This window comes from Sphingopyxis sp. SE2 (assembly GCF_032227185.1).
GTDB lineage: Bacteria > Pseudomonadota > Alphaproteobacteria > Sphingomonadales > Sphingomonadaceae > Sphingopyxis.
Window position 1 is genome coordinate 1 of record NZ_JAPMXW010000001.1, and the last position, 115,343, is coordinate 115,343.

Consider the following 115,343-nt stretch of genomic DNA (forward strand, 5'->3'; position numbering starts at 1 on the left):
CCCGGTCGAAACCGGTCGTTTATGTCGCCATCCAGTTCGCCTTGATCCCGTCCTCCGCCAGCATGCCGTCTACGATCGCACGCGGTTCGGAGCGCGTGTAGCAGATCCGCCAGCCGTCGGGGGTGCGGCGGTAGCGGTCGTGATAGAAATTGGCGAGCAGCCGGAAACTCCCCGCGCGCGGGTCATAGGTCGCATAGCCGAGGTTCCAGCGCGCGCGCGCCTCGTCGCCCGCCACCGCGATCTCGGCATTATGTCCCTGATGCACGTCGGTGATCGGCGTCGTCGCCGCCATTTGAGTGAAGACGTCGATCAGCCCGTCGAGGCCGAATTCGCCGATCGGCGGAAAATCGATCACCGCATCTTCGGTGAAGCAGGCGCGGATCGCGTCCACATCCTTGGCGTCGCAAGCATTGAGGTAACGCGCTTTCAGGCGGCGGATGTCGCTTTCGGCTTCGAGCCGCGCGATGCGGGATTCAAGGTCGGTCATCGATCGGGATTATCCTGGTTTCGGGGATGGGGTGGTCGGTGGCGCCGATCCAGCGCAGCAGCATCGTGCCCTGATGGTGCCCCGCGGTATCGATCCAGTTGCCGAAGCCCGGATCGCGCGGGGCGACGATCAGCGTCAGCGTGCCGTCGCCGTTCAGCCGCGCGCTGTGTCCGTTCACATGGATGCGGTGATAGCGGTAATCGAGCGATTCCATCCAGACATTGTCGAGCTGGAAGTTCCAGAAGCTGCATTGGGGAATGCGCGTGTCGATCCGTAGCGCCTCGCCGGGTTGAAGCTGCCACCAGCCGTGGAGGTAAAAGATCGTCGGATCGCCGCCGGCGCGGAAAAAGCGCGTCTGGTCGATCGTCGCGAGCCGGTTCATCTGGTTGGCGCGGAAATCCTCGGCCCACTGCACGAAGGTTTGCGCGGTGCCGGCGACGAAGGCGGTGGCGCGTTCAAGCGCCGCCGCGAGCGCGTCGGCGGAAAGCGGCGCGGGGTGGGCGGGGCCGTCGATCGCCTCGATCGCCACCGTCGCGGGCACTTCGGCCCTGCGGTCGAGAAAGGTCTGGCGCACGATCACCATCGAGCTGTCGTCGGCGAGCGGCAGCCAGTTGCCGCCCACCTGGTCGCGGCTGACGATGATCTCGAACGATCCGTCGGGGGCGACCGCCATATCGGCCGAATCGATCTCGCCGGTCGAGGCCATCGTCCCGTCGATCGTGTAGCGATTGGCCTTGGTGCCGAAACTCAGGATCGGTACGCTGCCGCGCTGCCCGCGGATGCGGTAACGCCGGGCGCCCGACACCGTCGCGTTCATATAGATATTGTCGGGATTGTCGGCGCCGATCTTCGCGGTTTCGTGCGAGGCGGCATAGAAACTCGGGAAATCGGGGTCGGCATGTTCGAGCTGCATGTCCAGCGCGATGCGCAGCAGCCGGGTGAGGTAGCGATAGCCCTCGGCGCGGTCGAGCGGGTTGGCGGCGGATTCCAGTCCGGTCACGATCTCGCCAGCGGCCTCCAGCCGCCGGCAGAAGTCGCGCCAGACATCAGGCGAAAGGATAGGGCTCTCCGTCATCGTCAGGGCGCCATATATTGGCCGCCGTTGACGTCGAGCGTCGCGCCGGTGACCATTTTCGCATAGTCGGAGAGGAAGAAGAGCACGCTCTTCGCGCAATCCTCTTCGGGCGGAATGACGCCGAGCGGGATGTGCGCGGTGATCTCGCCGATCACCATATCGCGGTCCTGGCCGCCCGCGACCGCGCGTTCGATATAGTCATGGACGGGCTTGCCGCCGATCCACCCCATCCGCGTCGCGTTGACCCGGATGCCGAAGCGGCCAAGATCCTTGGCCATATGCCGGGTCATTGTCGTGAGGCCGCCCTTGCCGGTGGCATAGCCGCCCTCGCCGGGGAAGGGATTGACCTGCGACATGGTGGCGACGTTGACCACCGCGCCGCCGCCCCGTGCTTTCATCGCGGGCAGCACCGCCTGCGTCATCCGGAGCGCGCCGAGGCAATTGACGTCGAACACCCGCGCCCAATCCTCGGGATCGGCCTCGTCCACCGTCACCCATTCGCCGTGGACATAGGCGGTGTTGACCAGCCCGTCGATCCGTCCGAACGCGTCGGCGGTCGCTTGCGCCAGCGCCGCGCACCGGTCCGCATCGCCGACATCGGTCGGCACCGCGACCGCCTCGCCGCCGCCCGCGCGGATTTCGCCCGCGACCCGCTCGATGAAATCCCCATTGCGCGCGCCGAGCCCGACTTTGGCGCCCTCAGCGGCGGCGATCCGCGCCATCGCCTGCCCCATGCCGGGGCCGACCCCGCTGATGACGATCACCTTGTTCTCAAGCAGGTTCGGCATATGTCTCTCCGGCAAATATATCCTTGAGCCCGGGGTCGAGCGCGTTGCCGACCTCGGGGCAGTGCGTCCCCGACGGGCCGTACATCACGGCGACGCAGCGGTTGCACGCGGTGCAGCCCGAAACATCGCTAGCCCCGCTCTGCCACTTCGCGATCAATGCGGGGTCGTGGATCAGCGCGCGCGCCAGCGCGATCGCATCGAACCCTTCGGCGACCGCCCGCTGCGCCCCCGCGAGCGACTGGACACCCCCCAGATAGGCGAGCTTCATCGGCGTCGAACCCAGCGCCGCCTTCAGCTTGAGCGCGGATTCCATCAGATAATTTTCGCGAAAAGGGGGTAGCTTCGGCACGCTGCGTTTCAGGATCGCAAATTGCAGCTTCGCGAGCCACCCGCCCTGCATCGCGGCCAGATCGCCATAGGGCAGTGCGCAACCGAACATCGCCCAGGTGCTTTCGATGTTGCGCCCCGCCGACAGGACCAGCATGTCCGCGCCTACCGCTTCGAGCGCGCGCGCCGTGACGATCGCGTCGTCGACCGTCGCGCCGCCCGGCACCGCATCGGTCAGATTGATCTTGGCAAGGATCGCGAGCCGCCCGCCGGTCGCCTGCTTGACCGCCGCGAGCACCTCGGCGGGAAAGCGCGCGCGGTTTGCCGCCGATCCGCCATAGCCATCCTTGCGAAAGTTCGAGAGCGGGGAGACGAACTGGTTGAGCAGATAGCCGTGCCCCATATGGATTTCGAGCGCGTCGAAACCCGCGTCTTCGGCCAGCTCGGCGGCGCGTACGAACTCGTCCGTCACCATCTCCATGTCGGCGCGCGTCATCGCACGCTGGAAAAAGCGACCCTTGAGCACCCCCATTTTGTCGATCCCGGCCGATGCCGACATCGCGCGCGGCGTCGACAGGTCGTCGATCTGGCAAAAGCTGCCGCCATGGGTGATCTGCGCCGACGCCTTGGCGCCCTCGGCATGGATCGCGTCGGTGACCGCGCGGTAATGCGGCACGCTCTCGTGGCTCAACATCCCCTGACCGGGCAGCGTGCGGCCGTCGGGCGATACCGCGAGATAGGCGAGCGTCGTCATCCCCACGCCGCCGCGTGCATAGGCGCGGTGGAGGTCGAGAAGCGCGCGGGTGGGGAAGGTCGCTTTGCTCATCATCTCGTTCGCGCCCGAACGGATGAAGCGATTGCGGAGCGTGACCGGACCGATCGTTACGGGGCTGAACGGATCGCCGCTCATGGGTTCAGGCGGCCGCGCGCATCACGGCTGCCCCGTCAGGCTCGCCGGCGCGCCGGGCAGGAAGGGCTGATAATAGCCGGCCGACCAGCCGCCATCGACCGCCAGCTCGGCGCCGCTGATATAGCTGGCGTCGTCGGAGGCGATGAACAGGCTGGCGCGCGCGATTTCCTCCGGCTCGCCGATCCGCTGGAGCGGGACGCGCTCGTAACCGACGTTGAGTGCGTCGCCCTCGAGGCCGGCGGGGTTGCCCATCTGGGTGTTCACGCCGCCGGGATGGACGGTGCAGACGCGGATGCCGCGCGGTCCGAGTTCATAGGCGAGCGATTTCGACAGTCCGCGCACCGCCCATTTGCTTGCGGTATAGGCCGACAGGCCGTTGCAGCCGCGGAGGCCATCGACCGACGAGATGTTGACGATCACGCCGCGTCCGGCCTCGGTCATTGCGCCCGCGGCATATTTGGCGCCGAGCATCGTTCCCATCACATTGATTGCGAGGACGCGCTCGATATCTTCGGCGGGCATCGCCTCGATCGGGCTGAAATGCACGATCGCGGCGTTGTTGATGAGGATATCGAGCTGGCCGAAGCGCTGGACCGTCGCGGCGACAACGCGGTCCCAGTCGGCCTCCGAGCGCACGTCGAGCTTTTCGAAAACGGCACTCTCACCGATTTCGGCGGCGGTTTCCCGTCCCTTGTCCTCGATGACGTCGCACAGCACCACCTTGGCGCCTTCGGCCGCGAACAGCCGCGCGGTCGCGGCGCCCATTCCCTGTGCCGCGCCCGTGATAATCGCAACCTTACCTGCGAGTCTTGCCACGCAATTTCTCCTGTTTTCTGTCTGGGATGCCGCCGGTCAGGCGACCTTTTGTTCGAACGGCGCCGACAAGGTGCCGCGGGTGACGTGGGTACCGTTGACGCGCTTCTGGAACTCTTCGGCGCGCGCGCGCGGGTTGTAGAATTGGCGATACCAGATGCGCAGCTTGCCGATCGGGCCGTCGCCCTGCACCGCCATCGGATTGACGCACGGTTTCTTGTTCGACCAGATTTCGAAATCCTGCGCGAAGGCGGCGCAGGCCGCGGCCTGATAGGCGCGCGCCATCGCGACATCGTCCGCCGTCGGCTCGGCGTTGGGCACCTTGACCAGCAGCGCGTGCCACACCTTTACCACCCCGTCGTCGACCGGCGTGTGCGCGATCATGATGATCGAGGGGAATTGCCCCGACATGCGCGATTGTAGAATGCCCGGCCCGGTATACCAGGTGTCGGTTTCGAGCGGCGCGTCGCCCTGGAGCGTGCGGTGCCCCGCGCGCAGCCGCTGGACGACGCGGTGGCCGTCGAAATCATTCTCGAAGACATCGACGGCGTCATTGCCGTGGACGGGTTCGAAATGGGCGCGGTCGGCCATATTGTCGAGGATTTCGACCGGATGGCTCGTAAGCTCGCCCAGCCGGTCGAGCTCCCACTTCACCCAATGCGGCTGATCATATTCCTCGAACGGCGGCAGATCATATTCGGGTTCGAGCCCTTCGGGATCGTGCCACATCCAGATGCAGCCCGCGCGCTCGATCACCGGCCAGTTTTCGAGCTTGGCCGCCGCCGGAATCCTCTGCGGCGAATAGGGGATCTGGTTGCATTTGCCGTCCGGGCCGAAGCGCCAGCCATGATAGGGGCAGCGGATCGAATCGCCCTGCACATGCTCATTGTCGCGGATCACGAAGCTCGTCTCGTTCTTCGCGAGATGCGCGCCCATGTGCGGGCAATAGGCATCGACCAGATAAACCTGCCCCGACTCGCCGCGATAGAGCACCCGGTCGCGTCCGAAAAAGCGGACGGCGAGGGGTTTCGTCCCTTCGAGTTCGGCGGCGGCGGCGATCATGAACCAGCCGCGCGGAAAGACCTGTTCGCCCAGCCCATAGTCTGCGGTTGTCGCCATTGAAAATCTCCCATCATGACCGGTTAGCGGCCAAGCATTGTCACTATGCGTTTTGAGAACTTGCGATGTCCTCGCATTTCGATAACATATCTCACTATTACCAACACTATGCAATATTCTCGGGATCAAGGAGGGTGAATATGGGTGAAGTTCGTCAATTTCCCGAGGGCGCGGCGCTGATTTTCGGCGCGACCGGCGGCATCGGCGCCGCGGTTGCCGGCGAATTTGCCGCGGCGGGAAGCGACGTCGCGATCGCGTGGCGCTCGAAACAGGCGGAAGCCGAAGCGCTGGCCGAACGCATCGAGGCGTCCGGGCGCAAGGCGAGCCTGCATCAATGCGACGTCACCGACGATGCCGGGCTGGCCGCCACGATCGCCGATGCCATCGCCGCGCATGGGCGCATCCACACTATGCTGTGGGGCGCCGGCCCGCTCGTCGCGCAGGTCCACCTCGCCGAGACGACCCCCGAACAATGGCGCCGCGCGATCGATGTCGAAGTCCACGGATTTTTCAACGCCGCGCACCATGTCATTCCGCACATGCGCGCGCACGGCGGCGGCTCGTTCGTGCACCTGGGGTCGGCGGGCGACCTGCGCTGGCCCGACAAGGACGGGCTGTCGGTCGCGCCCAAGGCCGCGAACGAGGCGCTGGTCAAAGGCATCGCGCGCGAAGAGGGGAAGCATGGCATCCGCGCCAACTCCATCCTCGTCGGCGTGATCGAGGCCGGCATGTTTCTCGAGCTTTCGAAACAGGGTGTGTTCGACGACGCGTGGACCGCCGAGGTGCACAAGAATCTGTCGCTCAAGCGTTGGGGGCGCCCCGAGGAAATCGGTCATGCCGCGGTCTTCCTTGCCTCATCCAAAGCGGCCTACATAACCGGGCAGCAGATTGCGGTTGCGGGCGGTTACGGGGTCTGAACCGGACGGTGCAGACCCCCGCCGCGCGATTACGCCGTGACGGCGTCCATCTTGAAAGCGGTCCGAAGGCCGCGGGCCGCGGTGCCCACCGCGATGTCGGCCTGCGGCAGCATGCCGAGCATGCTCGCAAAGCCGTGGATCACGCCGGGGACCTCGCTGTGGGTCACTGCGACGCCTTCCGCGGCGAGCCGCGCGGCAAAGGCGTTGCCTTCGTCGCGCAGCGGGTCATATTCGGCGGTGATCACGGTCGCCGACGGCAGGCCGGCGAGGCTCGCGGCGCGGATCGGGGCCGCCAGAGCTTCGGGCGTCCGTTCCGCGTCGCCCAGATATTGCGCCCAGAACCATTGCATCATCGCGCTGCTGAGGAGGTAGCCGGAGGAGTTTTCGCTGTGCGACGCGCGGCTGAAGTCATTGTCGATGACGGGGTAGAGGAGCAGTTGGTGCGCGATCGCGGGGCCGGCCTTGTCGCGCGCGTCGAGACAGAGCGCAGCGGACAGGTTGCCGCCGGCGCTGTCGCCGCCGATCGCGATGCGCAAGGGATCGATCCCGAGCGTGCCGGCCTGATCGATCGCCGCGGCGAGCGCCGCGCGCATCGTGTCGAGCGCCACGGGATAGCGATGCTCGGGCGACAGCGGATATTCGAGCGACAGGACAGCGACCTCGGCCGCCGACGCGAGCGCGCGGCACAGCGGGTCGTGCGTCTCGATCGTGCCGAACACCCAGCCGCCGCCGTGCATGAAGAAAAGCAGCGGCTGTGCGGTGCCGGGAGCGGGGTGGTAGAGGCGCGCGCGGACCGGACCGGCGACGGTGTCGAGCGTCAGGTCGCGCACTTCGGCGATGTCGGCCTTGAATGCCGGCATCGGCTGCTCGTCGCCCAGCCGGAAGGCGGCGGCGTCGAACGGCGGGTTCATGTACGGCAGGTTGTTGATCATATCGAGGAGCGGCACGAGAACGGGATCAACGGGCATGGCAAAGCTCTCCTGTTTGTGGGATGGAATGGATGGAAACGAGGGAATGGCGGTGAAAACGGACGGGATGAACGCGGCGTTTTCGGGCCTGCTGTCCGATTTGTTCGGCGGCCTGCTGGCCGAAACGCCGTGGGAGGATTTCCTCCGCAGCCTCGCGCTCTATCTCGACGCGAGCTATGCGACGCTGATTCTGACGATGCCGGGCGCGAGTCGGCCGGGGACGCTGGTGACGCCGGGGGGCGATCCGCAGACCGCCGAAGACTATATCGAAAGCTATTTCGTCGACGACCCGTTCAAAGGACTGCCCGAAGGCAAGGTGACCGCCTTCACCGACTTCGTGCAGGGCGACACGCGGATGAGCGATTTCTGGCGCGACTTCCTCGAGGCCGCGGGCGGCGACCAGATTTTGGGCGTCGACCTGCGCTTCGACAGCGGGTTCGAGGCGCGGCTGCGCGTGACGCGCGACAGCAGCCGCAGCGATTTCGCGGCCGCCGAGCGCGAGGCGCTGCAGGACATCGTGCCGCACCTGCGCAACGCGATTCGCCTGTTCGAACGGCTGCAGGCATCGGGCGCCGAACATGGCGTCTATCGCGGCGTCGTCGAGCAAATGGGGGTCGCGGCGATCATCCTCGACCATGACGGCAAGGTGGTCCGCGCCAATGCCGTCGCCGAGCGTTTGCTCGCCGAGGCCGACGGCGTGGTTGTCGCGGGCGGAAAGCTGCGGCTCGCGGCCGCCGATGCGCACCGCGCGCTCGAAAAGCTGCTCAAGATGCTGCGGTCGGAGGCCGATGCGGTCGCGGCGCCGCCGCAGCGCTTCCGCATCGAACGGCCGTCGGGCGGGCGCGACCTCGGCGTCGTCGCCAAGGCGGTGACGACGCCGGCTTTCATGCGCGGGGGCAAGGGCGCGGCGCTCGCGCTGTTCGTCAGCGATCCGGGGCAGGAAGCGGCCCCCGATCCCGAAGCGATCCGCGACCTGTTCCAATTGACGCGCATGGAGGCGATGCTGGCCGCGGCGCTGGCCGGCGGCGGCTCGCTGGTCGAGGCGGCCGACCGTCTCGGCATCGCGCACAATACGGCGCGCTCGCACCTGCGCTCGATCTTCGCGAAAACCGGCGCGCGCCGCCAGTCGCAGCTTGTCCATCTGCTCCATGCCGGAATGCCCGAACGCGGCGGCTCTTGACCGGAATATGATATTTTGCGTAGATGATATGAGATTCAGATACGAATATCGTATTTTAATAGACAAAGTGTCTACGTAATGCGGAAGGTTTGCGGGATGGGAGAGATGTTGGGCCAAGTGCCGGATCGCGCGACGCTGGTGGCGCGCGCATGCGAGCAGACGGGGCTTTCGGATTTCGGCGACACCTGGTTTTTCGCCAATATCGACGCGCTGATTCCGGCGCTGAACGGCGAGGCGCGATTGAGCGAAGCGGGCGTCGGCAGCGCAGCGGCGATGGTCGTGAGCGGCCTCGTCAATCGGCTGCGCCACGTCGATCTGATCAAGCGCCATCCCGAAATTCTGGACGAGACGGTCGAGGTCGCCGCGGTGGTCGTCGGACTGCCGCGCACGGGCAGCACGATGCTCCACCGCATGCTCGCCTCGGCGCCCGGGATGACCGGCACGCGCTGGTTCGAGACGCAGAATTACGCGCCCTTTCCGGGAGAGGAGCGCGGTAACCCCGAGCCGCGGCGCGCGGCGGCGCGCGGTTTCCTCGACTATATGCTCGCGACGATCCCCGACCTGATGTCGATCCACCCGATGAGCATCGACCAGCCCGACGAGGAGTTGATCATCCTCGGCCAGCTCTATTCGAGCACGATGATCGAGGGCACCTATCATGTGCCGGGCTATGCGCGCTGGCTGACCGAGAACGACCGCGTTCAATGCTACCGCGACCTCAAACAGATCCTCCAGTCGCTGCAATGGCAGGACCAGAGCCGCAAGGGCGCCAAATGGGTGCTCAAGACCCCCGGCCACCTGCTCGCGCTCGACGCGGTTATCGAGGTGTTCCCGGAGGCGAAGATCGTGATGACGCACCGCGATCCGGTCGCGACGGTGCCGAGCTATTGCAGCATGGAACACAGCCTCTACCGGATGGTCTCGGACGATGTGGATCGCGAAAGCGTCGCGCGCTTCTGGGTGCCGCGCCTTGCCGAACTGCTCGAGCGTTTCATGGCGGTGCGCGGAACGGTCGCGGGGCAGAATTTCGTCGACGTCCGCTATGCCGACCTCTTGAGCGACCCGATCGGCGAAGGCACGCGCGTGCTCGAAGCCGCGGGGATCGAGGTCACCGACGCGGTGCGCGCGGGAATGGCCGAGTGGATCGAGGCGAACAAGCGCGAGGAGCGCGCGCCGCATAAATATGCGCTTGAAGATTTCGGTCTGGTCCGCTCCGATGTCGAACAAAGTTTCGCGGCCTATCGAGCCGCCTTCCTGGAGGGGAAATAGATCATGACCGAAGCCGTCAACCTCGCCGCGATCGAGGAGATAAGACTGCTCAAGGCGCGCTATCTGCGCGCGCTCGATACCAAGGACTGGCCGCTGCTGCGCAGCCTGCTGACCGACGACATGGTCGGCGATTTCCGCGAAATGCCGGGCGGCGAGCCCGACGAGCAGTTGCTGACCACCGGCGCCGATAATTTTGTGGCGGGAGTCACCGCGGCGCTCGAAGGAGCCGCGACCGTCCACCATGTCCACAGTTTCGAAATCCGCTTCACCGGCGCGCGCGACGCCGAGGGCATCTGGGCGATGGACGATCATTTCTGGGCGGGCGAAGGAAGCGATCTTGCCGGCCGCTCGCGCCATGGCTTCGGACATTATCATGATTGCTACCGCAAGGCGCGCGGCCGCTGGCTGATCGCGAAGACGCGGCTCAGCCGCATCCGCGTCGAGCGCGAATGACGCCGTCCAACGCTCATTCGGGCATCGGAGGATAGCTGGACAGAAAGCCGGCATCGGCGATCAGCGACTGTCCGTTGATTCCGCCCGAACGCGGGCTGGCAAGGAACAGCGCGACCTCGGCAATATGCTGCGGCAGCAGCACGCCATCGGCACCGGGAAGCGCCAGCGCGTCGGCGGGCTGAATCGGCGCCGATTCGTTTACGCCGAGGATCGTGGTCGCGACCGGCCCGGGGCAGATCGCGTTGACGCGCAGCCCGCGCCGCGCGAAGCTCTGTGAGGCCGAGCGCACCGCGCCGATCACGCCGTGCTTGGCGGCGCTGTAGGCCGCGGCGACGTTGAGGCCGATGACGCCCGAGGTTGAGGCGGTAACCACGGCAGCGCCGCCCGGCTCGAGCGCGGGCAGCGCCGCCTGCAGGCCGAGAAACGCACCCTTCAGGTTGATCGCGATCATGCTGTCGAACGTCGCAGCGTCGGACTCGTCGAAGCCGGTCTGTGCATAGGCGCCGGCGTTGAGGAAGGCCGCGTCGAGGCGTCCGAAATCCTGCTTCGCCGCTGCGACCATCGCGTCATTGTCGGCCGCGCTGCTGACGTCGCAGCGGATCGCGCGCGCACGGCCGCCGGCGGCGCGAATCTTTTCGGCGATCGCTTCGGCGCCGGCCTCGTTGATGTCGGCGACGACAACCGCGGCGCCCTCTTCGGCGAAGCGAAGCGACGCCGCGACGCCTATCCCCGAAGCGCCGCCGGTCACCAGCGCGACCTTGCCGTCGAACATGCCCATCGCAATTCCTCTTCCTGCCCAATGTCGCACCTTGCCTAGCATCGGCGGCGCGGCGCGAATTGATCCAATTGGACGAGGAACGGGGCCCTTCCGCCGCCCTATGCACGCCGAAAAGCAGACGGCGGAGAGGAACGCGGGCCATGAAATTCTCGATCATTTACGAAGCGCAGATGGTGGACACCTCGCGCGAAAACGAGGCGCGCTGCTTCCACGAGATTATCGAGCAGGCGGTGCTCGCCGAGGAGATGGGCTTCGACACCGTGTGGGCGGTCGAGCACACTGCGCTCACCCAATATGCGCATATGTCGGCGCCCGAGACCTTTCTCGCCTTCCTCGCCGGCAAGACGACGCGGCTCGGCATCGGGCACGGTGTCGTCTGCCTGCCGCCCGCGATGAACCATCCGGTCAAGGTCGCCGAGCGGATCGCGACGCTCGACATATTGTCGAACGGCCGTGTCCATTTCGGCATGGGCAAGGGCGGCACCCAGCAGGAAGCGGGCACCTTCGGCTACGACCTCGCCGAACTCCAGCCTATGATCGACGAGAGCATGTATCTGATCCCGAAGATCATGGTGCAGGATGAGATCGAGCATGACGGCACCCACATCCGCATCCCGCGCCGCCCAATCCATCCCAAGCCGTATCAGGATCCGCACCCGCCGCTCTATATGGCGTGCACGCGTGCCGACGCGCTGACGACCGCGGGCGCGCGCGGCATCGGCGCGCTGGTGCTGGGCTTCGCCGGACCCGACGACATCGCGAGCAAGAATGCGATCTATCGCGCCGCTTGGGCGAACCGCAAAGCCGAGGACCAGGTCGGTTTCCGGCCGACCGAGCATCTCGCCGCGCTCTGCCCGGCGCTCGTGCTCGACGACCGCGAGAAAGCGCGCAAGATCGGCTTGCGCGGCCAGCGCTTCTTCGTCGAGTCGCTCGGTTACTGGTATCAAGGCGGGCCCAAGCCGGCCGTCGAGGACCTGTCGGGCGACGAGCAGGCGGCGATCTTGCAGCAGGAGAAGGCGGCGGTCGTCGCCTATCTGTCCGAGGAAAAGATCACGATCGGTTCCGAGCATACCGGCGCCTATGAGGAGGTGCAGGACGCTTATGGAACGGCCGAGGACTGCACCCGCTACGTCCAGCGGCTGTTCGATGCCGGCGCCGACGAAATCCTCTTCCTCTTCCAGATGGGTGCGGTACCGCACGAGGCGATCCTCGAAACGATCCGCAACATCGGAACGCATGTGATCCCGCATTTCCGCAAGCAGACCGCGCAGGCGGCCGAATAGGGAGGCGCGATGCGCGCGATGATCATCAACGGATTCGGCGGGGCGGACGTGCTGCAGCGGGGTGAGTTGCCCGTGCCCGCACCCGGGCCGGGCGAAGTCCTAGTCCGCGTCGTGTGCGCGGGCGTGAACCCCGCCGACTGGAAGACGCGTGAGGGCAAGCTGTCGGCCTATATCGACTATCATTTCCCCTTCGTGCTTGGCTTCGATCTTGCGGGCCTCGTCGAGACGGTGGGCGAAGGCGTCGACGCGTTCCTGCCCGGCGACCGCGTCTTCGGCATGTCGCGGCAAGGGCAGGGTCTCGACGGCTCCTATGCCGAATATTGCATCGCCGACGCCGCCTTCCTCGCGCCGTTGCCGCTGGCGTGGAGCTTCGCGCAGGCGGCGGCGTTGCCGGTCGCAGGGACGACCGCCTATGGCGGGATCGTCGACGCCGGCGAACTCCGTGCGGGCCAGTCGGTGCTGATCAACGGCGGCGCGGGCGGGGTCGGCAGCATCGGTATCCAAGTGGCGAAAGCGCTCGGTGCGCGTGTCGCGGTTACCTGCGGCGCGGCCAACCGCGATTATGTCGAAGGCCTCGGCGCCGAGATCGCGATCGACTATCGCGGCGGCGACGTCGCGAGCAAGCTTCGCACGTGGGCGCCGGGCGGGGTCGATCTGGTGCTCGATGCGGTCGGGCTTGATACGCTGCTCCCGGCGGCGCTCGATATCGTCGCGCCGGGCGGACGCTATGTCGAGATCGAGACGCTGATATCGCGCGCGGGCGACGAACTGGTCGCCGAGGCGGCAAAGCGCGACATCCGCATCCTGTCGAACATGGTCGCGGTCGCCCGGCTGCCTGAACATCTGACGGGGCTCGCCGCGCTTTGTGCGTCGGGGAACGTAAAGCCTCCGGCGATCGAGACGATGCCGCTCGACGAAGCCGCAGACGCGCACCGCCGCGTCGAGGCGCAGCACGTCCGCGGCAAGATCATCCTCGACGTGGCCGATCATGACAAGCGTTGAGCGGCGTTCGATTCAGGCGATCGACGAGATCGTCGCGAAGCCCGGCGAGGGCAAGGCGTTGCTGGAGGACTATCTCGCGCGTTATGCGCCCGGCGCGCGCGAGCGCGGCATGATGCTCGAACAAATCCTCGTCAGCCCGCCGATGTGGCTGGACGACCAGTCCAATACGCTGACCTTCCGCTGGTCGCTCGCCGGTGCGGGGGCGTGGTGGCAAATGCGCTTCGTCGGCGGCAATGATCCCGCGGTCGCTGCCTGGTGGGCCGAGGTCGATACGCGCGCGGTGAGCCGCCGCCGCTTCTTCGCAGCCGCGCCCGGCGACATCGAAAGCCTCTGCGATGTTTAAGCTGACCCGTCTCGTCACGCTCGCCGACCCCGCGCGGCTGGCGCTGCTCGCGGACGAACTGCGCGCGCTCGCAAGGACGCATGCGGCATATCGCACCCTCGTCGCACCAACGCTGCCGGGCAGCCATTTCGGCGGCGACCTGCTCGCGCATTTTGCGTTCGACAGCGCCGGGCAGCGTGACGCTCTCGGCGCGGCGCTGGGACCGCTGCTCGCCGGAGATGAGGTCGACGGCGCCGACTATCAGGGCTCGCCGGACGGCAAGCAAGCTCCCGGCCTCGCGAACGGCGTCTACCGCGTGCTGCTGCTCAGCGTCGACGAAGGCCGCGCGCCCGAGACCATTGCGCAGTTCGAAGCCGAAACGCGGATGATGCCGCATTACATCCCTGCGATCCGCAACTGGCAGCTCAGCCGCGCCGGTGCCGCCGTCGGAGAGCGCCGATGGACGCACGTTTGGGAGCAGGAATATGCCGACGCGGGCGGGCTGATGGGCCCCTATATGATGCACCCCTATCATTGGGCGCGGATCGACCGCTGGTTCGATCCCGAATGCCCCGACCGCATCGTCGATGCGCGGCTGTGCCACAGCTTTTGCGCGCTTGAGGCGTCGATCCTTTAGGGTGATAAGCGCCCGATGACGGCAGCCGAGCCCCTGCACATGCAAAGCGCCTATCTGGTCGAGGCGCTGAAGCGTGTGTTGAAGGAGCGCGGGCTGACCTATGCCGATGTCGCGAGCGCGCTCGGCATCAGCCATGCGAGCGTCCGCCGCACCTTTGCGCAGCAGAGCTTCACGCTCGCGCGGATCGACGAGATTTGCGAGATCGCGGGCATCGACTTCCTCGCACTCGCGCGCATGGCCGACGAGATGCGGCCCGCGATGCCGGCGATGCTGACCGACGCGCAGGAACAGGCGCTGGTCGACGAGCCGCTCGCGCTTTTCTGCTTTCACCTCGCGCTCGGCGGCTGGACGGTCGAACGGATCGAGGCCGATTATGGCATCGACCAGACGCAGCTGATCCCCGCGCTGCTCAAGCTCGAGCGGATCGGGCTGATTCAGCTCCTCCCCGGCAATATCATCCGGCTGATGACCGCGCGCAGCATCGGCTGGCGGCGCGGCGGCCCGATGCGGCGCTTCTTCGACCGGCGGGTGAAGGAGGAGTTTCTGCTATATGATTTCTCGACGCCGGGATCGATCTGGGAGTTCGAGATCGGCGAGTTGTCGGAGGCATCGCGCGCGCTGCTCGAACGCCGGCTCGCGAGCCTGTTCCGCGAGGTCCGCGACCTGATCGCGCGCGACGCGCCGCTGCCGCCCGCGGTCAAGACCAACGTCGGGCTGCTCATCGCCTCGACCCCGATCCCGCTGCCGATGGTCGCGCGCGATGTCGGGTCGGGGTCGCTCGGCACCGACAAGCGCGTCAAGCGATCCTCGAAGGATTGAAATTCGCTACTCAAGTGCGACGCGCTCGGCGATGCACCGTCCGCGCGCAATGATCCCTCCTGTTCGGCCGCGCAGACGGCGTCGAGAGGAGAATCAGCATGTCGGCAATCGCGATGAAGCCGCCCGCGATGGACGGAGGAATGCCGTTCCTCGGCCACCTCACCAGCTTCTTCAAGGACCCCGTGGGCCTGCTGCGCAGGGGCTATCAGGAGCACGGCCCGATCTATTCCTTCCGCATGGGCGGGCGGAACATGGTCGTGATGCTGGGCCCCGACAACAATCGCTTCATCTTTCAGGAAACCGACAAACTGCTGTCGATCCGCGAATCGATGCCCTTCTTCCACAAGATGTTCTCGCCAGATTTTTATTCCTTCGCCGAGATGGAGGAATATCTGAACCAGCGCGCGGTGATCATGCCGCGCTTCAAGGCGTCGGCGATGAAGCAATATGTGCCGGTGATGGCCGAAGAGGCGATGGCGCTTTGTCACCGGCTCGGCGACAGCGGCGAGTTCGATCTCATCCAGACGCTGGGGCCCGTGGTGATGGACATCGCGGCGCACAGCTTCATGGGGCGCGATTTCAAGCAGAAGCTGGGCCATGAATTCTTCGAACTGTTCCGCGACTTTTCGGGCGGGATGGAATTCGTGCTGCCGCTCTGGCTCCCGACCAAGAAAATGCGTCGCAGCCAGGCCGCCAAGAAAAAGCTCCACCGCATCCTCGGCGACTGGATCAAGCAGCGGCGCGCGCACCCGGTCGAGCCCGCCGACTTCTTTCAGGACATGGTGGCGTCGACCTATCCCGACGGCCGTCCGATTCCCGACGAACTGATCATCCACATGATCCTGCTGCTCGTCTGGGCGGGGCATGAAACGACCGCCGGACAGGTCAGCTGGGCGATGATCGATATCCTCCAAAACCGCGACTATCAGCAGGTGCTGCGCGAAGAGATCGCGGCGATATTGGGTGCGGCATCGGGCGCCGACCTCAGCTGGGAACAGGCGATCGCGATGCAGAAGATGGATCTCACGCTGCGCGAGACCGAGCGCCTGCACCCCGTCGCCTTCACGATGATCCGGAAGGCGGCGGCCGATTTCGAGCGCGATGGTTACCAGGTCCGCGCAGGCGACTGGATCTTGCTCGCGCCGTCGGTCAGCCACCGGATGAGCGAGATTTTCGACCGGCCCGACGATTATGATCCCGAACGGTTCAACACCGAACGCGCCGATGCCAAGGTCGAATCGAACAGCCTGATCGGCTTCGGCGGCGGCATGCACCGCTGCGCCGGCGTCAATTTCGCGCGAATGGAGATGAAGGCGCTGATCGCCATCCTGCTCCAGCGTTACGACATGGAATTGATCGACACGCCGCGCCCGATCGCCGGTGCAGGCACCTATTGGCCCGAACAGCCGTGCCGGGTGCGCTACAAGCGGCGGGTCGCCGCCGAGCGTGCGCCGGCCGACCTCGATGCACTGGCGGCGGCGGCGGGCTGTCCGGCGCACGCGAAGGGCCACAATTGATGGCTCGCGTCACCTATATCCAGCCCGACGGCAGCGAAAAGACATGCACCAATTTCGAGGGCATGGCGGTGATGCACCTCGCCATCGGCAATCTCGTCGACGGGATCGACGCGCTGTGTGGCGGCGTGCGCCAGTGCGGCACCTGCCACGTCTATGTCGACGAGGATTGGGCAGCGCGCGTCGGTCCGCCGGGCGGTGACGAGGCCGAGATGCTCGAGGCGCTTGCCGATTTTATCGAGGTCAAGCCGACCAGCCGATTGAGCTGCCAGATCCATATCACCGAGGAACTGGACGGGCTTCGGGTCCATATCCCGAAAGAACAGCCGGGAATTTGAACGACTTGCCATGAGGGTACTCCTTGGGTGACCTGGGGCGGCTCTGCCGCCCCTTTTTTCGTTCGCGCACCTACCACCAAAAGGGGGTAGGGAATTAACCTCTTGCGTAGTTATATGTTGATCATATTACGCATGTCGTGATATTCGACCCGTAAATTGCGCATCATACGCCGCAATGGACAGAAAGAGGGATGGGATTGATGAAGCATCGCACATATTGCCGCGCGCAAATCGCCGCCATCGCGCTCATCGCGCCCTGGATGACGAGCGCCGCGCACGCGCAAGAGGCCGCGCCCGCCGCGGAAGAGACCACGACCGAAGGTCTCGACGAGATCATCGTCACCGCCCAGAAGCGTTCCGAAAGCCTTCAGGACACGCCGCTCGCAATCAGTGCGATCAACTCCGAAATGATCGAGCAGCGCGGCATCACCAGCGTCGCCGCGCTCGGCAGCGCGGCCCCCAACCTGATCATCACCGAAACGCCGTCGGCGACGGCCAATCCCTCGATCTCGATCCGCGGTATCGTCGACAACGACCCGATCCTGACCGCCGACCCCGCGGTGGGCCTTTATGTCGACGGCGTCATCGTCGGCCGGTCGGCGGGCGCATTGTTCGACATGATGGATCTTGAGCGCGTCGAGGTCCTGCGCGGGCCGCAGGGCACACTTTATGGCCGCAACACCACCGGCGGCGCGGTCAATCTGATCTCGGCCAAGCCGTCGAAGGATTTCGGCGGGCGCCTGCAGGTCGGCTATGGCAGCTTCGACGAATATATGGTGAAGGCGCTGATCGACACCGGCGAACTCGGCGACACCGGCCTCGCGCTCAAGCTCGGTTATTATCACAGCCAGCGCAACGGGACGGTCGACAATCTGCTCGAGCCGTCGGACAAGCGCGATCCGGGTGCACGCAACACCGACGCGGTTCGCGCCGCGGTGCGTTTCGACAAGGGCAACGGCTTTACCGTCGACTATGTCTTCGATTCGAGCGACCGGAACGGCCGCGCCAACGCGTTCCAGTTGCGCGCGATCCGCCCCGATATTCTCGAATATCTGAACTTCTCGCCCGCGTTCGGCGGGACGGCGCCGCAGGTGTCGCAGGACCGGCTGTCGCAGATCCGCCTCGATCGCGACGGCAATGCCCATGACAAGGTGCAGGGCCATTCGTTGACGCTCAATCTGGAGATCGGCGACGCGACGCTGCGCTCGATCACCGGCTATCGCAAATGGGACAATCGGAGCGACAGTTCGGATCTCGACGGCAACGGCGGCCTCGTCGGCTTCCTCGTCAGCCCCGCGATCCTTGTGCCGCCCAACGCCTTCATTCCGCAGGGAGTGGGCCCGATCGATCTGTTCAGCACCCGCAACGAACGGCATCAGCGGCAGTTTTCACAGGAATTCAACCTGATCGGGTCGATCGGCGACGAGTTCGACTATGTGCTCGGCGCCTATTATTTCCGCGAGCGCGCGACCGAGATCAATCCGCAGAGCTTTACGCTCGTTCTCCCGTCGCCGGTGCCGATCCCGATCGCGCCGGGGGTCGATCTGAACAGCTTCGGCGTCAACCTCGAAACCCTGCTGTCCTATCGCCACGTCTCGCGCTCGATGGCGGCGTTCAGCCAGCTCACCTGGAAGCCGGCCGCGCTCGACAGCCGGCTCAGCATCACCGGCGGTATTCGTTACACCGAAGACAAAAAGCATCTGATCCAGTCGGCGCCGGTGCCGCCCGCGCCGCGCGACCTGACGCGTAAGTTCAACCGGCTCAACTGGCTCGCGAACATCTCCTACGACTGGAGCGATGACATCATGACCTATGTCCGTGCCAGCACGGGCTATAAGGCGGGCGGCTTCAACGCGCGCGCGGCCGACAACAATGGTTTCAATCCCGAGGATCTCGTCTCCTACGAGGTCGGAATCAAGAGCGAGTTGTTCGATCGGCGGCTGCGGCTCAACCTTGCCGCTTTCCACGCGATCTACGACGATCTGCAGGTACAGCAATTCCTTGCCGGAACCGGCGGGGCGGCGAGCACGACCGTCAATGCTGCGAAGGCCACCTATACGGGGATAGAGGGCGAGATTCTGGCGCAGATTGCCGACGGCTTCACCGTCGATGCGTCGTTCGGCTATACCGACCGCAAATATAAGAATTTCACCTTCGTCGACCCGATGACCGGGGTTGCCACCGATATTTCCGATGTTGCGAAGTTCCAATATTCGGCGGCGACGACCGCCAATCTTGGCGCGCAATATGAGACCGAACTCGGCAATTTCGGCGAGCTGGTTGCGCGCGCCGACTGGAACTATCGCAGCAAGATCTACTGGCACCCGGTCAACCCGTATAATGAGGAAATCTCCGATGGCGGCGTGGGATTGCTCAACGCCCGGCTCTCGATTTCCGGCATTGCGGTGGGCGGCGCGCGGGCTTCGATCGCGGTGTGGGGCAAGAATCTGACCAAGGAGGATTATCTGCTCTCGGGGATCGACTTCGGCTCGCTGGGCTTCGCCGGTGTGATGTACGGCGATCCGCGCAGCTTCGGCGTCGAGCTGGGGTTCAAATTCTGAACTGAGCTATCCTCTCTGGGACACTCAAGAACAACTGAGCCGGATACCGTCGAGAGCGGTATCCGGCTTTATTTTTTGATCGAGAGCGAGACGTGCGACGCGCGCGTGCGATGGCTCAGGAAGCGGCCTTGCGTTCGCGGTGCAGCGCTTCGGCGCGCGCCTTGAGCGCGGCAGCGGTGTCGTCGAAGGCGCGCTTCACCCACGGGCCGCAGAAGCGCATGACGTGAATGCCATTGGGGCCGAGGAACGCGTCGGTCGAGTGATAGGCGCATGATGCGTCGCCGAGCGCCTCGATGATCTGGTCGCGCCGCGCGGGATAGGGCCAGGCATCGTCGTGCGGCAGTTCCCACGACAGCAGCCGTTCGGGCTCGAACGCGCAAACATATTCGCAATTGGGAAAGACCGCACCGGACTCGGTATAGCTTTGGAGCGTCATATGCACCGGCGCGCCCATGTCGAGCGTCGATTCGGCGGCGATGCAAAAGGGATTCCATTCGCCGTAGCGCGGAAGGTCGACCAATATCTCCCAGACAATCGCGGCGGGAGCGGCGATCTCGACGCGGTCCGAGCGGACGATGGCGTCGGGATCGAGCCGGGTCAGCGATTCATCGACGTTACGCATGTATGTCCTTTCGGTTTTCGGGGTTTCAGCGCGCGAACGGCCGGATATCGAACTGGCTGGTCGGGATGCAGTCGATCCGGTCGAAATCGATGAAGCGCGCGCAGCTTTCCATCATCAGTCGCTGATTTTCGGCGAGGCGCGCGGGGTCGCCCGCTGCGTCGAAATAGACCGCTTCGTCAGTCAGCGCGGCGGCAGGGAAACATTCCTCGACCATCGCGGCATAAGCGGGGGCGCCATAGCTCAGCGGACGTATGATCAGATTCTGGACATATTCGAAGTTGCTTTGCGTATCGACCGCCACCGCCGAATGCTGACGCTGCCACGCGTCGCGCCAGCCATCGTGGCTCAGCCGCGGCGGCAGGCCCAGAAACACGATCTGGGAAAAGCCCTCGGTGCGCATGCCGGGCATAGGCGGGTGCTGGGTGTTGGCGATGATAGTCGATTCGCTGACGAGCCAGGCGGCATGGCGCGGCGCGGCGTCCGCGATGATCGCATCGGCGGCGGCGCGTTCGGGGTCGTTCGCGCTCGGCAGCCAGAGCTGGATCACGGCGTCCATCTGCGGGCGCGTCGAGGTCATGCGCGGCGAACTGCCGGCGCTGACGCTGTCGTCCTGCACATTGACGCGCACCGCATGGGCCAGTTCGCCGAGCCGCTCGGCGAGACCGCCGAGCAGGCGTTCATTGAAGCGCGCATCGTCCTCGGCCGGGTCCTTCCACAACGCGTAAATGATCTTTTCCATGGAAGCTCCCTCAGGCTGCGAAGTCGAAGATGGTGACGGGATTGCTGCCGTCCCAATCGCGCGCGGCGGCGATCCCGGCCACGAAGCCCTCGCGGATCATCGGCGTCGCCTCGATCAGCTCGAGCAGGATCGCGGGTTCTTCGGGCGCTTCGAAATAGGCGACACGCGTTGCGCCGCCGCCGCTCTCGGCGCTGAAGACGGGGGCGAGGCCGGCGGCCGCGGCATCGGTCGCGGCGGAGGCGACATCGTCGACCAGCCAGGCGACATGGTGCATGCCCACGCGCACGCGGCCGCCCGCGTCATGATAGGGTGAGGGGCCGTTGCCGTGCGGCGCGATCAGCTCGATCTGGGTCTCGCCCTGCCAGGCCAGCCCGACATCGATGCGGATCGTCGCGGGCGCACCACGATAGAGGCCGTCGAGCGTGACGTTGCGATAGACGGTCCAGGGGCCGATGCCTGCGAGGCGGCGCCATTGGTCGATCGCGCGATCGAGATCCTCGGTCAGCCATGCGATCTGGCTGATCGGCCCGTGGTCCGCGATTGTCTGTGCCCTCTCCATCCTCGGCGCGTTCCTTGTTCTGTACGTTGCGTTTACGGCGTCTCCGGTGCCGCCCACGGGTCGGGAAGCCCCGGATCGGTGCTGCGGATGACGTGCTTGAGCAGATGCTTGAGCAGTGCGGTTTCATTCTCGTCGAAAGCGCCGAGCGCATCTTCCTCGGCCGCCTTGGCGGCAGCGGCGAGTTCGACAAGCGTGCGGCGGCCGGTCTCGGTCAGCCAGAGCCGGTCGGCCGGATCGGTCCGGACGATATCGCGCGCCGCGAGCGACGTAATGCGATCGGAGCTGATGTGCGCGCCGGTATAGCCGATCACGCCGTCGATCTCGGCCGCGGTGCGTCCGTCGTTGATCCCGAGCACGCTCAGGATGAAATGATCGGTGGCGTCGAGATCATGTTCGGTCAGGCTGTCGCGCATCCGCCCGTAGAGCTGAAAATGCGCGCGGCCGAGCAGATAGCCGAGGAAATCCTCACCAAAGCTGCCGGTGCGCTGCGCGCCGGGGTCGCAGGCGGTGAGCGTCGCGGCCCTGCGTGCAGCCATCGCGTAGCGGCCGCCATGGAACAGCAGCGGCGCGCGGTCCTCATGATCGAAGGCGATCACTTCGCCGACGAAGATGATATGGTCGCCGCCCTCATATTGATAGGCAGTGCGGCACTGGAACCGCGCGGTGCAACCGGTCAGCAGCGGCAAGTCGCCTTCGCCGCGTTCGACCTCGACGCCCGCAAATTTGTCGGCGCCGCGCTTGGCGAAGCCGTTGGAGAGCGCCTCCTGATCGGCGGCGAGGATATGCACCGCGAAATGTGACGCACCCCGAAAAGCCTCCATGTTCTGCGACGTGCGCGCGAGGCTCCACAGCACCATCGGCGGATCGAGCGAGACCGAGTTGAAGCTGTTCGCGGTAAACCCGCAATCCGCACCCGTGCCGTCGCGCGTCGTAACGATCGTCACCCCGGTCGCGAACGCGCCGAGCGCGCCGCGAAAGGCAATGGCATCGGGGTTGGCGGCCATGGTCATCTTGCTCCTCATCCGGCCGCGTCTGGTGGGCGGGTATGACAGGAGATTATCGCCCGACCCCGGCCGCGCATCGCTCAATTGGACTAGATAATGAGGCTCCGGCGCGCGCGCCGCCACTCCCCTTTGGGGCGTGTTAGCCGAGAACGGCGACGCTGCGCAGGATCAGGCGGACAAGGTCGGCCTGCCGGCTGACCCCGGTCTTGCTGAGGATCGTCTTGCAATAGCTGCGCACCGTATTTTCGGTCAGCTCCAGCCTTGCGGCCGCTTCGGCGAGGCTGAGCCCGGTTGCGAGCAGCGCCGCCAGATGCGCTTCGGACGGCGTGAGGTCGAAGATCTGGCTGACCAGCCGTTCGACCGGCTGGTTGTTGTCGAGCCCCGAAACATAGACCACTGCGGCGGGGCCCGCCTCGTTGCTGTAGCGTGAGGGGGTTTCGATCGTGCGCACGAGGACCCCCAGATGCCGGTCGATATCGGCCTCGACGCGCAGCCCCTCGGCGAAGCTGCCGCCGTCGCGCCGCGCCGCGATCGCTTTGCCGATCAGCTGCTGAAGCTGGGCATTGCCCGCCTTGCTCGCGAGCACCAGCCGGTCGTCGGCGGCGCGCACCGCGCTGTTCGATTTGACCAGCGCGCGGCCGGCGCTGTTGGTGCGCAGGACGCGGCCCGCGCCGTCGAGGATGAAGGTGCAGAGCGTCAGCCGGTCGAGCGTGTCGATCATCACCTGAAGCTCGGTCTCGTCGCGGCGGATGCGCGAGAAGAGCGCGAGCGACTGTTCGAGATGCGGGCGTAGCGCGAGCAGCACCTGCTTGTCGTCGTCGGTGAAATCCGCTTCGTCGGGGCCGTTGGTCAAGCCGACGTTGCCCTCCCACCCGCCGGGTTCGGAGATATACATGCCGAGCTGATATTCGATGCCATAGGGCTGCAAAATCTCGCGATAGAAGCGATTGGCACGAAGATCGTCGGGCGAAATAACCTCGCTCAGCCGGTAGATGTCGCCGGCCTTGGTCAAGGCGTTGCGCAGCGGATCGAGATCGCCGAGTTCGGCATGGACCGCGTGAATCCGGCGCGCCTCGCGCTCGTCGATCACGGGCGCCGGTCCCCAGATGATCAGCGGCGGCGTGCCCTGGCGGCTGAGGCGCAGGGTGATTGCGGCGCTGGCGCAGCGCATCCGCCGGCTCAGCGCTTCGAGGAAGCCGAGCCATGGCGTCGCTTCGAGCGGCCCGCGATAGAGCAGGGTCACCAGTTCGTCGACGTCGGCCAGAGGTTTTCCGATCCGCATTCCGGCTTTGCTTCCTGTTCGCGTCGCTGCACTGATATTAGGGGAGTCGGCCCCCGGTCGGCAATGAACCGTCCGGGCCGGGGCGGCAAGGGGTGGCGATCCGATCATGCTCCCCCCGAATAGGGGTTGTCGCCGTCCCGCCCGCGCGTAACGCAGCGAGAAGCAATCGACCGGGCGGATGGACGGGATCCATGAGCGCCCGGCGCAGGAGATGATCTGCCGTGGCCGACGCGAAGTTCACGATACCCCACAGAATATTCGCCGCGGCGCGCACGCATGGCGACGCCGTCGCGATCCGGGGCGAGGACGGAACCGAGGTCCGTTATCGCGACCTCGAACCGCTGGTGCGCGCGGCGGCCAAGGGCTTTATCGCGGCGGGGGTCGCCCAGGGGGACCGGATCGCGATCTGGGCGCCCAATGCGACGGGTTGGATCATCGCCGCCCTCGGTGCGCAGACGGCGGGCGCCGCGATCGTGCCGCTCAACACGCGGCTGAAGGGGCGCGAGGCGGGCTATATCCTGCGCACCAGCGGGGCGCGGCTGCTGCTTACCGTTTCCGATTTTCTCGGCACCGCCTATCCGCAATTGCTCGCGGGCGAGGATCTGCCCGATCTGCGCGGCATCGTGTTGATCGAGGGTGACGAGGGCGGCACGCCCTGGCGGGCCTTCCTCGATCGCGGCGCCGCGCTTTCGGATGCCGCGGTCGATGCGCGCCTGGATGCGCTGGGCGAGGATCAGGTCTGCGACATCCTCTTCACCTCGGGCACCACGGGCAATCCCAAGGGCGCGGTGACGACGCACGGCCAGAATGTCCGGCTCTATCTCGCCTATGGCGAAACGCTAACCTATGGGCCGGGCGACAATTTCCTGATCATCAATCCCTTTTTTCACAGCTTCGGCTACAAGGCGGGCTGGCTCGTGGCGCTGATGCGCGGCGTGACCGTATTGCCCCATGCGGTGTTCGAAACCGAGCGGGTGCTCCAACGGATCGAGCGTGAGAAAGTGACGCTGCTCCCGGGGCCGCCGACCATCTATCAGAGCCTGCTCGCCGGGCCGTATAAGAGGTTCGACATTGCGTCGCTGCGCGTCGCGATCACCGGCGCGGCGTCGGTGCCGGTTACGCTGATCGAGGAGATGCGCGCCAAGCTCGGCATCGATGTCGTGCTCACCGCCTATGGCCTCACCGAAACCTGCGGTGTCGTGACGATGTGCGGCGCGGGCGACGACGCCGCGACGATCGCCAACACCGCCGGCCGGCCGCTGGGTGGGATCGAGGTCAGGCTGGTCGACGAGGGGGGCGAGGCCGTGGCGCCGGGCGAAGCGGGCGAACTGCTCGTGCGCGGGCCCAATGTGATGCGCGGCTATTTCAACGATCCGGCGGCGACCGCGGCGGCGATCGACGGCGAAGGGTGGCTGCGCACCGGCGACATCGCGGTGCAGGACGCGCGCGGCAATGTGAAGATCACCGACCGTGCGAAGGACATCTTCATCGTCGGCGGCTTCAACGCTTATCCGGCGGAGATCGAGGGTCTGCTCGCGGCGCACCCCGCGGTGATGCAGTCGGCGGTGATCGGCGTAACCGACGAACGGCTGGGCGAAGTGCCGATGGCCTTCGTCGTGCTGCGCCCCGGCGCGAGCGCGACGCCCGAGGAGATCATCGCCTGGTGCCGCGAGAATATGGCGAATTACAAGGTGCCGCGGCGCGTTGAAATATGCGACGCGCTGCCGATGAATGCGTCGGGCAAGGTGCAGAAGTTTCTTTTGCGGGGGTGATCGGCGTTGGCCGGTTGCGATCGGTAACGGACCGATAATCCTCCCTGTGGCGCAGCCATGGGGAGGTGGCAGCGCGAAGCGCTGACGGAGGGGCTATTAGGCACCGTCGCGGCCCCTCCACCGCCGCCTACTGCGGCGGTCCCCCTCCCCATCGCTGCGCGACAGGGAGGACTGGGAACGTCCGCTGCCCAATCCAAAACTGACTCACGTCTCCGGATAGAATCGGCTGATCGTATCGACCACACAGGCGGGCTTCTCGGTGCCCTCGATCTCCACCGTCACGCGCACCACCGCCTGCACACCGCCCTTGGCCTCTTCGGCCTTGACCAACTCGCCGATGCCGCGGATGCGCGCGCCCGAACGCACCGGGTTCAGGAAGCGCAGATTGTCGGTGCCGATGTTGACCCCCATCGACACACCGCGCACCTCGACCAGTTCGGGGAGAAAGCGGTTGACGAGGCTCATCGTGAGGTAACCGTGTGCGATCGTACTCCCGAAGGGCCCGTCTTTCGCGCGCTCGGGGTCGACGTGAATCCACTGGTGATCGTCGGTCGCCTGCGCGAACAGGTCGATGCGATCCTGCTCGATCGTCACCCACTCGCTCGGACCGAATTGATCGCCCACTGCTGCGAGCAGCGCCGCAGGGGTGTCGAAGACGCGTGCGCTCATGCCTGCTGGCTCGACACCGACACGACTTCGCCGGCCATGTAGGAGGAGAGGTCGCTCGCGAGGAAGAGCATGACGTTCGCGACCTCCCATGGCTCGGCATAGCGGCCGAAGGCCTCTTTCTCGGTCAGCTCCTCGAGCAGGCCCGGCGGGGTGACCTTCGACAGCGAAGCGTGCATAGCGAGGCTCGGTGACACGGCATTGATGCGCACGCCTTGCTCGGCCGCCTCGAGCGCCGAGCAGCGCGTGAAGGCCATCACCCCCGCTTTCGCCGCGGCATAATGCGCCTGCAATTTCTGCGCGCGCCAGCCGAGCACCGAAGCGTTGTTGACGATCGCGCCCTTCTGCCGCTGGTACATGTGGGGCAGGATCGCGCGCGTCATGCGGAAGACGCTGGTGAGCGTGACGTCGAGCACCTTGTGCCACTGGTCGTCGGTCATCTCGACAACCGAAGTCGCGCCGCCAAGGCCGGCGTTGTTGATGAGGACATCGATATGGTCCATGCCCGCGATCGCCGCGGCGACGAGCGCTTGCACCTGTTCTTCATTGGTGACGTCGCAGGCGAGCGTGCCGGGGCGGGCGAAGCCTAGCCCTTCGATCCGGTCGGCGGTCTCGCCGAGACGGCGTTCGTGCATGTCGGAGAGGAAAAGGCTCGCGCCTTCTTCCGCCGCGCGCTGCGCGACCGCGCCGCCGATGCCGCTGCCCGCGGCGGCGGTGATCAGCACGGTCTTGCCCTTAAGCAGGCCGGTGGAGGTGGGATAGTCGGGGGCCGGTCGTGCCACGGTCTCGCTTCCTTTAATTGAGGTCGCCGCGCGGCTCGCGCGGCAGGCCGAGCGCGCGCTCGGCGATGATGTTGCGCTGTATCTCGTTCGTGCCGCCATAGATCGTGTCGGCGCGGCTGTAGAGATAGAGGTTGGGGAGCGGCGGGAAGGCATAGTCGTGCCCCGCCACGGTTTCGCCCGCCTGACCCAGCACGTCCATCGCCAGCTCGCCGAGATCGCGGCGCCACGTCGCCCACTGGATCTTGTAGGTGAGCGCCGCCGGGTCGAGCTTGCCGCCGTCGGCATCGGTGAGCATGCGGAGCGCGCCATAGCGCATCAGCCGGAGACCGATTTCGGCCTTTGCGATGCGCTGGCGGATCAGCGGGTTCTTCGCCTCGCCATTGGCGCGCGCCGCGGCGATCACGGCGTCGAGTTCATTGCGGAAGCCCATTTGTTGCGCGAGCGTCGAAACCCCGCGCTCGAAACCGAGCAGCCCCATCGCGACCGTCCAGCCGTCGCCGGGTGCGCCGAGGATGTTCGCGGCGTCGGTGCGCGCGCCGTCGAAGAAGGTTTCGTTGAATTCGGCCTCGCCGGTGATCTGGTGGATCGGGCGGACGGTGACGCCGCTCTGGTCGACCGGGACAAGCAGGAAGGATAGGCCCTTGGGCCCCTTCGATCCCTCCTCGCTGCGCGCGATCACGAAAATCCAGTCGGAAAATTGCGCGAGGCTGGTCCAGACCTTCTGCCCCTCGATCACCCAGTCGCCGCCCCCCGAAACGGAATCGCGCCATGCGCGGGTGCGGACATTGGCGAGATCGGACCCCGCGCCCGGTTCGGAATAGCCCTGGCACCAGATTTCCTCGCCGCGTGCGATTGCGGGGAGAAAGCGCGCCTTCTGTTTGTCGGTGCCGAAGGCGAGGATGGTGGGGCCGGCAAGTTCAATGCCGATATGGTTGAGCCGCGGCGGGGCGCCGGCGCGCGCATATTCTTCGGCGAAGATCACCTGCTCGGCGAGAGTCGCGTCGCGGCCGCCATAGGCGCGGGGCCAGCCGACGCAGCTCCATCCCGCCTCGCCGAGCCGCTTTTCCCATTCGCGGCGGCGTTCGGGCATTTCGGTCAGGCTCGTGAGCCCGCGGACATCGGCGAAAGGCCCGCCGAGTTCGGCCGAAAGCCATGCCGCCGCTTCGGCGCGGAAAGCCTCTTCTTCAGGGGAGAAACCCAGCTTCATGCGGCTTCATCCAATCCGGCGAGCGCGGCGATCTGTTCGCGGTGCCAGTCGGGGGTGCCGAGCAGGTTCGCGTTGCTGCGCGCGCGCTTGAAATAGAGATGCGCGTCATGCTCCCAGGTGAAGCCAATGCCGCCATGGAGCTGGATCATCTCTCCCGCGCAGAGCGAATAGGTGTCGCAGGCAAAGGCTTTGGCGGCATGGACCGCGAACGCTGCCTCATCCGATCCCTCGTCGATTGCGCACGCCGCCCAATAGAGCGCCGATCGCGCCTGCTCGACCGCGACCATCATGTCGGCGAGCCGGTGCTTGACCGCCTGAAAACTACCGATCGCGCGGCCGAACTGGATACGCTCTTTGGTATAGGAAACCGTGTGGTCGAGGCACGCCTGCGCACCGCCGAGCGCGTCGGCCGCGATGGCGAGCGCGCCCGTTGCTTGCGCTGCCGCCAGCGCCGCCGCGGGATCGGTGAGCGGCTCGGCCGCGACGCCGCCGAAATCGAGCCGCGCATAGGGGCGCGTCTGGTCCATGCTGGTAAGCGGGGTAATGGTGAGCCCGGGCGCGTCGCGTTCGACGAGCACCGCCGCGCCCTCGACCGCGACGACGAACAGATCGGCGCGAGCGCCGTGCGGGAGGTGCAGCGCGGCGCCGGTGAGCGTGCCGTCGCTCGATGTCGTACCCAGCGCGGCCTCGGCAAAACTTGCGACCAGCTCGCCCGCGGCGAGGCGGGGGAGGAGGCGCGCCCTTTGTTCGGCGCTGCCCCCAGCGAGGATTGCGGGCGCGGCGAGGCCGACGCTTGCGAGCAACGGCAGCGCTGCGACGTGCCGCCCGGCGGCTTCGGCGAGAATGGCGAGCTCTACCATGCCGAGTCCGACGCCACCCTGATCCTCGGGGATGGCGACCCCGGCGAGGCCGAGTTTGGCGGTGAAGGCTTTCCACAGCGCCTCATCGGTACCGCTCGCGGCCATCGCGGTGCGGGTGCGCTCGCTCGTCGCCTGTTCGGCGAAGAACACCTTCGCCGTTTCGGCGATCATCGCCTGTTCGTCGGTGAAGGCGAAGTGCATCTTAGTTGCCCCAGACCCTGCGCGGTTCGCGCCGTTCGGACAGCAGCTTGTCGACTGCCGCGCCGATGTCGGCGGGGTTCCATTTGGCCTGCCGGTCGACCGTCGGGCCAAGCTTCCAGCCATCCTCGATCGTAATGCGTCCGCCTTCGAGTTCGAAGACGCAGCCAGTGACATGCTTCGATTGTTCGGAGCCGAGCCACACCACGGTCGGCGCGATATTATCGGGGTCCTGCGCGTCGAACCCGGTTTCGACCGCCGCCATCTTGTCGGCGAAGGCCTGCTCGGTCATCCGCGTGCGCGCCGCCGGAGCAAGCGCGTTGGCGGTTATGCCGTAACGGCCAAGCTCGGCCGCCTGCACCAAAGTCAGCGCGGCGATGCCGCCCTTCGCCGTCGAATAGGCGGCCTGCGCGATCGAGCCCTGCAGGCCCGCGCCGCTGGTCGTGTTGATGATGCGGGCATCGACAGGGTTGCCCGCTTTCTGTTGTGCGCGCCAATAATCGACCGCGTGGCGGCTGACACAGAAATGACCGCGCAGATGGACGTGCATCGTCGCGTCCCACTCCTCGGGCGTTGCCGAGACGAACATGCGGTCGCGCACGATGCCGGCATTGTTGACGACGACATGGAGGTCGCCGAACGCCGCGACCGCGGCATCGACGATGCGTTTCGCCGCGTCCCAGCCGGTGATGTCCTCATAATTGGCGATCGCGTTGCCGCCCGCCGCCTCGATCTCGGCCACCACGCCGTCGGCCGCAGAGGTGTCGCGGCCCTCGCCCGACAAACTCGTCCCGATGTCGTTGACGACGACATTGGCGCCCTCGGCGGCGAAGGCGAGCGCATAGGCACGCCCGAGCCCGCGCGCTGCGCCGGTGATGATGACGGTCCGTCCTTCGCAGATACCCATGTCGCTTACAGCCTTTCGATGATGGTGACGTTGGCCTGACCGCCGCCTTCGCACATGGTCTGGAGGCCGTAGCGGCCGCCGGTGCGTTCGAGCGCGCCGAGCAGGGTCGTCATCAGCCGCGCGCCGGTCGCGCCGATCGGATGGCCGAGCGCGATCGCGCCGCCCTGCACATTGACCTTCTCGTGCGGCACGCCGAGTTCCTGCATCCACGCCATCGGCACCGACGCGAAGGCTTCGTTGCATTCGAACAGGTCGATGTCGTCCACGCTCATCCCCGCCTTTTCGAGCGCATATTTCGTCGCCGGGATGGGGCCGGCGAGCATCCACACCGGATTGTCGGCGCGAACCGACAGATGATGGATGCGCGCGCGCGGCTTCAGGCCATGCGCCTTGATCGCGGCCTCGCTCGCGATCAGCAGCGCCGCGGCGCCGTCGCAATTCTGGCTCGCGATGCCCGCGGTGATCACGCCGCCCTCGTTGACGGTCTTCAGCGTCGCGAGCCCTTCGGGGGTCGTCTGCGGGCGGACGGTTTCGTCTTGCTCGAGCCCTTCGAAGGGGGCGATCTCGGTCTTGAACCAGCCATTGTCGATCGCGGCCTGCGCGCGGCGGTGCGATTCACTGGCGAAGGCCTCCATCGCTTCACGGCTGATCCGCCATTTGTCGGCGATCATCTCGGCCGACTTGATCTGGTTGATCTCTTCGGTGCCGTAACGTTCATCCCAGCCCTTCGCGCCAACAAAGGGGCTATCGAAGCCATAGGCCTGTCCCGCAAACATCGCGGCCGAAATCGGGATCGCGTTCATCGCCTGGCTGCCGCCCGCGACCACCAGATCCTGCGTTCCGCTCATGACGCCCTGCGCCGCGAAATGGACCGCCTGCTGCGACGATCCGCACTGGCGGTCGATCGTGGTGCCGGGAACATGCTCGGGAAGCCCCGCGACGAGCCACGCGGTGCGGCCAATATCGCCCGCCTGCGGGCCGATCGTGTCGCAGCAGCCCCAGACGACATCGTCGACAAGGCCCGCGTCGATGCCGGTGCGTTCGACGAGTGCCTTGATCGGATGCGCGGCAAGGTCGGCGGGATGGACGGCGGCGAGGCTGCCCTTCTTGCGCCCGATGGGGGTGCGGACGGCGTCGATGATAAAGGCTTCAGCCATGTTCTTTTCCTTATGCGAAACTGTGGCCGGGGCCGATCGGCAGCGTGCCGCAGAGGACGGCGGCGTCGATGCGCGCGAGATGGAAGGCGCGGTCGCCCCATGCGCCGGACAGCGCCCAGGCGCGCTTCATCCAGAAATGCAGGTCGACTTCATAGGTATAGCCCATCGCGCCGTGCGTCTGGATCGCCGTCTCGCTCATCGCCCAGGCGGCGTCGGCGGCGGCGAGCTTGGCGTGGCTGACATGGACCGGCGCGCTGGCCGCGCTTTCAGCGAGCGCCACCGCGGCGCGCTGGATTACCGGCTTGGCGAACTCGATTTTCACGACAGCGGTCGCGAGGTGATGCTTGACGGCTTGGAAGACACCGATGGGCTGGCCGAACTGACTGCGGTTCTTCGCATAGTCGGTCGCCTGTTCGAGCATCGCGTCGGCAACGCCAACAAGCTGCGCTGCGGCGATCAGCGCGGCATGGTCGAGCAGCGCGTCGGCCGAGCCGACCTCGACGCCGGATGGAGTAATGGGTGCATAAAGGCGGCGCAGCGGGTCGACGCTGTCAAGCAGGTCGGCGCGGCCATCGTTTTCGGCGAGCAGTAGTGCGCCGTCCTTCGCCGACAGGATATGGCTCGCACCATCGAGGTCGGCGACCCACGGATTGATCGGGTGCTGAAGCGCGACCTTCGCCTCGCCGCTGGCGAGGGCAGCGAGCAACGCGTCCTGTCCGCCCGCCTTGGCGAGCAGCGGCGCGGTGACGAGCGCGGTGTCGGCGAGCGGCTCGGCGACCCCGGCGCGGCCGAGTTCGGCGGCGATCAGCACCGCGTCGAGCAACGACAGGCCGAGCCCCCCCTGAGCTTCGGGAACGAGAAGGCCGGGAAGGCCCATTTGGGCGAGACCTTGCCAGACGGCGGCCGAGCGGCGGCTATCGCTGGCGTCGAGCGCGCGCAGCACTTCGGGCGTATGAACGCCCGCGAGGTAATCACGCACGCCCTGCGTCAGCGTCGCCTGATCTTCGGTGGTGGTGAAATCCATCGCGGCTTACCTCGGCAGGCCGAGCAGGCGCTCGGCGATGATGTTGCGCTGGATCTCGTTCGACCCGGCGTAGATCGGGCCCGAGAGCGAGAAGATGTAACCTTCGAGCCACGCATTGAGCGCGCCGCCGTCGAGGTGGCGCAGCTCGGCCGACGCGCCCAATATCTGCATCGCGGTGCGGTGCGCGGCGCGGTCGAGTTCGGACCAGAAAATCTTGTTGAGGCTCGCCTCGGCGCCGATATGCCCGCCGGCCATGATTTTCGACGCGACAGCATAGGTGTTGTAGGCATAGGCCTGCGCGTCCATCCACGCCTGCATCACCTGCTCGCGCGCGGCGGGCGCGGCCGTCACCTCATGCTTGCGGAGCAACGCGACGAGGCGTTCGGCGGCGGCCTGGAACCGCGCGGGCGAACGCAGCATCAGCCCGCGCTCGAAGCCCGCGGTCGCCATCGCGACGTTCCACCCTTCGCCTTCGCCCGCGATGCGGTTCTCGACCGGCACGCGCACTTCGTCGAAGAACAGCTCGGCAAAGCCCGGATCGCCGTGGAGCTGGCGGATCGGGCGGCGCGTGACCCCCGGGGCGTTGAGGTCGAACAGGATGAAACTCAACCCCTTGTGCCGCTTCGACTCGGGGTCGGTGCGGAACAGGCCGAAGCCCCAGTCGGCGAAGCTCGCGCGGCTCGACCAGGTCTTCTGGCCGGTGATGACATAATGGTCGCCGTCGCGGATCGCCTTCGACGTGATCGCCGCCATGTCCGACCCGGCATTGGGCTCGGACCATGCCTGCGCCCAGATCACCTCGCCCTTCGCCATCGGGGTCAGGAAGCGCGCCTTCTGCTCGTCGGTGCCGAACTCCATGACGGTCGGGCCGAGCAGGAAGATGCCGTTCTGATTAACGCGCAGCGGCGCCCCCGCGCGATAATATTCCTCTTCGAAGATCAGCCACTGGATGAGGTCGAGCCCGCGCCCGCCGTAAGCCTCGGGCCAGGTGACCATGCCCCAGTTGCCGCTTGCGAGCCTCCGCTCCCACTCGACATGCTGGTGATAGCCGTCCTCGCGCTCGAGCGTGACGAGCGGTTCCTTCGGGACGTTCGCTTCCATCCACGCGCGCACTTCTGCGCGGAAATCCTGTTGTTCGGTTGTGTAGGCGAGGTGCATCAGAATTCGGCCGCCTTGCCCGTCTCGACGAAGGCGTCGCGCGATTTCTGGCTGTCTTCGTGCATATACATTTCGAGCGTGAAGCCTTGCTCCCAGCGATAGCCGCGATCGACGTCGCGCGCTTCGAGTCCGTTGAGCGCTTCCTTCGCGATCACCAGCGCCTTGCGCGACTTGCTCGCGATGATGGCGGCGAAGGCGCGCACTTCCTCGACGAGCTTCTCGCGCGGAACGACCTTCTCGACCGCGCCGAGCCGCCAGGCTTCCTCAACCGGGATATTGCCGCCGGTGAAGAAGGCCGCGCGCACCTTGTGGAGCGGCAGCATGCGCGAGAGGTGCGAGGCGCCGCCCATCGCGCCGCGATCGACTTCGGGTAGCGAGAAAAAGGCGTCGTCGGCGGCGATGATCGTGTCCGACGCGCCGCAGATGCCGATGCCGCCGCCGATCACGAATTTATGCACCGCGACGACGACGGGCACCTCGCAGTCGCGTACCGCCTTGAAGGTCAGATAATTGCCGCGGTTGAGCAGGGTGATGCGCTCGGGATGCGCCTGCATCTCCTTGATGTCGACGCCGCCGCAGAAACCGCGCGCGCTCTCGGCGGCGCGGATCAGCACAACGTTGACCAGGGGATTTTGCCCCGCTTCGCGGATGATCGCGGGCAGGCTGTTCCACGTCTGGCTGTCGAACGCATTGACCGGCGGGACGTCGAAAACGATCTCGGCGATGCGGTCCTTGATTTCGATATGGATCGGCATGGGTCAGGCCCCTGTTGACGAGAAAGAGGAGAAGGCGGCGATCCGCGCGCGCGCGTCGCGCTCGATATCGCCAAGCAGGTCAGCGCAACTGGGTAGGTCGCCCAAGCGCCCCGCAACGAGCCCCGTCGCCATCAAACCATGGTCGGGGTCGCCCTCGACCACCGCCTTCTGGATCAGCATCGGCGCGGAAGCCGCCATCATCGCCTGCGGCAGGGTGAGGCCGCCGTGGCTGGTCATGCCCTTCGCGGCCTTGAACAATTCGGCGAACGAGGCCCCCGTCTGGCGCTTCATCTGCAATCCGCTCTCGACCGCGCGGCGCCAGATGCCGAGGCCGGTCGAGCGTTCGATGCGGTTCAGCAGCGCATTCTTGATCATCCGCTGCGGCAGGCCGTCAACCTTGGTCGAGACGAGGATGTCGTCGGTGCCCGCACCGACATAGCGTGCCTTGGTCACGTCGGGGATCGGGCTTTCGCGCGTCATCAGGAAGCGCGTGCCCATCGCGATGCCGACCGCGCCGAACGCCAGTGCCGCCGCGAGCCCGCGGCCGTCGCCGAAGCCGCCCGCCGCGATCACCGGCACCTTCACCGCGTCGAGTACCTGCGGCAGCAGGATCGTCGAGGCGACCGAGCCGGTATGTCCGCCGCCTTCGCCGCCCTGAACGGTGACCATATCGACGCCCAGCTGCACCATCTTCTGCGCATGCTTGACCGCACCGACGGTCGGCACGCAAAGGATGCCCGCTTGCCTGAAGCGGCCGATCATCTTCGCATCGGCGCCGCGCCCGAAGCTGACCGCGCGCACCTGATCGCGGTGCTTCAGGATGATCTCGACGATCTCCGCCGCGCCGGGCTGGAACATATGGAAATTGACGCCGAAGGACTGCTTCGTGCCCGCCTTGACCGCGAGGATCGCGGCTTCGAGTTCGGCAGGCTGCATCACCGCGCCCGCGAGGAAGCCGAAGGCGCCCGCCTCGCTCGACGCGATCACCAGCCCCGGCGTCGCGATCCAGCCCATCGCGGTCTGGATCACCGGGAGCCGGCAGCCGAGGCGCTCGGTAAATATGGTGGCGAGCGGGTCGGCCATCAGCCTTCCCCCTGATCCTTCTTGGCGGCGTCCTTCTTGTTCGCCGCCGCCATCTTCTTGCCGTCGAATCCGGCGATATAGTCGCCCTTGACCAGACTGTTGTTGGCGTGGGCGAAATGATGGTAGCCGAACGCCGCGTCGATCCCGGCATTCTTGCCCGCCAGCGTCTCCATATGGTTGCACGCCTGCTTCGCGAGCTGGAGCGCGAGGCGCGGCTGGGTCGCGATCCGTTCGGCGATGCGCTTGACCTCGCCCGCCAGGTCAGCGCGCGGCACGACGCGGTTGACCATCCCGGCCTCGCGCGCGCGTTCGGCGCTCATCCGCTCGCCGAGGAACAGGAACTCCTTCGCCAGCCGGACGTTGAGTTCATGGCAATGCGCGAAATATTCGAGGCCCGGAAAGCCCATCTGCAGCACCGGGTCCTGGAAGAAGGCGTCGTCCGACGCGATGATCAGGTCGCACACCCAGGCGAGCATCAGCCCACCGGCGATGCAGCCGCCGTGGACCTGCGCGATCGTCGGCTTGGGAATGTCCCGCCACCTCTTGCACATGCCGAGATATTGTTCATGCTCGCGGGCATAGGCTTTTTCGGCGCCCGCCTTGGTCGAATGATCGTACCACATCAGCCGCCGCTCGACCGGCGAGTGAAAGTCGCGTCCCGGCGTGCCGATGTCGTGCCCGGCGCTGAAATGTTTGGCGTCCGATTTCAGCACGATGACCTTGACCGCATCGTCGTCGACGGCGCGGTAGAAGGCGTCGTCGAGCGCATAGGTCATCTGGCTGTTCTGGACATTGTGATATTGCGGGCGGTTGAGGGTCACCCACGCAATGCCGTCCGCCGCCTCGTAGAGGATCGGCGTATCGGTCTCGTAAACCGGGGTTTCCTCGACGCGCGGGACCAGCCCGTCATTCTGATCGCTCATCGGTCAGCTCCTCTTGCCCGCGGGATTGTCCTTGAGCACCCCGGCGCGCAGGCCATGCGGGTCGAGCCGCGCGATGATCGCAAGCTGCTCGGCGGTCGGGGCGGAGGTGGTCTTGATTTCGGGTGCGGCTTCGAGCGCGAAGCCGGTCGCGTCCTGCACCTGATCGAAGGTCACGCCGGGATGCAGCATGACGACGCGGATCGCATGGTCCTTGCCGCCGAAGTCCATGACGCACAGGTCGGTGACGATCAGGCGGAGATCGACGCGGCTGAAATTCACGCCCGGCGTGCGGCGCGCGGGATTATAGCCGACGCTCGACACCATATCGACCTCGCCCTCGACGAAGACGCGCTTCGAGTGGGCGGGGATGAACATCGAATTGATGTGGCAGATGCTGTTGCCCGGAAAGCCGCGCGCGCCGAGCATCTGCACCTTGGGCTGGTCGTAGGTGCCGCCGAGGTAGGAGATGTTGGTCTGCCCGAAGCGGTCGATCTGGCTCGGCGTCACCATCGCGTGACGCTTGCCGGGCCACACCGCGGCGTCGAAGAAGCGCGAGAAGGGCAGGTAGCCCGCCGCCTTGCGGTCGTCGTAACCGCGCGGGCCGAGCGGCACCGGATCCTCGACCAGATACGCTTCACCATCGGTCATCATCAGCTCGGGCGTGTGGGTCAGCTTGGCGAGCGACGCGGCGAGGCGCGGCGCGGGGCCGATGCCGGTCGCGACGAGTTCGCCATTGCCGCGCCATGCCTCGGACGCGGCAACGATAAGCTGTTCGCAGAAGGTGAAATCGGGTGCGGTTGTCATGGTATCGGCCGCCTCAAAAAATGGGAAGGGGGAGGGCGGCGACGGCGTCCTTGCCGTCGACGCGGCCTAGATAGCCCGCCTCGTCGGCGCCGATGACGTCCGCGGCATAGGCGTCCCAGCCGCCGTCCTCGCGCGCGCTCGCGGCATAGGATTTGAGGTGCTTCATGTCCCAGCCGTAGGTGGGCGGCATCGAGGTCGGATGCGCCCCGAGCGGGGCTTCGACGACGCCGTGGATGAAGCAGCGTTCGACGATATTCGCGCGCGCGTCCTCGGGGTAGCTATGGTCCATCCGGTCGACGACCTCTTCGGCCGAGACGAAGGTTCGGTCCGCGGCGCGCGCGAACCATTCGTCATAATAGGTGTCGGGGCCGAGCGCCTGGATGTTGCCGAGCTTGTCGGCGCGGTGGACGTGGAGCAGCGCGGCATCGAGCCGCAGCGCGGGCATGGCGAGCAGCACTTCGCCATCGTCATACGGCGACTGGACGGTCTTGAATCCGCCGTGCGTCATGATGTCGGTGCCGAGCCCGACGTGCGTCGGCAGGAAGGGCAGGCGGAACGCCGCCGCCTTCAGGCCCCATTGCAGCATCCCCTCGTCGAGTTCGAGGATGTCGAGCGTGCCTGCTTCACGTGCCTTGCGGAAATAGGGTTCGAGCGGGATCGCGTCCATCGACACGAAGCCGAAAACCAGCTGCTTCACCTTGCCTGCGGCGCACAGCATCCCGACCTCGGGGCCGCCATAGGCGACGATGGTCAGGTCCTTAAGATCCGAGCGCAGGATCGCGCGCACCAGCGCCATCGGCTTGCGGCGCGGTCCCCAGCCGCCGATTCCGATCGTCATCCCGCTCTTCAGCGAAGCGACGAACTGCTCGATGGTCAATTGCTTGTTCAATCCACTCTCCAGCGCTCATGCGGCGAACGCGCACGCCTCCGCCATTGCCTGAAGCGATTAGGGACTGTGGCGGCGGGTTCGATACCGCCATATGGGGGGAGACTTTCGCCGGGCCGGAGCGGAGAGGTTGGCCCAACGATGGAGGCATATATGGCGGACGGAAATCGGCGCGTGGCGCTCGTCACGGGGGGCGGCAAGGGCATCGGCCGCGCAATCGCCGAGCGCTTGCTCGCCGACGGTTTCGCGGTCGCGATCTGCGGACGCAACGCGCCCGCCGAGGCGCCTTCGCATGACGGCGCCGTCGCTGAATATGAAGCGTGCGACGTGCGCGACGCCGACGCGGTGCAGGCGATGGTTGAGCGCATCTTGGCGCGCCACGGCCGGCTCGACCTTATCGTCAACAATGCCGGCGGATCGCCCGAAGCCGATGCGGCCACCGCGTCGCCGCGCTTCTCCGAGCGTGTCCTCGCGCTTAACCTGCTGGGGCCGCTGCACGTCGCGCAGGCGGCGAACCGGTTCATGCAGCGCCAAGCCAAGGGCGGCAGCATCGTCAACATCGCGAGCGTGTCGGGAGTGCGTCCGTCGCCCGGAACCGCGGTCTATGGTGCGGCGAAGGCGGGGCTGCTCAGCCTCACCGAATCGCTCGCGATGGAATGGGGCCCCAAGGTGCGCGTCAACGCGGTCGTCGTCGGGCTCGTCGCGACCGAAGCGGCGGCCGATCATTATGGCGGCGAAGAAGGGATGAAGCGCATCGATGCGATGCTGCCGCTCGGCCGCATGGCGGGCGGCGAGGATGTCGCGGGCGTGGTGAGCTTCCTCGCATCGGCCGACGCCGCCTATGTCAGCGGCGCGCGCATCGCGGTGCACGGCGGGGGCGAGCGGCCGGTGTTTCTCACGCTCGCGCAGAATAGCTGAACCTGATGGTCCGTTTGTCCTGAGCTTGTCGAAACGCCGTTCTTTCTTTCAACAGCGAAAAGAAGAACGGTGCTTCGACAAGCTCAGCACGAACGAATTGAGGGAAGCGTTCAGCTCAGCATCTGCTGGCGCAGCCGCTCGATCGCCGCCGCATCGACCCCGAGTTCGCGGTCCAGATAGGCTTCGACGCTGCCATAATCCTTGTTGATCTGGTCGAAGGCGGCGTCGAGATAAGCGCGCTCGACTCCTAGCAGCGGCTTGGCGACATCGGGGGGGAGCGCCGTCATCGCCGCCTTCATTCCCGCGTCGGCCTGCAGCGCCTTGGCGTCGAGCATCGTGTTGCTCAGGAGATAATCCGCCATGATCGTCTCATAAGGAACGCCGAGCGCGTTCAGCACCAGCGCGACGCCAAGGCCCGTGCGGTCCTTGCCCGCGGTGCAATTGACGATCACCGCCTTGTCGGAATTCAGCAGCCGGTCGAAAAGCACCCGGTAAGACGCCGCCTGCTCCTTGGGGAAGCCGCGATAGCCCTGGATCATCACGCCGCGCATCGTTTCGGCGTCGAACGTCGCGCCCTTCGCGAACAGCGCACCCAGATTGCCGCCCGAAAGGTCGTAATCGCGCGTCCAGTAACCGACGCCCGTATCCTGCATCCACGGTGTCTTGTCGGCCTGGCGTTCGCGCGTCGAGCGCAGGTCGATGATCGACCCTACCGACAATTTGCGGATCAGCGCCTGATCCTCGGCGGTATAGCGCCCGACCGAGGCCGAGCGGTAGAGCTTGCCCCATGCCACCGCCTGGCCGTCCTTGGTGCGGTAGCCGCCGATGTCGCGGAAATTGTCGCCGCCCGATAGAGCGATCTCGCGCGCCCTTTCCGGCGCCGGTGCGGCTGGCGTAGCGACGGGTGCGCCCTGCGCCATCGTCATGGCCGGGGTCAGCAACAATAGCGCAAGAAATATCTTTTTCATCTTTGCCTCCGACAATTCGCCCGGCGCCGATCGCGGTGCCGGGCGTGTTCCTTCAGAATGTCACTCTGGCCTCGAGGCCATAGGTACGCGGTTCGTTGTAGAGTGTCGCCGTCGTCCGGCGAGGAATGCGGAAATCGAGGAGATTATAGGTCGCATTGGTCAGATTCTTGCCCCAGACCGCGACCTCCATTTCACCGCCGCCCAGTGCGATCTCGCCGAGCGACACCCGGGCGTTCAGCAGCAACGCCGTTTCCGTCTTGGTCTCCACCGTGCCGTTGGGAATATAATTCCCCGCCGTATCGAGCCCGACATGCGCGCGGAGCTGGCCGAAGGAAACGGCCGGAAAGAGATAGTCGGCCGAGAAGGACGCCGAATGCTTCGGCGTGAAGGCCGAAAACACCTCTTCGATCTCGTCGGTGAAGATATTGCGGACGGGTGTCGGCGGCGCGTCGGTATAGACATAGTTCGCCGACAGCGACAGGCCGCGCACGGGAACGAGCGTGATGTCGGCCTCGATCCCCTTGATCTTGCGCTTTTCGGGCGCGTTGACCGTTTCGGTGTTCGATATGAAGGCGGGGTTCAGGAAGTCGACCTGCTGGTTGGACAGGCGGCTCATATAGGCTGCGACGTTGACGCGCAGCCTGCGATCGAAAAGGTCCGCCTTCATCCCGGCTTCCCACGCCGTCAACTCCTCCTCGCCAAAGGTGCGCAAGATGACCGAGCGCGTGTTGGCGCCGCCGGCGCGATAGGCGCGGCTCCACTTCACATAGGCGTTGATATCCTCGCTGAAGTCATAGGCGATCGTCGCCATCGGATCGACGCGGCTCGAGTTGAAGACGAACGACAGATCCGGATCGACGCCGCGGATGAAGAGCAGGCGGCCGTCCTTGTGATCGTCGGTGTAGCGCGCGCCGGCGGTGATATGCAGTCCGCGCAGCGCCTCGGGCGACCAGGTCGCCTGACCGAACAGCGCCTTGGACCGCACGCGCACCTCCGCCGCGCGATCGGGAAGGTTGCCGGCGCCGCCGTCGGGTGAGGGCTCGGGGAAAAGATCGACCCCGGTCAACGTCGGATTGAGCGTACCCAGCGAATAGACGATCGCTTCGTCGCGGCCGTTTTCCTTGAAATAATAGCCGCCGAGAACGAATTTCAGCTCGCCCACGTCGCCGACGAGTTGTACCTCCTGGCTGAACTGGTCCTGCTTGACATTGGCGTAGCTCAGGCGGCCGAAACGACGCCCCGGGCCCCAGGTCGTGTTCGATCCTTCGTCGCCGTCCATCTGCGTCGAATCGAGGTTCCGCCAGGCCGAGATCGAGCGCAGCGTCAGCGCGTCGCTGATATCCCATTCGGCGGTGAGGCTGTGTCCCTTGGCTTCCTGCGGATTGCGGAACAGCGGAAGACCGATCCGCCCGACCTTGACCCGGCCCGTGTCGAGCTCGATGAAGGACGGTGTGGCGGCCGGCGGCTGCTCGGACGCGGTGATATAGTGATAGAGGCCCGTCGATTTGTCGCGCGACAGGTCGTAGGAATAGAGGATCGAGACATTGTCGGCGGGCTCGAGCAGTGCCGAAATCTTGAAGCCATATTTCTCGATCTCGCCATAATCGCGCGCATCGCCGCCGAGCGGGTTTTGCACCAGCCCGCCGCGACCTTCGTAAACCCCGTCGACCTTGACGCTGATGCCTGCTGCCCGCGGCAGGTTGATATGCGTTGCGAAGCTGCGCCCACGATAATTGCCGATTCCTGCCTTCAGGTCGAAGCCGAGTTCGCCGGTCGGTCGCTTCGACACGACGCTGATCGCGCCGCCGATCGTGTTGCGGCCGAACAGCGTGCCCTGCGGGCCGCGCAGCACCTCGACGCGCTCGATGTCGGCAAGCTCCATACCGAGCCCCGACACGCGGCCGAGGTAGACACTGTCGATATAGACGCCGACGGTGGGATCGCGCGTCACCTGTGTCGCATCGACGGGGACCAGCCCGCGCATGCCGATGCTGACCGCCGACACGCGCCCGACGAAGGGCGCGATGCGGATCGATGGCACCGCGCCGGTGAACAGGTCGGATAGCGAGCCGATGCCCTTCTGCTCCAGCGCTTCCGAACCGAGCGCAACCATCGAGATCGGCGTGTCCTGCAGATTCTCTTCGCGTTTCTGCGCGGTCACCACGATGTCGGCGACGCCGACGCTCTCGTCGCTAGCGCCTTCCTGCGCCGCGGCTGGCGCGGCTGCGAGGCAGGTAGCGGCCGATGCTGCGAGCGCAGCGCGTATCAGCTGTATTCCTCCGATCGACATAAATTCTCCCTCCCGTTTTCGCGCAGGTTTTTGCCCCTGCGTCGATTCACCTACTGATGAGTAGATGAATTTGTAGCCGGAGAAGGGAGATTTGCAAGCGTCATTCGAATGCGCCAAAAAGGCGCGATGCACATGACCATTCCCATGCCGGCGACGCGCAAGGAACGCGCCGACGCGACCCGCGAAGCCATCCTGTACGAAGCCGAGCGCGTGTTCGCGGCGACAGGTTTCCGGGCCGCGCGGCTGGAGGATATTGCCGACGCCGTCGGTATTCGGCGGCCCTCGCTGCTCCATCATTTCTCGACGAAGAAAATGCTCTACGATGCCGTCGAGCAGCGCATATTCGAGAATATGCACGCGGTCTGCGAGGCGCGCACGGCGGGAGTCGAGGATCCTACGGCCCGACTGCTCGCGCATCTCGACGCCTGGCTCGACTTCTTCATCGATCGTCCGTCCGCCGCCCGCATCCTTCAACGCCTCGTTGCCGATACGGCCGTTCGCGGTGATAATCCGGTGGAGTTTTCCTACGTCGCGCTCGAAGATATGGACCGGACATTGGCCTATGGGATCGCGAGGGGTGCTTTTGTCCCCCTGTCGACGATGACATTCGTCAACGGCGTTGCGGCGGGAATCCTGTTCTTTGTCTGCAACAGTCGCCAGGTTGGCGAGCAGCGGCGTTACGATCCGTCCGATCCGGCGGACAAGGCCGTCTTCCGAACCTTACTGCACAAGCTTGCGTGCACCGCCGTGCTGCCCTGACGCACGTCGCGCCTCGGAGCTAGCTGGAAGGAGCGACCGCAGCGCGGGTCAGCAGGTGGAGCAGTTCGCGGAAGCTTTCGAGTTCCTTGGGGTCGGCGGCGTCGTAGCTGCGGTTGGAGCCGAGCTGCTTGCTATTGCAGACATAGAAAAGCGAGCTCGATCCCACCGCGTTGACGACGTGCATCGGCGGTAACGGGCGAAAGTCGCCGGCGGCGACGCCTTCGTTCACCACGGTTTCGACATCGCGCAGCAGCACGTTCGAGAATTGCGTGGGGTCGCCGCCGCGCGGGGTGACGTCGGCGACGAGCCGCTGAATGATCCGGGCGGCCGACGGCCGCGCCACCAAAAAGTCGAGCCATCCGTCGAACAGCGCGAGTAGCTTGTCGATGGGTTTGTCATGCTGTGCGATGCGGCCGAGCGCTTCGCCGTGCATGGCGGCGAAGATATCCTCCTCGACCGCATCATACAGATCCTGCTTGTTGGCAAAATAATAGACGATCGAGGGGCGACGGATGCCGACCGCCGCGGCGACATCCTCGAGCCTTGCCGTGGTGAAGCCGACCTCGGCGAAAACCGTTTCGGCTGCCTCGAGAATGGCCTGGCGCGTCGCTTCGCCGCGTACGTGCCTGATGGGCTTCATATTCAATGCTCAAAAACCTTCCGTTTCCGCGCTCTCGCGCCGCGCCCCCTTGTGGCGCAATCAAATCGCGCTTGCAATCTACCTTCATGCAGGTAGAAATCTACCTACGCGAAGGTAGAATCGCGAAGCGGGGGCGAAAGCACGTCTCCGATGTTCATGGAGGGGAAGACGATGAAGAAGGTTTCCGGGCCGCAGGCGCGCCTGCTGCTGAGCACGCTCGCGATCGCCGCGGCACAGCCCGTGCTGGCCCAAACTGCCGCAACCGCGACCGACGAAAGCCAGGGCCTCGGCGAAATCGTCGTCACCGCGCAGAAGCGGGCCGAATCGCTGCAGGATACCCCGATCTCGATCGCGGCCTTCACCGCCGAAGAGCTCGAAACCAAGGCGATCACCGGGCTCACCGACCTGCGCGCCAATGTGCCCAACCTCCAGCTCACCCCGCATCCGAACAGCGCCGCGACGACGCAGATCTTCATGCGCGGCGTCGGGCTCAGCGACGACCAGATCACGCAGGACGGCGGCGTCGCGGTCTATATGGACGGCGTCTATGTCGCGCGCAGCCAGGGGCAGGCGCTCGAAGTCGCCGAACTCGAGCGCGTCGAGGTGCTGCGCGGCCCGCAGGGCACGCTCTATGGCCGCAACGCGACGGGCGGCGCGATCAACTTCATCACCAAAAAACCCGAACTTGGCGATTTCGGCTTCAAGGGACAGGTGACGCTCGGCAATTACAATAATCGCCGCTTCAAGGCCGCGGTCAACGTGCCCGTCGGCGACACGCTCGCCGCGCGCTTTTCCTATGCGAATATCCAGCAGGACGGCTTTGTGAAGAATCCCGGCACGGGGGTGAAGCGCTGGGGCGACAAGGATCGCCAGGCGATGCGCGCCGACATGCTGTGGCAGCCCACCGACGCCTTCAGCCTGCGCTATGGATATGATCGGTCGGAGATCGAGGACACGCCGATCTATGTCGTCGATTCGCCGCTTCACCCGCTGAAGGCGCAGCGTCCGAAGGCCGGCAGCCCGCTGGTCCGCGACCTGCTGCCCAACGACGTGACCTCGCAGGGACATAGTCTCATCGCCGAATGGAACGCCGCCGACGCGCTCACGGTCCGGTCGATCACCGGTTATCGCAAGCTCAGCAATTTCCAGAATCAGGATTATCTGACTGGCGTGAGCGGTCCCGATCCACTGCAGAAGAACAGCAGCCTGACGAAGCAAGACCAGTGGAGCCAGGAACTGCAACTCGTCGGCGACCTCGCCGACCGCCAAATCGAATATGTCGCCGGCGTTTATTATTTCTCCGAAGACGGCAGCAATTTTTCGAACAGCTACAGCCCGCCGAGGCGGACGCGTAGCTTCACGACGGCGACGATCGCGAATGAAAGCTGGGCCGTCTTCGGTCAGGCGACCTACAGCCCCGAATGGCTCGATCGCCGGCTCCACCTGACCGTCGGCGCGCGTCACAGCTGGGACAAGCGCGAGGCGACGCTGCGGCGCGAGACGCAGGTCAACGAAGGGCCGATCGTTCCGGTGCCGGGGTTCGGCGATGGTAGCCGCAAGTTCACCGATTTCAGCCCCAGTTTCGTGATCGCCTATGACGTCGCCGACGACGTCAACATCTACGCCAAGGCGGTGAAGGGCTATAAGGCGGGCGGCTATAATATCCGCGCGAGCTCGATTTCGCGCTTCAACGAGGGTTTCGGCTCCGAAACTTTGTGGTCTTACGAGCTTGGGCTGAAGAGCCAGTGGCTCGACGACCGCCTCCGCCTGAACGTCGCGGCCTTCCAGTCGAAGTATAAGGACATCCAGATCAACGTTCAGTCGGACCCGACCAACGTCCGGATCACCGACGTGCTCAACGCGGGCAAGGCGACGGTGAGGGGCGTCGAGGTGGACCTGACGCTCGCGCCGACGCGGGGCCTGCGCTTCGGTATCAACTATGGCTATCTCGACGCGCAATATGACGAGATTATCGACGCCGCGGGCAACGATATTTCGGCCGACTATCGCTTCACCAACGCCCCGAAGAACACGCTGGCGTTCGACGCCAACTATACGCTGTCCGACCTGCCGGTGGGGACGCTGTCGGCGAACGTCAATTATACGATGCAAAGCGACAAGTTCACCGGATCGACCATCTCTGGCGGCAAATTCATCACCGGCGATTACGGGCTGCTCAACGCGCGGCTGACGCTGGCCGAGATCCCGGGCGTCGAAGGCGTGCGCGTCGGGTTGTGGGGCCGCAACCTCACCGACACCGAATATTATATCATGCAGTTCAACATCGGCCGCCCCGGCGCGCTGTTCGGCGAAACGCGCACCTATGGCGTCGACCTGACGGTCGAGTTCTGAGCCGATGAACCGGGTCAGGATCCCCGCGATCGCGCTCGGCGCGCTCGCCCTGTCGCTGTCTGGCGCCGCGTTCGGCGCCGGACAGGGGGCGAAACATTATCGCCCCGGCGCTGCCGAAGTCGCGCGCACGCAAAAGGATTTTGGGGGCGGCGCGGGCGAGTTCCGCTTCGTCGTCATCGGCGACCGCACCGGCAAGCACCGCCCCGGCGTGTTCGAGGGCGCGATGGAGAAGGTCGAAAGGCTTCGCCCCGATTTCGTCATCAACATCGGCGACCTGATCGAAGGCAATACGGAGGATCTGGCGCAGCTCGATACCGAGTGGAAGGAGGTGGGCGCCGCGATCGACCGGCTGAGCGTTCCCTTCTTCTATGTGCCGGGCAATCACGACCTGACCAACGAGGTCCAGCGCACCGAATGGCCCAAGCGGCTGGGTGCGGACTATTACAGCTTCACCTACAAGAACGCGCTCTTCCTCGTTCTCAACACCGAGGACCCACCGCAGCCCAAGATCGCGCGGATGAAGCTGTTCGAGCAATATGGCGGCGAGGCGATGAAGACGGTGTTCGAATCGCTGCAAGGCGATCCGGCCAAGGCCGAGGCGCTGTTCGCGAGCGACCCCAAGCTTGCCGAGCTTGCCGCCAAGATCCGCGGTTCGGAAAATGTCGCGTTCAGCGTGGACCAGGTGAAAATGGTGCGCGACGCGCTCGCGAAGAACCCCAAGGTGCGCTGGACCTTCGTGCTGATGCACCGGCCGGCGTGGAAGGTCGATTCGCCCGCGTTTCGCGAGATCGAGCACATGCTGAAGGAGCGTCCGCACACCGTGTTGGCGGGGCATTTTCATAAATATGCCTATGAGGCGCGCGGGGGGACCGACTATATCCAACTCGGGACGACGGGCGGCATCCCCGGGGGCGTCGTCGACGATTCTGCCGCGGTCGATCACGTCATGTGGGTTTCGGTCGCCGAGGGCGCGCCACGTGTCAGCAATCTGAAGCTCGACGGTCTTTTTGGAAAACAGGGGCCCGCCGCGATCGTCCGTCCGGACTGATCCGCCCGATCACATCATGGAGACTGTTCCTTTATGAATTCTACCGATCTTTCGCCCGCGCTCGGCGCACCCCACACCGCCGTGATCGTCACCGGGGGGGCGTCGGGGATCGGGCTCGCCTCGGCGCGCGCGCTCGCGGCGGTCGGCCGGGCGGTCGCGCTCTGGGATATCAACTCCGGCAAGGCCGAGGGCGAAGCCGCGGCGATCGCGCAGGCGTTCGGCGTCAAGGCCGTCGGCATCGGCATCGACCTCACCGATCTCGACGCCTATCCCGCCGCGATCGCGGCCAGCCGCGATGCGCTTGGCGCGATCGGCGGGCTCGTCCACGCCGCGGGGATCGTCGACACCGCCTCGCTCGAAGGGATCACGCCCGAAAGCTGGGCGGCGGGTATCGACACGCATCTGCGCCCGCTCGCGCTGCTGACGCAGCAACTCCACGCCGATTTTGCTGCCAATCCCGGCTCGGCGATCGTCGCGATCACCTCGATCAATGCGACGCTCGGCAACGCGATGAACCCGATCTACAGCGCGGCCAAGGGCGGGATGCTGTCGCTCGTCCGCTCGCTCGCCGACCGTCTGGCGCGCGACAATATCCGGATCAATTCGCTGTCCCCCGGCCAGATCATGACGCCGATGATGAAGCCGGCGGTCGACAATCTGCCCGAAGGCTATTTCGAAAAGCGCATCTTGCTCGAACGGATCGGCGTCCCGGAGGAAATTGGCCGCGTCGTCCGCTTCCTGCTGTCGAACGAGGCGAGCTATATCACGGCCGCGGAACTCGTCGTCGATGGCGGCAATATCTCTTCACAACGCGGCTGAAGGTTGGCGAGGTTCGCGGGGCCTTGCGGGCGCCCCGGTCATTTGAGTTCGAAGAGCGTCGGCTCGTCGGGCGCGGGGGTTTCGATGACCAGCAGGCCGAGGTGCATCGCCTGCGTGATCAGGTGCGCGCGGTTGCGGGCATTGAGTTTCAGCCGCACATTTTCGATATGCCGTTCCACGGTACGCGGCGCGATATTGATCTCGAGCGCGATCTGCTTGGCCGAGCAGCCGACAGCTACCAATTCCAGTATTTGATGCTCACGAAAGGTCAAATGCGGTTCGACGTTCAAAGCATTTCGATGCACGGTGCAATCCCCTGACACCCAAGGCGTGGACACTTTGCGACCGACGAGCATCTTTTGCGCGGCAAAGCCGCCACCCACCTGCTCTGGTGAGGAGCATATCGCTTTGCGAGCTGTTTAGCAATTAACGCAAGCTAATTAAGTATATGGCGGCACTCGTTGTGCCGATACAGCTATGGTGCTGGAATCCAAATGTATATTCCCCGAAAACGCTAAGGAATTATACGTAAGTGATTCATCTAAGCCATCCTTACACACGAATTCCTAGGTCTTTCCCCGGATGGATTCGACGTCCGCAAAGGCAGATGAGACTCGCAAACGGGGTCGCCGCAAATACCAATTCCAGATTGGAGACGTGGCGTGCAAGGTCTGTCGGCAGAAGTTCATCGCGGGGCGATTCCGCAGGATGCCATCCTGAAATTTCGTAAGGGCGAAATCATATTTTCGCAGGGCGATCCCGGCGATTGCTGGTTCGAAGTCATCTCCGGCACCGTCCGGACCTGTCATTTTCACGTCGACGGTCATCGCCAGCTGACCGGCTTTTTCTATCAGGGCGACGTGTTCGGCGTCGAATATGGCGCGCGCGACGCCGCGGCCGAGGCCGTGACGAACGTGGTCCTGGCCCGCCGTCCCGCATCGAACGGCGGGCCCGACGCGCCGCGGCAGAGCCGGGCTCTCGAACGCGCGCTCGATAGCGCCAACCAGTGTATATTCCTGCTCGGCCGCCGCAACGCGAACGAACGCGTCGCGGCGTTCCTGTTGATCGCTGCGAAGCGGTTGTCGGCGATCGGCAGCGTCCCCCTGCCGATGACGCGCGGCGACATCGCCGATCACCTGGGGCTGACGATCCACACGGTCAGCCGCACCATATCGGGCTTCGTTCGCCAGGGCCTGATCGAGCTCGACGGCCCGCAATCGTGCCGGCTGCTCGATCCGCACGGACTGCGCGCCATCGCCGGCGAAGAGGCGGGGATGGCGATCGACAGGATGGGGGGAATGCGGATGCGGCCACCCTTCGCCGGGCAGGAGTTGGGAGCATGAGCATCGTGTCCGCCCCGCCCGCGCTGCGCCATTTGGGCGTGGCGGCCGCCGGCTTTTCGGCCGTCTTCATGCCCGCGCAGGCACGCGCGCATGAGGCGGCGGCGCTCGAATGCCTTTGCGAGACGCTGCCGTTACTCGACACCGCGCCGACCTGGCGCGCCGCGGCGCTGGCACCGGCAGGCGCTGCCGCGGGCGATCCCGCCGCGAGTTCCGAGAGCGAGATCGACGCGCAGCGCCGGATCATCGCCGAACAGCGCGCGCTGATCGACCGGCAGAGCGCCATGATCGCCGAGCAGGGAGAGCAGATCGCGAAGCTCCAGCAACAGATCGTGACCCAGCAGGCGCAGGTCGACCGGCTTTCCTCCTTCGCGCTCGCCGAAGCGCCGCTCGACATCTTCCGCGGCACGGGCATGGGGGGTGTCGGGGGGCAGGGCGTCGGCGCCGGACCCGCGCTTCCCGGCCCCGGCAGCGACGCGGTCGCGCTGCCCGATGCGCCGGTCGGCGAAGCGCCGCCGCCGGAAGAGCCACCCCAGCAACGCGTCGCGGCGGTTCCCGAAGGGCAGGGCGTGCTCACGCGCGCCGGCGAACTCTTTTTCGAACCCTCGTTCGAATATACGCGCTCGTCGACCAACCGCCTCGTGTTCCGCGGGATCGAGCTGATCCCCGGCATCCAGATCGGCCTGATCGAGGCGACCGACGCCGATCGCGACACGCTCGTCGGCACGGCGTCGCTGCGTTACGGGATCACCGACCGGCTCGAAGCCGAAGTGCGGCTGCCCTATTTGTATCGCAACGACCGGATCGAGGTCGTCCAGCAGCGTGACGAAGGCATCGTCCGGCAAATCGCGTTGCGCGAGGACGGATTCGGCGACGCCGAATTTTCGCTTCGCTATCAATTCAACCGGCCGGTCGGGCAAAAGCCGATTTTCGTCGGAACGCTGCGCGTCAAATCGGACACGGGCAAGGGGCCGTTCGAGATCGGCTATGACGAATTCGGCGTCGCGACGGGGCTCGCCACCGGGTCGGGATTCTGGGCGGTCCAGCCGGGCCTCAACTTCCTGATGCCGTCGGATCCCGCGGTGATCTATGGCGGCGCGGCCTACCTTTATCACATCCCGCGCGACGTGAACGAAATGGTCGGCGATGTGCTGATCGGGCGCGTCGACCCGGGCGATGCGGTGTCCGCCAACATCGGCTTCGGCTTTGCGCTCAACCCCCGCTTTTCCTTCTCGCTCGGCTATCGCCACAATTATATCTTCCCGACGAAGACCGAGATCGGCGATACGCGCCAGAAATCAAACTATCTCCACGTTGGTTCGCTCAATTTCGGCATGTCGTACCGGCTGACCCAGCGCGACGTGCTCAACCTCGGCTTCGAAATCGGGGTGACCGAGGATGCGCCCGACGTGTCGATCACGCTGCGGATGCCCTTCGGCGGCAAATAGACCTTTTCAAAGCGACCCGGAAAGAAGCCCCGCCAATGATGGCGGGGCCAGGTGAACCGTCCCTGTCGAAACGGGGGCGGGGGGTCGTTCGGAATGATCCCTAGTTTCCGAGTGCGCCGACGGTCTGGGCGCCCATCACGGCGCCGATCGAGTCGCTGAGCCGTGTCGTCGCGAGCGCATCGCGGAAGCCTTCATAGCCGCTGATGTCGAGCACGGCGTCGACCTGCTGGTTCAGCGAGACGTTGCTGGCGGTGTTGATCAGCACATTCTGGATCGCGTCGGTGCTCTGGATCAGCGCCGTCTGGCCGTTGTTCGCGAGGAACACCGTCTCGTCGCCGACGCGCATCGAGATGCCGCCGCTGGTCAATATGCCGCCCTGTATCTGCGCCGCGTCGACCGCGGTCAGCGCGGGCGAGACGAAACGTTCGATCGTCTGCCCCTCGGGCGTCCAGCTGACGATCGTGCGCAGCGCGAGCTCGTCATTCACATAGCTGCGGATGTCGGCGCCGAAGGCGATCACCATGCCCTGAAAGGCAAAGCCGCCGCGCTGCGCGGCCAGCACCTCGTCCGGTACCGTCTGCGCGCTGGCCAGCAGGTCGCCGTCCTCGGGCTCGCTTGCCGCGAGGAGCAGGGGCGCGAAGGCGAGGATGAGGATGCGTGGGGACATGGTTTTTCTCATTTCACGGTGCCGACGCGCACGTCGAGCAGGATCTGCGGCGTCAGCTGATATTGGGGGGGAAGGTGGGTGGTAAGGTCGCCGGCCGCGACGTGGAGCGATCCGTCCTTTTCGAGTGGAGCCTGCGACCAGGGCCCCCAGTCGCCGGCGAGGTTGAATTCGGGGCGTTTCTTGCCCCCTTCGACGATCGCCAGGGCGATGCCGTTCCAGTGCTTCTCGAAATCCTCGAGCGAATATTCGTTGAGGCCGAGTACCGAATCGCCGGTGAGCACACGATCACCGAGAACGCCCTTGATCACGACGAAATGCTTGAAGCCCTTTAGGTCCATCAGGACGATCGTCGGGCGCTTCACCTGCTTCAGCTGGTCGACGGTCAGGCGGAAGCCCTCGGCGCGATAGCCGCGCGAGGCGAGATAGGTCTTCATGTCGAGCATCGAGAAGCCGACCTTGCGGATCGCTTCGCGGTCGCCCTTTTCCCACATCGCGCGGAAGGGCATCGCTTCGGACGTCGGTGCGCCATAATGATAGGTGAGCAGCGTTGCGAGCGCGGCCGAACCGCAGCTGAAATCATAACGCTGGCGGATGACCGAACGAAAGGGAATGTCCCACCAGGTCATCACCTGAAGCTGGTAAGTGCCGCCGGTTTCGGGTCCGGTCAGCCGGACCTCGGCGGCGGCGGGTGCCGCGGCGAGGGCGCACAGCATGCCCGCGATCAAGGCTCGCATGGGCCGCACGGCGAATTCAATCGCCGAGATTGATGGTCAGGTTCATGCCGCTCTGGGCGCTGACCTGCGCGCCGGTGTTGATCAGCAGGTTGCCGACACCGTTGAAATTCGACAGGGCGAAATCGCTGAGCGCGACCGATCCTGCGGTATAGTCGCCGTTCAGGACATTGCCGGCGACGAGCGACTCCATCGTCTGGTTGGTGATGACGAGCGATTGGCCGCCGCGTTGCGTGTCGAGTTCGCTGTCGTTCAGCATCGGCGATTTGCGTTCGGGCCGCGCCGGAATGGCCGACGCCGCAAGGGCCTCAGCCGGGGCGGAGTGCGCCACGACGGGCAGCGCCGCATCGGGCGGAGGCAATTGGGCCGATACCGGCGCGGACAAGCCTGCCATGACCAGCAGAACCGGGACGATCGGGGGTTTCATGATGCGCTCCTCGAAAGCGATACGGGAAGAAATGGCCGGCCCGCCAGTGGGGCCGGGCCGGCCATCCGGGGGGACCGATCAGTCGCCGCCGCCGCCGCCACCACCGGCCGGAGCACTGTCGCCGAAGCTGACGGTGCCTTGCGCGGCGATGTTGGTCGCAGCCTGGGCGTTCGAGTTGATGCCCGTGTTCCAGGCAGCGTTCAGGATGCCCGCATAAGCCGCGAAGGCATTGCCGCGCACCGAGTTGTTGCCGCTGTTGTAGCCGACAGCGGTATCGGTGTCGTCCTCACCGTCCAGATCGACGAGTTCGTCCATATTCTGGTTGGTGTTGGTCGCGCTGAGCGACTGCGTCGCGACAACGAGCGTGTTGCTGTTGAACGAGCCGTTGCCATCATTGTCCTGGTCGTCGTCCGAGAAGGTGTCGGCCGCATTGTCCTGGACGAACAGGTCGATCAGGTCGTTCACAACGACGGTGTCATTGTCGCTGTTGTTGCCCGACGCACCGGTCGTGTTGGTCCCGCCGCCGAGAGTTTGTGCATAGGCGGGAGACCCCGCCATCGCGAGCGCCAGAACCGACGCTGCAAGCATGACTTTCTTCATGATCGTCTCCTTACATTGGCAAAAGGGAATTCGCTCACGCCGCGTGGCGCGATGGTGCGGACCTCCCCACAGTTGTCCGCATCCTTGCGAACAAGCGCACCATGCTCCCCGCCCGGCGCATCCGCTTTGCGAATTGGCAATGTCGGAGGTGAAGAATTACCCAGATGATAACAGTAGGAGGAATTGCGCGCGTTCGATTCCGCTCCGAATCCGCTGTTTTCAGGCGAGGCCCGCGCGCATCGCCGGGCGCCCGGCGGCATCGCGCGCCCACAATCTGACCCCCTCGTCGTCGCGCGTCAGGCAGAGGTCGAAGGGCGCGCCGTCGATCAGCGGCGCCTCGGCGCGGAAGGCGAAATGGCGGGGAGCGAGGTCGGGGGCGGAACGCAGCGCATGATCCATCAACAGCGTCGCAATCAGCGGACCGTGGACGACCAGCCCGGCATAGCCTTCGACGTCCCGCGCATAATCGCGGTCGTAATGGATGCGGTGCGCGTTGAAGGTCAGCGCCGAATAGCGGAAGAGCAGTACCGGATCGGGCGAAACGCTGCGGACCACGTCGGCGGGTTCGGCGGGTGCGACCGGGGTCGGTGCCTGCGGCGCGGGCGATGCCGGGGCGGGTTCGCGAAAGACGATATCCTGTTCCTCGCGGATCGCGGGCACGCCATTCGCCGCGATGTCGTGACGCAAGGTGACGAAGAGCAGATCGCCGCTCGCCCCGCGCTTGGGCTTGATCGCGTCGACCGTGGTGACGCAGGTCAGCGCGGCGCCGACCTTGATCGGAGCGAGGAATTCGATGCGGCTTCCCGCCCACATGCGGCGCGGAAGCGGGACGGGCGGGAGCAGACCCGCGCCGTCGCGGCGCGGGTGGCCGTCCTCGCCGATCGCCGACTGCCGGGCGTCGGGAAGGAAATAGAGCCAGTGACCGAGCGGCGGGAGAATATCCGGCACGGCGTCATGGTCGAGCAAGGCGGCGAGACCCCGCAGCGGCGCTTGGGTCGCGATATCCTCGCGCGTTTCGCTGCGGCCGACCCAGGCGGAAAAATCGTCCATCGCTCAAAAGCTTTTGGGCAAGCCAAGCGCGTGGGTCGCGACATGGCTCAGGATCAGGTTCGTGCTGATCGGCGCGACCTGATAGAGACGCGTTTCGCGAAACTTGCGCTCGATGTCATATTCCTCGGCGAAACCGAAGCCGCCGTGCGTCTGGACGCACATGTCGGCGGCGTACCAGCTGGCTTCGGATGCGAGCATCTTCGCCATATTGGCTTCGGTCCCGCAATCGGCGCCGGCGTCGAACATCTGCGCGGCCTTGTCGACCATCCCGGCGGCGGCGGCGATCTGGACCCAGGCGCGCGCGATCGGAAACTGGACTCCCTGATTCTCGCCGATCGCGCGGCCGAAGACCGACCGGTCCTTGGCATAGGCGGCCGCGCGGTCGACGAAGAAGCGGCCGTCGCCGATACATTCGGATGCGATCAGGATGCGCTCGGCGTTCATGCCCGACAATATGTAGCGGAAGCCCTTGCCCTCCTCGCCGATCAGGTTCGCGGCGGGGACTTCGAGATCGTCGAAGAAAAGCTCGGTCGTCGCATGGTTGAGCATCGTGCGGACGGGACGGACCGTCAGGCCCTTGCCAACCGCCTCGCGCATGTCGACGAGCAGCACGCTCATCCCGTCCGAAGGCTTCGCGCATTCCTCGCGCGGGGTGGTGCGGCAGAGCAGGACCATCAGATCCGAATGTTCGGCGCGGCTGATCCAGATTTTCTGGCCGTTGACGATATATTTGTCGCCGACCCGCTTTGCGAAGGTGCGGATGCGCGTCGTGTCCGTGCCCGCGGTCGGCTCGGTCACGCCGAAGGCCTGCAGGCGAAGCTCGCCGCGTGCGATCGCGGGCAGATATTCCCGCTTCTGCGCCTCCAACCCGTGCTTGAGCAGCGTGCCCATCGTGTACATCTGCGCGTGGCACGCGCCGCCGTTGCAGCCGGAGCGGTGGATTTCCTCGAGTACCGCGGTCGCGGCGCCGAGGCCGAGCCCCGATCCGCCATAGTCTTCGGGAATCAGAACCGAGAGAAAACCCGCCTCGGTCAGCGTGCGCACGAATTCGGTCGGATAGATGCGGTCGCGGTCGAGGCGCTGCCAATATTCGCCGGGAAAATCGGCACAGAGGCGGCGCACCGCCTCGCGGATTTCGGGGTGGCTCTGCGACTGGGCTTCGGACATCGGCGTTCGGCTCTCCCCTGATCGTCGGGGAGAGCCTTAGAATGCGAAGCATCACCCGCCAAGCACTATCGGCGCTCTGCACTTGATCGTCATCCCGGCGAAGGCCGGGATCTCGCCGGTGCGAATTTCCGATAGGGTAAGATCCCGGCCTTCGCTGGGATGACGGAAGAAGAGAGAGATGACCGCGCCTCAAATGCTCGGCAGGTCGAGGCCCTTCTCACGCGCGCACTCGATCGCGATATCATAGCCCGCGTCGGCGTGGCGCATCACGCCGGTGCCGGGGTCGTTCCACAGCACGCGTTCGAGCCGCTTCGCTGCCTCGGGGGTGCCGTCGGCGACGATCACCATGCCGCTATGCTGCGAATAGCCCATGCCGACCCCGCCGCCGTGGTGGAGCGACACCCAGGTCGCGCCCGATGCCGTATTGAGCAGCGCATTGAGCAGCGGCCAGTCGCTGACGGCATCGCTGCCGTCGCGCATGGCTTCGGTCTCGCGGTTGGGCGAGGCGACCGAGCCCGAATCGAGATGGTCGCGGCCGATCACCACGGGGGCCTTGAGTTCGCCCGACGCCACCATCTCGTTGAACGCGAGGCCGAGCCGGTGGCGGTCGCCGAGCCCGACCCAGCAGATGCGCGCTGGCAAACCCTGAAACCGGATCTTCTCGCGCGCCATGTCGAGCCAGTTGTGGAGATGTGCATTGTCGGGCAGCAACTCCTTCACCTTGGCGTCGGTCTTGTAGATATCCTCGGGATCGCCCGACAGCGCCGCCCAGCGGAACGGACCGATACCGCGGCAAAAGAGCGGGCGGACATAGGCGGGGACGAAACCCGGAAAGTCGAAAGCATTTTCGACGCCTTCATCCTTCGCCATCTGACGGATGTTGTTGCCATAGTCGGTCGTCGGCACGCCCGCGGCCTGCAGGTCGAGCATCGCCTGCACATGCACTGCCATCGACGCCTTCGCGGCTTTTGCTACCGCCGCCGGATCGCTCTCGCGCTTCGAAAACCACTCGTCGAGGCTCCAGCCGGCGGGGAGATAGCCGTTCACCGGATCGTGCGCCGAGGTCTGGTCGGTGAGCAGGTCGGGACGGATGCCGCGGCGGACCATCTCGGGCAGCACTTCGGCGGCGTTGCCGAGCAGGCCGACCGATACCGGCTTGCCCTCGGCATGGCTCGCCTCGATCATCGCAATGGCTTCGTCGATGGACGAGGCCTGCTTGTCGAGGTAGCCGGTGCGCAACCGCATCTCGATCCGGCTCGGCTGGCATTCGATCGCGAGGCAGCTTGCGCCCGCCATCACCGCCGCGAGCGGCTGCGCGCCGCCCATGCCGCCGAGACCGGCGGTAAGCAGCCAGCGGCCCGCAAGACTGCCGCCATAATGCTGGCGCCCCATTTCGACGAAGGTTTCGTAGGTGCCCTGAACGATGCCCTGGCTGCCGATATAGATCCAGCTTCCGGCCGTCATCTGGCCGTACATCATCAGGCCCATTTTATCGAGCTCGTGGAAATGCTCCCAATTCGCCCATTCGGGGACGAGGTTCGAATTTGCGAGCAGCACGCGCGGCGCATTCTCGTGGGTCTGGAAGACGCCGACGGGTTTGCCCGACTGGATGAGCAGGGTTTCGTCGCCTTCGAGCCGCTTCAGCGTCTCGACGATCTTGTCATAGCTCTGCCAGTCGCGCGCAGCGCGGCCTATGCCGCCATAGACGACGAGCTCGTGCGGCGCTTCGGCGACGTCGGGGTGCAGATTGTTCATCAGCATCCGCATCGGCGCTTCGGTGAGCCAGCTTTTCGCGCTGATCTCGGGGCCGGTCGCCGGGCGAATCACGCGGCTGTTGTCGAGACGGGTGATCATGAATGTCCTTTCGCAAAATCGAGTGTCGCAGCGATGACCTGTTCGAGCACGGGCCGGATCGCGGGATTGGGGTCGAGGGGGCTGGGCCAGTTGACGTGCGTGATCGTATCGGGCTCGGCCATATAGCCGCGCTGCGCCAGCTCCATCTGGATCGCATGGATGCCGCTTTCGGGGCGGCCATAGTGGCGCGTCGTCCAGCCGCCCTTGAAGCGGCCGTTGACGACATGACTAGGGCCACTCGCGGCGCAAATGTTCGCGACGATCGTTTCGAGCTCGGGGGCGGAGGTCGCGCCGCCGTTGGTGCCGATATTGAACTGCGGCAGTTCGCCGTCGAACAGGCGCGGGACATGGCTGCGGATCGAGTGGGCGTCATAGAGGACGACCTTGCCGTGCGCGGCTTTCAGACGGTCGAGTTCGGCGGTCAGCGTGTCGTGATAGGGACGGTGGTAAAGGTTGAGCCGCTGGGTGATCGACGCCTCGTCGGGCTGGTCGAAACGATAGAGCGGCTCGCCGTCGAAGGTCGTCGTCGGGCAGAGTTCGGTCGTCGCCTGCCCCGGGTAGAGTGGCGCGCCCGACGGATCGCGATTCATGTCGATCACGCTGCGCGAAATGTCGGTCGCGACCAAAGTCGCGCCGAGATCGGCGGCGAAGGCGTAAAGCTCGGCGATCCACCAGTCGGTGTCGATCTGCGCGTGCCAGGGCGAAACAAACTGCGCGTCGAGCCCAGCAAGATCGGTGCCGCCGTGCGGGAAGGCGATGACGAGCGGCGCGTCGCCGCGATGGACGCGCAGCCAGTCCATCAGCCGAGACCCGGCAGACTGGCGGGAACCGCGGCGACGAGGCTGCCTGAGCGGATCAGCGCGGTCGCGGCCTCCATATCGGGGTGGAAATGCCGGTCGTCTTCGAGCGTCGGCACATTCGCGCGGAGGTGCTTGTGTGCGGCTTCGAGCGCGTCGCTCGATTTCAGCGGCGCGTGGAAATCGATGCCCTGGCACGCCGCGAGCAGTTCGATGCCGATCACCGCGCTGGCGTTGTCGGCCATGTCGAGCAGGCGGCGCGCGCCGTGCGCGGCCATCGAGACATGATCCTCCTGATTGGCCGAGGTCGGGATCGAATCGACGCTAGCCGGATAGGCACGCTGCTTGTTCTCGCTGACGAGCGCTGCCGCGGTGACCTGCGGGATCATGAAGCCCGAGTTGAGGCCGGGACGCGGGGTGAGGAAGGCGGGCAGGCCTGAGAGCGCGGGGTCGACGAGCATCGCGATGCGGCGCTCCGAAATCGAACCGATCTCGCACAGCGCCATCGCGATCATGTCGGCGGCGAAGGCGACGGGCTCGGCGTGGAAATTGCCCCCCGACAATGCCTCGTCGGTATCGGCGAAGATCAGCGGATTGTCCGAAACGCCGTTCGCCTCGATGCCGAGCGTCGTCCCGGCTTGTCTTAGCAGATCGAGCGCGGCGCCCATCACCTGGGGCTGGCAGCGGAGGCAATAAGGGTCCTGCACGCGCGGATCGTCGACCGCGTGCGAAGCGCGGATCGCCGACCCCGCCATCAGGCCGCGCAGCGCATCGCCGACCTCGCGTTGTCCAGCATGGCCGCGCAGCGCGTGGATGCGTGCGTCGAAGGGCGCGTCGGAGCCTTTGGCCGCTTCGGTCGAGAGCGCGCCGGTGATCAGCGCCGAGCGGAAGACGGTTTCGGCACGGAAGAGACCCGCCAGCGCATTGGCGGTCGAGAATTGGGTGCCGTTGAGGAGGGCGAGACCTTCCTTCGGGCCGAGGTCGAGCGGCGCGAGACCCGCCTGCTTCAGCGCGTCGGCGGCGGGCAGCGTCTGGCCGCCCACCTCGATCGCGCCCACGCCGATCATCGCCGCGGCCATATGCGACAGCGGCGCGAGGTCGCCGCTCGCGCCGACCGAGCCCTGCGAAGGGACGACCGGGGTGAGCCCCTTCGCCAGCATCGCCTCGATCATCGCGACCGTTTCGCGCTGGACGCCCGAAGCACCCATGCCGAAGCTCGCGAGCTTGAGTGCCATCATCAGGCGGACGATCTTCGTCGGCGAGGGTGCGCCGGTGCCCGCGGCATGGCTGAGCACGATATTGCGCTGAAGCGTCGCCAGATCGTCGTTGGCGATGCGCACGCTCGCGAGCTTTCCGAAGCCGGTGTTGATGCCATAGACGGGCGCGCCCTTTGCGACGATCCGCGCGACCGCGGCGGCGCTCGCATCAATCGCATCCCATGCGGCGTCGCTGAGTTCGGCGCTCGCGCCCTCATAGATTTCGCGCCAGTCGGCGAGCGAAATATTTCCGGGCTCGATGATCATTGTCCGTCCTTGATGCGTTGGTGAAGCGGGTTGAAGCCGATGCGATAGACAAGCTCGGCGGGTTCAGTGACGTCCCAGATCGCGAGGTCGCACGCCTTGCCGGCTTCGAGCGTGCCGATCCCGGCGCCCAGCCCGAGCGCGGCGGCGGCGTTGACCGTGACGCCGCGCAATGCCTCGACGACGGTTAGCCCGAACAAGGTGGCGCCCATGTTGAGCATCAGCAGCAGCGAGGTCGTGGGCGAGGTGCCGGGGTTGTTGTCGGTCGCAAGCGCAATGCGCGTGCCGTGGCGGCGCATCGCGTCGACTGGCGGCAGCTTCGTCTCGCGCATGAAATAGTAGGCGCCGGGGAGGAGAACCGCGACGGTGCCCGCCGCTGCCATCGCGCGGACATCGTCGTCGGTCGCATGTTCGAGGTGATCGGCGGACAGCGCGCCGTGGCTCGCGGCAAGCGCGCTGCCGTGCAGCGCCGACAATTGTTCGGCGTGGAGCTTGACCGAAAGGCCGTTCGCCTTCGCCGCCTCGATCACGCGTTCGCATTGCGCGGGCGTGAAACCGATGCCTTCGCAAAAGGCGTCGACCGCGGTTGCGAGCGGCGCGGCGGCGGGAATCATCTCGCCGACGACGAGGTCGATATAGGCGTCGCTGTCTCCCTTATATTCGGGGGGCAGGGCGTGTGCGCCGAGGAAAGTGGGTTCGACGCGGATCGCTCGGCGCTCGCCAAGCGCACGCGCAGTGCGCAGCATCTTGAGCTCGTCGTCGGTCGACAGGCCATAGCCCGACTTGATCTCGATCGTCGTGACGCCCTCGGCGATCAACGCGTCGAGGCGGGGCAGGGCGCTTTGGATCAACTCGGCTTCGCTCGCCGCACGCGTCGCGCGCATGGTCGAGACGATCCCGCCGCCCGCTCGCGCGATTTCTTCGTAAGTCGCCCCTTCGAGGCGCATCGCCCATTCGTTCGCGCGATTGCCGCCGTGGACGAGGTGGGTGTGGCAATCGATCAGCCCGGGCGTGATCAGCCGGCCTTCGCAATCGGTAACCGTCGCGGCGGTTGCCGGCGCGCCTTCGGCCGGCCCCGCATAGGCGATGCGCCCATCCTTCGCTGCCACCACGCCATTGTCGATCAGGCCGAGCGCGTCATCGGCCATCGTTGCGAGTCGGGCGTTCGTCCAAAGCTGCTCCATCTGGACAGCATCGTTCTTATGCGCCATTATGTCTAGACATAATATGAGGACGGATGATGGTTTCGCTCTGGTTCGAACGCGCATGGATCGGCAACCGCTGGGAAAAGGGCGTGCGGCTGCGTATCGCGGACGGGCGGATCGCCGCGGTCGAAACGAGCGTTGCAGCGGATGGCGCCGACGAACGGCATCGCGCCGGCCTGCCCGGCCTCTGCAACGTCCACAGCCACGGCTTCCAGCGCGGCATGGCTGGACTTTCGGAGCGTCGCAGCCGTCCCGACGACAATTTCTGGAGCTGGCGCGAGATCATGTACCGCTTCCTCGACCGGCTGACGCCCGAGGATGTCGCGGCGATCACCGCGCAGGCCTATGCCGAGATGCTCGAGACCGGCTTCACGCGCGTCGGCGAGTTTCATTATCTCCATCACGATCCGGCGGGCGCGGCCTATGCCGACTCCGCCGAGATGGCGGGCGCGATCGCAGCGGCGAGCGCGGCGACGGGGATCGGGCTGACGCTGCTTCCCGTTTTCTACGCGCACGGCAATTTCGGCGCTGTGCCGCCTAGCGCGGGGCAGCGGCGTTTCCTCAATGACATCGACGGCTTCGCCGCGCTGCTCGACGCGGCGCGAGGCAAGCTCGCGGACGACGCCAATATCGGCGTCGCGCCGCACTCGCTTCGCGCCGTGACGCCCGAAGAGCTCCGCGCGCTGCTCGAAATGTCACCGGCCGGGCCGGTGCATATCCATGCCGCCGAACAGGTGAAGGAGGTCGCCGACTGCGTCGCGTGGAGCGGCGCGCGGCCGGTCGAATGGCTGCTCGACAATGTCGGGGCCGACGAACGCTGGTGCCTCATCCACTCCACCCACCTTGCGGCGCACGAGGTCGCGCGCCTCGCTGCAAGCGGCGCGGTCGCCGGGCTCTGCCCGGTCACCGAAGCCAATCTCGGTGACGGCATCTTTCCGGCGACCGATTATCTGGGCGCGGGCGGACGCTTCGGGGTCGGTACCGACAGCAATATCCTCGTCGATGCGGCGCAGGAGCTTCGCGCGCTCGAATATTCGCAGCGTCTCGCGGAGCGCGCCCGCGCCTTGCTGGCGAGCGAGGAATCGCCCTTCGTCGGCGCCAACCTCTTTGCGCGGGCCGTCGCGGGCGGAGCGCAGGCGCTCGGCGTGCCGGCGGGGCTCGCCGTCGGCCATGCCGCCGACATCGTCTCGCTCGATCTCGATCACCCCTCCTTCGCCGGAACCGACGAAGCGACCCTGCTCGACCGCTGGATTTTCGCCGCCCGTGCCGGGGCGATCGACAGCGTGTGGCGCGCGGGTGTCAAGCGCGTCGATAAGGGATGCCATGTCGAGGCCGATGCGATCGCCGCGACCTACCGCGCCTGCATCGCACGGTTGCTCGCGTGAACCCGGCGCGGCGCATCCGCGACGAGATCGCTGCCGCGATCCGCTCGGGCGAATGGCGCCCCGGCGACCGCGTGCCGACCGAGCAGGAACTGGCCGCGCGCTACGGCTGCGCGCGCGCGACGGTGAGCAAGGCGCTTGGCGAGCTGGCGGCGTCGGGGCTGGTCGAGCGGCGGCGCAAGGCGGGGACGTTCGTCGCGCACCCGCCCGTTCATTCGGCGGTGATGACGGTGCCCGATCTCGCCGAACTGATCGCGGCGCGCGGCGAGGCCTATCGCTGGGACCTGATATCGATCATCGACACGGACGATACCGGCGAGGAACCGCTCGCGGGGCCGGCGCTGCGCATTGAGGGCGTGCACAGGGCGGCAGGCGAGCCCTTCGCGCTCGAACGGCGCTTCATCGCGCTCGGCGAAGTGCCCGCTGCGGCGGACGCGGACTTTGCGAAGGAGGCCCCGGGGACCTGGTTGCTCGGCCATATCCCGTGGACGCAGGCGCGCCACGTTATTCGCGCGGTGAACCCGGTGCGCAAGGAAACGGCGCTTTTGGGAATCGGTCCCGGCGCGGCGTGCCTCGAACTCGACCGCACGACGTGGCGCGCGGGCCGCGTCGTCACCCACGTCCGACAATTGTTCCGCGGCGATCGCTTCGACCTGGTTGCCGAATTCAACGCGGGTCCGTGACGCCATCGCGATCATGCGGGACCGTCGGGACGATGCGCAGCATCGCGATCGCGGCGATCGCCCACGCGGCCGCCGCGAAGCCCATCGTATAAACCGGCTCGCCGGGGAACAGCGCCTTCATCACCTGACCCATGACTGTGGCGACCAGAAGCTGGGGTATGACGACGAATATATTGAACAGCCCCATATAGATGCCGAGCTTTGCCTGCGGCAGGTTGGATGCGAGGATCGCATAAGGCATGGCGAGGATCGAGGCCCATGCGATGCCGATCGCCACCTCGGCGAGGAGCAGGGCCTGCGGATCGCGCAGGAAGAGGAAGCTTACGAACCCGGCAGCACCGACGAGCAGGCAGATCATGTGCGTGCGCGCCTGCCCGACGCGCCGCGACAACCATGGCAGCAGGGTCAGCGCGGCGATCGCCGCGACGGCATTATAGGTCGCGAACAGGACGCCGACCCAATTTCCCCCCGCCTGATAGGCAGGCGATGCGGGATCGCTGCTGCCGAACATATATTGCGCGACGACGGGGGTGGTGTTGATCCACATGATGAACAGCGCCGACCAGCTGAAGAACTGGACGAGCGCGAGCTTCTTCATCACCGGCGGCATGCCCGCGAAGTCGCCGACGATATGCGCGAGCATATTGTTGCTGCGTCCCGCGCGGGCGAGCGCGATCGCGGCCGCGCTGGCGAGGCCATAGCCCGCGATAAGCGCTGCGAGCAGATACATCTCCTTTTCGAGGCCGAACTCGGCGACGAGGAAGGCGACGGCAAGACCGGCGCCGGCCCAGATCGCGCTGCCCGTAAAGCTGCGCGCGGCGAGCAGGCGGGGGGTGGCGGGGCTGTCGGCAACGGCATCGCTCCCGGCAAAGGCCGCCATTTCTTCGGGCGAATATTCGCGCGTCGTGAGCACGGTCCACAGCACCGAGAGGAAGAAGACGAGGCCGCCCGCCCAGAAGCTGTAGCGCACGGTGTCGGGGATCTCGCCCGGCGCCGCCGTGTTGGCGACGCCGAGATGGTCGAGCAGCCAGGGGAAGGCCGATCCCGCGACCGCGCCGACGCCAATGAAGAAGGTCTGCACCGCATAGCCGATGCTGTGTTGGTCGCGGCGCAGCATGTCGCCGACGAAGGCGCGAAACGGCTCCATCGAGACATTGATCGACGCGTCGAGAATCCAGAGCATCAGCACCGAGAACCAGAGCACCGAGGATTCGGGCATGATCAGCAAGGCGAGCGCGGCGAGGATCGCGCCGGCGAGAAAATAGGGACGCCGCCGCCCGAGGCGCCCGAGCCAGGTGCGGTCGGACATATGGCCGATGACCGGCTGGACGAGCAGGCCGGTGAGCGGCGCGGCGATCCAGAGCGCGGGCAGCGATTCGAGTTCGGCGCCGAGCGTCTGGAAGATGCGGCTCATATTGGCATTCTGCAGCGCGAAGCCGATCTGGATTCCCAGAAAGCCGAAGCTGATGTTCCACAGGCCGCGAAAGCCCTGTGCCGGCTTTTCCATATCTCTCTCCCCGGCGGCGCTGGCGCGGCACGCGGCGTGACGATTGCAGCGCGGGGGAGCGAGGGCAAGCCGCGCGGCTGGTGCGTATACGAATACGTTCGTCGGGCGAGCTAGACCGCCGTGCTCTGCCGCTTGATCAGCCGCGTCGGCAGAATGCTGCGTTCGACAGGCAGATTGTCGAGGCGGCGGAGCAGCGCGTCGACGAGCAGTTCGCCCGCGCTCTTCATATCCTGCATCACCGTGGTCAGCGTCGGCGAGGTCAGGTTCGCCGCCGGGATATCGTCGAAGCCGATGATCGCGACATCTTGGGGCAGGCGGCGCCCCGCCTCGGTCAGTGCGCGCATCGCGCCGATCGCGATCAGATCGCTGGCGGCGAAAATCGCGTCGAACGCGCGCCCGCTTGCGAGCAGCGCCCGCGCGGCGGCGTGACCCGATTCCTCCGACGACACGGCGTCGCGCTGTAGCGCGGGGTCGGGCGACAGGCCTGCGCCCTCCATCGCCCGGCACAGGCCGGCGTAGCGATCCTGAAACTCGGGCGCATGGTCCGACGCGTCGCCGAGGAATGCGATGGTGCGTCGCCCGATTTCGATCAGGTGCCGTCCCGCCTGCATCCCCGCACCGACATTGTCCGATCCGACCGTGAGCCCGATGCTGTCGTCGGACACCGATCCCCAGCGGACGAATTTCGTGTCCATTTCGACCAGATGCTCGAGCTTTGAACGATAGAGTTGATAATCGCCGTATCCGAGCAGGATGATGCCGTCGGAGCGGTGGCTGTCCTGATAGGCGACGTGCCAGTCGTTGTGCATCTGCTGGAAGCTGATGAGCAGGTCATAGCCGCGCAGCGCGCACTGGCGCGTGATCGACCCGAGCATCGACAGGAAAAAGGGGTTGATCATCGACTGGTCGGGGGTGGGGTCTTCGAAAAAGAGCAATGCGAGCGTGTGGGTGCGCTGCGAGCGCAGGCTCGACGCATTTTTGTCGACGGTGTAGTTGAGCTCGCGCGCAATGCGTTCGATGTTCGCGCGGGTCGCGGCGCTCACCGACTTGCTGCCGCGTAGCGCGCGCGACACGGTCGGCTGGGACACGCCGGCCAGATAGGCGATATCGAAGCTCGTCGGCTTGGCAGAGGGCCGGCGCCCCATCTCTCTCTCCCTGAGGCCGCGGCTCTCGTCGATGGCCGCCGCCGATACCGGAGACTAGCGATTGGTCCGCTCGATGCCAAGAATTTGCACGGGGCCGACACTCGCGGTTTCCCGCGCCGAAAGCGTGGTATTTCTGCGACAGTAGGCGGGTCTGCATATTATGCGTATACGTATACCCTATGGCAGCACGCCGCGATTGGTTTCAATTGCGAGGCTCAAGATGGGAAAGCCCACGCATCGGAGAGGAGCCTGACGGACGCCCCGCGTCCCCGGTCCGATGCACGGGTCAAGACCGCCCGTCCGTGCCAGGGGAGCCACAAATGACCATGCCGACCAAGTTTCGCCGGGATGCCAGCGCCATTGCGCTCGGCCTCGCCTTGACCGCCTTCGTGCCCGGCGCCGCGATGGCGCAGGATGCGGACACCGCACCCGCAGGCGAAGCGCCGACCGAAGACGCCATCGTCGTCACCGGCATCCGCGGCGCGATCAACAATTCGGTGCAGGCCAAGAAGGCGAACACCTCGATCGTCGAGGTGATTTCGGCCGAAGACATCGGCAAGCTGCCCGACCTGTCGATCGCCGAATCGCTGTCGCGCCTGCCGGGCCTCGCGACGCAGCGCCTCGACGGCCGCGCCAACGTCGTCTCGATCCGCGGCCTCGCCCCCGATTTCACCACGACCCTGCTCAACGGCCGCGAACAGGTTTCGGCGGGCAACAACCGCGGCGTCGAACTCGACCAATATCCGTCCGAACTCTTGAACGGTGCCGTCGTCTACAAGACCCCCGACGCGTCGCTGATCGGGCAGGCGCTCGGCGGCACGATCGACATGCGGACGGTGCGCCCGCTCGCCTATGGCCGCCGCGCGATCGCCGCGGGCGCGCGCTTCGAGGTCAACGATCTCGGCAAGCTCAACCCCGACATTTCGAACAAGGGCTATCGCGCCAATATCTCCTATATCGACCAGAATGCCGATGGCACGCTCGGCTGGGCGATCGGTTACGCGCGCATGCAGTCGCCGACCGCGGAAGAACGCTTCAACGCCTGGGGCTATCCCGAGCTGACCGACGGGACGAACACCGCCTTCCTGATCGGCGGTGCCAAGCCCTATGTGAAATCGAACGAGCTGAAGCGCGACGGCGTGATGGCGGTTGTCGAATGGGAGCCGAGCGACCGGTTGCACATGACGATCGACGGCTATTGGTCGAAGTTCAAGGACGACCAGCGGCTGCGCGGCATCGAACTGCCGCTGGCATGGGGCAATTCGACTCTGACCGATTTCACGATCGAAGATGGTTTGGTGACGTCGGGCACGTGGTCGGGCACCGAAGCGGTGATGCGCAACGACGTCGTCCACCGCGACTCGACGATCATCGCCGGCGGCTGGAACACCCAGTTTAAGCCCAATGAACGACTGACGCTCGAACTCGATCTCGGTTATTCGCGGCTCAAGAAGACCGAGGAAAATCTCGAAATCTATCTCGGCACCGGGCGCGGTGCGGGCGTCGGCGCGCGCGAAACCGCGCTCGGGTTCCAGTTGCGGCCGAAGGGCGGCATCATCCTCGATCCGTCGCTCGACTATGCCGATCCGAACCTGTTCCTCATCACCGATCCGCAAGGCTGGAACAGCTGCGGCGGCGCGGTTCCCAATTGCCAGGACGGCTTCGTCAACACGCCCAAGATCAAGGACGAGCTGAAATCGCTGCGCCTGCAGGCGACCCAGGAACTCGATGGGGTGATCAGCAGCCTGCGCGTCGGCGCCAATTATTCGGATCGCGAAAAGAGCCTCGACGATCGCGGCTTCGTGCTGACCAGCAACGCTTATCCGGCCAACACCGCGGTGCCCGCCGATTATCTCTACGACCCGGTGTCGCTCGACTTCATCGGCATCCCCGGCATGGTCGCGTTCGACAGCTGGCGCTATTACAACGACGGCAACTATGTGCTCACCGACGAAGCAGGCTGGACGCCGGGCCGCATCTTCAACGACTATAATGTCCGCGAAAAAGTGCTGACCGGCTTCATCCAGGCCAATTTCGACGCCGATACGGGCGACACGCCGATCCGCGGCAATGTCGGTCTCCAGATCGTCCATAGCGACCAGACGGCATCGAGCTTCTATGCGCAGGTCGTCGGCGGACAGGTGCAGTCGACGCCGGTGACCGACGGCGCGACCTATACCGACTTCCTGCCCAGCCTGAACCTGACGGTCGAATTCGCCGACAACACTTTCCTGCGCTTCGGGGCTGCCCGTATGCTGGCGCGGGCGCGCATGGATCAGCTGAAGCCCGGCGGCGGCGTCAATTTCGACGCGTCGAAGCGCAACAACACCGACATCGAAGCGTCGCCCTGGTCGCTCGATCTGGGTAATGCGAAGCTGCGGCCGCTGATGGCCGACACGGTCGATATCGCGTTCGAAAAATATTTCGGCCAGGGCGCCTATGTGTCGGTGGGCGGTTTCTACAAATATCTCGAAAATTATATCTACCGCCAAAGCGACGCGTTCGACTTCACCGGCTTCGAAATTCCGGACGGCGGCACGGTCGCCACCTATCAGGGGTTGGCCAACCAGTGGCGCAACGGCAACGGTGGGCGCGTCTATGGCGCCGAAGCGTCGCTCTCGCTGCCCCTTGCGACCTTCACACAGGCGCTCGACGGGTTCGGCGTGCTGGCGAGCGGCTCTTATACCCAGAGCCGCGTCCGCGAAGGAAGCGCCGATCCGATCGCGTTGCCCGGCCTGTCGCGCTGGGTCGTGAACGGTACCGCCTATTTCGAAAAGGCGGGCTTCCAAGCGCGCATTTCGGGCCGCTATCGCTCCAAATTCCTCGCCGAGGTTTCGGGTCTCAGCCTCAAGCGCGATCTGGTGACGGCGAAGAGCGAAATGGTCGTCGATGCGCAGATCGGCTATACCTTCCAGAGCGGCGCGCTAGAGGGGCTGGGCATCCTGCTCCAGGCGTCGAACCTGACCAACGAACCGTTCGTGACCTATTACAACAATGATCCGCGCCAGATCCGCGACTATCAGAATTATGGTCGCAACTTCATGGCGGGCGTCACCTACAAGTTCTGATCCGATGCGCGGGCCGGCACGTCCGGCCCGCTCGTCGCAGGTGCCGGACGAGAGGGAAGGAACAGCGTGGGCGATAGTCGCATCACGAAGGTGGTGATCGTGGGTGGCGGCACCGCGGGCTGGATGGCGGCCGCGGCGCTGTCGCGCACGATGGATAACCTGTCGATCCGGCTGGTCGAGAGCGACGAAATCGGCACCGTCGGCGTCGGCGAGGCGACCATCCCGGCGATCCGGCTGTTCAACGCGCTGATCGGCATCGACGAGGATGAATTCGTCCGCGAGACGCGGGGTACGTTCAAGCTCGGCATCGAGTTTCGCGACTGGGGCCGCCTCGGCGATAGCTATATGCACGCCTTCGGGCAGATCGGGCGCAGCCTCGGCATGCTCCAGTTTCCGCAATATTGGCTGCGCGGCCGGGCCGAGGGCGTCGCGGGCCGGCTGGGCGACTATTCGCTGAACGAAACGGCGGCGCGTCAGAACCGCTTCGCGCGGCTGCCCCAAATCCCGAACACCGGCCTCGACGGCATCGCCTATGCCTTTCATTTCGACGCCGCGCTCTATGCTGCCTATCTGCGCAAGGTCGCAGAGGGTGCAGGCGTCGTGCGAACCGAGGGCAAGATAGAAAGCGTCAAACGCAATGGCGCGAGCGGCCATATCGGAGCCGTTGTCCTCGAAAATGGCGAGGAAATCGGCGGCGAGCTTTTCATCGACTGCTCGGGCTTTCGCGCGCTGCTGATCGAGCAGGCGCTCGAAACCGGCTTCGAGGATTGGACGCGCTGGCTTCCGTGCGACCGCGCGATCGCGGTACCGAGCGAGAACGTCGGCCCGGCGCGACCCTATACGCAGGCGATCGCGCACAAGGCGGGCTGGCAATGGCGCATCCCGCTCCAGCACCGGACGGGCAACGGCCATGTCTTTTGCAGCGACTTCATCGGCGAGGATGAAGCGACTGCGACCCTGCTCGCCAATATCGAGGGACGCCCGCTAGCCGAACCACGCACACTGCGTTTCAAGACGGGCATGCGCAGCAGGGCATGGAACGGCAATGTCGTTGCGCTGGGGCTGGCCTCGGGTTTCCTCGAACCGCTCGAATCGACGAGCATCCATTTGATCCAGAACGGCATCGCCAAGCTACTCGCGCATTTTCCCGATCGCGATTTCGACGCCGCCAATATCGACGCCTATAACCGCCGCGTGCGTTTCGACTACGAGCGTATCCGCGACTTCATCATCCTCCACTATCACGCCAATCAGCGCACCGACGCGCCCTTCTGGATCCGCTGCCGCGAGATGGAAATTCCCGAAACGCTCGCGCGCAAGATCGCGCTGTTCAAAAGCCAAGGCCAGATCGTCCGCGAGGGCGACGAACTGTTCATCGAAATCGGCTGGTTTCAGGTGCTGACAGGGCAGAATATCATGCCCGACGGCTATCACCCGATGGCCGACCAGCTCACCGACGACGAACTGGCGGGCTTTTTCGCCGACATCGAAACGATCGTCGCGCGCACCGCGTCGCATCTGCCCCGCCACGAAGAATTCATCGCGCAGCATTGCGCGGCAGGAGTGCCCGCATGAGCCTGTTCGCCCCGTTGATCGCGCTGAGCCTCGCCGGCGCCGTGCCCGCCGCCGATTACCGCCAGCGGCCGCCCGAGGACGAGGTCATCTATTTCGTCCTTCCCGACCGTTTCGAGAACGGCGATCCGAAGAACGACAAGGGCGGGCTCAAGGGCGGCCGGCTCGCGACGGGCTATGATCCCGCTGCGAAGGGCTTCTTCCACGGCGGCGACCTTGCGGGTCTGACGAAGCGGCTCGATTATATCGAGGGACTGGGCGCCACCGCGATCTGGTTCGCGCCGATCTTCAAGAACAAGCCGGTGCAGGGGCCGAAGGGCGAGGAGAGCGCGGGCTACCACGGCTATTGGGTCACCGATTTCACCCAGGTCGATCCGCATTTCGGCACCAATGAAGAGTTCAAAGCCTTCGTCGACGCGGTGCACGCGCGCGGCATGAAGGTCTATATGGACATCATCGCCAACCACACCGCCGACGTGATCACCTACCGCGAGGATGCGGCCGGAGGCTTCCGATACCACAGCCTCGCCGACTATCCCTTCTCGCGGCGCGGCGGGGTCGAAGGCGCGCCGATCAACCCGGACTTCGCGGGCGATCATGTCGCCGATGCCGAAAACTGGTCGAAGCTGACCGACCCGGCCTTCGCCTACACCCCCGTCGTCCCAAAGGACGAGGAGCGGGTGAAGGTGCCGGCCTGGCTCAACGACCCGATCTATTATCACAATCGCGGCAACAGCGACTGGGTTGGCGAGTCCGCGCTGTACGGCGACTTCTCCGGGCTCGACGATCTCGCCACCGAACATCCGCAGGTGGTCCAGGGCTTCATCGACATCTATGGCCGCTGGATCGACGAATTCGGGATCGACGGCTTTCGCATCGACACCGCCAAGCATGTGAACCCCGAATTCTGGCAGGCGTTCGTCCCCGCGATGCTTGCGCGCGCGAAGGCCCGCGGCATCCCCAATTTCCATATATTCGGCGAAGTCTATGTCGATGCCGTCGATCCCGGCGCGCTCGCCTGGTACACGCATGCCGCGGGCCTGCCCGCGGTGCTCGACTTCGGCTTCGCGCGCGCCGCGATCGACGCGGTCAGCGGCACGAAGGGCACGGATCAGTTTGCGCGGCTGTTCGACGGCGACGCGCTCTACAAGGGCGGGGCAGGGGCGGCGCAGCAGCTGCCGACCTTCCTCGGCAATCACGACATGGGCCGCTTTTCGATGTTCGTGAAGGCGGCGAACCCAAAGGCGAGCGAGGCCGAACTGCTCCAGCGCGTGATGCTCGGCCATGCGATGCTGCTGACGCTGCGCGGCGTGCCGACGATCTATTATGGCGACGAGCAGGGTTTCGTTTCGGACGACAAGGATCAGCTCGCGCGCGAGGACATGTTCGCGTCACAGGTTGCAGCCTATAACGACAACGACCTGATCGGCAGCGACGCGACGACCGCGACCGCCAATTTCGATCCCGCGCACCCGCTCTATCGCCATATCGCCGCGCTCGCCGAAATCCGCCGCAAGACCACCGCATTGACGCGCGGCGCCACCAAGGTCCGCGCCTTCTCCGACAAGCCGGGCCTGCTCGCCGTTTCGCGTTTCGACCCCGACACCGGGCGCGAGGTGCTGCTCGCTTTCAACACGTCTGCGGCGCCGCTGTCGGCGAATATTGCCATCGATATGAAAAGCGCGGGCTTTACCGCGCTCCTCGGCGATTGCCCGGCCGCACCCGCCGCGCCGGGCAGCCTCCATCTTTCTCTCCCCGCCTTCGGCACGATCATCTGCCAGGCCAGCGAATAAGCGAAAGCAAGCGTGACGACGAACAGCCCCCTCGTTCAGGACCAGACCATGACCGCCGCGGCGACCACGCCTTGGTGGAAGGGCGCGGCGATCTATCAGGTCTATCCGCGCAGCTTCGCCGATTCGAACGGCGACGGCATCGGCGACCTTGCCGGCATCACCGCGCGGCTCGACTATATCGCCTCATTGGGCGTCGATGCCATCTGGCTGTCGCCCTTCTACCCCTCGCCGATGGACGATTTCGGTTACGACATCGCCGATTATCAGGGCGTCGATCCGATCTTCGGCACGCTCGAGGATTTCGACGCGCTGGTCGCGCGCGCGCATGCGCTGGGGCTGAAGGTCACCACCGACCTCGTCTTCGCGCACACGTCGGACAAGCACGGCTGGTTCGCGACAAGCCGCGCGAGCAAGCATGGCGACAAGGCCGACTGGTATGTCTGGGCCGATGCCAAGGCGGACGGTTCGCCGCCGACCAACTGGCAGTCGGTATTCGGCGGGCCGGCGTGGACGTGGGACGCGCGGCGCGGCCAATATTATATGCACAATTTCCTCGGCTCGCAGCCGCAACTCAACGTCCACAACCCCGATGTGCAGGACGCGCTGCTCGATGTCGTGCGCTTCTGGCTCGACCGCGGCGTCGACGGCTTTCGCATCGATGCGATCAACTTCTCGATGCACGACCCCGAGCTGCGCGACAATCCGCCTGCGCCGCCGTCGAACAAGCCGCGCACGCGGCCGTTCGATTTCCAGCAGAAAATCCATAATCAGTCGCACCCCGACATTCCGCTGTTCCTCGAACGCATCCGCGCGCTGACCGACCAATATCCGGGCCGCTTCACCGTCGCCGAGGTCGGCGGCGACGATGCGGCGCGCGAGATGAAGCTGTTCACCGCGGGCGACCGGCGGCTGAACAGCGCCTATGGCTTCGACTTCCTCTATGCAGGCCAGCTGACGCCGCAGCTCGTGCGTGAGGCGGCCGAGAGCTGGCCCGACGCGCCGGGGATCGGCTGGCCGAGTTGGGCGTTCGAAAATCACGACGCGCCGCGCGCGCTGTCGCGCTGGACCCCCGAAGGCGTCGATCCCGCCGCCTTCGCGCGGATGAAGATGGCGCTGCTTTGCGCGCTGCGCGGCAATATCATCATCTATAATGGCGAGGAACTCGGGCTCGATCAGGTCGAGATTCCGTTCGAACTCGTCAAGGATCCCGAAGCGCTCAAGAACTGGCCGCTCACCCTGTCGCGCGACGGCGCGCGGACGCCGCTGCCTTGGGCGGCGGGCGAAAGCCATGCGGGTTTTTCGAGCGTCGATCCCTGGCTGCCGCTCGGCGCTGCGCACGGCGATCTTGCGGTCGACCGGCAGCATGGCGACCCCGTCTCGCTGCTCAACCTCACCCGCCGTCTCGTCGCCCTGCGCGCCGCGCACCCGGCGCTGCGGCTCGGCGCGAACGCAAACTGGATCGCCGAGGGCGACCTTCTCGGTTTCGACCGTGTCGCGAATGGAGAGCATCTCCGCTGCCTCTTCAATCTCGGCGGCGCGACGATCGGTCTCGCGTCGCATGGGGCTGGCGCCCAGCCGATCATTGAATTGAACGGCGCCGATCCGGCGCATTTGCCGCCGTGCGGCGCCCTCTGGCTGAAACTCGAAGGAAAAAATGATGCGTAGCCTGTTCGTCGCCCTCCCGCTGCTCGCCGCCACGGTCCCCGCCGCGGCGCAGGACGCGCGGCCGCAGCAAACCGCCGCGTCGCCCGACGGCAGCATCGTGCTGACCGTTTCGACCGACAACGACCAGCGGCCGACTTGGTCGCTGACGCGGAAGGGCAAGCTGCTCATCGCACCGTCGAAGCTCGGCTTTCTGCTGACCGACGGCATCGCGCTCCAGCGCGGCTTTTCGATCGAGAGCGCCGAGCGCGCGAGCGCCGACACGCGCTGGGAGCAGCCGTGGGGCGAACGCCGCTTCGTCCGCGACCGGCACAACGAATTGCTCGTCCGCTTCCGCCAGAATGAAAGCTGGGGCGGGCATGCGATGAACGTGCGGTTCCGCCTGTTCGACGACGGCATCGGCTTCCGCTATGAACTCCCTGAGCAGGCGGGGCTCCAGACCGCGAAGATCGCCGACGAGATCACCGAATTCGACATCGTGCCGGAGGGAACCGCCTGGTGGATCGCCGGCGGCGAATGGAACCGCTACGAGCAGATTTATCAGCAAACGCCGATCGAGGCGGTGTCGACCGCGCACACGCCGATCACGATGCGCCTCGACGATGGCACCCATCTGTCGTTCCACGAAGCCGCGCTCGTCGACTATGCGGGTATGTGGTTCAAGCGCGTCGAGGGGCGGAAATTCCGCGCCACCCTTTCTCCGTCGTCGCGGGGGCCGCGCGTCATCCGCGACCTGCCGTTCGCGACCCCGTGGCGGACGATCCGTATCGCCGACAATGCGGCGGACCTCGTCGAAAGCGACCTCGAACTCAACCTCAACGAGCCGAACAAGCTGGGCGACGTCAGCTGGTTCAAGCCGATGAAATATATCGGCATCTGGTGGGGCATGATCCGCGGCGACTGGAGCTGGGCCGAGGGTCCCAAGCATGGCGCGACGACCGAACGCACCAAGCAATATATCGACTTCGCGGCGAAGCACGGCTTCGGCGGCGTGCTCGTCGAGGGCTGGAACAAGGGCTGGAACGGCAACTGGTTCGGCCATGGCGACGAGTTCAGCTTCACCGAAGCCTATCCCGATTTCGACCTGAAGGCGGTCACCGATTACGCGCGCAAGAAGGGCGTGACGCTGATCGGTCATCATGAAACCGGCGGCAATATCGCGGTTTACGAGGCGCAGCTCGACGATGCGATGAAGCTTTATGGCGAGCTTGGCGTCAAGGCGGTGAAAACCGGCTATGTCGCCGACGCCGGTGGCATCATCGCGCCGGGTGACACGCCGGGGACGACGCGCATGGAATGGCACGACGGCCAGCGCCAGGTGCAGCACCATCTGAAGGTCGTCCAGACCGCGGCGAAGTACAAGGTCGCCGTCAACCCGCACGAGCCGGTGAAGGATACCGGGCTTCGCCGGACCTATCCGAACTGGGTGGCGCGTGAGGGCGCGCGCGGCATGGAATATAATGCGTGGAGCGATTTCGGCAGCGGCCCCGACCATGAACCGACGCTCGTCTACACGCGCATGCTCTCGGGACCGATGGACTATACGCCGGGGGTGCTGAGCCTCGAAGGCTCGAACAAGGCGCCCTTCGCGTCGACCCTCGCCAAGCAGCTCGGCCTCTATCTCGCCCTCTATTCGCCGATTCAGATGGCCGCCGACTTCATCGAGAATCTCGAGGCGCATCCGCGCGAGCTCGAATTCATCAAGGCGGTTCCGGCCGACTGGGCCGAAAGCAAGCTGATCGCGGGCGAGGTCGGCGACTATGCGATCTTCGCGCGCAAGGACCGCAAAAGCGCCGACTGGTATGTCGGCGGGGTCAATGACGCGACCGAACGCACGCTGACGCTGAGCTTCGATTTCCTCGACCCGGGCAAGACCTATACCGCGACGATCTGGAAAGACGGCGAGGGCGCCACCTATCTCAACGAAGCGCGACACCGGATCGCTTATGAGGTGATCAAGGTGAAGAAGGGCGACACCTATAAACTATGGCTCGCCCCGGGCGGCGGCGCCGCGATGCGCGTCGCGCCGGGGAAATAGTTCGAAGGACTCTGGAACGCGTCATTTATCCCGTCATCCCGGCGAAGGCCGGGATCTCATCGCCCCGGCCTGACGCACCGGCGAGATCCCGGCCTTCGCCGGGATGACGATTCAATTTGGAATGATCGTGCCGTCTAGCGTCGCGGCGGCGCGCGATAGACAGCCTGGTCGAGCTCGCCTTCCCAGCGCGCGACGGTGGTTGCGACGGTCAGGTTGGCGCTGGCGCTCGGCACCGTGCGCGTCATGTCGAGCAACCGGTCGAAGGGAAGCACGAAGCCGACGATCAGCGCGGTCTGTTCGGGCGGAACCCCGACCGCCGAAAGCACCGCGGCGAGCATGAAGAGCGACGCCGAGGGAACGGGGGCGGTGCCGAAGGCGGCGAGCGCGCCGGTCAGCAGCACGATCGCGAGGGTCCCCGCGTCGATCGGCACGCCGAAGGCCTGCAGGCTGAAGATGCTGAGCAGCCCGACATACATGGCGGTGCCGTCCTTGCCGATGCTCGCGCCGAGCGGCAGCACGGTCGAATAGACGCTCGATGATATGCCGAGGTTCTTGCCCGCGACGGTCATCGCAACCGGCAAGGTCGCCGATGACGAGGCGGTCGAAAAGGCGACGACGAGCGCGTCGACGATGCCGCGAAAGAAGGTGAGGACGGGCAGGCGCGCGAGCAGCCGCAGGATCAGGCTGTGGACGAGGACGATCTGGATCGCCGATCCCAGGACGACGGCAAGCGCCAGCCAGCCGATGTTGACGAAGACCGCGGCGCCGTTCGCGGCGACGGCGTTGGCGATCAGCGCGAACACGCCGATCGGGGTCGCCTCCATCACCAGCCCGACGATCTTCAGCAGCACCGCCGACAGCGACTGCAACAGGCCGGCGAACGGCTTGCCCGCCTCGCCCGTGAGCACGGTGCCGACGCCGACGAGGATCGCGACGAAGATCAGCGCCAGCATGTCGCCTTTCGCCAAGGCGTCTACGATGTTGAGCGGGATGATGCCGACAAGCTGGTCGTAGAGCGGCACCGGGTCGCCCAGCGCCTTCGGTGCCGCGGTGCCGACGGGGGCGGCGACGCCCGGCTCGACGAGCAGCGCGACCGCCATGCCGACCGATACCGCGATCGCCGTCGTCAGCGCGAACAGCCCGACCGTCCGCCCGCCGAGCGGACCGAGGCGCTTGGGATCGGCGAGCGAGGTGATCCCGGCCGCGATGGTGACAAGAACGATCGGCGCGACAAGCATCCGGATCGCGCGCACGAACAGGTCGCCGAACACCGCGACTTTCGGCGCCGCTTCGGGCCAGACGAGCGCGAGCAGCAGTCCGAGCACCAGCCCGCCGAGCACGCGCTTCCAGAGCGGAATGGCGAACCAGCGCCGCATCATCGTCCGGCCGCCCGTCGGGCGGGATGGGATGGAAGACAAGTCATGGCCGGCAAGCCTAGTCGGGCTCGCTGCCCGGACGGCATAGCGAATGTGCGTCTATCCATAACCCGTCGCTATATCCCGTCGATGATTTCTGCCACGACTTTCAGGAAGTCGGTCGTCAGCGCGGTGGGGGGGCGATTGTGATAATACATCGCATAAAGGTCGAAAGTCAGCGGCGGCGTCAGCGGGCGGATCGCCAGCCCCGGCGCCAGCGCGGCCTGCGCGGTGAAGCTGTCGACGACCGTCAGCCCGACGCCCGCGCGAACGAGCGCGGTCGCGATATAGAAGGTGCGCGCCGACATCGCATGGTCGAATTCGAGCCCGAGCCGGCGCTGTTCTTCGACGAATATCTCTCCGATCGGCCCGCTCGCCGCGACGCTGATGAAGCGATGTTCGCGCAAGTTCCCGAGCGCGAGGCGCGGCGGGGCGTCGGGAATGTCGGCTTCGCGGTAGAGAACGACCAGTTCGCCTTCGCCCAGCCAGCGGCTGCCGATCGGCGCGTTCTGCGGCACTTCGACCGCGATCGCGACGTCGGTTTCGCGTTCCTGGAGCTTGCGGACCAGATCGTCGTGGTGGACCGTCTGCAGGTCGAAATTGACGTGCGGGTGGCTGATGAGGAAGCGCGCGACGGCTTCGGGGAGGACGCCGAGCGCCAGCGACGGAAGCGCCGAGATGCGCAGCTTCATCCCCGCGCCGCGTCGCAGATTGCGCGCACCTTCGCGCAGCGCGTGAACGCGATCCTGGATCTCGCTGACCTCGGCGAACAGCGCGTGCGCGTCGTCGGTCGCGACGAGGCGCCCCGCCGAGCGTTCGAACAGCGGAAAGCCGAGGATCGATTCGGCGTGGCGCAGCGTCTTCGACACCGACGGCTGCGAAATATTGAGCGCGCGCGCGGCGGCGCTGACCGACCCGTTGGTATAGACCGCGTGGAATATCTCGATATGGCGCAGATTCATCCCCGGCATGGTTCAGACCCTAACCGTGCCCCGGCCTGCGGCAAGATATTTTGCAATGCAGCACCGCGGGGTTCCGGCGTCAGCGCGGCCGCAGCAGCACGCGGCCGTGGCGATCGGCGGTGGGCCTGCCCTTCGCCAGCGCCGCCTTTCCGTTGACGAAAACATAATCGACGCCGACCGAATAGGCGTGCGGCCGTTCATAGGTCGCAAGGTCGCGTATCGTGTCGGGATCGAAGACGATCACGTCGGCGAAAGCGCCTTCGCGCAGCAGGCCGCGATCGGGGACGCCGAGGATTTTCGCGGGCAGGCCCGTCGCGGCATGGATCGCCTGCGCCATCGGCATCACCGGCTTGTCGAGCACATAGCCTCGCAGCTTGCGCGGGAAAGCGCCATAGGCGCGCGGATGCTCGGACGTCTTGCCGAAATGCGGCAGCCCGCCGTCGGTCGAAGTCATCGTCCACGGCTGGCGCATGAAGGCTTCGACATCGGCGTCGCTCATGTTGAACGACACCGTCGGCGCGCCGCCCGCGATCAGCATCTCGATCGCGGCGTCGAGCGGGTCCATGCCCTTGATCCGGCCGACCTCGTCGAGCCTCTTGCCCTCGAGCGAGGGATCGGGCGCGAAGCTGCGGATCATCAGCGCGTGCGGTCCCGCGCGCCGTTCGAGGTTGGGCACCATCTCGGCGCGGATCTTCGCGCGCATCGCCGGATCCTGCAGCCGCTTGGCGAGCGCCGCCGCGCCGCCCTCCTGCGCCCAGCCGGGAACGAGCGAGGCCATCAGGCTCGATCCCGATGCCGAATAGGGATATTGGTCGGCCCAGATTTCGAGCCCTTCGGCGCGCGCTTTTTCGATATGCGCGATGACGTCGGCCGACTTGCCCCAGACCTGCGGCCCCAGCACCTTGATATGGGTAACGACGCCCGGAATTTTCGCCTCGCGCGCGACGGTGATCACTTCGTCGACCGCGGCGACGACGCCGATGTCGTAATTGCCCTCGTCGCGGATATGGCTGATGTAGAAGGCGCCGGGGAAACGCGCCGCGGCCTTCGCGAGCCCGACGATTTCGGCGGTGTTCGAATATTTGCCGGGAATGTAGAAGGGGCCGTCGGACAGGCCATAGGCGCCCGCCGCCATCGCCGCGGTGACCAGCCCCTCCATCTTTGCCTGCTCATCGGCGTTGGCGAGGCGCGCGACATCTCCCATCACCGCGCGCCGCACCGCGTTGTGGCCGATCAGCGGGATGACGTTGACGCCGGGAATATTGGTCTTGAGGTCGGCGATCTGCGGACCGAGTTCGGCTGGCCCGCCGCCATCGGGGTTGATCGCCAGCGTCGTGATCCCCTGATGCAGCATCGGCAACGCGGCGGCGAGCTCCCTCGTCTGGATGTTCGGCGCCGCGTGCGAATGGGGATCGATGAAGCCCGGCGCGACGATCCGGCCGGCGGCATCGACCAGCGTCGTCGCGGTCGCTCCTTCCGGGATCGCCCCCACCGCCGCGATGCGATCGCCCGTTATGGCGACATCGGCGGTGCGCGCGGGCGCGCCCGTGCCGTCGTAGAGCGTGCCGCCGCGGATCAGCACGTCATAATGCTGGGCGAGGGCGGGCGCGGTGGTGGCGAGCAGCGCCGCGAGCGAGAGCGTCAGGCGTTTCATCGACCGTCCTTTCGTCACAGCTTGAAGCGGATGCCGACGCGATAGGTGCGCCCGAGCAGGTCATAGAGCGTCTGGTTGGTCGCCGGCGTCGCATAGGCGCTGCCCGCCGGCCCGGGCGCGACGATCGCGGGATCCTTGTTCAAGAGGTTGTTCACCGCGAGATAGAATTCGAGCTCCTTGCCCGCCATCGCGACGTCGAAGGTCAATGACGTGTCGAGATAGAAAGCGCCCGCGATATGATTGTCGTTGATCGTCCGGTTGGTGACCGTCGACGCCGGGCAGCCCGAGGTGCATTCGACGAAGCTGGTGTCATAAACGCCGCTCGAAATGCCGCGCCCCGTCAGGTTGAAGTTGAAGTCGTCGGTCGCCCAATTGGCCTGGATGCGGTAAAGCCATTTGGGCGTCCCGCCGGGCGCATTCTGTCCCACCGTGTCGGTCGGCGCATCGATGCCATTGTCGAAATAATTCTTGATATAGCGCGTCGCCATCGCGCGCAGCGTCAGGTCGCCGCTGCCGACGGGCATCCGGTAAGAGCCTTCGAAGTCGATCCCCGTCGCGCGCTGGACCGCGAAGTTGAACGGGCTTTCAAAGACCTGGAGGTTGTTGCCGAAAGCATTGGGGCCGCGCACGACCGCGGCGCAAAAGGCCTGCACGCCTTCGGCGCAGCGGTCGACGATCGTTTGCGCCGCGACGGTGCCGATCGCGCCGTTGATCTTGATGTCATAATAGTCGGCCGACAGCGCGAGGCCGGGAATGAAACGCGGCTGCAGCACCACGCCGACGCCCCATTGGTCGGCCTTTTCGGGGTCGAGCAACGGGTTGCCGCGCGTTGTTCCGGCGAATTGCACCGACGCATCATCTTGCGTCGGGTCGAGCAGCACATTGATGCGCGTCGATCCCGCGGTGAACAATTCGCCGAGGTTGGGCGCGCGGATGTCGCGCGATCGCGTCGCGCGGAAGCGGATGTCGGGGATGGGTTCCCAGGTCAGCCCCGCCTTCCATGTCGTGACATAGCCCGAGGTCGAATAGTCGGTGCCGCGCACCGCGCCGTTGAGATCGAGCCCCTCGAACACCGGAACCGCGAGTTCGAGATAGGCCTCGCTGACATTGTAGGAGCCGAAGCTGGGCAGGAAATTGCCGACGAACCAGCCCGACCGGAACTCGTCGGCCACTTCGCCCGACACCTTCTCGCGCCGGTGCTCGCCGCCGATCGCGACCGACACCGGGCCGGCGGGCAGGTCGAAGGCGTCGAACGACAGGTTCGCCGCGAAAACATCCTGCTGGAATTTCTGGCGGCGGAACGGGTTGCCGAGCACATAGTCTAGCCCCTCCTGGCTCGCGGTGCCGATACCGATGCGGTTGAAGGGCACGCAGCCATTGTCGGGGCTGGTGAGCGACGAGCGGCAGACGATCGTGCCCGCGGGCACGCCGAGCGCGTTGCCCGCGGGGGCGAACACCGCATCCTGCGCGAGCGCGAGGCGCGCATTGTTGCTGATGTCGCGCGCCATTTCGCGGGTGCGGCTGATCCCCTTCTGATAATAGACGTCCCAGCGCGCGCTCGATCCGAAAAGGTCGAATTCGCCGTTGGCGCCGACGACATAGCGTTGCAATTCGCGCCGCGTGTCATTCTTGCGGACCGGCAGATTGGCGTTGGTCGTGCCGAGCTTGAACTCGGGAATCCCCTGAAGCGCCAGTTCGTCGCGCACCGATTGCGGCAGGAAGGCATTGTCCGATTTGATCGTGACATTGCCCTGGTTGAGCTGGATGCCGAGGTGTCCGAGATTCTTCGACTTGGCGTAGGAGGCCTGGACGAAGAGGTTGAGCCCGTCGGAAACCTCGAAGCTGAGGCGCCCGAACAGGCTCTTGCGGTTTTCGGCCGGGTCGAGCGACTGGAAGCTGTTCACCTGCGTCGATTCCCAGTCGCCGCCGATCATCCACGGGTCGCGCACGGTGCCATAGTCGAACTGGCCGACCGCTCCGCCGGGGCCGAAAACGGTGCCGCGCAGCGCGGTGTCGGTGATGATCCCGCCCGGCGTCGCGAGGCTGAGCCCCGCGCCCGACACGACGAGCCGCTCGGGTTCGCCGTTGCCCGCGGCATAGGCGGGGTTGGTGATCATGTACGACCCGCGCTGGTTCCAGTCGCGCGGCACGCTGTGCAGCCCGTCCTTGATCGCGATCTCGCCGTTGAGCAGCAAGTGGCCGCGTCCGCCGGCAAAGGCGGTGCCGGCGGTCAGCGTCGCGCGATAGCTGGGAGCGTCGCCATAGGTAGTGATGCCATATTCGGCCGATCCCTTGATCCCGGTGTAGTCCTTGTCGAGGATGAAGTTGACGACGCCCGACACGGCGTCGGAGCCATAGGCAGCCGAGGCGCCGCCGGTGACGATCTCGACGCTCTTGATCAGGCCTTGCGGAAAGGTGTTCACGTCGACCAGCCCGGTCATCGTCGATCCGACCGAACGCTGACCGTCGAGCAGCACGAGCGTGCGCGCGGTGCCGAGCGCGCGCAGGTTGAGCGCGTTGACCCCGGCGGTGCCCGCGCTGATGTTGAGGTTTGAGCTCGCGGGCGTGACGCTGCCGACGAGCGAGGGGATGTCGTTGACATAGTCGGCGATATTCGCCGGCGCCGAACTTTCGATATCCTCCGAATTGAGCACGGTGAGCGGGGTCGGGGCGCGGAAGCCGTCGCGCTGGATGCGGCTGCCGGTCACGGTGATCTCGGCGTCGGCATAGGTTTCGGCGGCGGGCGCGGGCGGCGCGTCCTGCGCCAGCGCGGGCGCGCTCCAAAGCAGCGCGGTGGCGAGCGCCGCGGTCGATACGATCGGCGTTGATCTGGTCATGTGTCTTACCCCTTGTTTTGTTTGTTTATTGTGCGTGAAGGACGCCTCCGTTCCGCCGGCGAGGCCGGCGCATTTCCCTGGATTATTCGCATTGACCCGTTGGCGTGCGCGGCAACGGCTTGCCGCCCGCGGCGCCTGTCGGCTCGCCATTTTCGAGCGCGAGCACGCCGTTGACGAGGACGAAGCGCATTCCGGTGGAGAAGAGCGCGGGATGCGCATAGTCGGCGCGCGGAGCGAAGGTCGCGGGATCGAAGGCGATGACGTCGGCGAAGGCGCCCGCCTTCAGCTCGCCGCGTCCCTCCAGCCCGAACAGGCGCGCCGTGGCCGTCGTGCTCTGCGCGATGAAGCGCTTGAGATCGAGCACGCGCTTGTCCTTCACATAGGTGGCATATTTGCGCGCGTAGGAGGCGTAATAGCGCGGATGGCCGCGCGAGGCGTCCGAACTGGTGACGACCCAGGGACGGGTCATGAAGGCGGCGATGTCGGCCTCGCTCTGGTTGAAGGACGCGACCCCCGCCTCGCGCTGACGAAGCACGGCAATCGCGGCATCGACCGGATCGACGCCCTGTTCCTTGGCGACATCCTCGAGCGTCTTGCCCTCTACACCGGCAGGGCCCGAGGTGATGAGCAGCGACGCGGGGCCGCCGCGACGGCGAAGATTCTCGGCGATCTCGGGCCGCATCCGCGCCATCGTCGCGCCATCGTCGAACCGTTTCAGCATCGCGGCGCGCCCGCCGTCCTGCGCCCAGCGCGGCAGGAGCGCGGCCGAAAGCCCGGTCCCCGATGCCGACCAGGGATATTGATCGGCGTGGACGATCTGACCTGCCTTTTGCGCCTTCTCGATCTGCGCGATGATCGCGGGCGCCTGGCCGTGGACATCGACGCCGAGCGCCTTGATATGCGCGATATGCACCGGAATGCTCGCGTCGCGGCCGATCGACAGGGCTTCATCGACGGCGGCAGCGAGGCCGATCGTATAACTCGATTCGTCGCGCAAATGGCTGTCGTAGATGCCGCCCTTCGCCGCCGCCGCCTTGGCGAGCGCGACGACCTCGTCGCGCTTGGCGAAACTTTGCGGCGCATAGAAGAGGCCGGTCGAAAGGCCTAGCGCGCCATCGCACATCGCTTGGTCGACGAGGTCGGTCATCTGGCCGAGTTCGGCGGGGGTGGGCGCGCGGTCGGCGGCGCCGATGACCTTTGCGCGAACGGCGCCAAGGCCGACATAGGCGGCGAAATTGATCCCGAAGTCGCGCGTCGACTGGCCGAGCCCCGCTTCGCCTTCGCCCCCCGCACCGGCCTTTGCGGTGCCGAAGGTGCGGGCGATGTCGGGATCGCCGCCGCCGTCGACGCCGATGAAGGCCGTGGTGACGCCCTGCGTCACGAAGGGGAGCACGAGCCGCGCGGCGGGATCGGAGGAGGCAAGCGCCTCGCCCACATGCGTATGGGGGTCGATGAAGCCGGGGGCGACGATCAGCCCGGTGGCGTCGATCGTTCGCATCGCCGTTCCCGGCGCCTTGGGGCCGACATAGGTGATGCGGTCGCCGCGGATCGCGACATCGCCGCGAAAGGGTTCGGCCTCGCCGCTATAGATGGTGCCGCCGCGCAGGATCAGGTCGGCGGCGCCGCCGGACTGGGCAGCGCCTTGCGGCGCCGCTAAGGCGCCCGCCGCAAGAATAGCGACGATCCCGGTAGTTGTCCTGAGAGAGCGGATCATTGTGCGACACCCCTTTTTCTTACATAGCTAAGGACTTTATGCCGTTCCCCAAAAGCCTCGTGCAGGCGGCGTCAAGACACCTGTGCCGTGTCCGACGCCGCCCGGCCGATCGTTCGCCAGCCACAAGGGGCCGTCGAGATCGACGAAGGCCGATCGCGCCGCGATAATCAGCGCGGGCGCGATCGACAGGGACGAGGAAATCATGCTGCCGGTCATCACGCCGAGCCCCGCGGCGGCGGCGGCGTCGGCGAGCGCGAGCGCGCCGGTCAGCCCGCCCGTCTTGTCGAGCTTGATGTTGATGACCTGATATTTTTCGGCGAGCGCGCCGACGTCGCCCGCGACATGCGCCGATTCATCGGCGGCGATCGGGACGAGCGGCGCGAAACCCGCAAGCGCGTCGTCCTCGCCCGCCGGGAGCGGCTGTTCGAGAAGGTCGATCCGCAATTCGGCGAGCAGCGGCTGGAGTCGCTCGACCTCGGCAAAGGTCCAGCTTTCATTGGGATCGACGATGACGCGCGGCGCCGGCGCCGCATTGCGCACGGTGCGGATCTGCGTTTCGGGATCGCTGCGGTCGACCTTGATCTTGATCAGCGGCGCGCGGGCGAGCGCGCGGGCGGCGGCGCCCATCGCGGCGGGGGTGTCGAGGCTGACGGTGATCGCGGTCGGGGTGGCGCCGAGCGGCGGGCGGCCGAGCCGGTCGGTGACGCTCTGCCCAGATGCCTTGGTTTCGAGGTCCCACAGCGCGCAGTCGACCGCGTTGCGCGCCGCGCCCGCGGGCATGATTTCGGCCAGCTCTTCGCGCGTCGCTCCCGCCTCGATCGCGCCGCGCGCTTCTTCGATCGCGGCCAGCGCGCCCGCGATCGATTCGCCATAGCGCGGATAGGGCACGCCTTCGCCGCGCCCGGCAAAGCCGTCGTGCCCGATTTCGACCGTCACCACATCCGCGACGGTCTTGACCCCGCGCGAGATGCGGAACGGCCGGGCTAGAGGGAAAGCGTCGTTTTGCGCGGCGAGGGTTCGAAGCATTTGGCGATCCAGTCGATGATGGGGTCGACGCCCATGGAAAAGGGGTCGGTGCAGGGCAGGCCGAGCGCGTCGGCGGTTTCGGCGCACAGTCGTTCGGCCTCGGCGGGCGAGAGCTTGGAGGTGTTGAGCGCGACGCCCACGGCGCGAACGTCGGGATTGGTGAGCCGCGCGACCTGCAGGTTCGCGTCGAGCGTCTCGCGAAGACCCGGCATCGGATAATGCGGCAGCCCGCGCATGTGCGGGCGCACGGGATCGTGGCACAGCATCAGCGCATCGGGCTGCGCGCCGTGGAGGAGGCCGGTTGAAACGCCGGCGAAAGAGGGGTGGAAGAGCGATCCCTGACCTTCGATCAGGTCCCAGCCGTCATCGTCGCGCGGCGGCGACAATTGTTCGATCGCGCCCGAGATGAAATCGGCGATCACCGCGTCGAGCGGCACGCCGCTGCCCGCGATCAGGATGCCGGTCTGGCCGGTCGCGCGGAAATCGGCCGCCATGCCGCGCGCGCGCATCGCGCGTTCGAGGCAGAGGGTCGCGTACATCTTGCCGACCGAACAATCGGTGCCGACGGCAAGCAGCCGCTTGCCCGCGCGCCGCTTGCCGTTGCCGATCGGGATGTCGGGGCGCGGGTCGCGGACGTCGTGGAGCGTGCGGCCATGGCGTGCGGCAGCCTCGACCAGCGCCGGCTCGTCGCGCAACCGGTTGTGTAGGCCCGAGGCGACGTCGAGCCCGGCCTCGATCGCCGCGACCGCGTCGCGAACCAGATCTTCGCCGAGCTTGCCTCCGGCATTGGCGATGCCGAGCACCAGCGTCCGGGCGCCCGCGGCGACCGCTTCGGCAAAGCCCATGCGGGGAAGGCCCAGCGACAGCTCGCAATCGTCATGGCGAAATTCGCCGACGCAATCGTCGGGCCGGAAAACCGCGAGGCCGCGCGACGTCTTGATGCCGACTTCGTCGTTCACATGGCCAAGATAGAGGAGATAGGGGCTGGCGATCATGAAAGGCCTCTCAGGTGGGGACGGGAGCATCATGCTCGAAGCGTCCGGACCGCGCGTCTTCAAAGGCGGGGGAGGGCCATAACCGGTGGCTATGGACTTGGGCGGTGGGGCTGCGCGCCGCTGGCGGCGCCGGTTTTCGGGCGGGGCCGCAACTTTGTCCGGCAGCTAACATACTTCTGCGACAATTATTGTAAGATAAATAGGCCAATTCAACTGGCCATAGGGGAATATGTATGAACATCGTGAAGTCCGTGCGGCGAGCCCTGCGCGGCACCGCGACGACCGCGACCGCGCTGGCGCTGCTCGCGGGACCCTGCGCTATTCCCGCGACCGCGCAGACCCCGGCCCCCGTGGCGCCCGCCGCGGCCGAGCAGGCGAAGCGCCCCAATGTGATCGTCATCCTCGTCGACGACATGGGCTTCTCGGACATCGGCCCCTATGGAAGCGAGATCCCGACCCCCAACCTCGACGCGCTGGCCAAGAACGGCCTCCGCTTCACACAATTCTACAATACGGCGCGTTGCAGCCCCTCGCGCGCGTCGCTGTTGACGGGCCTCTATCCGCACGAAGCGGGAATGGGAGGGCTCGACAGCGTTGTGCGCCCCGGGGTGGGCGGTTTGCAGGGCCGCATCGCCGATCGCGCGGTCACGATCGCCGAAGTGCTCAAGCCCGCAGGCTATTTCACGGGAATGGCGGGCAAATGGCATGTTGGCGCGCAACACGGCACGCCGCCGAAAGAGGTGGGGTTCGACCGATCCCTCTTTCACAAGGGCGGGACCTATTTCCCGAATCAGCCGGGCCGCGAGTTCGCGATGATCGACGGCCAGCGCACGCGGCTCGATTCGCCCGAGGTGGGCAAGGGCGAATGGTATGCGTCGGACATGCTGGTCGACTGGACCGTGCGTTTCGTCGACGAGGCGAAGGCGCAGGGAAAGCCCTTCTTCCTCTATTTGCCGTTTACCGCTGTCCATTTTCCGGTGATGGCGCCGGCCGACGAGATCGCGAAGTTCAAGGGCAAATATATGGCGGGCTGGGACAAGCTGCGCCGCGACCGTTTCGAGCGCCAGAAGCAGACGGGGTTGATCGCCGCCGATGCGACGTTGTCCGAGGTTTTGCCCGAGGCCTATGACTGGGACAAGATGTCCGCGGCCGACAAGGAGCGGTTCGACACGATGATGGCGGTCTATGCCGCTGCCATCTCGCGGATGGACAAGGCGATCGGCACGCTGGTTGCCGATTTGAAGGCGCGCAGCGAATTCGACAACACGCTGATCCTCTTCATGTCGGACAATGGCGGCAACGCCGAAAGCGGCCCTGATGGGCGCACCGGCGTAGCGCCGTGGGGCGGAAAAAATTCGAACGTCTTCGTCGGGCTCAATTGGGCGACACTGCAAAACACGCCGTTCCGCTATTTCAAACATTATGCCGAGGAAGGCGGGATCGCGACGCCGCTGATCGCGTCATGGCCGGCCGGGATCGACGCGAAGGTTCGCGGCACGACGGTGCGCGAGCCCGGCCACCTTATCGACGTCATGCCGACGCTGGTGGAGCTTGCCGGCGCGAAATATCCGGCGCGGTTCGATGGGCACGACATCCGCCCGATGTCGGGGCGTAGCTTTGCCGGTGCGTTCGAAGGCGAGCAGCTGATGCGCAGCCTGCCTATATTCTGGGAGCATGAGGGCAATAAGGCGGTGCGCGAAGGCAAATGGAAGCTGGTCGCGCAATTCGGCACGCCCTGGCAGCTTTATGACATGAGCAGCGACCGGACCGAGACGCGCGACCTTGCCGCCGCGCACCCCGACATCGCCGCGCGCATGGCGAAGCAGTGGGACGATTGGGCTGCGACGAGCTTCGTCGATCCATGGCCGAACAAGATCGACGGCGGCGTGGTGAAGGGCCGGCTGGAAGGCGGCAAGGCGCCGGGGCCCGGAAGGGCCAAGCGCGGCAAGGGGAAGCGCAAGCGTGCGCGGGCCGCGGCGGGCGAATGACACGCACGGCGCCCGGTGCGCCCCAAAAAGAAGCCCGCAATCGCCAGCTGGCGATTGCGGGCCAATGGGACCCAAGGAGGTTGGGATCAGAAGCGGAAGCGGACGCCGACGCGGTAGATCGTCTCGAGGAAACGCGTCTGCCACGGATAGCTATGGCCCTCGGCGTCATATTGCCGGCGGTTCGTCGCCGCCGCGCCGAGCAGGTTCGTTGCGCTGAACGCGATCGTCACATTCTTCGTCGGATCGAGCGTCGCGTTGAAGTCGAGGCTGCCGCGGCCGTCCTCGATGATCGGCGTCGTCGGACCGAGCACCGCATTCCCGAGCGACGGATCGTTGACCCGGTTATAGTCGGTGACGAAGTCCGAACGGTAATTGTACGACAGCCGGGCCGAGAAGGACTGGTTCTCGTAAAAGACCGACGCGTTCGCGATATGGTTCGACACGCCGGCGATCCGCTGTTTGCCCGGCAGGGTCGCCGCCAGCGCCTCGGGCAATTCGGTCCCATGGTCGATATAGGTATAGTTCGCGAGGACGCCGAAATTTTGAAGCCATGCGGGCAGTTGCGGGAAGCGAAGGAAGGTGCGGAAGGCGGCTTCGATGCCGCGCAGCCGGCCTTCGCCGCCGTTGAACGGCCGCGTGACGCGCAGCCGGCCGAATTCGGCATCTTCGACATCGGTTGTGAAATTGGAGATGAAGCCGGTCACGTCGCGCTGGAAGGCGCCGAAGGTCAGCGAACCGCCCCGCGAGAAATACCATTCGAGCGACGCGTCGTAATTTTGCGATTTGATCGGTTCCAGATCGGCGTTGCCGCCCGAAGCATTGCGGACGCAATCGACATCGTTCGGATCGGTGTTGCAGATCGCCGAGGGCGCGCCGATGGTCAGCGACGGGTTGAGGTCGCCGAAACCGGGACGCGTGCGCGTTTCGGTGAAAGCGAGGCGAAGCTGCAGCTTCGGTGCCAGGCGAATGCGCGCGCTGATGTTGGGCAGGAAGTCGGTGTAGCTATTCGACTGCGACACCGGGGTCACCGTGGTGACGCCGCCCGTGGTTACCCGGTCGAAGCCGTTGATTTCGGTCTCGGTGCGAACGGCGCGGAGGCCGACGAGGCCGTCCACCGTCATGCTGCCGATGTCGAAGGCATAGCGGCCCTGGACATAGCCCGCATATCCCTTTTCGTTGCCGAAATAGACGCGGTCGAGCGGCGGGACCTCGGTGCGGTCGCCCGTGAGGTCGCGCAGGAAGTCCAGATTGTCCATGATGCTGTCGGTGGTCGGGGTCAGGAAGACGCGCGTGACCGGCACCTTGTCGCCGCGAAAGCCCGGTGCAACGGTATTATATTCGAGCGGCAGCAGCGAATAGAATTGGCCGGCGGGCGCGTTGCCGCTTTCCGAATAATTGGCAAAGTCGAAATCGCGGCTGTTGAAGCGGACGCCGGCCTGGACGTTGGTAATGCCCGTCGGACCCATCCGGTAATCGAAGTCGAGCCGCCCCTGCCAGTCGCGGCCGTGGTTGCGCTCGCCGTTCTCGCCGAGCCCCACCATGCGATAGCGCGACGGGTCGTTGACGGGGAAATCGTCGACGACGACGGTGCCGCCACCTGCGCCGATATCGGTGTCGAAATCATAGGTGCGCGTCGGTTGCGGCACGACGAGCGAATAGTTGAATTGGGTCGTCCGCCGGCTGAAGGTCGAATCGGTGAAGGCGACGTCGCCCGTGATCTTCAGGCCGTCGCGCTTCCAGATGAAACCGGTGCCCGCCTGATAGGTGTCGGTCTTCCCCGTCACGACATTCTGGTTGCCGGTCGGGATGCCGCCGGCGGTCGCCGTCATGCTTTTGACCTGGTTGGTGCCGGGGAACAGCTCGATGTCGGTCAGGTTCGCCTGCACGCCCGAGTTGATCTGGAGGTTGCTGCCGTAGCCGCTGCTGCGATAGCCTTGGAACAGGAAGTCGGCATAGAGTTCGAGTTCGTTGCTCGGGCGCCACTGCAGCGCGGTCGCCACCGACGGGCGGTAGCGATCGGCGGTGTTATAATTGATGTTGACGAACGACGGATAGCGGATCGTGCCGAGGCCCGCGACGTTGCGGCTGAGAATCGCCTGCGCGACGTTGCGCGATGAATCGAGGAATTTGAGGTCGGTGTAGGACCCCTCGATCAGGAAGCCGATGTCGCCGATGCCGGTTTCCCAGCGCTTGCTGAGCAGCAGGTTCGCATCGACGCCGAGTTTCTGCGACTGCTTCCAGTGCACGCCGCTGACGCCGCCGGCGATGCGGTCGCCCTTGAAATCGAGCGGCTTGCGCGCGCGCACGTCGATCAACCCAGCGACGCCGGGTTCGAGCAGATTGGCACTGCCCGATTTATAGACGTCGATGCGCGCGATGGTGCTCGACGGAAAATCCTGAAGCGCCACCGCCCGGCCCTGACCCGTGAAGAGTTCGCGGCCATTGTACGTGGTCGCGATATTGGGCAGGCCGCGGACGCGGGTGCCGGCGGCGGTGCCGTTCGCATAGTCGACCTGCACCCCGGTGATGCGCGCGAGCGATTCGGTCGCGGTCACGTCGGGCAGCTTGCCGATATCCTCGGCGACGATCGAATCGACGATCTGATCGGAGTCTTCCTTGATCGCCTGCGACGTCGCGAGGCTGCGCTGGATCGCGGTGACGACGATCGCGTCGTCGGCCTGCGGATCTTCGGGCGCCGACTCGACGGTGACCTGCCCGTCTTGGTCCTGTGCCAGTGCCGCCGAAGGCATGGCGATGAGCCCCAAGGCCGACGTCGTGCACGCCAGGATTATCTTGTTTCGCATTATGAACTTCTCCCCCCTTCAAATCGGATAAGTATAGAATTAATATGATAAAATTTGGCGCGAAGCCGCCGATTAGCTGCCCGTGCGCTATCTGGCGCGGCGCCGGGGCAAGGCTGGTTGCGGCAAGCTCGCGATCCACTTCGAAAGCTTCGTCGAGAGCTTGGCGGCGATCGCGGGATCTTCGGTCTTTCGATCACGCTGTTCCCGCGGATCCTCTTCGATATTGTAGAGTTCGACGCCATCGCCGTCGGCGTTCATCAACAGCTTCCACGGACCCGAGCGGATCGAATAGAGCGGGCCGAAGGCTTCGCCGCCGGGGCGTGCGATATGGCTGTAGATGTCGGGGCGCGAGGCGATCGGCCGGCCGCGCCAGGCGGCGGACATATCGATGCCGTCGATCCCCGCCGGCTTTTCTGCGCCTGTGATCGTCGCGAGCGTCGGCAGCAGGTCGACCGCTTGCACCACGCTTTTCGCGTCGCGTCCGCCCCCAGCGATATGGCCGGGCCAGCGGACGATCAGCGGCTGGCGCACACCGCCTTCATAGAGGCTCGCCTTCCGGCCGCGGTAGGGCGCCGCCGATCCCGGCGTGTTGGCGCCGATGGTGGGGCCGTTGTCGGAGGTGAAGACGATCAGCGTGTCGTCGAGCTCGCCTCTCTGCCGCAGGCCGTCGACGAGCCGGCCGATCTCGGCATCCATCGCCACGAGCACGGCGAGGAACTGGTCCTCGCGCGGCGTGGCGCCCTTGCCTTTTGTTGCGGCGAGCTGCTCGGCGCTGGGAACCCACGGCGTGTGCATGTCGGTGAGCCAGAGCTGCGCGAACCACGGGTGGTCCTTGCTGCGCCCGACGAAATCGAGCGTCTTGTCGACGAAGCGGCCGGTGATTTCGGCACGCGGCAGCCATTCGACCGGGCCCTGACCGAGTTCGGCGCTCTGCTGGCCCAGCTTGTTGGTGAGGTCGGTCGGCAGGACGCGCGGGCCGAGGCCTTCCCACTGGGTGTAGCTTTCGTCAAAGCCATAGGCAGACGGGAGCGGCGCGTCGCCTATGTCGCGTCCGCCGCCGAGGTGCCATTTGCCGAAATGGCCAGTGGCATAACCGACCTGCCGCATCATGCGCGGCAGGACCGGAAGCGACGGGTCGAGCCAGTCGGCCTGGCCGAAATTCCGGTTGCGCTTGCGGTCGTGAATATAGGTGACGAAGCGGTCGCGCGCGGGGAAGCGGCCCGTCATGAAGCCGGCCCGCGACGGCGAGCAGATCGGCGCCGCGTCATAGAATTGCGTCATCACCATCCCGTCGCGCGCGAGCGCGTCGATGTTGGGCGTCGCGACCAGCTTGTTGCCGGTCAGCGACAGGTCGGCATAGCCCATGTCGTCGATCAGGATGAACAGGATGTTCGGCTTCTGCGCTGTTGTGCGGGGAGTCGATTCCGCTGGCGCCGGAGCGGAGGCGAAGCCGTGGGCTGGAAGGATGCCGGCGCCCAGCATTGTGAAAAGGGCGGCCCCCGCCGCCCCGATCGTCCACCGCCGTGTATGCCGTGCCGATTTCATCCGTTCCTCCCTTGTCCGGCTCTGCGCCTTCGTTATATCTGTATTATCGTATAATTCAGATGAGTCAAGTTTATGGCGCAGGACGGGAGGGTGAGATAGTGAGGAAATGGGTTGGGCTTGCAGGTGCGGTGCTGGCGCTGCAGTCGGGTGCGGTAATGAGGCAGGGCGCGCTCGGCGCCAATTTCAACGAGCATTATGAAGATGTCGATTATCGCGAGCTCGATAGCGCGGGCGCGAAATGGATTCGCCTGTTCCTGCCGATGCCGCAGGTCGATCGCGGGGCAGCCGAACATGGCGCGATCCGTACCACGCTGGAGGCCGGCGCACGCGGATACCAGACGATCTTCACATTAAAATGGCCGCAAAACGACCGTGATTTCCCCAAGGCGGGAAGCGCGGAGTTTGTCCGCGAACTGGCGCGGCTCGATGCCGTATTGCCGCTGGTGATGGGCAAGGTCGACATATTGGTGATCGGCAACGAGCCCTATTTCGAAACGCGCGAGCAGGACCGCGACCTCGACCTCAATGCCTTTTACGAGGCGATGGCGGGTCGTATCATCGCCTATCGCAAGGCCAATTGCGGCAGCGATTGCAAGACGAAGCTCTATATGGGCGCGCTCAACCGGCTCGACCTCAAGAAGAATAGGACGCCATCGACCGAACGCTGGCTGGCTTATGTGAAAGCGACGCCCGAGATCGAGGGCGTGAACATCCACCCGCATGTTCCGAAGATCGAGCTGTCGAAAGCCTTTCTCGATTATATCCTGCCACGGATGCGCCCTGAGCAGACATTCATCGTCACCGAATTTTCGCTCGTCGGCTGGTGGCAGCAGAATCTGACCAAGCCGGTCGCGCCGGCCTTTGCCGACAAATATCAGGCGCCGCGGGATGCGCAAAACTGGCAGATCATCAAGGCGGCGCTCGAAAAGCCCTTCCCCAAGGAGCAGTGGGACGATTTCCTGCGGATGAGTCCGTGGTTCGAAAACCGCAAACATTATATCGCCAATCAGATGAAGATATTCCGCGACACCGGCCGGCTGGCGGTTGCGACCTATGGATTCAAACAGGGCAGCTCGATGTCGAGAAATTTCGGCCCGAAGAAGACGCCGTGGTTGCTCAACAGTGTCTACGCGGGACGGACGATCCGTCCCAATCCCGACGGCACAGCGCCGTTCAACTATGCCTGGATCGACGATTTCCGGCGAATGCAGGCGAAATAGCGCCGCCGCGTTGCGTGCCCGTAATAAATCAGATATATCCTACTCAAGCCGATAGGGAGGGCGTCTTGAAATCCACATTGTCGCGTCGGGCGCTGCTGCTGGCTGGCGCGGGAGTGGCCGCGCTGCCGCGTGTCGCCCTGGCCGCCGCGCCGCGCACCAAGCCCAATATCATCCTCATTTACGCCGACGATCTCGGATATGGCGACCTCGGCTGTTATGGCGCGACGGCGCTCAGGACGCCCCATGTCGACCGTCTCGCAGCGCGCGGAACGCGCTTCGTCAACGCGCACTCGCCCTCGGCGACGTGTACGCCGTCGCGTTATGCCTTGCTGACCGGCGATTATGCTTGGCGCGCGTCGGGAACGCAGATACTGCCCGGCGATGCACCCGCGCTGATCCGGCCGGGGCAGTTCACCTTGCCGCATATGCTGAAGAAGGCAGGCTATGCCACCGGCGTCGTCGGCAAATGGCACCTCGGCCTCGGCGACGGCAAGGTTGACTGGAACGGCGCGATCGCGCCCGGGCCACTCGATATCGGCTTCGACTATGGCTATTTCATGCCCGCGACGCTCGACCGCGTCCCGACGGTATTGATCGAGAACCGGCGCGTGGTGAACCTCGATCCCGCCGATCCGATCCGCGTCGACTACAAGGCCAAGATCGGCGATGAGCCGACCGGCGCCGAGCATCCCGAGCAGTTGAAGTTCAAGGGCGATCCCGAACATTCGAACACGATCGTCAACGGCATCAGCCGCATCGGTTATATGACCGGTGGCGCGGCGGCGCGCTGGAAGGATGAAGAGCTTACCGACCAGCTGCTCGGCAAGGCGATCGATTTCGTTGCCGAGCGCAGGGATAAGCCCTTCTTCCTCTATTTCGCGATGAACGAGCCGCATGTTCCGCGCGCGCCGCATCCGCGCTTTGTCGGCGCGTCGGGCATGGGACCGCGCGGCGACACGATCGTCCAGTTCGACTGGACCGTCGGCGCACTGATGGAAAAGCTTGCCGAACTCGGCATCGCCGACGACACGCTGATCATCCTCAGCAGCGACAATGGCCCGATCCTGTTCGACGGTTATGAGGACCAGGCGGTCGAACTTGCGGGCGATCACAAGCCGTCGGGGCCGTACCGCAGCGGCAAATACAGCATCTACGAAGGCGGCACGCGGGTGCCGATGATCGTCAGCTGGCCGGGACATGTGCGCGAAGCCCATGTGTCGGAGGCGCTGGTCGACCATGTCGACATGCTTGCGTCGCTTGCGGCGCTGGTGGGGCAGGGCTTGCCGCAAAAGGCCGCCGTCGACAGCTTCGACATGCTGATGCCGCTGATGGGGCGGAGCGAGCGTGGGCGCGACCATGTGATCGAAGATACCAAGCTGATGGTGACGACGGGATCGACCGTCGCGAGCAGCGGCGCGCGCATCCTCGCGCTGCGCACCGGCGACTGGAAGTTCATTCGCGGCAGCGTGAAGCCGCATGAATTCCACGGCAACGCGATCGGCACGCTGCGGCGGCACCAGCTCTATAATCTGGCGCGCGATCCGGGCGAGCGCAAGGATCTCGCGGCGAAGATGCCCGACTTGGCCGCTAAGCTCGCGGCACGGCTCGACAAAATCGAAAAGGACGGCCGCAGCCGGCCATGATCAGGATCAAAAGGAGAGGATGATGCGGGGATTATGGACCGCCCTTGCGGCGCTCGCCTGCCTGCCGGGCGTGGCGCAGGCGCAGGGGGCGCTCGGCGCGAATTTTAATGAGCATTATGAAGATATCGATTACCGCGACCTTGAAAAGGCCGACGCAAGCTGGGTTCGCCTGTTCGTGCCGATGCCCCAGCTCGACCGCGGCGCCGCAGAGCACGGGGCGGTTAAGGCGATCCTGGGCGCGCATGCGCGCGGCTACAAGACGATCCTGACGCTGAAATTCCCGTATAACCGTGGTGATTTCCCCAAGGCGGGCACCCCAGCTTTCGCGCGCGAACTGACGCGCGTCGATGCGGTGCTGCCGCTCGTCGTCGGCAAGGTCGATATCCTCGTCGTCGGCAACGAGCCTTATATCGAGAGCCGCGAGAAGGATCGCGACTTCGACCTCAATGCCTTTTACGAGGCGATGGCGAAGCGCGTGATCGACTATCGCGCGAAGGCGTGTCCCGGCGACTGCAAGACCCGCCTTTATATGGGCGCGCTCAACCGCATGGATATCAAGAAGAACCGGACCACCTCGACCGAACGCTGGATGGCCTTCGTCAAGGCGACGCCCGAACTCGACGGGGTCAACATCCACCCGCATATCCCGGCAATCCAGGCCTCGAAGCCCTTCCTCGACTATATCCTGCCGCGCATGCGGCCCGAGCAGAAATTCATCGTCACCGAATTCTCGCTCGTCTGGTGGTGGAAGCAGAATATGAAGGGCGTCGTGGCGCCCGCCTTTGCCGATAGATATGCAGCGCCGCGAAATGCGCAGAACTGGCAAATCATCAAGGCGGCGCTCGAGACGCCTTTTCCCAAGGAGCAGTGGGACGACTTCCTGCGGATGAGCCCGTGGTTCGAGAACCGCAAACATTATGTCGCGAACCAGATGAAGATATTTCGCGACACCGGCCGGCTCGCGGTCGCCACCTACGGCTTCAAGCAGGGCAGCTCGATGTCGAACAATTTCGGTCCCGACAAGACGCCTTGGCTGATCAACAGCGTGTTCGCGCCGGCGACGATCCGCAAGAATGCGGACGGCAGCGCCGCGCCCAACTATACGATCTTCGACGATTTCAAGGCGTTCCAGAAGGATAAATGACCGTGCAGATGAAAAGCTGGATCACTGGCCTGTCGTTGGCGGCGCTGTCGCTGGCGCCCTCGGCCGACGCGCAGCAGAAACTGAAAGCCGCCGTCGCCGACGATATTTTCGCCGACCATCCGTCGATGGACAAGAATGCGACCGTGATGCCCGCGCCCGACGCGAAGCCCGTCGCGCCGGTCTTCTCCGAACGGCCGATCGGCGACGCGTCGATCGCGCGATTGCCGGGGGGCGGCTGGATATTGACCGGGACATCGCTGCGCACCGGCGCGCGCCACGGCGTCGAACTCTGGACCTCGCCCGACTCAAAGAAGTGGACGCGGATCGGCCCGGCGAAGATTTCGGGCGAGGGCATCGCGCCGGGGGACGTGTCCGAACGCTATCTCGCGCCGTCGGCGACGGTCGCGGGCGACAAGCTTTATCTCGCCTTCTCCGACAAGACAGGCTGCGCGCGTGTCGCGACGGGGCGGGCGGCGCAGCCGGGCGGCGCGTTCAGGGCTTCGCCGTGCCTCGTCGAGGACGCGTCCGACGTATCGCTGTTCGTCGACGAGGACGGCACCGGCTATCTTCTATGGGGGGGCGGCTATATCGCGAAGCTCGTCCCCGGTTTTGCCAAGCTTGCCGAGGCGCCGCGCTTCCTGAAGCCCGATCAGGCGCTGTTCGCCAAGCATCCACCGGTCGGCAAGGACTGGCCGGTGCGCACGCGTGTCGGCACGCGCGGTGCGACGATGGTCCGCGACGGCGACCGCTATGTCCTCGCCGCGAGCGAAGCGACGGGGCGGATGCGCACCGCGACCGAAGATCTGTTCGTGGCCGAGGCGCCGACACCCTATGGTCCCTTCACGATGCGCTCGCTCGCGGTGCCGCACGCCGGGCGCGGTTCGATCGTGCGGTTGGAGGACGGCAAGCTCGCCGCGGCCTATAACCCGAAATGCGACGACAGCTTCGCGATGTTCTGCGAGCAGATCGGGCTGGTACCGCTCGAACGCGCACCCGATGGGCGGCTACGGCAGGCCGCATCGGTGATCACCGAGGACAGCGCGGTCGCGGCACGGCAAGCGCTGGTGACGAGCGAGACGATGCGCGATCCGTCGGTGACGCTCGGCGGCGACGGCAATTATTATCTCGTCGGGACGCTCGACGGCTATGGTTATCACAAGCCCGACGGCGGGGTGAAATTATGGCGCTCGTCGGACCTCAAACAATGGGACGAGGTCGGCTTCATCTGGAAATGGGAAGACATGGGCTATGACTTCGGCAAGAATATCGCCGAACTCTGGGCGCCCGAGATCATGTGGTCGGCGCGCGACAAGACCTATTATCTCGCTTTTTCGGTGATGGAGAAGGGCGTCGGCGGCAAGACCTGGCTCTATCGTTCGAAGACCGGCAAGGCCGATGGACCATATGAGAATGTGACCAGGAGTTTCTTCGTCAAAGGCATCGACGGATTCCCGTTCGAGGATGACGATGGCCTCTATTTCCTGTGGGGCGGCGGCAATATCGCGAAGCTCAACGCCGCTCGCAGCGGTTTCGATGGCCCCGTGCGCCAGCTTGTCGACGCCGATGGCGATCATGTCGGTTACGAAGGCAACGGACTGATCAAAGCGAACGGCGTCTATTTCCTTACTGGTGCCGAATGGCACGGCCCGCTGCGCACGCACGGCACCTACGACATGATGTACGGCACGTCGAAGAAGCTGTTCGGTCCCTATACGCAGCGCCGCATGGGCGCGCCGCACGGCGGCCATGGCACGGCGTTCCGCGATAAGGAGGGGCGCTATTGGTACACGATGTTCGGCAACGATCCGACCGCGCCGTGGCGCATGCAGTTCGGGCTGGTGCCGATCGACATTGGCGATGCCGAATCGATCGGTATTCCGCGGATCGACGCCGCGCGAGACTAGGCGCACGCCTTACCCTTTCCGTCCGCTCTCCCACATGCCCGCCATCCTCTTGGGGGTGGCGGGCCCATTTTGGTTCAGCGGTTGCGACGCCTGTTCGTCAGAACTGGAAGGGAGCGACCGTGCGTCGTTCAGCCACGAGGAAAGCGTCGGCGACGAGCTGGAGCGGGCGGATATCGACATCGCTCTTGCCCGCCGCGACCAGCTCGGCGAAGCGCGTGTAGAGGCGGGGATATTCACGGTCTTCGCGCGTGACCGGTTCGCCGCCCGGCAGTTCGAGCACGCTGCCGCCCATCGACAGGCGCAGGGCGCCCGCGTCGGTTTCGACCTCGATATCCCAGCTTTGCGGGCCGGTTTTCAGGAAGTCGAGGTCGGCGGTCACCGCGGCATCGTCGCTCCGCATCGTCATCGTCGCAGCGATCGGCGAACTACGCCCGTCGGGGATGTCGATCCGCGCCGCGTCGAGCAGCAACGGCGCGGGTAGGATCGCGGTCATGATTGACAGCGCGTTGATACCGGGGTCAAAGACGCCAAATCCGCCCGCGTCGAGAATCCATTCCTGCCCGGGGTGCCAGCGGCGGATATCTTCCTTCCACCGGATATGTGCGGCGCGAATCCGCTTGTCGCGGAGCCAGTCGCGCGCCGTCGCGACTCCGGCGGCCTCGCGCGAATGCCAGGTCGCGAACAGGGTGACGCCGCGGGCGCGGGCGTGATCGGCGAGCGCGGTGATCTCGGTGGTGGTCGCGGCCGGCGGTTTTTCGAGCATGACATGCAGTCCCGCGTCTATCGCCGCCGCCGCGATCGCGTGGCGGCCGACCGGCGGGGTGCAGATCGATACAGCATCAAGACGGTGGCCGCCCCCGATCATCTCTGCAATATCCATATGTCCGGGCACGCCGTCGAGCTGCGCATGGCGGCTGGCAGTCGCGACAAGCTCGTATCGATCATCCGCATGAATGGCCGGAAGATGCTGGTCGCGCGCGATTTTTCCAATTCCGACCAATCCCAAGCGAATCATCAATCTTCACCCCATCTTCATTTGTCTGATATATATGCTTCCTATCCGTGGCGGTTCAGGTTATCAACCGATTCCGGCCTTGGGCTGAAAATGTGCATCGAGAAGGAAATATATGGGAGACGGGGCGAAAACGCGGCCAGAAGGCAAGGGAGGGCTGCGGTCGCGTGCCTGGTTCGATAACCCTGACAACCCGGACATGACGGCGCTCTATCTCGAACGTTATCTGAACTATGGTTTCAGCATCGACGAACTGCAATCGGGGCGGCCGATCATCGGCATCGCCCAGACCGGCAGCGACCTGACTCCTTGCAACCGCCACCATCTCGAACTCGCGAAGCGGGTGCGCGACGGGATTCGCGACGCGGGCGGCATCGCGATCGAATTTCCGACGCATCCGATTCAGGAAACCGGCAAGCGCCCGACCGCAGGGCTCGACCGCAACCTCCAATATCTGAGCCTCGTCGAAGCGATCCACGGCTATCCGCTCGACGGCGTGGTGCTGACGGTCGGCTGCGACAAGACGACGCCGGCGTGCCTGATGGCGGCGGCGACGGTGAATATCCCGGCGATCGCGCTGTCGGTCGGCCCGATGCTCAACGGCTGGTTCAAGGGCGAACGCACGGGATCGGGCACGATCGTCTGGCGCGCGCGCGAAATGCTCGCGGCGGGCGAGATCGATTATAAGGGGTTCCTCGAACTCGTCGCTTCGTCGGCGCCGTCGACCGGCTGGTGCAACACGATGGGCACCGCGACGACGATGAATTCGCTGACCGAGGCGCTCGGGATGTCGCTGCCCGGCTCGGCGGCGATCCCGGCGCCCTATCGCGACCGGCAGGAATGCGCCTATCGTACCGGGATGCAGATCGTCGAGATGGTCCACGCCGACCGCAAGCCGAGCGACATATTGACGCGCACCGCCTTTTTGAACGCGATTCGCGTCAATTCGGCGATCGGTGGATCGACCAACGCGCCGATCCACCTCAACGCGATTGCGCGCCATATCGGGGTCGAACTGACGCTGGAGGACTGGGAGGCGCAGGGCGCCGATGTGCCGCTGATCGTCAACCTGCAGCCGGCGGGCAGCTATCTGGCCGAGGATTTCTATCGCGCCGGCGGAGTTCCCGCGGTGATGGGGCAGTTGCTTCGTGCGGAACTGATCGACGGCGATGCGCTCACCGCCAATGGGCAGACGGTTGCGGCGAATATCGGCGAGGCGGACACGCAGGACGTCGACGTCATCCGCAAGCTCGACGCGCCGCTGAAGCCTGCGGCGGGGCTGACCGTGCTGCGCGGCAACCTGTTCGACAATGCGGTGATGAAGCTCAGCGTCATTTCGCCCGAGTTCCGTGAACGTTATCTGAGCAATGCGGCCGATCCCGATGCGTTCGAGGGCGTTGCGATCGTGTTCGACGGGCCCGAGGATTATCACAGCCGCATCGACGATCCGGCGCTCGGCGCCGATGCCAATTCGATCCTGATCATGCGCGGCGCAGGGCCGATCGGCTATCCCGGCGGTGCCGAGGTGGTGAACATGCGGCCGCCCGCCGCGCTGATCCAGGCGGGCGTTCACGCGCTGCCGTGCATCGGCGACGGACGCCAATCGGGGACGAGCGGCAGCCCGTCCATTCTGAACGCCGCGCCCGAAGCCGTCGTCGGCGGCGGGCTGGCTCTTGTCCGGACCGGCGACCGTATCCGTATCGACTTGGCGAAGCGCACCGCGAACATGCTCGTCGACGACGCCGAGCTCGATCGCCGCCGCGCCGAGCTCAAGGCTGACCCCGACTATATGCCGCCGGCGCAGACGCCGTGGCAGGAGATCCACCGCGCGCTGACCGGGCAGTTTGATGGCGGAGCGGTGCTCGAAATGGCGGTCAAATATCAGCGCGTCGCGCAGACGCGCGGCTTGCCGCGAGATAGTCACTGATGTCTGACGCGCGGGTGATTGCCAGGGAGCGGCGTGACCGCCTGGGCGAAGGGCCAATGTGGTCGGCGCGGCACGACGCGCTGTTCTGGGTCGATATATTGGGTCGCCGGATCAACCGCATGGCATTGGCCGACGGACACATCGACAGCTTTGAGCAGCCGCATTATGCGGCCTGGATCATCGAGCGCGAGACCGGCGGTTTCGTCGCGGGGATCGGCCGCGATATCGTCCGTATCGACCTCGACGCTGATGTTCGCGAACCGATCGTTTCGGTCGATCCGCGCAACGCCGGCAACCGGCTGAACGATGCCAAGGCCGATGCGACGGGGCGGATCTGGGCGGGGACGATGCCCGTTACCTGCGACCGTCCCTCGGGCGCCTTTTACCGCCTCGATCCCGACGGCACGCTCGCGCAGGTCGATAGGCCCTATACGATCGCCAACGGGCCGGTGATCGCCGCCGACAACAGTTTCCTGCTCCATACCGACACCGCGCGCGGGACGATCTTTCGTTTCGATATCCACGACGACGGCACGCTCGGCGATGCGGCGCCCTTCATCGTCTTCGAGGAATCATGGGGCGATCCCGATGGAATGACCTTCGACGCCGAGGGCGGCTTGTGGGTCGCCTGCTGGGGCGCCTCGCGCGTCATGCGCTTCGCGCCCGACGGCACGCCCGATCGGCACATCCCGCTTCCGGCATCGCAAATCACCAGCTGCACTTTTGCCGGACCCGGCCTCGACCGCATGTTCGTCACCTCGGCGTCCGATGGTGTGACCGAGGAGCATGGCGGCGCGTTGTTCGAAGTCGATCCGGGGTGCCGCGGCCTGCCGACGCAGAAATATAAGGGTTAGAGGAGTGAAGAAGATGACGAAACTGGCTTGGGGAGCCGCCGCGGCCGCCTTGGTTGCGGCAACGCCGGGACTGGGTGCCGAGGCATCGCAATCGACCTTTGGCAAGATGCCTGACGGGCGCAGCGTGCCCGCGGTGACGTTGACCAACGGCAACGGCATTTCGGCAACGGTCATCGCGCTCGGCGCGACGCTGCAATCGGTGGTGATGCCCGACCGCGACGGCAAGAAGGCCGATGTCGCGCTCGGCTATGACAATCTCTCCGACTATATCGACAAGCCCCAATATTTCGGATCGACCGTCGGCCGCTTCGCCAACCGGCTGGCGGGCGGGCGCTTCAAGCTCGACGGCAAGACGTGGCAGACGCCGGTCAACAATGGCGCGAACGCGCTGCACGGCGGTACGCTCGGTTTCGACAAGGTCTTGTGGGAAGTGACCTCGGTCAAGAGCGGGCCGACCGCCTCGGTCACGCTGCGCTATGTCAGCCCCGACGGCGACCAGGGCTATCCCGGCACGATGACGGTCGATGCGATCTATTCGCTCGATGATAAGAACGACCTCCGCATCGAATATGTCGCGACGACCGACCGGCCGACGATCGCGAACATCACCAACCATGCCTATTGGAACCTGTCGGGCGAAGGATCGGCGAACGGCGCGATGGAGCATGTCGTGACGATCCCGGCGGAAAGCTATCTGCCGACCGATTCGGGCGCGATCCCGACCGGCGAATATCGCCCGGTGGCCGGCACGGTATTCGATTTCCGCAAGCCGACCGCGATCGGTGATCGCGTGCGCGACGCCAGCGACGAGCAGATCGTGTTCGGCCGCGGTTACGATCATAATTGGGTGATCGGGCGCAAGGTCACCGCCGACCAGCATCTGATGGCGCGGGTCGAGGATCCGGCGTCGGGCCGCGGGTTCGAACTCTGGTCGAACCAGCCGGGGCTGCAGATGTATTCGGGCAATTTCTTCGACGCGACGAGCCACGGCAAGGACAAGAAGATTTACCGGATGGGCGACGCGCTGGTGATGGAACCGCAGATTTTTCCCGACGCGCCGAACCAGAAGAATTTCCCGGACGCGCGCCTCGCTCCGGGCGAAACCTATCGTAACGTGATGACCTATCGCCTCATGGCGGGAGGGAAGGCGAAGAAATAGGCGCCGCCGGTGCCGTCACCGCCCGGCGGCGGCACCGTCGGGCTTGGCCGTCTCGATCAGTTCGAGCACGTCGCTGATCAGCGCGCGCATCGCCTTGCGCGCCTTGTCGGGATTGCCGTTCGCGATCGCGTCGCGCACCGCCGCATGGTCGGCGACATTGGCGGTGCGGCCCTTGACGCGGTTGGTGAAGCGGATCGAGGTGCGCAGCGCCGTGCTGACGACATCGCGGAACTGGGCGTAAAACGGATTGCGCGACGCGCGCAACACGGCGATGTGGAAGGCGATGTCGCTTTCCAGCGTGTCGTCCTCGCCGCGCTCGGCGCGCTCCATTCGCTTCAGGCCCGCGTTCACGCGCTCGATATCGTCCACCGTTGCGACGCGCGCGGCGAGCGCCGCCGCCTCGGGTTCGATCGCGACGCGCAATTCGTTGAACTGCCGCAGCAGGTCGATCGAAAATTGCCGCTCGAGCAGCCAGCGAAGGACGTCGGTGTCGAAGAGGTTCCACGATGTCGTCGGCTGGACGATCGTGCCCTGGCGCGGGCGCGCGCTCAGCAGTCCTTTTGCGGTGAGCATTTTTACCGCTTCGCGCGTTACCGAACGGCTGACGCCATGTTGCTTTGCAAGTTCGGCTTCGGTCGGAAAGATCGCCCCGTCATAATCGCCGACGACGATCGCGCGCCCGATCGCATCGAGCATGCCATAGGTCAAATTCCGGCCAAGCTGCGGCCCCGCATCTTCTATACCCAATCCCGACATGTTCGCCACGCTCGTCTCCACGCACTATTTTGACGGGCCTTATCACCGATTCCGCACAGGAAGCTAGACAAGCCGTTTAAATCAGATAAATGTGATTTCAATAATCAGCCAAGGGGAGAGTCCGTATGTCGGGCCTGTCGCAAATCGATATCATCGTCATCGTCATATATGCCATCGGCATTTTCGGCCTCGCGCAATGGGTCAGCCGCGAAAAGGCGGGCCATGCCAAGGACACGTCGGACTATTTCCTCGCGTCGAAATCGCTTCCCTGGTGGGCGATCGGCGCGTCACTGATCGCGGCGAACATCTCGGCCGAGCAGATCGTCGGCATGTCGGGTTCGGGCTATGCGCTCGGTCTCGCGATCGCGTCCTATGAATGGATGGCGGCGCTGACGCTGCTGATCGTGGGCAAATATTTTCTGCCGATCTTCCTCGAAAACAAGATTTATACGATGCCGCAGTTCCTCGAGCAGCGGTACGGCAAGACGCTGCCGGTGATCATGGCAGTCTTCTGGCTCGCGCTCTACATCTTCGTGAATCTGACCTCGATCATCTGGCTCGGTTCGATCGCGGTCAACAAGGTCGCGGGCGTCGATCAGAATGTCGCGCTGATCGTGCTCGGCGCTTTCGCGCTGCTCTATCAGCTCTATGGCGGGCTCAAGGCGGTCGCGCTCACCGATATCGTGCAGGTGACCTTGCTCGTCATGGGCGGCCTGATCATCTCCTATCTGACGCTCAACGAGATCAGCGACGGGCGGGGCGTGATGGCGGGCTTCTCGATCCTGACCGAGCGCGTTCCGGGCCATTTCGACATGATCCTCGCGCCCGACCATCCCTTCTACAAGGATCTGCCGGGCATCGCGGTGCTCGTTGGCGGCATGTGGATCGCGAACCTCAGCTATTGGGGTTTCAACCAATATATCATCCAGCGCGCGCTTGCCGCGAAGGATCTGGGTGAGGCGCAGAAGGGCGTCATCTTCGCGGCCTTCCTCAAGCTCCTTATGCCGGTGATCATCGTGCTGCCGGGCATCGCCGCGGTCATGCTGGCGCCCGACCTTGCCAAGCCCGACGAGGCCTATCCGACGATGATGCGGCTGCTGCCCCCGGGCTTGCTCGGTCTCGTCTTCGCCGCGTTGATCGCCGCGATCATCGCGTCGACCGCGAGCAAGATCAATTCGATCGCCACAATCTTCACGCTCGACCTCTATGCGAAGGCGCGCGGCATTGCGAACGAGGCCGAGGATGAGCGGCGCGGCGGACATGAAAAGCATCTGGTGCTGGTCGGCCGTGTCACCGCTACGGTCGCCGTGATCATCGCGCTGTTTACCGCGCGTCCGCTGCTCGGCAATTCGGATCAGGCCTTCCAGTTCATTCAGGAATTCTCGGGCTTTTTCACGCCAGGCATCACCGTGATCTTCCTGCTCGGTCTGTTCTGGAAAAAGGCGAGCGAAGCAGGTGCGATCGCCGCAGCCATCGCGTCGGTCGTGCTATCCTACGTGTTCAAGGTCGGGATGCCCGACTTCCCCTTCATGAACCGCATGGGTCTCGTCTTCCTGATCAGCCTCGCGCTCGCGGTGGGGATCAGCTTGATGTTCAAGGGCCGCGGCGATGCCAACCGCATCACGATGCAGGGTGTCAGCTTCGCGACCCCGACGACCTTCAACATCGCGGGCGTCGGCGTCATCCTGATCCTCATCGCGCTCTACGCAACCTGGTGGTGAGTACGTCGTCCGCCTTTCTCGCCGTCGACTGGGGCACGACCAACCGGCGCGTGTTCCGTTTCGAGGACGGCACGGTCGCGCATACCGAGCGTGACGACTGCGGCGCCGCGTCGGTCACCGACTTCGCCAGCGAGGTCGCGGCGATCCGCGAGCGCTCCGGCGACCTGCCAATGTTGCTCGCGGGCATGGTCGGCTCGACCGTCGGCTGGCGCGTCGTGCCCTATGTCGCGGCGCCGGCGGGGATCGACGAGCTGGCGGCGGGGCTCGACTGGATCGATGACCGCACCGCGATCGTCCCCGGCGTATCCTGCTCCGCAGGCGGCCGCGCGGACGTGATGCGCGGCGAGGAGGTGCAGTTGCTCGGCGCGGTCGCGGGCTGGATGGTGCCGCCCGACGCGCTGCTCGCGCAGCCCGGAACCCATTGCAAATGGGCGACGATGACGGACGGGCGGATCAGCGGCTTTACGACCGCGATGACGGGCGAGCTATTCGCGCTGCTCCGCGGGCACAGCCTGCTCGCGGGGGCGCTGACCGCCGACGTGACCGATGGCGATGCCTTCCGCGAAGGTCTGGCCGAGGGCGCGCGGCGCGATCTCGCCGCATCGCTGTTCGGCATCCGCGCTTCATCGGTGCTCGGCCTTCGCGACGATGCCGATGCGGCGTCCTTCGCGAGCGGGGTGCTGATCGGCAGCGACGTCGCCGCGCGCATGGACGACTGCGCGTTCGAGCAAATTCATATTCTTGCCGACCCTGGGCTCGGCAATCTTTACGCCGCCGCCGTCGCGGCGACCGGCCGCGAGCCGGTGATCGTCGACAGCCACAGCGCCTTCGCGCGCGGCATCCTCGCCATCGGAGACAAAGCCCTATGACCCATATTGCCGCCTTCGACGCCGCCTTCGCGCGCTGTCCGCTGATCGCTATCCTGCGCGGGGTGAAACCGGACGAGGTCGAGGCGATTGGCGAAACTTTGGTCGAGGAGGGCTTCACGCTGATCGAAGTCCCGCTGAATTCGCCCGACCCACTGGACAGTATCGGCCGCCTTGCCCGTGGGCTGAAGGGGCGCGCGGTCGTCGGCGCCGGCACGGTGCTCACCGCGGCCGATGTCGCGGCAGTCGCCGACGTTGGCGGAACGATGATCATTTCGCCCAACACCAACCTCGACGTCGTCGCGGCGGCGGCAGGGGCAGGGCTCGTGTCGCTTCCGGGCTTCGCGACCCCCAGCGAGGCGTTCGCTGCGCTGGCGGCGGGCGCGACGGCGCTGAAGCTCTTTCCCGCCGAGGCCGCCAGCCCGGCGGTGCTCAAGGCGCTGGGTGCGGTGGTTCCGGCGGGAACGCGCCTGCTACCGGTCGGCGGCATCGCGCCCGATAATATGGCGCCATGGATAGCGGCCGGCGCCGCGGGCTTTGGCCTCGGGTCGGCGCTCTACCGGCCGGGCATGCGTGCGGGCGAGGTCGGTGAGCGCGCGCGCGCCTTCATCGCCACGCTGGACCGATAATAACTTCATAATCCGGGAGATTTCCGATGACCAAATTCAGCCGGCGCAATCTGGTGCTCGCGTCGAGCATCTTCGCCTTTTCCTTCGCCGCGGCAGCGCCCGGATATGCGCAGGGCGCCGCCAAGGCGCCGGCGAAACCCAATATCGTGATCTTCCTCGCTGACGACCTCAGCTATACCGACGTGTCGATCAATGGCGACGGCAACGTCCGCACCCCCGCCTTGCAGCGCCTCGCCGCCGAAGGCATGTCGTTCGACCGCGCCTTCGTCGCCTCGCCCGCCTGCGCGCCGAGCCGCGCCGCGCTGTTGACCGGGATGATGCCCGCGCGCAACGGGGCGGAGGCGAACCACGACCGCGCCAACGCGGCGATCCGCAAGCTGCCTTCCTATCTGCAGGAACAGGGGTATCAGGTCGTCGCCTTCGGCAAGGTCGCGCACTATCAGCACACCGGAACCTATGGCTTCGATTATTATGCGAACGACACCTTCCACGATCACAAGGGCATTCCGGCTGCGGCCGAATGGCTGAAGGAGCGCAAGGACAAGCGCCCGCTGGCGCTGTTCGTCGGCAGCAACTGGCCGCATGTGCCGTGGCCGCGGACGACCGAGGGCTATGATCCCGCGGCGATGAAGCTGCCGCCGAAGACGGTCGATACGCCAATTACCCGCGATGCGCGCGCACGCTTCTATGCCGCGGTCACGCGGATGGACCAGGATCTCGCCTCGACGATGGACGCGGTCGACGCGGTGCTGGGGAAGGACACGTTCGTCCTTTATTCGACCGACCATGGCACGCAGTGGCCGTTCGGCAAATGGAACCTTTATGACACCGGCACCCGCGTGCCGATGGTCGTGCGCTGGAACGGCCATGTGAAGGCGGGGACGCGCACCGACGCGATGGTCAGTTGGGTCGATGTCCTGCCGACTTTGGTCGAGCTCGCCGGCGGCAAGAAACCCGAGGGCATCGACGGCCTTTCCTTCGCAAACCTGTTCGGCGTCGGGCAGGGACGTGGCGGCCGGAAGGAAATCTTCACGACGCATAACAATGACGGCCGCGTGAACGTCTATCCGATGCGCAGCATCCGCACCGACCGCTGGAAATATATCGAGAATCTGCACCCCGACTGGACCTATACGACGCACATCGACCTGAAGGTGAAGCGCACCGATTCGGGCGCCTATTTCCCTTCGTGGCGCGACGCGGCGGACAAGGATCCCGCCGCCAAGGCGATCGTCGACAGCTATTACAAGCGGCCCGCCGAGGAACTTTATGACCTGAAGGCGGACCCCGACGAGAAGGTGAACCTGGCCGGCGACCCGCGCTATGCCAAGACATTGTCGGACCTTCGCGGTCGGCTTGCCGCATGGCGCAAGGCGCAGGGCGACAGCGGGGCGGTTCCCGTCAAACCCCGCTTCGAACGCGGCGCGATGGACGGCGAGGGCGACTGAGAGCGGTCGCCGTTCAATCCGACACATGATGCGCCGGAACCACCTCCGGCGCATTTTTTCTGGTGATGCCACCTCCGCGATCGCGCGTTGCCATATTTTCCGTTTTATATTATTTATCGTCTAAGAATCGCTCCGAGATCGGAGTTGGTGATGAACGCGCGAAACGCGTCGAACAGGGAGAGGGTTATGCGTAAGATTTTGTTGGGCGCCGTTTCGGCGACGGCGGTGTTTGTGTCGATGCCGGCTGTCGCTCAGGACGCACCGCCTCCCGCGGCGCAAGACCCGGTCCCGCAAGCCGAAAGCACCGATGGCGATATCGTCGTCACCGGCGTGCGCCAGTCGCTCGAACGCGCCGCGGAAGTGAAGCGCAACGCGACGCAGGTCGTCGATTCGATCGTCGCGACCGACATCGGCAAATTGCCCGACCCAACCGTCGCCGCCGCGCTGCAGCGCGTTCCCGGCATTCAGGTTCAGAACGACCGCAATAATGAGCTGTCGACCGTCCGCATCCGCGGCCTCACCGACATTTTGACCACGGTGAACGGGCGCGAGGTCGTGACCACCACCGGGCGCGGTTTCGATTTGCAGGATGTGCCCGCGGAAGCCTTGGCCCGGATCGACGCATTCAAATCGCAGACGGCTGACCAGATCGAGGGCGGGGTAGCCGGCGCACTGGACCTGCGGCTCAATCGTCCCTTCGACTTCCGCGATCCGACGTTCGTCCTGACCGCGCGCCAGAATTACGCGACGATCGCCGACGCGAGCAATCCGCAGCTCGGGGCGCTCGCGGCCGCCAAGACCGATTCCTCGATCGGCGAGATCGGCGCGCTGGTCAATGTGACCTGGTCGCAGGCCGAGAATATCCGCAGCGTCACCAATCTGGGTGAACGCCGTTTCGTCTCGGGCGCGCCGTTCGGTACGGCCGACATCATGATGCCGCAGGTGCTGCGCAACATGCCCGACGTCGGCGACATCAAACGGTTCCAGGCCAATGCCGCGCTGCAATGGCAGGCGACCCCGTCGCTGCAATTCTATGCCGACGGCCTTTATACCTATTTCAACAGCACCACGGGCTTCGCCGGCTTCAACCCCCAGCCTTTCACAAATGGTTCGCAGATTTCGGAGGTGACCCTCAGCGATTACTGCATCGACGCGCGCGTCAACGGCGCCGGGACCAACCCGCAGATCGTCAACAATGCCGACGGTACGCAGACGCTTCAGCCCGCGACCGTCAGAACGATGTGCGAGCCGACGAGCGCGCGTTTCAACAATGTCGTGATCAACCAGAACAGCTCGTCCGAAGAGGTGACGCAGCGCAACAAGATGATCGCTGGCGGCCTGATCTTCGAACAGGATCGCGGAGTGCTCAAGGTCGATGTCGCTTATCAGACGTCGCGCTCGGTGACCGAGAATTTCAATGCCGAGATCGGGCAGCGCGTGCCAACAGTGTTCGTCGAATTCAACGACAACAACGGTCCTTCGTTCACCATCGACCCGTCGATCCCGCTCAGCTCGGAAAATGTCTCGCTGCGCAATTCGATCAACCAGAATTTCTCGGCCGGCGAGGGCAGCCTGTTTCAGGCGCGGCTCGACAGCGAATATGAATTCGACGGCATCCTGACCAAGCTTCGCGGCGGCTTGCGTTATGCCAAGCGCGAGGCGCTGTTCCAGCAAGTGCGCCAGACGAACACCGTGCAGTCGATCGGTTTCGGCAATATCGGCACGCCGTCGGAAGCGAATGCGCGGCTAATTTCCTCTTTGCCCCTGTCACCCGATTTCCTGGGCGTGATCGGCGTCGCGCCGCGGCTCAATGGCGGGCAGGCGTTTCTGGGCGTGAACCCCGCCTATCTGCGGTCCGAACGCGGGCGCAACGAACTGCGCGATCTATTCGGCCTGCCGCTCGCGGCACCGGCGTACGATCCGACCAAGGAATTCAACGCCAACGAGGCGACTTACGCCGCCTATATGGAAGGCAGCTATGAAATCCCGATCGGTGCGCTCACCCTCGATGGCGTGGTCGGCACCCGCGTCGTCAAGACCGACCGCACCATCTCGGGTTTCGAGCGCGTCGGGGACAGCGACACCTTCAGTCCGATCGTCGCCAAACGGTCGGACGTCGACATCCTGCCGTCGGCGACCGCACGCCTGAAGTTCCCGGGCTCGTTCCAGACGCGCCTGACCTATTCGCGGTCGATGCGGCGCCCCGATTTCGGCTCGCTCAACCCCGCGGAATCGCTCACCGTCGTCGGCAATGTGTTCCTGATCAACAACGGCACGCGCGGCAATCCCGATTTGCGTCCGCAGAAATCGGACAGCATCGATCTGACCGCCGAATATTATTTCGACAGCGGCTATGTTGCGGTCACCGGCTATTATCGTTCGATCAAGGACCGCGTCGTCACGGCAAACCGGCAGGAGGAGATCGGGGGCGAAAATTACCTGATCTCCACCCCGCGCAACGTCGGGTCGGTCGACCTCAAAGGTATCGAGGTCAGCGCGCAATATTTCTTCGACTTCCTGCCGGGCGCTCTTTCGGGCTTCGGCGTGCAGGGGGCGTTCACGCTGGCGGATTCGAAGGTCAAGGGTGACGATCCGCTCGCGGGCAACCCGCTGGTGGGCGTGTCCAAATATAATTACACCGCCGGGCTTCTCTACGATAAAAAAGGCCTAAGCGGACGCCTGATCTGGACCTTCCGCTCCAAATATATCAACGGCGACAACACCGGCGGCGTCGCGGTCCGGCCTTATGATGAGAGCCGGCCGGTTCAGGATCCCTATATCCCGGTGTTCCTGTCCTATGTCCGCCCCGCCGGCCGTCTCGACTTCAGCATCGGCTATGATGTGACCGACGCGCTGCGGCTCGACATCGGCGGTACCAATATCCTCCGCAACAAGACATCGACATATTGGGGCGACAAGCGGGTCGTGTTTGCGCTGCAAGGCGATGAGACGGTTTATAGCATCGGCGCCCGCGTGAAATTCTGAGCTGACGAGGAAATGGATGAAGGTCGCATATAGGAAGGGGACGGCAGGTTCGATCCGCCGCCCCAAAAACGGACTCGTTCGGCGCCCAGCGGCGGTGCTTGCGATGCTGATGTCGGTGACGGTGCTGGCCGGGCCGGGCGGTGCGGAGGCGCCAGCCGCGGCGACCTTCACCAACCCGCTGCTGACCTCGGGCCCCGATCCGTGGATCACGCAGGTGGACGGCCTCTATTATTACACGCACACGCTCGGCAACCGCATCATGCTCTGGCGGACAGGCAATATCGCCGACCTCGCAAATGCCGAGAAGCGGGTCGTGTGGACTCCCCCCGCCAGGGGGCCGAACGCACACAGCATCTGGGCGCCCGAATTGCACCGGCTCGACGGGAAATGGTATCTCTATTATTCGGCGACCGCGAGCGGCTTCAAGGACGACAAGCACCGCGCGGTCTTCGTCCTCGAGAACAGCGGCGCCGATCCGATGCAGGGCGAATGGGTCGACAGGGGACGCGTGAATACCGCGCATGCCGGGATCGACGGCACGGTCTTCGAACATGGCGGCAAACGCTATTTTGCGTACTCGCCCTATATCGGTTCCGACAGCGGGCTGGCGATTGCCGCGATGAGCAACCCCTGGACGCTCACCGGACCCGAAAGCGTGATCGCGATGCCCGACAAGGTATGGGAAAAGCAGGGGGGGCGCCAGATCCTCGAAGGTCCCGAATTCTTGCGAGGGCCGAAGGGCGACCTGTTCCTGACCTATTCGGCGAGCGCCTGCTGGTCCGACGATTATGCGCTGGGATTGCTCCACGCGCCCGCGGGATCGGATGTGCTCGATGTGAAGGTCTGGACGAAAACCGCCGAGCCGGTCTTCAAGAGCGCGAACGGCGTCTACGCGACGGGGCACAACGGCTTTTTCACCTCGCCCGACGGCAGGGAAAGCTGGATCATCTATCACGCCAATCCGGGGGCAGGGATGAAGTGCACGTCCGCGCGCGCACCGCATATCCAGCGTTTCGGGTGGAGCGATGCGGGGTGGCCGCAGTTCGGCGAGCCCGTCGCCAGCGACACGCCGCTTCCGGTTCCGTCGCGAGGGCGCTGACCGCTCTGCGCTTGTGACAAAGAAAAGGCCGCGGGTACCGCGGCCTTTTCGTTATTCCCCGAATCCCTCAGTTCCGGCGAGGCTTTCCGTTGATCGGTCGCGCCGCGGGCTGGCTGTCGAGGATCGCGTCGAGCTCGGCGCGTATCTTGGGGAGATCGTTCGCCTGGTTGCGCGTCTCTTCGGGATCGGCGACGAGGTCATAGAGCTCATAGTCGCGCGCGCCGGTCTTTTCTTCGGTCCAGCGGACGAGGCGATAGCGGTCGGTGCGGATCGCCTGCCCGAGCCGTCCGGGGCGCGGATAGGCGTGATAGGCGTAACTGCGCACGCGCGCCGCCGGGTCGTGCAGCACCGGCGCGAGCGAGGTGCCGTCGATCGGCTGCGGCCCGGTGGGGGCGGGCAGGGCGGCGAGCGCGGCGAGCGTCGGATAGATATCGACGGTTTCGGCAAGCTGGTCGGTCGCGCGTCCCTTGACGACGCCGGGGCCGGCGAAGATCAGCGGGATGCGCGTCGCCTGCTCCATGTTTGTGTGCTTGGTCCAAATACCATGATCGCCCAGGTGATAGCCATGGTCGCCCCACAGGACGACGATCGTGTTATCGGCAAGCCCTTCGCGTTCGAGCGCTTTTAGCACCTTGCCGATCTGGACGTCGACGTAGGAGACGCCGGCATAATAGCCGTGCAGCAGCGTGCGTTTCAGCTCGGCGGGGAATTTGTCGCCGCGAACATCCTCCGGCGGCTCGCGATAGGCCGTTATCTCGCCGCCTTGCTTGTCGGTATAGGCGGGCGCGCCAGCGGGCAGTTGCTCGAAATCGGGCATCGGCAGCTTTGCCGGATCATACAAGTCCCAATAGCGCTTCGGCACCGAGAAGGGCAGGTGCGGGCGCGCAAATCCGACCGCGAGGAAGAAGGGCCGGTTGCCCTGTTTCAGCGCCTTCAGCCGCTCCCCGGCGCGCTTGGCGGTACGACCGTCGGCATAGGCATCGTCGGCGACGTCGGGCATTTCCCACGCGGCGCCGCGCCCTAACGTGCGCGCATAGGCAAAGGGATTGCCCTCGGGCACCGGAACCTCTTCGAACAGCGCCTCTTCCTGCGTCGGCTTGCCGCCAGTGCTCGCGGGATCGACATATTCGATCACCTTTTCTTTGTGATGCGGGACCGACCAGCCGGCGGTGTCGCCGACGGTGCCATGGCCGATGTGATAGACCTTGCCCATGCTTTCGGTGTGATAGCCCGCGCGCATGAAATGCTCGGGAAGCGTCACTGCGCCCGGCATATAATCGCGCAGGTTCATTCCGAAATTATAGATGCCGCTGCTCGTCGAGCGCGCGCCGGTCATCAAATTGATGCGGCTCGGCCCGCAGACGGCTTCATTGGCGTAAGCAAGATTGAACTTCAGGCCGCGCTGCGCGAGCCGGTCCATGTTCGGCGTGATCGCGGTGCGGTCGCCATAGGTGCCGAGCGCGGGCTTGAGATCGTCGACGAGGATCAGGAGAACATTGGGGCGCTGCGCACTCGCGGGTGCCGGCGCAGGCGTCAGCCCCGCCCGCGGCGCAGGCGTCTGGCTGCACGCCGAGGTTGCCGTGATCAGCAGGGCGAGCATCGCCCGGCGGCTCCAGTGGGCGGTCCGTCGCATCTTCATTCTCCCTTTCGTCGCGACACGCAGCGAAAGCCGATGTGGCTCGTCGCGCTATCGACATGTTGCGGATGCCGCGCCGCCGGGCGGTAGCGCTGGCAATAGTTGACGGCGCAGAGGTGCGATCCGCCCTTCATGACCTTGCGACCGATGCGCGCGCCGGGTGTCGCATCGTCATAGCTTTGCGCGAGCGTCGCGCCGCGGGGATTGGCGATAGCGCAGCACGGCGATTTGCTCTTTGCCGCCTGCGGCGCCGCATACCAGTCGCGCGTCCATTCCCAGACGTTGCCGATCATGTCGAAAAGGCCGTAGCCATTGGCGGGAAAGCTGCCGACCGGCGTCGTGCGGTAATTACCGTCGGGCTTGGTCGTCGAGACGGGGAAGAGGCCGAGCCAATAATTGGCAAGGATAGCGCCGCCCGGCGCCAGTTCGTCGCCCCACGCAAATTCCCGCCCGTCGACGCCGCCGCGCGCGGCATATTCCCATTCTGCCTCGGTCGGCAGCGCCTTGCCCGCCCATTTCGCATAAGCCTCGGCATCGCAGTACGCGACATGGACGACCGGATGGTCCTCCATGCCTTGGATCGAGCTTTCGGGGCCGGTCGGATGCCGCCAGTCGGCGCGGGGAACGAAGGCCCACCATCCCGACGGATCGTCGAGCGGGATAAGTCCGTCGGCTTTCTGGAACAGCAGCGATCCGGGCTCGACGCCCTCGAGATCGGCGCCGGGGTACAGCTTGGGATCGGGCGGCAGTTCGGCAAGGGTGCGATAGCCGGTCGCGGCGACGAATTCGGCGAAAGCGGCGTTGGTTACCGGCGTCTCGTCGATCCAGAAGCTGTCGACCTTGACGCGGCGCAGCGGCCGTTCTTCGGGGTAGAAGCGGTCCGACCCCATGGTGAAGGCGCCGCCCTCGATGAAACGCATACCGTCGAGCGACGGGGCGGGGGCGGGGGCGGCACGGCGCGATGCGGCTTTCATGGTCGGGCGATCATTTCGATTCTCGGGT

At 65.5% G+C, this 115,343-nt stretch carries 96 protein-coding genes; 41 read left to right on the plus strand and 55 right to left on the minus strand.

Annotated features, from left to right (window positions below; genetic code table 11):
- Positions 1-19 precede the first annotated feature (19 nt).
- The 6 genes from OVY29_RS00005 to OVY29_RS00030 are packed head-to-tail and all read right to left on the minus strand — an operon-like array spanning position 20 to position 5,519.
- Positions 20-487 carry a nuclear transport factor 2 family protein gene (locus tag OVY29_RS00005; protein WP_313910545.1) on the minus strand — a complete coding sequence of 156 codons (468 nt, stop codon included), beginning with the start codon at positions 485-487 and terminating at the stop codon, positions 20-22.
- The gene (locus OVY29_RS00010) at positions 474-1,562 is read right to left on the minus strand and encodes a DUF1214 domain-containing protein (protein WP_313910546.1); all 1,089 of its coding nucleotides are present in this window, start codon (positions 1,560-1,562) and stop codon (positions 474-476) included. The genes OVY29_RS00005 and OVY29_RS00010 overlap by 14 nt, the downstream gene beginning before the upstream one ends.
- Positions 1,563-1,564: 2 nt before the next feature.
- A complete protein-coding gene (locus OVY29_RS00015; RefSeq protein ID WP_313910547.1) occupies positions 1,565-2,350 on the minus strand; it encodes an SDR family oxidoreductase in 786 nt (261 codons plus the stop codon).
- Positions 2,334-3,587 carry an NADH:flavin oxidoreductase gene (locus tag OVY29_RS00020; RefSeq protein ID WP_313910548.1) on the minus strand — a complete coding sequence of 418 codons (1,254 nt, stop codon included), beginning with the start codon at positions 3,585-3,587 and terminating at the stop codon, positions 2,334-2,336. The genes OVY29_RS00015 and OVY29_RS00020 overlap by 17 nt, the downstream gene beginning before the upstream one ends.
- A gap of 21 nt (positions 3,588-3,608) precedes the next feature.
- A complete protein-coding gene (locus OVY29_RS00025) occupies positions 3,609-4,403 on the minus strand; it encodes a glucose 1-dehydrogenase (protein ID WP_313910549.1) in 795 nt (264 codons plus the stop codon).
- A gap of 36 nt (positions 4,404-4,439) precedes the next feature.
- The gene (locus tag OVY29_RS00030; protein ID WP_313910550.1) at positions 4,440-5,519 is read right to left on the minus strand and encodes a Rieske 2Fe-2S domain-containing protein; all 1,080 of its coding nucleotides are present in this window, start codon (positions 5,517-5,519) and stop codon (positions 4,440-4,442) included.
- A 140-nt stretch (positions 5,520-5,659) separates the two neighbouring features.
- On the opposite strand from OVY29_RS00030, the gene OVY29_RS00035 reads away from it, so the two are divergent.
- On the plus strand, positions 5,660-6,436 hold the full coding sequence (locus OVY29_RS00035; protein WP_313910551.1) for an SDR family NAD(P)-dependent oxidoreductase: 777 nt from the start codon (positions 5,660-5,662) through the stop codon (positions 6,434-6,436).
- Positions 6,437-6,465: 29 nt separating this feature from the next.
- On the opposite strand, the gene OVY29_RS00040 is transcribed toward OVY29_RS00035, so the two are convergent.
- On the minus strand, positions 6,466-7,404 hold the full coding sequence (locus OVY29_RS00040) for an alpha/beta hydrolase (RefSeq protein ID WP_313910552.1): 939 nt from the start codon (positions 7,402-7,404) through the stop codon (positions 6,466-6,468).
- Between the two features lie 46 nt (positions 7,405-7,450).
- Between OVY29_RS00040 and OVY29_RS00045 the strand changes: the two genes are divergently transcribed.
- The 3 genes from OVY29_RS00045 to OVY29_RS00055 all read left to right on the plus strand — a co-directional run bounded on the left by OVY29_RS00045 (position 7,451) and on the right by OVY29_RS00055 (position 10,306).
- Positions 7,451-8,584, plus strand: a complete 1,134-nt coding sequence (locus OVY29_RS00045; protein ID WP_313910553.1) for a LuxR family transcriptional regulator — start codon at positions 7,451-7,453, stop codon at positions 8,582-8,584.
- A 96-nt stretch (positions 8,585-8,680) separates the two neighbouring features.
- Entirely contained in the window at positions 8,681-9,853 is a 1,173-nt protein-coding gene (locus tag OVY29_RS00050; RefSeq protein WP_313910554.1) for a sulfotransferase, read from the plus strand.
- Between the two features lie 3 nt (positions 9,854-9,856).
- Positions 9,857-10,306 carry a nuclear transport factor 2 family protein gene (locus OVY29_RS00055; RefSeq protein WP_313910555.1) on the plus strand — a complete coding sequence of 150 codons (450 nt, stop codon included), beginning with the start codon at positions 9,857-9,859 and terminating at the stop codon, positions 10,304-10,306.
- Positions 10,307-10,319: 13 nt separating this feature from the next.
- On the opposite strand, the gene OVY29_RS00060 is transcribed toward OVY29_RS00055, so the two are convergent.
- On the minus strand, positions 10,320-11,084 hold the full coding sequence (locus OVY29_RS00060; RefSeq protein WP_313910556.1) for an SDR family NAD(P)-dependent oxidoreductase: 765 nt from the start codon (positions 11,082-11,084) through the stop codon (positions 10,320-10,322).
- Between the two features lie 140 nt (positions 11,085-11,224).
- Between OVY29_RS00060 and OVY29_RS00065 the strand changes: the two genes are divergently transcribed.
- From OVY29_RS00065 to OVY29_RS00100, 8 genes are all read left to right on the plus strand, one after another.
- Positions 11,225-12,367 (plus strand): LLM class flavin-dependent oxidoreductase, encoded by a 1,143-nt coding sequence (locus OVY29_RS00065; RefSeq protein ID WP_313910557.1) that lies wholly within the window; start codon positions 11,225-11,227, stop codon positions 12,365-12,367.
- 9 nt (positions 12,368-12,376) lie between these two features.
- Entirely contained in the window at positions 12,377-13,369 is a 993-nt protein-coding gene (locus tag OVY29_RS00070; RefSeq protein WP_313910558.1) for an NADP-dependent oxidoreductase, read from the plus strand.
- A complete protein-coding gene (locus tag OVY29_RS00075; protein ID WP_313910559.1) occupies positions 13,356-13,712 on the plus strand; it encodes a hypothetical protein in 357 nt (118 codons plus the stop codon). The genes OVY29_RS00070 and OVY29_RS00075 overlap by 14 nt, the downstream gene beginning before the upstream one ends.
- On the plus strand, positions 13,705-14,328 hold the full coding sequence (locus OVY29_RS00080) for a Dabb family protein (protein WP_313910560.1): 624 nt from the start codon (positions 13,705-13,707) through the stop codon (positions 14,326-14,328). The genes OVY29_RS00075 and OVY29_RS00080 overlap by 8 nt, the downstream gene beginning before the upstream one ends.
- Positions 14,329-14,343: 15 nt before the next feature.
- Positions 14,344-15,147 (plus strand): helix-turn-helix transcriptional regulator, encoded by an 804-nt coding sequence (locus OVY29_RS00085; RefSeq protein ID WP_313910561.1) that lies wholly within the window; start codon positions 14,344-14,346, stop codon positions 15,145-15,147.
- A 98-nt stretch (positions 15,148-15,245) separates the two neighbouring features.
- Positions 15,246-16,664, plus strand: coding sequence for a cytochrome P450 (locus OVY29_RS00090; RefSeq protein ID WP_313910562.1), 1,419 nt, complete (start codon positions 15,246-15,248; stop codon positions 16,662-16,664).
- Positions 16,664-16,999: a 2Fe-2S iron-sulfur cluster-binding protein gene (locus OVY29_RS00095; protein WP_313910563.1), complete on the plus strand. Its 336-nt coding sequence runs from the start codon at positions 16,664-16,666 to the stop codon at positions 16,997-16,999. The genes OVY29_RS00090 and OVY29_RS00095 overlap by 1 nt, the downstream gene beginning before the upstream one ends.
- A 200-nt stretch (positions 17,000-17,199) precedes the next feature.
- A complete protein-coding gene (locus OVY29_RS00100) occupies positions 17,200-19,560 on the plus strand; it encodes a TonB-dependent receptor (protein ID WP_313910564.1) in 2,361 nt (786 codons plus the stop codon).
- Between the two features lie 115 nt (positions 19,561-19,675).
- Here OVY29_RS00100 and OVY29_RS00105 read toward each other — a convergent pair whose 3' ends face one another.
- The 5 genes from OVY29_RS00105 to OVY29_RS00125 all read right to left on the minus strand — a co-directional run bounded on the left by OVY29_RS00105 (position 19,676) and on the right by OVY29_RS00125 (position 23,766).
- Entirely contained in the window at positions 19,676-20,182 is a 507-nt protein-coding gene (locus tag OVY29_RS00105) for an SRPBCC domain-containing protein (protein ID WP_313910565.1), read from the minus strand.
- 25 nt (positions 20,183-20,207) lie between these two features.
- Positions 20,208-20,921, minus strand: a complete 714-nt coding sequence (locus OVY29_RS00110) for an EthD domain-containing protein (protein WP_313910566.1) — start codon at positions 20,919-20,921, stop codon at positions 20,208-20,210.
- A gap of 10 nt (positions 20,922-20,931) precedes the next feature.
- Positions 20,932-21,480 (minus strand): VOC family protein, encoded by a 549-nt coding sequence (locus tag OVY29_RS00115; RefSeq protein WP_313910567.1) that lies wholly within the window; start codon positions 21,478-21,480, stop codon positions 20,932-20,934.
- Between the two features lie 32 nt (positions 21,481-21,512).
- Positions 21,513-22,490: a flavin reductase gene (locus tag OVY29_RS00120; protein WP_313910568.1), complete on the minus strand. Its 978-nt coding sequence runs from the start codon at positions 22,488-22,490 to the stop codon at positions 21,513-21,515.
- A gap of 133 nt (positions 22,491-22,623) precedes the next feature.
- Positions 22,624-23,766, minus strand: a complete 1,143-nt coding sequence (locus OVY29_RS00125; protein ID WP_313910569.1) for a helix-turn-helix transcriptional regulator — start codon at positions 23,764-23,766, stop codon at positions 22,624-22,626.
- 221 nt (positions 23,767-23,987) lie between these two features.
- On the opposite strand from OVY29_RS00125, the gene OVY29_RS00130 reads away from it, so the two are divergent.
- Positions 23,988-25,538: a FadD3 family acyl-CoA ligase gene (locus OVY29_RS00130; protein ID WP_313910570.1), complete on the plus strand. Its 1,551-nt coding sequence runs from the start codon at positions 23,988-23,990 to the stop codon at positions 25,536-25,538.
- A gap of 204 nt (positions 25,539-25,742) precedes the next feature.
- Here the strand turns inward: OVY29_RS00130 and OVY29_RS00135 are convergent, their stop codons facing one another.
- The 13 genes from OVY29_RS00135 to OVY29_RS00195 are packed head-to-tail and all read right to left on the minus strand — an operon-like array spanning position 25,743 to position 37,951.
- Positions 25,743-26,207: a MaoC family dehydratase gene (locus tag OVY29_RS00135; RefSeq protein ID WP_313910571.1), complete on the minus strand. Its 465-nt coding sequence runs from the start codon at positions 26,205-26,207 to the stop codon at positions 25,743-25,745.
- Positions 26,204-26,986 carry an SDR family oxidoreductase gene (locus OVY29_RS00140; RefSeq protein ID WP_313910572.1) on the minus strand — a complete coding sequence of 261 codons (783 nt, stop codon included), beginning with the start codon at positions 26,984-26,986 and terminating at the stop codon, positions 26,204-26,206. The genes OVY29_RS00135 and OVY29_RS00140 overlap by 4 nt, the downstream gene beginning before the upstream one ends.
- Positions 26,987-26,999: 13 nt before the next feature.
- On the minus strand, positions 27,000-28,193 hold the full coding sequence (locus OVY29_RS00145; protein WP_313910573.1) for an acyl-CoA dehydrogenase family protein: 1,194 nt from the start codon (positions 28,191-28,193) through the stop codon (positions 27,000-27,002).
- A complete protein-coding gene (locus OVY29_RS00150) occupies positions 28,190-29,254 on the minus strand; it encodes an acyl-CoA dehydrogenase family protein (RefSeq protein ID WP_313910574.1) in 1,065 nt (354 codons plus the stop codon). Before OVY29_RS00150 ends, OVY29_RS00145 begins: the two co-directional genes overlap by 4 nt.
- Position 29,255: 1 nt before the next feature.
- Positions 29,256-30,158, minus strand: a complete 903-nt coding sequence (locus OVY29_RS00155; protein WP_313910575.1) for an SDR family oxidoreductase — start codon at positions 30,156-30,158, stop codon at positions 29,256-29,258.
- A 5-nt stretch (positions 30,159-30,163) separates the two neighbouring features.
- Positions 30,164-31,315, minus strand: a complete 1,152-nt coding sequence (locus tag OVY29_RS00160) for an acetyl-CoA C-acetyltransferase (protein ID WP_313910576.1) — start codon at positions 31,313-31,315, stop codon at positions 30,164-30,166.
- A 10-nt stretch (positions 31,316-31,325) separates the two neighbouring features.
- Positions 31,326-32,339, minus strand: a complete 1,014-nt coding sequence (locus OVY29_RS00165) for an acyl-CoA dehydrogenase family protein (RefSeq protein ID WP_313910577.1) — start codon at positions 32,337-32,339, stop codon at positions 31,326-31,328.
- A 6-nt stretch (positions 32,340-32,345) separates the two neighbouring features.
- Positions 32,346-33,497, minus strand: coding sequence for an acyl-CoA dehydrogenase family protein (locus OVY29_RS00170; RefSeq protein ID WP_313910578.1), 1,152 nt, complete (start codon positions 33,495-33,497; stop codon positions 32,346-32,348).
- On the minus strand, positions 33,497-34,252 hold the full coding sequence (locus tag OVY29_RS00175; RefSeq protein ID WP_313910579.1) for an enoyl-CoA hydratase family protein: 756 nt from the start codon (positions 34,250-34,252) through the stop codon (positions 33,497-33,499). Before OVY29_RS00175 ends, OVY29_RS00170 begins: the two co-directional genes overlap by 1 nt.
- Positions 34,253-34,255: 3 nt before the next feature.
- Positions 34,256-35,335, minus strand: coding sequence for a nitronate monooxygenase (locus OVY29_RS00180; protein ID WP_313910580.1), 1,080 nt, complete (start codon positions 35,333-35,335; stop codon positions 34,256-34,258).
- Positions 35,335-36,258 (minus strand): enoyl-CoA hydratase, encoded by a 924-nt coding sequence (locus OVY29_RS00185; protein ID WP_313910581.1) that lies wholly within the window; start codon positions 36,256-36,258, stop codon positions 35,335-35,337. Before OVY29_RS00185 ends, OVY29_RS00180 begins: the two co-directional genes overlap by 1 nt.
- Before the next feature lie 3 nt (positions 36,259-36,261).
- The gene (locus OVY29_RS00190) at positions 36,262-37,062 is read right to left on the minus strand and encodes a ketoacid CoA transferase (RefSeq protein ID WP_313910582.1); all 801 of its coding nucleotides are present in this window, start codon (positions 37,060-37,062) and stop codon (positions 36,262-36,264) included.
- A 13-nt stretch (positions 37,063-37,075) separates the two neighbouring features.
- Positions 37,076-37,951 carry a CoA-transferase gene (locus OVY29_RS00195; RefSeq protein ID WP_313910583.1) on the minus strand — a complete coding sequence of 292 codons (876 nt, stop codon included), beginning with the start codon at positions 37,949-37,951 and terminating at the stop codon, positions 37,076-37,078.
- A gap of 150 nt (positions 37,952-38,101) precedes the next feature.
- Here OVY29_RS00195 and OVY29_RS00200 point away from each other — a divergent pair, with 150 nt between their 5' ends.
- Complete coding sequence (locus tag OVY29_RS00200) at positions 38,102-38,866, plus strand: SDR family oxidoreductase (RefSeq protein ID WP_313910584.1); 765 nt, start codon at positions 38,102-38,104, stop codon at positions 38,864-38,866.
- A 110-nt stretch (positions 38,867-38,976) separates the two neighbouring features.
- On the opposite strand, the gene OVY29_RS00205 is transcribed toward OVY29_RS00200, so the two are convergent.
- Together OVY29_RS00205 and OVY29_RS00210 are read right to left on the minus strand one after the other, a co-directional pair.
- Complete coding sequence (locus OVY29_RS00205) at positions 38,977-39,834, minus strand: tyrosine-protein phosphatase (RefSeq protein ID WP_313910585.1); 858 nt, start codon at positions 39,832-39,834, stop codon at positions 38,977-38,979.
- A 52-nt stretch (positions 39,835-39,886) separates the two neighbouring features.
- Positions 39,887-42,124, minus strand: coding sequence for a TonB-dependent receptor (locus OVY29_RS00210; protein WP_313910586.1), 2,238 nt, complete (start codon positions 42,122-42,124; stop codon positions 39,887-39,889).
- Positions 42,125-42,256: 132 nt separating this feature from the next.
- Between OVY29_RS00210 and OVY29_RS00215 the strand changes: the two genes are divergently transcribed.
- Positions 42,257-42,883 carry a TetR/AcrR family transcriptional regulator gene (locus tag OVY29_RS00215; RefSeq protein ID WP_313910587.1) on the plus strand — a complete coding sequence of 209 codons (627 nt, stop codon included), beginning with the start codon at positions 42,257-42,259 and terminating at the stop codon, positions 42,881-42,883.
- Positions 42,884-42,902: 19 nt separating this feature from the next.
- Here OVY29_RS00215 and OVY29_RS00220 read toward each other — a convergent pair whose 3' ends face one another.
- Positions 42,903-43,523, minus strand: a complete 621-nt coding sequence (locus tag OVY29_RS00220) for a helix-turn-helix domain-containing protein (protein WP_313910588.1) — start codon at positions 43,521-43,523, stop codon at positions 42,903-42,905.
- Between the two features lie 171 nt (positions 43,524-43,694).
- On the opposite strand from OVY29_RS00220, the gene OVY29_RS00225 reads away from it, so the two are divergent.
- Genes OVY29_RS00225 through OVY29_RS00235 form a run of 3 tightly spaced genes read left to right on the plus strand, consistent with a single transcriptional unit; the run spans position 43,695 to position 47,742 of the window.
- Positions 43,695-45,875 (plus strand): TonB-dependent receptor, encoded by a 2,181-nt coding sequence (locus tag OVY29_RS00225; protein WP_313910589.1) that lies wholly within the window; start codon positions 43,695-43,697, stop codon positions 45,873-45,875.
- A 4-nt stretch (positions 45,876-45,879) separates the two neighbouring features.
- Complete coding sequence (locus OVY29_RS00230; RefSeq protein WP_313910590.1) at positions 45,880-46,923, plus strand: metallophosphoesterase; 1,044 nt, start codon at positions 45,880-45,882, stop codon at positions 46,921-46,923.
- Between the two features lie 33 nt (positions 46,924-46,956).
- Positions 46,957-47,742 (plus strand): SDR family oxidoreductase, encoded by a 786-nt coding sequence (locus tag OVY29_RS00235; protein ID WP_313910591.1) that lies wholly within the window; start codon positions 46,957-46,959, stop codon positions 47,740-47,742.
- 38 nt (positions 47,743-47,780) lie between these two features.
- Here the strand turns inward: OVY29_RS00235 and OVY29_RS00240 are convergent, their stop codons facing one another.
- Positions 47,781-48,125 carry a response regulator transcription factor gene (locus OVY29_RS00240; RefSeq protein ID WP_235211455.1) on the minus strand — a complete coding sequence of 115 codons (345 nt, stop codon included), beginning with the start codon at positions 48,123-48,125 and terminating at the stop codon, positions 47,781-47,783.
- 279 nt (positions 48,126-48,404) lie between these two features.
- On the opposite strand from OVY29_RS00240, the gene OVY29_RS00245 reads away from it, so the two are divergent.
- Positions 48,405-49,085: a helix-turn-helix domain-containing protein gene (locus OVY29_RS00245; RefSeq protein WP_313910592.1), complete on the plus strand. Its 681-nt coding sequence runs from the start codon at positions 48,405-48,407 to the stop codon at positions 49,083-49,085.
- Positions 49,082-50,530, plus strand: a complete 1,449-nt coding sequence (locus tag OVY29_RS00250) for a hypothetical protein (protein ID WP_313910593.1) — start codon at positions 49,082-49,084, stop codon at positions 50,528-50,530. Before OVY29_RS00245 ends, OVY29_RS00250 begins: the two co-directional genes overlap by 4 nt.
- Before the next feature lie 100 nt (positions 50,531-50,630).
- On the opposite strand, the gene OVY29_RS00255 is transcribed toward OVY29_RS00250, so the two are convergent.
- The 10 genes from OVY29_RS00255 to hutI form a co-directional block, all read right to left on the minus strand.
- Complete coding sequence (locus OVY29_RS00255) at positions 50,631-51,197, minus strand: hypothetical protein (protein ID WP_037554183.1); 567 nt, start codon at positions 51,195-51,197, stop codon at positions 50,631-50,633.
- An 8-nt stretch (positions 51,198-51,205) separates the two neighbouring features.
- Positions 51,206-51,931 carry a C39 family peptidase gene (locus tag OVY29_RS00260; RefSeq protein ID WP_313910594.1) on the minus strand — a complete coding sequence of 242 codons (726 nt, stop codon included), beginning with the start codon at positions 51,929-51,931 and terminating at the stop codon, positions 51,206-51,208.
- A 16-nt stretch (positions 51,932-51,947) separates the two neighbouring features.
- On the minus strand, positions 51,948-52,355 hold the full coding sequence (locus tag OVY29_RS00265; protein ID WP_037554182.1) for a hypothetical protein: 408 nt from the start codon (positions 52,353-52,355) through the stop codon (positions 51,948-51,950).
- 78 nt (positions 52,356-52,433) lie between these two features.
- On the minus strand, positions 52,434-52,955 hold the full coding sequence (locus OVY29_RS00270) for a hypothetical protein (protein WP_037554180.1): 522 nt from the start codon (positions 52,953-52,955) through the stop codon (positions 52,434-52,436).
- 219 nt (positions 52,956-53,174) lie between these two features.
- Positions 53,175-54,005: a MaoC family dehydratase N-terminal domain-containing protein gene (locus tag OVY29_RS00275; RefSeq protein ID WP_313910595.1), complete on the minus strand. Its 831-nt coding sequence runs from the start codon at positions 54,003-54,005 to the stop codon at positions 53,175-53,177.
- Between the two features lie 3 nt (positions 54,006-54,008).
- On the minus strand, positions 54,009-55,172 hold the full coding sequence (locus OVY29_RS00280) for an acyl-CoA dehydrogenase family protein (protein ID WP_313910596.1): 1,164 nt from the start codon (positions 55,170-55,172) through the stop codon (positions 54,009-54,011).
- A gap of 189 nt (positions 55,173-55,361) precedes the next feature.
- Entirely contained in the window at positions 55,362-57,023 is a 1,662-nt protein-coding gene (gene hutU, locus OVY29_RS00285) for a urocanate hydratase (protein ID WP_313912029.1), read from the minus strand.
- Positions 57,023-57,826, minus strand: a complete 804-nt coding sequence (gene hutG, locus OVY29_RS00290; RefSeq protein WP_313910597.1) for an N-formylglutamate deformylase — start codon at positions 57,824-57,826, stop codon at positions 57,023-57,025. Before hutG ends, hutU begins: the two co-directional genes overlap by 1 nt.
- Positions 57,826-59,346 (minus strand): histidine ammonia-lyase, encoded by a 1,521-nt coding sequence (gene hutH, locus OVY29_RS00295; protein WP_037554175.1) that lies wholly within the window; start codon positions 59,344-59,346, stop codon positions 57,826-57,828. Before hutH ends, hutG begins: the two co-directional genes overlap by 1 nt.
- Positions 59,343-60,554 (minus strand): imidazolonepropionase, encoded by a 1,212-nt coding sequence (gene hutI / locus OVY29_RS00300; RefSeq protein WP_313910598.1) that lies wholly within the window; start codon positions 60,552-60,554, stop codon positions 59,343-59,345. The genes hutH and hutI overlap by 4 nt, the downstream gene beginning before the upstream one ends.
- 29 nt (positions 60,555-60,583) lie before the next feature.
- Between hutI and OVY29_RS00305 the strand changes: the two genes are divergently transcribed.
- Both OVY29_RS00305 and OVY29_RS00310 read left to right on the plus strand, forming a co-directional pair.
- The gene (locus OVY29_RS00305; RefSeq protein ID WP_313912030.1) at positions 60,584-61,933 is read left to right on the plus strand and encodes a formimidoylglutamate deiminase; all 1,350 of its coding nucleotides are present in this window, start codon (positions 60,584-60,586) and stop codon (positions 61,931-61,933) included.
- Positions 61,930-62,613: a UTRA domain-containing protein gene (locus OVY29_RS00310; RefSeq protein ID WP_313910599.1), complete on the plus strand. Its 684-nt coding sequence runs from the start codon at positions 61,930-61,932 to the stop codon at positions 62,611-62,613. Before OVY29_RS00305 ends, OVY29_RS00310 begins: the two co-directional genes overlap by 4 nt.
- On the opposite strand, the gene OVY29_RS00315 is transcribed toward OVY29_RS00310, so the two are convergent.
- Both OVY29_RS00315 and OVY29_RS00320 read right to left on the minus strand, forming a co-directional pair.
- Positions 62,597-64,120 (minus strand): MFS transporter, encoded by a 1,524-nt coding sequence (locus OVY29_RS00315; protein ID WP_313910600.1) that lies wholly within the window; start codon positions 64,118-64,120, stop codon positions 62,597-62,599. The two genes, OVY29_RS00310 and OVY29_RS00315, sit on opposite strands and share 17 nt — an antisense overlap.
- Before the next feature lie 110 nt (positions 64,121-64,230).
- Positions 64,231-65,265: a LacI family DNA-binding transcriptional regulator gene (locus tag OVY29_RS00320; protein ID WP_313910601.1), complete on the minus strand. Its 1,035-nt coding sequence runs from the start codon at positions 65,263-65,265 to the stop codon at positions 64,231-64,233.
- Positions 65,266-65,585: 320 nt separating this feature from the next.
- Here OVY29_RS00320 and OVY29_RS00325 point away from each other — a divergent pair, with 320 nt between their 5' ends.
- The 5 genes from OVY29_RS00325 (at position 65,586) to OVY29_RS00345 (ending at position 75,398) form a co-directional block, all read left to right on the plus strand.
- On the plus strand, positions 65,586-68,333 hold the full coding sequence (locus OVY29_RS00325; RefSeq protein ID WP_081932996.1) for a TonB-dependent receptor: 2,748 nt from the start codon (positions 65,586-65,588) through the stop codon (positions 68,331-68,333).
- 66 nt (positions 68,334-68,399) lie between these two features.
- Positions 68,400-69,908: a tryptophan halogenase family protein gene (locus OVY29_RS00330; RefSeq protein WP_313910602.1), complete on the plus strand. Its 1,509-nt coding sequence runs from the start codon at positions 68,400-68,402 to the stop codon at positions 69,906-69,908.
- Positions 69,905-71,698: an alpha-amylase family glycosyl hydrolase gene (locus OVY29_RS00335; RefSeq protein ID WP_313910603.1), complete on the plus strand. Its 1,794-nt coding sequence runs from the start codon at positions 69,905-69,907 to the stop codon at positions 71,696-71,698. The genes OVY29_RS00330 and OVY29_RS00335 overlap by 4 nt, the downstream gene beginning before the upstream one ends.
- A 48-nt stretch (positions 71,699-71,746) precedes the next feature.
- Positions 71,747-73,363 (plus strand): alpha-amylase family glycosyl hydrolase, encoded by a 1,617-nt coding sequence (locus tag OVY29_RS00340; protein WP_313910604.1) that lies wholly within the window; start codon positions 71,747-71,749, stop codon positions 73,361-73,363.
- Positions 73,356-75,398 (plus strand): glycoside hydrolase family 97 protein, encoded by a 2,043-nt coding sequence (locus OVY29_RS00345; RefSeq protein ID WP_409581471.1) that lies wholly within the window; start codon positions 73,356-73,358, stop codon positions 75,396-75,398. The genes OVY29_RS00340 and OVY29_RS00345 overlap by 8 nt, the downstream gene beginning before the upstream one ends.
- A gap of 134 nt (positions 75,399-75,532) precedes the next feature.
- Here the strand turns inward: OVY29_RS00345 and OVY29_RS00350 are convergent, their stop codons facing one another.
- The 7 genes from OVY29_RS00350 to dgcN all read right to left on the minus strand — a co-directional run bounded on the left by OVY29_RS00350 (position 75,533) and on the right by dgcN (position 86,001).
- On the minus strand, positions 75,533-76,777 hold the full coding sequence (locus OVY29_RS00350; protein WP_313910606.1) for a dicarboxylate/amino acid:cation symporter: 1,245 nt from the start codon (positions 76,775-76,777) through the stop codon (positions 75,533-75,535).
- A 113-nt stretch (positions 76,778-76,890) separates the two neighbouring features.
- Positions 76,891-77,775, minus strand: coding sequence for a LysR family transcriptional regulator (locus OVY29_RS00355; RefSeq protein ID WP_037554162.1), 885 nt, complete (start codon positions 77,773-77,775; stop codon positions 76,891-76,893).
- A gap of 79 nt (positions 77,776-77,854) precedes the next feature.
- On the minus strand, positions 77,855-79,429 hold the full coding sequence (locus tag OVY29_RS00360) for an N-acyl-D-amino-acid deacylase family protein (RefSeq protein WP_313910608.1): 1,575 nt from the start codon (positions 79,427-79,429) through the stop codon (positions 77,855-77,857).
- 14 nt (positions 79,430-79,443) lie between these two features.
- Entirely contained in the window at positions 79,444-82,266 is a 2,823-nt protein-coding gene (locus tag OVY29_RS00365; RefSeq protein WP_313910609.1) for a TonB-dependent receptor domain-containing protein, read from the minus strand.
- Positions 82,267-82,348: 82 nt separating this feature from the next.
- Positions 82,349-83,980 carry an amidohydrolase family protein gene (locus OVY29_RS00370; RefSeq protein WP_313910610.1) on the minus strand — a complete coding sequence of 544 codons (1,632 nt, stop codon included), beginning with the start codon at positions 83,978-83,980 and terminating at the stop codon, positions 82,349-82,351.
- A gap of 36 nt (positions 83,981-84,016) precedes the next feature.
- Positions 84,017-85,006, minus strand: a complete 990-nt coding sequence (dgcA, locus tag OVY29_RS00375) for an N-acetyl-D-Glu racemase DgcA (RefSeq protein WP_037554158.1) — start codon at positions 85,004-85,006, stop codon at positions 84,017-84,019.
- Entirely contained in the window at positions 84,964-86,001 is a 1,038-nt protein-coding gene (gene dgcN, locus OVY29_RS00380; protein WP_313910611.1) for an N-acetyltransferase DgcN, read from the minus strand. The genes dgcA and dgcN overlap by 43 nt, the downstream gene beginning before the upstream one ends.
- 233 nt (positions 86,002-86,234) lie before the next feature.
- Between dgcN and OVY29_RS00385 the strand changes: the two genes are divergently transcribed.
- On the plus strand, positions 86,235-87,989 hold the full coding sequence (locus OVY29_RS00385) for an arylsulfatase (RefSeq protein ID WP_313910612.1): 1,755 nt from the start codon (positions 86,235-86,237) through the stop codon (positions 87,987-87,989).
- An 86-nt stretch (positions 87,990-88,075) separates the two neighbouring features.
- Here the strand turns inward: OVY29_RS00385 and OVY29_RS00390 are convergent, their stop codons facing one another.
- Positions 88,076-90,793, minus strand: coding sequence for a TonB-dependent receptor (locus OVY29_RS00390; protein WP_313910613.1), 2,718 nt, complete (start codon positions 90,791-90,793; stop codon positions 88,076-88,078).
- Between the two features lie 87 nt (positions 90,794-90,880).
- Positions 90,881-92,338: a sulfatase-like hydrolase/transferase gene (locus OVY29_RS00395; protein ID WP_313910614.1), complete on the minus strand. Its 1,458-nt coding sequence runs from the start codon at positions 92,336-92,338 to the stop codon at positions 90,881-90,883.
- A 98-nt stretch (positions 92,339-92,436) separates the two neighbouring features.
- On the opposite strand from OVY29_RS00395, the gene OVY29_RS00400 reads away from it, so the two are divergent.
- From OVY29_RS00400 to OVY29_RS00415, 4 genes are all read left to right on the plus strand, one after another.
- Positions 92,437-93,558, plus strand: coding sequence for a hypothetical protein (locus OVY29_RS00400; RefSeq protein ID WP_313910615.1), 1,122 nt, complete (start codon positions 92,437-92,439; stop codon positions 93,556-93,558).
- Between the two features lie 65 nt (positions 93,559-93,623).
- The gene (locus OVY29_RS00405) at positions 93,624-95,201 is read left to right on the plus strand and encodes an arylsulfatase (RefSeq protein WP_313910616.1); all 1,578 of its coding nucleotides are present in this window, start codon (positions 93,624-93,626) and stop codon (positions 95,199-95,201) included.
- 19 nt (positions 95,202-95,220) lie between these two features.
- Positions 95,221-96,345: a hypothetical protein gene (locus tag OVY29_RS00410; protein WP_313910617.1), complete on the plus strand. Its 1,125-nt coding sequence runs from the start codon at positions 95,221-95,223 to the stop codon at positions 96,343-96,345.
- Positions 96,342-98,249 (plus strand): family 43 glycosylhydrolase, encoded by a 1,908-nt coding sequence (locus OVY29_RS00415; protein ID WP_313910618.1) that lies wholly within the window; start codon positions 96,342-96,344, stop codon positions 98,247-98,249. Before OVY29_RS00410 ends, OVY29_RS00415 begins: the two co-directional genes overlap by 4 nt.
- 97 nt (positions 98,250-98,346) lie before the next feature.
- Here OVY29_RS00415 and OVY29_RS00420 read toward each other — a convergent pair whose 3' ends face one another.
- Positions 98,347-99,264, minus strand: coding sequence for a Gfo/Idh/MocA family oxidoreductase (locus OVY29_RS00420; protein WP_313912031.1), 918 nt, complete (start codon positions 99,262-99,264; stop codon positions 98,347-98,349).
- Positions 99,265-99,376: 112 nt separating this feature from the next.
- Between OVY29_RS00420 and OVY29_RS00425 the strand changes: the two genes are divergently transcribed.
- Genes OVY29_RS00425 through OVY29_RS00435 form a run of 3 tightly spaced genes read left to right on the plus strand, consistent with a single transcriptional unit; the run spans position 99,377 to position 103,201 of the window.
- Complete coding sequence (locus tag OVY29_RS00425; RefSeq protein ID WP_409581449.1) at positions 99,377-101,188, plus strand: IlvD/Edd family dehydratase; 1,812 nt, start codon at positions 99,377-99,379, stop codon at positions 101,186-101,188.
- On the plus strand, positions 101,188-102,042 hold the full coding sequence (locus tag OVY29_RS00430; protein WP_313910620.1) for an SMP-30/gluconolactonase/LRE family protein: 855 nt from the start codon (positions 101,188-101,190) through the stop codon (positions 102,040-102,042). Before OVY29_RS00425 ends, OVY29_RS00430 begins: the two co-directional genes overlap by 1 nt.
- A gap of 13 nt (positions 102,043-102,055) precedes the next feature.
- Positions 102,056-103,201, plus strand: coding sequence for an aldose epimerase family protein (locus OVY29_RS00435; RefSeq protein WP_313910621.1), 1,146 nt, complete (start codon positions 102,056-102,058; stop codon positions 103,199-103,201).
- A 15-nt stretch (positions 103,202-103,216) separates the two neighbouring features.
- Here OVY29_RS00435 and OVY29_RS00440 read toward each other — a convergent pair whose 3' ends face one another.
- A complete protein-coding gene (locus OVY29_RS00440; protein WP_052182112.1) occupies positions 103,217-103,957 on the minus strand; it encodes a FadR/GntR family transcriptional regulator in 741 nt (246 codons plus the stop codon).
- Between the two features lie 125 nt (positions 103,958-104,082).
- On the opposite strand from OVY29_RS00440, the gene OVY29_RS00445 reads away from it, so the two are divergent.
- The 6 genes from OVY29_RS00445 to OVY29_RS00470 all read left to right on the plus strand — a co-directional run bounded on the left by OVY29_RS00445 (position 104,083) and on the right by OVY29_RS00470 (position 112,705).
- The gene (locus tag OVY29_RS00445) at positions 104,083-105,678 is read left to right on the plus strand and encodes a sodium/sugar symporter (RefSeq protein WP_037554324.1); all 1,596 of its coding nucleotides are present in this window, start codon (positions 104,083-104,085) and stop codon (positions 105,676-105,678) included.
- Positions 105,672-106,547: a 2-dehydro-3-deoxygalactonokinase gene (locus tag OVY29_RS00450; protein ID WP_037554325.1), complete on the plus strand. Its 876-nt coding sequence runs from the start codon at positions 105,672-105,674 to the stop codon at positions 106,545-106,547. Before OVY29_RS00445 ends, OVY29_RS00450 begins: the two co-directional genes overlap by 7 nt.
- Positions 106,544-107,173, plus strand: a complete 630-nt coding sequence (locus OVY29_RS00455) for a 2-dehydro-3-deoxy-6-phosphogalactonate aldolase (protein WP_313910622.1) — start codon at positions 106,544-106,546, stop codon at positions 107,171-107,173. The genes OVY29_RS00450 and OVY29_RS00455 overlap by 4 nt, the downstream gene beginning before the upstream one ends.
- Positions 107,174-107,199: 26 nt before the next feature.
- Entirely contained in the window at positions 107,200-108,621 is a 1,422-nt protein-coding gene (locus tag OVY29_RS00460; protein ID WP_081933015.1) for a sulfatase, read from the plus strand.
- Positions 108,622-108,807: 186 nt separating this feature from the next.
- Positions 108,808-111,606, plus strand: a complete 2,799-nt coding sequence (locus OVY29_RS00465) for a TonB-dependent receptor (protein ID WP_052182100.1) — start codon at positions 108,808-108,810, stop codon at positions 111,604-111,606.
- A gap of 16 nt (positions 111,607-111,622) precedes the next feature.
- Positions 111,623-112,705 carry a glycoside hydrolase family 43 protein gene (locus tag OVY29_RS00470; protein ID WP_313910623.1) on the plus strand — a complete coding sequence of 361 codons (1,083 nt, stop codon included), beginning with the start codon at positions 111,623-111,625 and terminating at the stop codon, positions 112,703-112,705.
- Positions 112,706-112,772: 67 nt separating this feature from the next.
- On the opposite strand, the gene OVY29_RS00475 is transcribed toward OVY29_RS00470, so the two are convergent.
- Positions 112,773-114,338 carry a sulfatase gene (locus OVY29_RS00475; RefSeq protein WP_313910624.1) on the minus strand — a complete coding sequence of 522 codons (1,566 nt, stop codon included), beginning with the start codon at positions 114,336-114,338 and terminating at the stop codon, positions 112,773-112,775.
- Positions 114,339-114,340: 2 nt separating this feature from the next.
- Positions 114,341-115,261: a formylglycine-generating enzyme family protein gene (locus OVY29_RS00480; RefSeq protein ID WP_313912032.1), complete on the minus strand. Its 921-nt coding sequence runs from the start codon at positions 115,259-115,261 to the stop codon at positions 114,341-114,343.
- Positions 115,262-115,343: the final 82 nt, after the last annotated feature.

Coding starts and splice junctions, on each gene's coding strand:
- OVY29_RS00055 (WP_313910555.1), top strand. CDS start 9,857: ATGACCGAAGCCGTCAACCTCGCCGCGATCGAGGAGATAAGACTGCTC.
- OVY29_RS00080 (WP_313910560.1), top strand. CDS start 13,705: ATGTTTAAGCTGACCCGTCTCGTCACGCTCGCCGACCCCGCGCGGCTG.
- OVY29_RS00395 (WP_313910614.1), bottom strand. CDS start 92,338: ATGAAATCGGCACGGCATACACGGCGGTGGACGATCGGGGCGGCGGGG.
- OVY29_RS00410 (WP_313910617.1), top strand. CDS start 95,221: ATGATGCGGGGATTATGGACCGCCCTTGCGGCGCTCGCCTGCCTGCCG.
- OVY29_RS00355 (WP_037554162.1), bottom strand. CDS start 77,775: ATGAATCTGCGCCATATCGAGATATTCCACGCGGTCTATACCAACGGG.
- OVY29_RS00020 (WP_313910548.1), bottom strand. CDS start 3,587: ATGAGCGGCGATCCGTTCAGCCCCGTAACGATCGGTCCGGTCACGCTC.
- OVY29_RS00365 (WP_313910609.1), bottom strand. CDS start 82,266: ATGACCAGATCAACGCCGATCGTATCGACCGCGGCGCTCGCCACCGCG.
- OVY29_RS00335 (WP_313910603.1), top strand. CDS start 69,905: ATGAGCCTGTTCGCCCCGTTGATCGCGCTGAGCCTCGCCGGCGCCGTG.
- OVY29_RS00270 (WP_037554180.1), bottom strand. CDS start 52,955: ATGAAGAAAGTCATGCTTGCAGCGTCGGTTCTGGCGCTCGCGATGGCG.
- OVY29_RS00060 (WP_313910556.1), bottom strand. CDS start 11,084: ATGGGCATGTTCGACGGCAAGGTCGCGCTGGTGACCGGCGGCGCTTCG.
- OVY29_RS00015 (WP_313910547.1), bottom strand. CDS start 2,350: ATGCCGAACCTGCTTGAGAACAAGGTGATCGTCATCAGCGGGGTCGGC.
- OVY29_RS00340 (WP_313910604.1), top strand. CDS start 71,747: ATGACCGCCGCGGCGACCACGCCTTGGTGGAAGGGCGCGGCGATCTAT.
- OVY29_RS00425 (WP_409581449.1), top strand. CDS start 99,377: ATGGGAGACGGGGCGAAAACGCGGCCAGAAGGCAAGGGAGGGCTGCGG.
- OVY29_RS00250 (WP_313910593.1), top strand. CDS start 49,082: ATGAGCATCGTGTCCGCCCCGCCCGCGCTGCGCCATTTGGGCGTGGCG.
- OVY29_RS00390 (WP_313910613.1), bottom strand. CDS start 90,793: ATGCGAAACAAGATAATCCTGGCGTGCACGACGTCGGCCTTGGGGCTC.
- OVY29_RS00090 (WP_313910562.1), top strand. CDS start 15,246: ATGTCGGCAATCGCGATGAAGCCGCCCGCGATGGACGGAGGAATGCCG.
- OVY29_RS00205 (WP_313910585.1), bottom strand. CDS start 39,834: ATGAAAAAGATATTTCTTGCGCTATTGTTGCTGACCCCGGCCATGACG.
- OVY29_RS00370 (WP_313910610.1), bottom strand. CDS start 83,980: ATGATCCGCTCTCTCAGGACAACTACCGGGATCGTCGCTATTCTTGCG.
- OVY29_RS00315 (WP_313910600.1), bottom strand. CDS start 64,120: ATGGAAAAGCCGGCACAGGGCTTTCGCGGCCTGTGGAACATCAGCTTC.
- OVY29_RS00305 (WP_313912030.1), top strand. CDS start 60,584: ATGGTTTCGCTCTGGTTCGAACGCGCATGGATCGGCAACCGCTGGGAA.
- OVY29_RS00415 (WP_313910618.1), top strand. CDS start 96,342: ATGACCGTGCAGATGAAAAGCTGGATCACTGGCCTGTCGTTGGCGGCG.
- hutH (WP_037554175.1), bottom strand. CDS start 59,346: ATGATCATCGAGCCCGGAAATATTTCGCTCGCCGACTGGCGCGAAATC.
- OVY29_RS00435 (WP_313910621.1), top strand. CDS start 102,056: ATGACGAAACTGGCTTGGGGAGCCGCCGCGGCCGCCTTGGTTGCGGCA.
- OVY29_RS00115 (WP_313910567.1), bottom strand. CDS start 21,480: ATGGAGAGGGCACAGACAATCGCGGACCACGGGCCGATCAGCCAGATC.
- OVY29_RS00040 (WP_313910552.1), bottom strand. CDS start 7,404: ATGCCCGTTGATCCCGTTCTCGTGCCGCTCCTCGATATGATCAACAAC.
- OVY29_RS00170 (WP_313910578.1), bottom strand. CDS start 33,497: ATGCACCTCGCCTACACAACCGAACAACAGGATTTCCGCGCAGAAGTG.
- OVY29_RS00010 (WP_313910546.1), bottom strand. CDS start 1,562: ATGACGGAGAGCCCTATCCTTTCGCCTGATGTCTGGCGCGACTTCTGC.
- OVY29_RS00145 (WP_313910573.1), bottom strand. CDS start 28,193: ATGAAGCTGGGTTTCTCCCCTGAAGAAGAGGCTTTCCGCGCCGAAGCG.
- OVY29_RS00475 (WP_313910624.1), bottom strand. CDS start 114,338: ATGCGACGGACCGCCCACTGGAGCCGCCGGGCGATGCTCGCCCTGCTG.
- dgcA (WP_037554158.1), bottom strand. CDS start 85,006: ATGCTTCGAACCCTCGCCGCGCAAAACGACGCTTTCCCTCTAGCCCGG.
- OVY29_RS00465 (WP_052182100.1), top strand. CDS start 108,808: ATGCGTAAGATTTTGTTGGGCGCCGTTTCGGCGACGGCGGTGTTTGTG.
- OVY29_RS00100 (WP_313910564.1), top strand. CDS start 17,200: ATGAAGCATCGCACATATTGCCGCGCGCAAATCGCCGCCATCGCGCTC.
- OVY29_RS00235 (WP_313910591.1), top strand. CDS start 46,957: ATGAATTCTACCGATCTTTCGCCCGCGCTCGGCGCACCCCACACCGCC.
- OVY29_RS00455 (WP_313910622.1), top strand. CDS start 106,544: ATGACCCATATTGCCGCCTTCGACGCCGCCTTCGCGCGCTGTCCGCTG.
- OVY29_RS00460 (WP_081933015.1), top strand. CDS start 107,200: ATGACCAAATTCAGCCGGCGCAATCTGGTGCTCGCGTCGAGCATCTTC.
- OVY29_RS00105 (WP_313910565.1), bottom strand. CDS start 20,182: ATGCGTAACGTCGATGAATCGCTGACCCGGCTCGATCCCGACGCCATC.
- OVY29_RS00320 (WP_313910601.1), bottom strand. CDS start 65,265: ATGGGGCGCCGGCCCTCTGCCAAGCCGACGAGCTTCGATATCGCCTAT.
- OVY29_RS00360 (WP_313910608.1), bottom strand. CDS start 79,429: ATGAAACGCCTGACGCTCTCGCTCGCGGCGCTGCTCGCCACCACCGCG.
- OVY29_RS00225 (WP_313910589.1), top strand. CDS start 43,695: ATGAAGAAGGTTTCCGGGCCGCAGGCGCGCCTGCTGCTGAGCACGCTC.
- OVY29_RS00155 (WP_313910575.1), bottom strand. CDS start 30,158: ATGGGTATCTGCGAAGGACGGACCGTCATCATCACCGGCGCAGCGCGC.
- OVY29_RS00065 (WP_313910557.1), top strand. CDS start 11,225: ATGAAATTCTCGATCATTTACGAAGCGCAGATGGTGGACACCTCGCGC.
- OVY29_RS00470 (WP_313910623.1), top strand. CDS start 111,623: ATGAAGGTCGCATATAGGAAGGGGACGGCAGGTTCGATCCGCCGCCCC.
- OVY29_RS00440 (WP_052182112.1), bottom strand. CDS start 103,957: ATGTCGGGATTGGGTATAGAAGATGCGGGGCCGCAGCTTGGCCGGAAT.
- OVY29_RS00175 (WP_313910579.1), bottom strand. CDS start 34,252: ATGCCGATCCATATCGAAATCAAGGACCGCATCGCCGAGATCGTTTTC.
- OVY29_RS00325 (WP_081932996.1), top strand. CDS start 65,586: ATGACCATGCCGACCAAGTTTCGCCGGGATGCCAGCGCCATTGCGCTC.
- OVY29_RS00180 (WP_313910580.1), bottom strand. CDS start 35,335: ATGGCCGACCCGCTCGCCACCATATTTACCGAGCGCCTCGGCTGCCGG.
- OVY29_RS00050 (WP_313910554.1), top strand. CDS start 8,681: ATGGGAGAGATGTTGGGCCAAGTGCCGGATCGCGCGACGCTGGTGGCG.
- OVY29_RS00275 (WP_313910595.1), bottom strand. CDS start 54,005: ATGGACGATTTTTCCGCCTGGGTCGGCCGCAGCGAAACGCGCGAGGAT.
- OVY29_RS00345 (WP_409581471.1), top strand. CDS start 73,356: ATGCGTAGCCTGTTCGTCGCCCTCCCGCTGCTCGCCGCCACGGTCCCC.
- OVY29_RS00260 (WP_313910594.1), bottom strand. CDS start 51,931: ATGCGAGCCTTGATCGCGGGCATGCTGTGCGCCCTCGCCGCGGCACCC.
- OVY29_RS00215 (WP_313910587.1), top strand. CDS start 42,257: ATGACCATTCCCATGCCGGCGACGCGCAAGGAACGCGCCGACGCGACC.
- OVY29_RS00185 (WP_313910581.1), bottom strand. CDS start 36,258: ATGAGCGATCAGAATGACGGGCTGGTCCCGCGCGTCGAGGAAACCCCG.
- OVY29_RS00150 (WP_313910574.1), bottom strand. CDS start 29,254: ATGCACTTCGCCTTCACCGACGAACAGGCGATGATCGCCGAAACGGCG.
- dgcN (WP_313910611.1), bottom strand. CDS start 86,001: ATGATCGCCAGCCCCTATCTCCTCTATCTTGGCCATGTGAACGACGAA.
- OVY29_RS00135 (WP_313910571.1), bottom strand. CDS start 26,207: ATGAGCGCACGCGTCTTCGACACCCCTGCGGCGCTGCTCGCAGCAGTG.
- OVY29_RS00220 (WP_313910588.1), bottom strand. CDS start 43,523: ATGAAGCCCATCAGGCACGTACGCGGCGAAGCGACGCGCCAGGCCATT.
- hutG (WP_313910597.1), bottom strand. CDS start 57,826: ATGGACTGGCTGCGCGTCCATCGCGGCGACGCGCCGCTCGTCATCGCC.
- OVY29_RS00110 (WP_313910566.1), bottom strand. CDS start 20,921: ATGGAAAAGATCATTTACGCGTTGTGGAAGGACCCGGCCGAGGACGAT.
- OVY29_RS00075 (WP_313910559.1), top strand. CDS start 13,356: ATGACAAGCGTTGAGCGGCGTTCGATTCAGGCGATCGACGAGATCGTC.
- OVY29_RS00190 (WP_313910582.1), bottom strand. CDS start 37,062: ATGACAACCGCACCCGATTTCACCTTCTGCGAACAGCTTATCGTTGCC.
- OVY29_RS00085 (WP_313910561.1), top strand. CDS start 14,344: ATGACGGCAGCCGAGCCCCTGCACATGCAAAGCGCCTATCTGGTCGAG.
- OVY29_RS00280 (WP_313910596.1), bottom strand. CDS start 55,172: ATGTCCGAAGCCCAGTCGCAGAGCCACCCCGAAATCCGCGAGGCGGTG.
- OVY29_RS00165 (WP_313910577.1), bottom strand. CDS start 32,339: ATGGATTTCACCACCACCGAAGATCAGGCGACGCTGACGCAGGGCGTG.
- OVY29_RS00210 (WP_313910586.1), bottom strand. CDS start 42,124: ATGTCGATCGGAGGAATACAGCTGATACGCGCTGCGCTCGCAGCATCG.
- OVY29_RS00420 (WP_313912031.1), bottom strand. CDS start 99,264: ATGATTCGCTTGGGATTGGTCGGAATTGGAAAAATCGCGCGCGACCAG.
- OVY29_RS00200 (WP_313910584.1), top strand. CDS start 38,102: ATGGCGGACGGAAATCGGCGCGTGGCGCTCGTCACGGGGGGCGGCAAG.
- OVY29_RS00255 (WP_037554183.1), bottom strand. CDS start 51,197: ATGTCCCCACGCATCCTCATCCTCGCCTTCGCGCCCCTGCTCCTCGCG.
- OVY29_RS00350 (WP_313910606.1), bottom strand. CDS start 76,777: ATGATGCGGCGCTGGTTCGCCATTCCGCTCTGGAAGCGCGTGCTCGGC.
- OVY29_RS00445 (WP_037554324.1), top strand. CDS start 104,083: ATGTCGGGCCTGTCGCAAATCGATATCATCGTCATCGTCATATATGCC.
- OVY29_RS00125 (WP_313910569.1), bottom strand. CDS start 23,766: ATGCGGATCGGAAAACCTCTGGCCGACGTCGACGAACTGGTGACCCTG.
- OVY29_RS00160 (WP_313910576.1), bottom strand. CDS start 31,315: ATGGCTGAAGCCTTTATCATCGACGCCGTCCGCACCCCCATCGGGCGC.
- OVY29_RS00480 (WP_313912032.1), bottom strand. CDS start 115,261: ATGCGTTTCATCGAGGGCGGCGCCTTCACCATGGGGTCGGACCGCTTC.
- OVY29_RS00385 (WP_313910612.1), top strand. CDS start 86,235: ATGAACATCGTGAAGTCCGTGCGGCGAGCCCTGCGCGGCACCGCGACG.
- OVY29_RS00070 (WP_313910558.1), top strand. CDS start 12,377: ATGCGCGCGATGATCATCAACGGATTCGGCGGGGCGGACGTGCTGCAG.
- OVY29_RS00120 (WP_313910568.1), bottom strand. CDS start 22,490: ATGACCATGGCCGCCAACCCCGATGCCATTGCCTTTCGCGGCGCGCTC.
- OVY29_RS00030 (WP_313910550.1), bottom strand. CDS start 5,519: ATGGCGACAACCGCAGACTATGGGCTGGGCGAACAGGTCTTTCCGCGC.
- OVY29_RS00045 (WP_313910553.1), top strand. CDS start 7,451: ATGGCGGTGAAAACGGACGGGATGAACGCGGCGTTTTCGGGCCTGCTG.
- OVY29_RS00005 (WP_313910545.1), bottom strand. CDS start 487: ATGACCGACCTTGAATCCCGCATCGCGCGGCTCGAAGCCGAAAGCGAC.
- hutI (WP_313910598.1), bottom strand. CDS start 60,554: ATGGCGCATAAGAACGATGCTGTCCAGATGGAGCAGCTTTGGACGAAC.
- OVY29_RS00265 (WP_037554182.1), bottom strand. CDS start 52,355: ATGAAACCCCCGATCGTCCCGGTTCTGCTGGTCATGGCAGGCTTGTCC.
- OVY29_RS00230 (WP_313910590.1), top strand. CDS start 45,880: ATGAACCGGGTCAGGATCCCCGCGATCGCGCTCGGCGCGCTCGCCCTG.
- OVY29_RS00430 (WP_313910620.1), top strand. CDS start 101,188: ATGTCTGACGCGCGGGTGATTGCCAGGGAGCGGCGTGACCGCCTGGGC.
- OVY29_RS00035 (WP_313910551.1), top strand. CDS start 5,660: ATGGGTGAAGTTCGTCAATTTCCCGAGGGCGCGGCGCTGATTTTCGGC.
- OVY29_RS00095 (WP_313910563.1), top strand. CDS start 16,664: ATGGCTCGCGTCACCTATATCCAGCCCGACGGCAGCGAAAAGACATGC.